The sequence below is a fragment of the Mucilaginibacter litoreus genome (assembly GCF_042676805.1).
GTDB lineage: Bacteria > Bacteroidota > Bacteroidia > Sphingobacteriales > Sphingobacteriaceae > Mucilaginibacter > Mucilaginibacter litoreus.
Window position 1 is genome coordinate 57,115 of record NZ_JBHTHZ010000011.1, and the last position, 81,403, is coordinate 138,517.

An 81,403-nucleotide genomic window follows, 5' to 3' on the forward strand; every position below is an offset into this window, starting at 1 on the left:
ACTATGTGCACCCAACAGTGATTAAAAGCTACGAAGAGGGAACCATATTCAAATACATCAAGGAACTGGATGAAGAAAAAGATATCCAGTCGGCAGAACTCAATCGTGCCGAGAAAGCACTGCTTGAAATCTTACAAAACGAAAAGCTTGCTGAGGCAAGCTAATAAAAGATTGATGCAGCTCGCCTGCATCAATCTTTACCTATTGACTGATCTGATTATTGCTTTGCTTTTTTAGTGTAGATATAAACTACTCCATTTTTTGCTTTTTCGCCATATTTAATTGTGTCGGCAAAATTGGTTACGCTCATGCGGTCGATATCAAAGGCCGATAGTTTTTTCATTTCTTCTTTGCTGGCTACTTTCCCATCTATCACAATTACTTTATCAGAGATACGGTCGGTTGCCGATCTGATAAAAAACTGATTTTCAGGTTTGGCCAAAAACGTGGCCGAAGCACCCTGATCTTTTTTGATAGAGTAGCTGTTGACATAAACCCTGCCGTTTTTTGTTGCCAGCCCATCTGTAACAATTATTGAATCGCCTTTGAGTTTAAGGTTCTGTGAGACATAACCCGTAACTACAACATCTTTAAGATCTTTATTAAATTTAAGTGTATCCCCTGTACGAAGAATAGTTACAGCGCCAACCTTACCGGTTAAGCCTGGTAGTTTAGCGATTAAACCCTTCTCGGTGTCAGTAAGATTATTTGCGTCGCGGTTTATGTCATTTATCCTTATTGTATTGACTTGTTTATTAACACCAAGCTTATCAGCAAGTATTTTACCAGCTTCAGAGTCTTTGGTAATTATAAAAGCGATCCGGTTATTATTATCGAAATCAAATTCGTTGCCTAACAAACGTTTAGCATCAGCAGCAGATACTACATTTATGCTCCTGATCTTTTCCGGATCGATAGCGTTGAACTGTGCGGGTGTTATTCTTTTACCATCCATAACAATGTTAAGCGAATCTATTTTATGGTTTTTTGTGCCTAAAAATATAATCCCGTGTTTAGTTGTATCAGTTTTGATAGTGAATACAACGGTGTGCTTTGATCGCAATGAATCGACCCTTTTAGGTTGTACAGTTAATTTTTTAGCTTTAGCAGGCACAGTATCTGTAATAGAAATAACTTTTTGTGCGGCTTCTTTCAAGGCTATGGTAACCGGTTTAAAAGCCGCCTGAAATTTTATTTTAAACGGCTTGGCTACCTCTGCCTTAGATATGGTAAATACAAGCAGCAGGCCCACTATAACAGGTATTACAAAGGCATAGCGTGTTAAGTTATATCGCGAAGATCTTTTAGCATTCATCATAATAATACGTTTTTTTATAGTTGAAATATTGAAGTGGTTTACAATACCTGGCGTTGCTGCATTAAAACTTACATTCACAAGGCTGTATTGGTAGCTTTTGCTATCGATGCCGTTGTTCAGTATATTTCGGTCTGTTATAAATTCTATATTTTCACGCACAGCTTTTTTCATAAGCCATACGCCGGGGTTAAACCAGTAGAAAATACAGCTTATCTCGGCTAATATTATATCAAGCGTATGCCAGCCGTTAACATGAACCTGCTCATGCTGTAATATCGCTTCCAGGTCTTTTGCATCATGGTTGGCAGGGTTAACGTAAATACTTTTCCAGAACGAAAAAGGTGCCGCCTCGCCGCTGATAACGCGCACTTTAAAGTTTTTTATTTGCTTTGGTTCAGATTGACGGTAAAGCTGATAAAGAGAGAACAACTGCATCAGAAAGCGTATTCCCAATAACACGGCTCCAAACCAGAATAATACTGTTGCCCATTGCCAGTAGTCGGGCTTTTCTAAAGGCTTTATTAAATTGGCCGCAGGTATCTGCCAGCTGTAAACCACTGTTTGTACAGGTTTGGCCAAAACACCATGGCGCTGCACAAAACTGCTCAGATCTATGTAAGGGTAGGCGCTCGCAAACATAATGGCAGCCATCAGATATACACGGTTGAGCGTATAGAACGTAAGGTGGCGCAATACAAGGTAATATCCTGCGCAAAACAGCAATAGTGCAATATTCACTTTAAATAAAAAAACAAATAAGGCAGGCATATAATTATTTTTTAGGGTTTTCAATCAGGTTGATGATCTCTTTCAAATCGCTGGCACTTATCTTTTTATCTTTGGCAAAAAATGTAACCAGGTCTTTGTAAGAGTTTTTAAAGTAATCGCTTACAAAGCCGTTCATAAAACGTTTTTTGTATTCTTCTTCGGCAATTGTTGGCGTATACCTGTATGAGTTACCCAGCTTTTCGCCTGTTAAAAATCCTTTACGCTCCAGGTTCTTTATTGTTGATGCGAGGGTGGTATAAGGCGGTCTGGGTTCGTCCATGATATCTAAAAAGTCTTTTATAAATCCCTTGCCTGCCTGCCATACGGCTTGCATCGCTTCTTCTTCCTGTTGTGATAATTTGTCCATTTTTCTACGATTATTTCGTAAATATACGATTGATTCGTAATATTAAAAATATTTTAACACATTTTAACTGTTTGTTCGGCTTACGGTTATACGATCCGGTAATTTGTAGATAAGGTTGTAATAACTTGAGTTGAGCACTATTGCAAAAAGTAAGTAAACTTTTAAATTTGACTCATTAACCTTTATAGATACTATGCCCTTTACCACCACAATTATCACCGGCGCCACATCAGGTATCGGAAAAGAAACGGCTCTTGCATTGGCAAAAAAAGAGCATGCGGTGTATATGCTTGTCAGGAACATTCAGAAAGGAGAGGAGTTAAGGCAATACATTATTTCAACTACCAAGAACAAGCATATTTATGTAATAGAATGCGACCTTGCCGACCTTGAAAGCGTACGCAATGCTGCGGGGGTGTTAAAGAGCAGTTTGTTAGGTATTAATATCCTTATTAACAACGCGGGCGGAATATTTGCGCAGCGCCAAGAAAGCAAAAACGGTAACGAGATGACTTTTGCAGTTAATCATTTGGGACATTTTGTACTGGTACAGTGCCTGCTGCCACTGCTGGAGAGGGGGCATGCCCGGGTTATTAATGTAAGCTCGGAAGCCCACCGGATGGCAAAACTAAATTTTAAGGATATTAACTGGCTAAAACGCCCTTACTCTGCCTGGTATGCTTATGGTACAGCCAAACTATTCAATATTTACTTTACACGTTCGCTTGCTGTAAAATATGGGTCAAAAGGTATTAGCGCTTTTGCTTTGCACCCTGGGCTCGTAAACACTTCTTTCGGCACAGATATAACAGGTTGGGGCAAATGGTTTTTATGGCTTGCACGGCCTTTTATGATTACGCCCGAGGCTGGTGCGCAAACCACTATTTATCTGGCTACAGCTACACGTATTGATGCCAAGAGCGGCAAATATTTTAAAAATAAACGCCCGGCTAAAACTTCGTCGCTGGCTACAGATGAAGTAAAGCGCAACCAGCTTTGGGATATCAGTATGAACCTTGCTGGTCCGTTTTTAGTGTAACATAAACACTGCTAATATTGAGAATTTAAAATAATTTGTTTAGATTTAAAGTTTAAACGCCTAATCTGATGAAGCTAAACAAAAAAATCTTTGTAACTGCAGGTCTGTTATCGGCTGTGGCATTCATGGCTATGTCGCCAGTTGCCCAGCAGGAAGAGCCAAAATTTCAAAACCTAAAAGTATTACCTAAAAATATTACCGGTAAGCAATTGCACGCTGTTATGGAGGAGTGGGAACATGCACTGGGCGCACGTTGCAGCTTTTGCCATGTACGTAACGAAGAAACCAAAAAGATGGATTGGGCGAGCGATGCCAAGCCGGAAAAACAAATGGCCCGTAATATGTACAAAATGACACAAGCGATTAATAAAAAATATTTTCATTCAAAAAAAGATACTACGGGCATGGTAGTGGAAAGCAATGTTAATTGCTACAGTTGCCACCGCGGCGTTTCACACCCGGAAGTAATCAGGGCGTCTGAACTGCCGCGTTCAAAGCCTGAAGGAAACGGCCCGGGAGGGCAAAGCGTTCCACCTGCCGGTGCACCAGCTCAAAACGGAAAATAATATTATAAACATTTATATTTACAAAGCATCAATTTAGTTATTGATGCTTTGTTGTTTTAATTTAATATTAACCATGATCAATCGCCGTAAGTTTTTAAACAGTACAGGTAAAGCGATAGGTAGCATCGCATTATTAAATATAATACCAGGTGTTTCTACAGCTATAAATTTGCCGCCCCAACATACTGTTCAGCAGGTTATTGATATTATACTTAAGGCAGGCAACCTTAACCCGGCTGCAGGTACGGTTGATACTATTAAGGCCGGCAATGCGGACCAACCGGTTACCGGTATTGTAACCACCATGTTTGCTACTACTGATGTAATCAATCAGGCTGTTAAATTGGGTGCAAACTTCATTATAGCACACGAACCAACTTTTTATAATCATACCGACGACAAAGACCTTGTAAAAGACAATCCGGTAGTAAAAGAAAAGCTCGATCTGTTGAACAGGCATAAAATAACTGTATGGCGTTTTCATGACGGCCTGCACTCACTCAATCCAGACCCGGTGGGATATGGTTTTTTACAAAAGACCGGCTGGCTGAAGTATTATAAAGATGAGCAATACAGTATCCAAATTCCGGCGGTTAGTCTTCAGCAAATGGTGCAGCACCTTAAAAAATCGCTCGGCATACAGCATGTAAGGGTAATAGGTGATCTGAATTTACAATGCCGTAAAGTCACCGTTATCCCCGGGGCTGCCGGCGGCAAATGGCAAATGAGCGCAGTTGTTGCAGATAATCCTGATGTGTTGATAGTAGGTGAGGTATCTGAATGGGAAACGGCCGAATTCATCCGTGACAGCAACGCCCAGGGCCGCAAAAAGGCTTTAATTATTCTTGGCCATGCCCTTAGTGAAGAGCCCGGTATGGAGTGCCTGGTGAGCTGGCTGCAGCCTAAGTTACCCGGAATAAAGATAACCCATATCGCTTCAGGTGAGCCGTTTACCTGGATGTAAGGTTTATAAATTTTGGGCGATTACAAAGCCGCTTGCCCATGCCCACTGAAAGTTGTAACCGCCAAGCCATCCTGTAACATCTACGCATTCGCCGCCAAAGAACAGGCCGGGGATTTTTTTTGCTTCCAGTGTTTTTGAAGATAGCTCATTGGTATCAACACCGCCTGTCATCACCTCGGCTTTATCATAACCTTTTGTACCGGCGGGCTTTACTTTAAACTGATGTATCAGGTTGTTTATAATTTCCATATCCGTCTTTGAAAGGGATGCCAGATTTTTGTCGACGGGCAGATGATCGCTTAGCGCCTCTGCAAATTTGCGAGTAAATAATGATGACAGGTAATTAAGCAGCATCCTTTTACCATTTGCTTCGCGCTCCAGAGTAATTAATTCAGTGATTTTTTTACCCGGAAGCAGATCGATATAAATGTACTCTCCGGGCTTCCAATAGGATGATATCTGCAAAATAGCGGGTCCGCTTAATCCCCAGTGGGTAAACAATATGTTTTCTTCAAAGCTGACTCTGTCGTTCCATACCCTGCAAAACATACTGTTGCCCGATAGCTGCTGATACCATTGCTGATCTTTACCGGTAATGGTAAGCGGTACTAAAGCCGGAGACGTTTCGGTTACCTTTAAACCGAATTTACGTGCCATACGAAGGCCAAAATCAGATGCTCCAAGCTTTTGCACAGGCAGGCCACCACTGGCAATCACTATTTTAGGCGCATACAAGGTTTCTTTTCGTTCGTTACGTGATATGGAAACTGAAAAGCCGCCAGTTGCCCTGTCCACACTGATCACTTCCGTATCACACCATATTTCCTGATCAAGGTCGCGGCACAGATTTGTAAAAACGTTAACAATATCTTTGGCTTTATTGGTTACAGGAAATAGCTGGCCAAGTGTCTTTTCCTGTCCTTCAATGCCATATGTTTCAAAAAAAGATATGGTATCATCCACCGTCCATTGCGAAAGGGCCGAGCGGCTAAAGTGTTCGTTTTGAGAAATAAACTGTTTATGCGTAGTGTAAAGATTAGTATAATTGCAGCGCCCGCCACCGCTAATGAGTATTTTGGCGCCAACACGGTCATTCTTTTCCAGTATTAATGTACGCTTGCCTAAAAAGCCGGCCTGAACGGCACATGTTAATCCGCAGGCGCCGCCGCCAATTATTATAGCATCAAAGTGCGATTGATTTGTTAAATTTGCAGTCATGGATGGTGTGGCGCAAATATCTGAATTTGGAAAGATACTTATCTTTTTAATTACCGGTACAATAGCACTTGGCGGTCTTTTTTTTGCCAACCGCTTTTTAGCGCCCCGTAATCCAACGCCCGATAAGCTGACTACCTATGAATGTGGCGAAGAACCAACCGGAAATGCATGGCTGCCGTTTAATTCCCGCTTTTATGTAATAGCGCTTGTTTTTTTGTTGTTTGATGTAGAGATGGTATTTGTTTTCCCCTGGGCTACCGTTTTTGGCAACCATGATTTACAGGCTGCGGATGCACGCTGGGGATGGCTCTCTTTCATAGAGATGGTGATCTTTTTATGTATACTGATCTTGGGCCTGGTTTACGTTTGGGTAAAGGGAGATCTGAATTGGATAAAGCCAACTGCATTGCGCCCGCAAACAGATGTACGTGTGCCTAAAAATTTATACGAGCAACTTAATGCTGAACAGGCAAAATATCAGATAAAAAGTTTTGAAATAACGCCAGTTGACGATGCTGCTCCTGCAGCCGAAGCAGCATCTACGGCACGTAAACCAATGTTTAAACCAACTTTTAAAAAGCCCGCAAATGATGCCTGACATAACACATGAAAACGGTGGCATTATGGTCACAAAAATGGATGACCTGCTTAATTGGGCACGTTTATCCTCGTTATGGCCTATGAGCTTTGGTATAGCCTGCTGTGCCATAGAAATGATGGGAGCCATGGCTTCCAGTTACGACCTTGATCGTTTTGGCGTTTTCCCAAGGCCTTCGGCGCGGCAGTCAGACGTTATTATCATCGCAGGTACGGTTACCTTTAAAATGGCCGAGCGTATCAAACGCCTGTATGAGCAAATGCCCGATCCTAAATATGTGATATCTATGGGCTCATGCTCTAATTGCGGCGGGCCATACTGGCAGCATGGCTACCATGTGGTAAAGGGGGTTGACAAGGTTATACCTGTAGATGTTTATGTACAGGGCTGCCCTCCGCGCCCCGAGTCATTGATCGGCGCTATACTCGAGCTGCAAAAAAAGATCGAAAAAGAACATATTGTTGCAGGCGTGCAGAAAGTATCTTAATTTACATTTGCAAAAACTATATCTTTTAGTTTAATGTATTAATTAATATATTAAATATTAAAGATATGTTACTACCAATTGCATTTGTAATCATAGCGGTTTTTGTAGTGTTAGCCCTTTTTTTAATTATCAGGAAATCAAAAGGCAAAGAAGAGAAGCGTTAATGCTTTATTTTGACGTTTGCTCAGATTAATTACATTTGTTAATCTATGCAAAAAATCCTGGTTGCCAACCGTGGCGAAATCGCACTGCGTGTAATGCGCTCCGCCCGAGAAATGGGCGTCAAAACTGTTGCTGTTTACTCTGAGGCAGACCGCGATGCATTGCATGTGCGTTATGCGGATGAGGCAGTATTTATAGGCCCTGCTCCATCCAATCAATCCTATCTTGTAGCACAAAAAATAATTGATGCCTGTAAACTTACAGGCGCCGAAGCAATACATCCCGGATATGGCTTTTTAAGTGAAAACGCTTCTTTTGCACGTCAGGTGCGCGAGGCTGGTCTGATATTGATAGGCCCTTCGCCCGAGGCAATGGAGATCATGGGTAATAAACTATCTGCCAAAGCTGCAGCCTTGCAGTATAATATACCGATGGTGCCCGGAACAGAAGAAGCCATTACCGATATTGCCGAAGCTAAGCAGCGCGCTATTGAAGTAGGCTTCCCTATACTGATAAAAGCAGCTGCCGGTGGTGGGGGCAAAGGAATGCGCATAGTAGAATCCGCTGAGCATTTTGAGGAACAGATGAACCTTGCTGTGTCTGAAGCAACATCGGCTTTTGGCGATGGAGCCGTGTTTATAGAGCGATATGTATCCTCACCGAAGCATATAGAAATACAGGTGCTTGGCGATACACATGGTAATATCGTGCATCTTTTTGAGCGCGATTGCTCTGTGCAACGCCGCCATCAAAAGGTTATTGAAGAAGCTCCATCTGCTGTGCTTACACCAGAGCTAAGAGAACAGATGGGAAAGTGCGCGGTAGATGTAGCCCGTTCAGTCAATTATACCGGGGCCGGTACAGTTGAGTTTATTATGGATGATGGGCTCAATTTTTATTTTTTAGAGATGAATACCCGGCTGCAGGTAGAGCATCCGGTTACCGAATTAATAAGCGGTATCGACCTGGTGAAAGAACAAATAAGAATTGCGCGCGGCGAGGCGATCAGTTTTAAGCAGGAAGATTTAGAGATCAATGGGCATGCAATGGAACTGCGTGTTTACGCCGAAGATCCGGCAAATGATTTTCTGCCGGATATAGGCAGGCTGCAAACCTACATAACTCCCAAAGGGCCAGGTGTACGGGTTGATGATGGCTTTGAGCAAGGCATGGAAATTCCTATTTATTACGACCCAATGATAGCCAAACTAATTACTTATGGTAAAGATCGCAGGGAGGCTATTGAGCGAATGATAAGAGCCATTAATGAGTATCAGATAACCGGTATAACTACAACCTTGTCTTTCGGGGCGTTTGTAATGCAGCACGAGGCGTTTACATCAGGTAACTTCGATACACATTTTGTGAAAAAGTATTTCACTCCGGAAGTACTGAATACCGAAAGCGCTGACGAAGCTGAAATAGCCGCTTTATTAATGGAAAAATTAATGTCAGTAAAAGCTGTAACAGCGCCAGCTACAGCTGAAGTTTCATCGGCCAACTGGGTCAAAAACCGTACAAGCTATTAGGCTGTTCAGATAAAGTTTTCCAGCTCTTCCAGCAATTTTACCTGCTCGGGGATGATTTTGGTTTTGGCAATATCTATAGTGAACCAACCCGCCCGGTCAATCTCCGGGTAAATAGCCCGCTTGCCCGATTTGGGTGGCCACTCTATCTCAAAGGTATTGCTTACGATATTGGTATGATCTATGTCGCCCTCTACAGCCCACGCATGTACTGTTTTGCCGCTATTTTGCTTAACCGGCTTCAATTTTATGAAGTTGCCGCTGACTGGTTTACCAACTTCTTCTATGAACTCGCGCTGTGCCCCCAATAATGGATCTTCGTCCTCAGGAAACTCGCCCTTGGGTATTGACCACGCACCTTCGTCTTTCTTTCGGAAGAACGGGCCACCCGGGTGAACAAGGAATACTTGTGTTAAGCCGTTTGTACGGCGATAAAGCAAAATGCCGGCGCTTTGTTTAATCATATTATTTTATTTCAAATTACTGTAAAACGCTGATTATTATACTTAGTTTTAATGATCAATTATATCCTTATGGAAGATTCACGGTGGAACAAGTTTAAACTGTGCGCCGATTATAATGCTGATATGCGCAGCCTTTATTTAGCCTGGGCAACACCAGGCGGGTTAGAAAAGTGGTTTTTACGGAAAGCAGATTTCAGTACTATAGCCGGTCGCACACGTAGTTCGGATGAACATATCAATAAAGATGATCATTATACCTGGTATTGGCATGGGTATGATAATGATGTGCTGCAGAAAGGCAAAGTGATAGAAGCAAACGGCCATGATCTGTTAAAGTTTACCTTTACTGGTGATAGTATTGTTACTGTATCCTTTAAAAATCAAAACGGGCTGACAATTATTGATCTGGATCAAAACAACATCCCGCCCGAGGATGATCCGGAGAAAAACCTGCTGGTGCAATGCCAGATAGGGTGGACCTTTTATCTTACCAACTTGAAATCAATTATCGGGGGAGGTAAAGACTTACGAAACAGACGAGTGGGGTTAACCAGTTGCTTTAAATAAGCGTTAAAAAATTAAGTGAGGCGCAAGTAAATTTAAAGGTTTTTCTTATTTCTTTATCTGAAATTTTGTTTCAGTAAAGTGAAAATATTTTTGGCTAATTGATTATCAATGAAGTACTTTTGGTCAAAATTAATTAACCTTATTACCTCATGTTTATCAAATTCAGATCTGTTGCTGCCTTAGCTTTCTCTGCTTTAGCAATCACCTTTTACTCGGCTTGTACCAAAGAAACAAAAGTTACCACAAATAACGATACCGAGATAGCAACTGCAATAGCGGTAAATCTTTATAAATCTTTTGGCAACACCATCACCAGCCAAAACAATGTAACCGGCCTCCCGGCAGGCAACAGTGTAGTGAATGGTAAAAAGATAAATGAGTTAACCTGCGGACAAGTAATTGATCAGCCATTTGATAATACTTATACAAAAGGTGACAGCATAAAAGATGTTATGACAGGTGCTAACAAGTTTGTGATCAGCTGCGATGACAAAAACCAGCCCAACGGTTACCTTTATACCGGCAACTATGTAAACACTGGTTTCAACACTGTAAATACTTATACTTATACTGTAAAAGAAAATTATATATTAAAAGCTTTGGTAGATAAGTATGCAAAAATGCAGGTAGATGGTACACAGATATCAACAGTTAAAACACAGTCTAAAAAGAATGCCAACGAGTTGATGATACAAAATAACTCCTACGTTTTGAAAGGAATGGTGATTGATGCTACTACCAAACCGTTTGACCTGGCTGCAGGTACCGCAGACTTTGTCTCTAACGGAACTAATGATGGAAGAGAATTCAGCTTTAGCGGAACCATACAATATCTGGGCAACCACAAAGCAAAAGTGTCTTTTGATGGTAAGGTGATAGATATTGAAATTCGTTAACGGATATTTAATGATACACTAAAAGCGGGTAGGTAACTATCCGCTTTTTTTATGATGTTTCACAAACATTAGCCATTAGTAAATTACTTACTTTTGCCACTATGTTTACCGGTATTATTGAAACTTTAGGAAAAGTAACTAACCTGCGTACCGAGCAGGGTAATCTGCATATTACTATTGAATCGGCCATTTCAAATGAGCTGAAGATAGATCAGTCTGTCGCCCATAATGGCGTTTGCCTTACAGTGGTTGCCCTTGCTGATGGCACACACACCGTTACGGCTATCGAAGAAACGCTTAATAAAACCAATCTTTCTCATCTTAAAACCGGGGAGCCGGTAAACCTGGAGCGCTGTATGCAAATGAATGCCCGTCTGGACGGCCATATCGTTCAGGGCCATGTGGACCAGACGGCTGTTTGCACAAAATTTACCGAGCTTGAAGGCAGTTGGGAATATACCTTTCAGTATGACCCCTTAAAAGGTAATGTAATCGTTGAAAAGGGCTCCATTTGTGTAAACGGCATAAGCCTTACCGTAGTAAACTCAGTACCGGATTATTTTTCGGTTGCAATTATTCCATATACGTATGAGCATACCAACCTCCATAACGTTCGCGAAGGCTCGATAGTTAACCTTGAGTTTGATATCATAGGTAAGTATGTGGCAAGGCTGATGAACCGTTAATCAAGCCATAAATTGCTTACTTACCTAAAATCACTATCCTGCTTTTGCTGTAATCAATATAAGCTTGCTGCTTTTCAACAGGAGGTTTACCTGAAAGGTATTTTTTATAGTATTTAACAGCATTCTTTTTATCCTTTAAATAAGTATCATAAACGTTGGCCAGCGCATAATACATCATCGGCGACTCCTCAAACTGAAGCCCCTTTTGATAAGATTTAACGGCTGATATATATCTTTTAAGTTTTTCATTGCTATCCGCAATCTCGCCATAATAAGCACCGGCGTTAGGAGTAATGCCATCTTTAAGCGCCTGCTCTAAAAATAAGATAGCCATGTGCTGATCCTTAAGAGCTTTATAAGCCAATGCAGTGAAATAATATGACGTTTCATTTTGGGCAATTTTGTCTATGCCTAATAACGCTGCCAGTGCGCATTCATAGTTTTTTATGTTATAATAGGCAATACCCACTTTGCTTAATACCTCGCCACTGTTATCACCATTTTGCACTAATTTCAAACCGGTAGCTATTGTTTCCGGCCATTTTTTTTGTGCGTATTGAAGCTTTATAAGACTGTTAAGCAAAACAATGTTTTCCTGATCGGCCTCTATTGCCTTGCTCAACACCTTTTCGGCTTGCTGTGTTAATTTTATAGCCACATACAAATTGCTAAGGTCTGATGCTACATCGGGTTCGGTAGGGTTTAACTGGTTTGCTTTTTGAAGATAGGCTATGCGGTTAGGGATATCGTTCCTGCCATCGCTTAGTTTTGCCAGTTGTTTGTACACCATAAAGTTAGTGCTATCCCTGGCAATTATTTGTCTATAATAATTTTCGGCTTTAATGTTGTTCCCACGGCGAAGATTGATACTGCCAAGGCTGAATAAAACGCCGGTATTGGTTGAGTCGATACTGTAAATTCGCTGATAATAGGCCTCAGCATCAGTCAGCCGGCCCGCCATGTTGGATGTATATGCCAATTGGCTTAAAGCTTTCACATCAATAACCGGTTCCTGGTATGTTTTTTTAAGATAGTCGGCTGCCTCAGCAAATTTTTGGTTTTGGTAGTATTCGAGGAGTATGGCATTATTAAGCTTTAATGCCCGTTGTGCAAAAGTTGTAGAAGTTACGCAAATAGTAAATAAGAGAATCATAAAGCCTTTCATATCAACTAAATTATTAGTTATATATGATAAAAGCAAATTGATTTTTATTTGGCATTGTATTAGCTACAAGTAGGATTAAATAAGATACTTATGGATAAGATTAAAAAATTTGAATTGATGGAAAAAATAGTCCATGAATTGGAAGATTTAAGAAACAGCCAACAGGCGCTGATACAAAAGATCAGCAAGATTGAAGTAGATAATATTGACCTTGGCAATAAAAGACTCGAAAAGGATTTGCCTGATATGCACCAGCGCGTATCTGATAATTTAGATACCATCACCAGCATACTGGAAGATTTTGCAAGCCAGACAGATGATTATAGCAGCAGTAATAATATTTCAGCGTTGCGTGAGCAAGGCTTAAAATGATTAAATCAAATCCCCGAAAGGGGATTTGTTATTTACAGACATTTCTATTCGTTACCTTCAATACTTTTGCCTTTCATGGCAGTAGCTATCGCTACATCCATTACCCGCTCGGCAAAAGGCCGGGTAAGGTTATTCAACTCATCAATTTTCGTATGAATCAAATCTTTGTCACCAGTGCTTAAAGCAGCTTTTAAAGCCTCGGTATAAACATGAGTTTCTTTTGTTTCCTCTTCGGATAGCAGGCTGCCATTTTTTTCCAGGAAACGTTCAACAGTATAGATCATTTGTTCGGCTTCTGTTTTTGCCTCTATGAGCATGCGGGCGCTCACATCATCTTTGGCATTGGTTATACTGTCCATCAACATTTGCTCAACTACATCGTCGGTTATGCCATAAGCCGGTTTTACCTCAACTTCCTGTTTCACACCGCTGCGTAATTCAATGGCCTGTACCTTGAGTATGCCATCGGCATTTAGAATGAAGTTAATATCTACCTTCGGAAACCCCGCCGGCATTGCAGGGATGCCTTTTAGTTCAAATTCGGCCAGTTTACGGTTTTCTGTGATCAGGTCGCGCTCGCCCTGGTAAACGGCAATTTTCATGTTTACCTGTCCATCTTTTGAGGTAGTGTACTGTCGGCCGGCTTTGGTAGGAATCTTCGAGTTACGCGGAATGATGGTATCCATTAAGCCGCCCATGGTCTCAATACCAAGGGATAGGGGGGTAACATCCAGCAGTAATATATCACTGCGGTTACCAGCCAGCACGTCGGCCTGTATGGCAGCACCAAGGGCAACCACCTCATCCGGGTTAAGGTCATCATGCACCTCGCGGCCAAAAAAATCCGAAACCATCCTTTTTACCAATGCGGTACGGGTGCTGCCGCCTACCATTACTACTTCGTCAATATCGTTAACGGTAAGCTTTGCATCTTTAAGCGCGTTTTGGCAACTGGTAATGGTTTGCTGTACCTTTGGTAGAATAAGTTCTTCAAAGGTATTCCTGTCAAGCGTACACCATATATCGCCCAGCCTCTCGTTAAACAAGCTTTGGTGGGCAAAAGCTTTCTTCGCTTCCTCAGCTTTAAGGCGTAGTTGCTGTGTAAGTTCACGATTATCAGCCAGTTCGGTTTTATCCAGATTGTTTTTTTCTATCCAGTAATCGGCAATGGCACGGTCAAAATCGTCACCACCTAAAAAGGTATCACCGTTAGTAGAAAGTACCTCAAAGATGCCGTTTTGTATCTGCAGGATGGAAACATCAAAAGTACCTCCGCCTAAATCGTAAACGGCAATAGTCTTGGTTTCATCAGGGTTCAAGCCAATGCCATAAGCCAGGCTGGCGGCAGTAGGCTCGTTTACGATACGTAAAACATCCAGGCCGGCCAGTTTACCGGCATCGCGGGTAGCCTGGCGCTGCGAATCGTTGAAGTAAGCCGGTACGGTAATCACCGCGCGGGTAACAGGTGTTTTAAGCGCGTGCTCTGCACGTTCCTTAAGCTCCTTTAATATCAGGCCAGAAAGTTCAATTGGCGTATAAAACTTATCGCCAACCTTGATCTTTACAAGGCTTTCGGAATCGTCATCAATAATTTTATAGCTGAAAAAGCTCTGATAGTTTTTTACATCGGCATAAGAGCGGCCCAGCAATCGTTTTACTGAAAAGATAGTGTTTTGAGGATCGGTGGTCAAGTATTCTTTAGCCTCGTTGCCTACGGTAATTTCGCCTGCAGGGCTAAAATGCACTACAGATGGAACCAGCACACCTTTACCCGAATCGTTAATTACCCTCGGGTTTTTATCAGGATCGATAAAGGCTACCAGTGAATTAGTGGTACCCAGGTCGATGCCGACAATAATATCTTCTTTTTGGATAGAGCCCGTTGCCAGGTTGATAGAAACTTTAGCCATAGTATTATGTCAAAGCGCAAATGTACTTAGTTTTAACAGATGGAATGTCATATGGATTTCGGAATTTGAATCAGGATTTACAGAATTAGTCAATTATCAGAATTGACATGTTTATATTGCGGCAGGATACTGTAATTTTAAAATTCTGAAAATTCTGATTCAGACCAATGAGACGCCTGCTTCTTTTATTAGTTTTATTCACTGCTACTCTTGCTAAGGCCCAGCAGTTTGGTGGTAATCCACCCTCTGTTAAATGGAAACAGGTAAACACATCAGCAGCCCGTGTCATTTTTTCGCAGGGGATGGATAGCGTTGCCCGGCATGTAGCAGCTACCATTGCACAGATGAATAACCTGATCAAACCAACCATTGGTTATAAGCAGAAGCAGGTAAGCATTGTATTGCAAAATCAAACCACCATTTCCAACGCCTATGTAGGGTTGGCGCCCTTTAGGAGTGAGTTTTATTTAACACCATCGCAAAACAGTTTCGACGTGGGCAGTTTACCCTGGGCACAGCAACTGGCCATCCACGAGTTTAGGCATGTGCAGCAGTACAACAATTTTAATGTGGGCCTTTCGCATGGCCTGCGGGTCATATTCGGGGAGGGTGGGCAAGCGCTGGGTAATGCCCTAAGCGTGCCCGACTGGTTTTTTGAAGGTGATGCGGTTTATAACGAAACGCTGGTTAGTGCACAGGGCAGGGGGCGGTTGCCCTCTTTTTTTAATGGATACCGGGCTTTGTGGGCAGCCGGTAAAGATTATGGCTGGATGAAACTGCGCAACGGCTCTTACCTGGACTATACCCCCAATCACTATCCATTAGGGTATATGATGGTGGCCTATGGACGCGAAACTTACGCCAATGATTTTTGGCGTAAGGTAACACATGATGCAGCTGCGTTCAATACAGGGTTTTATCCGCTGCAAGGCGCTGTTAAACGTTATTCGGGCATAAGTTATGGCTCATTCAGAAATGCAGCTTTAAACCATTTTAAAAAGCAATTCAAGGCAGATGCATCTACACCGGCAGCAAATACATCTCAGCATTTTATAGCCGACCAGGAATACCCTGCTTACGTTAATGATAGTACCATTATTTATCTTAAAACAAGCTATAAACACATTCCGCAGTTTATAATAAAAACAGGCGAAAAGGAGAAAGTTATAGCAACCCAAGGCATCACCAATGATAATTATTTCAACTTTAATAACGGCAAAATTGTTTATGCCTCTTACCGTCCCGACCTGAGATGGGGTTACCGCAATTATAACGAGTTGATGGTATTTGATGTGGCCACAGGAAAAGAAAAGCGCATTACCCGCAAAACCAAATATTTTTCACCTGCATTTAGTGTTGATGGCAAAACCATTGTTGCCGTACAAGTGGCGCCAACAGGTAAAAGCGAATTGCATTTGCTTGATGCGCAAACCGGCTCACTTATAGCTACTGTGGTTAACAAAGCCAACCTGTTCTATTCGTATCCCAAATTTTACGACGCTAATACGCTGATAGCAGCAGTAAGGAATGATAGAGGTGAAATGACGCTCGCCCGTATTGACATCAAAACCGGTGGATATAATTTCTTATTGCCCTGGAGCTTTGCGCCTATTGCATTTACTCATATAAGCGGCGATACCGTTTATTTTAGCCGCACAGCAGGGTTAAATGATAAGCTTTTTGCGGTAAAAGTTGGAAGCAAAACGGTGTTTGAAGTAAAGGGCATTCCGGAAAATCTCATCGGTTACTATCAGCCGGCTATCAGCAAAAATAAACTGGCGTGGACAAGCTTTACGGCTTACGGTTACCGTTTAAACGAAGCTGATCGTGACAACGTAATATTTACTCCGGTTACTGAAAATCCGAAGCTTTCTGATATTGGCATACAAGCATTGGAAAAGGATAGTGCAAGCAATTTGCTTGCATCAATGCAGCCGCAGTATTTGCCTGTTTCAAAATACAGCAAGGCATATAACTTGTTTAACTTCCACAGTATTTTTCCAACCATTAACGATCCGAATTACTCCCTGGAGCTGGCGGGGCAGAATGTGCTAAATACTTTTCAGTCCAGCATTTTATTTAATTATAACCGAGATGAAGGGTACAAGCAGTTTGGTTATGAAGCTACTTACGGTGGTTTATTCCCTTATATTTCTGCCGGCGGAAGTTATATTTTAGATAGACGGGGATTTTATCAGGGGCAGAATATTTATTATAACGAAACTACACTTCATGCGGGTTTGCAGGTACCGCTTAACTTTAGTGCAGGGAAGCATTATACTTCACTATCGGCAGCAAGTAGTATCAATTACAGTCGCAACACCTTTCAACAGGCGTTTCGAAGCAGATTCAAGGATAGCTATTACACGTATTTAAGCAATACTTTATCTTTTAGTAACCAATCGCAACAGGCTAAGCAAAATATCAATCCGCATTTTGCCCAAACAATCCGGCTTAATTATAAATATGCAGTAGCCGGGCGGGAGGCCAGCCAGTTTTTGGCAACGGGATCATTCTACCTGCCCGGACTGGCCACCAACCATAGTTTAGTACTCAGCGGGGCTTATCAGCATAAAGGGCAAAACAGCGCTATCGGCTTTTCTAATGATTTCCCATTCTCGTATGGGTATTCTGCTGAAAGTTTAGATGATATGCAGCGCGCCGCTGTAAGTTACCATTTCCCTATTGCGTATCCGGACGCAGGTTTTGGCAATCTTTTATACCTATTAAGGTTACGTGGTAATGTATTTTATGATTATACCCATGCTACAGCCACCAACTTTTTTGCTAACGGGCGTGCGCTTGAAGCTAACTTCCGGTCGGTAGGAGGCGCTCTGTTTTTTGATACGAGAATATTTAACCAGGAATCCGTATCATTTGGCGTACGCTACAGCCGCTTGTTAGACCCTGATCTGTTTGGAGGTACCGGGCGGGACAGGATAGAAATTGTGTTGCCGGTAAGTATATTTTAATTATTGTTTTTAGCAAGCGGGAGCTATTGTAGGCCTCGTGAGCCGGGCTTACCTATTCGCCTCTTCCAATATTTTTTTTACCCTTGCTACATCAGTAAAGTCCAGGCTAAACTCGTCGGCTATACCTGTACTCATTAAAATGTGATCGTTTTTGTATTCCATGCCCCCTTTTACCTGGCTGCGTGCTGATGAATGTACTTCGGTAACATTTGTAAAATGTACCAAATCGGCAACATTGTATTCGCTGACACCGCTGCCGGCCATTATCGTTATGCGGCCTGCGGCCTTTTCAACTAAATGACTAATAGTACTGGCACCCTCCATGGCGGTTGTTTTTCCACCGGAAGTAAGTATACGTTCGCAACCCATCTCAATGATATCTTCAAGTGCCTGATATTGGTCGGCACACATATCAAAAGCACGGTGAAAGGTAACACCCAAACCCCATTGCCGGGCAAACCGCACTAACTCGGTACAACGTTCCTTGTCAATAGATCCATCGGCCTTAAGCATGCCTATAACTACACCATCGCAGCCAGCTTCGACACAACTGCGTATATCTGCCTGCATTACCTCATATTCAAGGTCGCTGTACAGGAAATCGCCGCGGCGGGGGCGTATCAAAACATATAATTTGATGTGAAGATGTTTGCGGGCTAATAGGATCTGCCCCATAGATGGGGTAGTACCACCCTCAGCCAGGTTTTCACAAAGTTCTACACGTATAGCACCTCCTTGCTGTGCAGCAAGGGCCGATGTTACACTATTAGCACAAACTTCAAGATTTATTTTTTGCGATAGTTCAGGATCCATTTCAATACATAAATATATCAACCATGAAATAAGTTGATTTATGCCTCAAATTTACAAGATTGCGGATTAGTATTATTTGCCGTCTTTATAGAAATATTTGCCGGGGATCAACAAGTCCTGCTTTTTACTATCACAAACGGCGAATGAAAAACCGTCTTGAATGGCATAAGCGCCGTATTCGCCTTTTTTGTTAAGCGCTAAAAACCCAACTTGTATCTGCTTTGCTGTTTCCGGTTTCTTTTTGATGATACGTTGTACGGCTTCTTTACAGGCTTCTTCCGGAGATAATCCCTGGCGCATAAGTTCCACAACCAAAAAGCTGCCTACATTGCGTATCACTTCTTCGCCAACACCCGTAGATGTAGCACCGCCAACCTCGTTATCTACATACAATCCTGCACCAATGATTGGGCTATCGCCTACACGGCCATGCATTTTAAAGGCCATGCCACTTGTAGTACAGGCACCGCTGATATTGCCTTTAGCATCAAGCGCCAGCATGCCAATAGTGTCATGGTTGTATTTACTACCCTGCCTGCTTTGTTTGCTCTCGATATTCATGACAGGCGAATACTTGGCAGTTTTAAGCCATTCTTTCCATGCCTTGCGCGACTCTGGTGTAAGCAGTTTCTCCGCTTTAAAGCCTTGCTCAATAGCAAACTGGCGCGCGCCATCGCCAACAAGCATTACGTGAGGTGTTTTATCCATCACCCGGCGGGCTACAGATATTGGGTGGGCAATGTCTTCTATTGCGGCAACAGAACCACAGTTCCCAAACTCATCCATTATACAAGCATCCAGCGTAACATGGCCGTCCCTATCAGGGTAACCAGCCCTTCCAACGGTATGATTTGTCATATCGGCCTCCGGGATGCGTACGCCTGCTTCAACAGCATCAACAGCACGGCCACCTTTTGATAAGGTTTTCCAGGCTTCCTGGTTGGCAGGTATGCCAAAACCCCAGGTAGAGATCACGATAGGGAAGTTATTCTCCTGATAAGTAGTCGGGTTTTTTGAAAGAGCTGATTTTGAAATTGCTGCTAACGAAGCAGTTGCCGCTGAGAGTTTAAGAAATTTACGCCTATTGTACATGAGGTTAAATATAACAATAGCCTTTAAACTTCTATTTTTTGTATCACATTTTATACAAAACAATTGCTTACTCAAAATCGCGCTGGCAATTGTAGCAATGCCATTCGTTTTGATTCTTAAAAAAACCTATCAAAGTATTCAATACACCGGGTATACCGGTGCTGTAATCCTGATCGGCCAGGCGATGCTTTACATTGGTAGATGCGCAGTAAGGGCAAATTACAGGTGCCTGGCTTTCCTCGTCAATTTCAACATGGTCATGTTCGTGCAGATTGCCGCTTTGTTCAAGTATTTCACGGCAGCGTTGCAGGTCGCGTTCAAATATTTTGAGTTTAATGCCGCCCACAGCATTATTGAATAAGGGATTTGCGGCTATAATGTTATCATCAGCAATAAAGCAGGGTATACCGGCATCCTCAAGTTTGGTACGCACAATATGCGCCAGCATGGGGTCGTAGTAACGCTCAAAAGTGATTATATTATCATCTGTATCAGCTTTCATACTTGATAAACATTTATACTAAGGTAATTTGTTTTTTATTTATTTTGGGGTATGAACCGCATCGACCGCATTTCCGCCATTTTAATCCAGTTGCAATCACGCAGGGTGGTTAAAGCATGCGATATTGCCGACAGGTTCGCTATCAGCCTTCGTACGGTTTACCGGGATATCAGATCGCTGGAAGAAGCCGGAGTACCTATCATTGGCGAAGCAGGGGTAGGCTATTCGCTGGTAGATGGTTATCGTTTGCCGCCTATTATGTTTACCCGCGAAGAGGCTACCGCCTTTTTAACCGCCGAGAAGTTTGTTGAAAAAATGACCGATACCTCTACGGCAGCGCAACACCGGTCGGCAATGTATAAAATACGGGCCATACTGAAATCGACAGACAAAGATCTGCTTGATAGTATGGAAAGCAACATAGAGGTTTTAAAAAGCCATATACAGCGTAGGGTTGACAATCAGGATCATATACAAACCATCCTTAATGGTATAATTAATAAGAAGGTGTTATCTATTGAGTACACAGCAGGTTATACTCAAACAAAAACCAGCCGGGAGATAGAACCTGTTGGTATATTTTATCTGGACAGCTACTGGCATTTGATTGCCTGGTGCCGCATGCGTAATGATTACAGGGATTTCAGGCTGGACAGGATACACCATTTAACAGAAACCGACACAGTGTTTGAAGGTAAGCACCCTACGCTTAAAGATTATATCGCAAAAGCCGCATCAGAGCATAAGCTTGAAACTATAGTGATTAAAGCAGATACACAGATAATGCCATATATCAACCAGCAAAAGTATTACAACGGCTTTGTGTCTGAAAAACAAGTTGGAGAACAAACTGAAATGACTTTTCTGACCATGACTGCCGAGGGCTTTGCCCGCTGGTTCATGATGTTTGGAGATAGGGCTGAGGTTGTATCCCCCTTGCAAGTTAAAGACAGGATAGCCGAATTGGTTGAAGCCATAGCAAAGCGCAATATTGTGTTACCGGTTTAGTTATATTCAAAAATCAAAGCCATACTGAACTTTTCTAATGTGACCGCCTGAAAAATCCCCCAATAATTTGGATCGCCTAACGGATATTCACGTTAAGCTGTTAAACAGCTAAGTTAATCTGAAATTCATTAAAATCTACTGACATACCGTTGTCAGGACACACCTTTTCTTTGCTGTTGTGTTACTAATAAGTGTTATGCACGTTAGTATGATAAATCTTAAATAGTCATTATCAATTGTAATTATTATGAGCAAGTTAAAATTCACAACAATGATCAACTTTAAGGCACCCGCATCAGACGTGTGGAAGGGATTAACAGATCCTGCAATTGTAAAACAGTATTTTTTTGGGACTAATTTAAATTCTAATTGGCAGGTTGGTAGCCCTATCACCTTCAGCGGGGAATGGGATGGTAAAAGCTATGAGGATAAAGGCATCATAAAGGAGATTGAGCCAGGGAAATATGTAAAATACAGCTATTGGAGCAGCATGAGCGGTACACAAGATAAACCTGAAAACTACGCCAATGTTAGCTATCAGCTTAATGAAGATAACGGTGTTACTACTTTAACTGTAACACAGGATAATATTAAGGATGAGGCATCTAAGCAGCATTCTGAAAGCAACTGGCAAGCTGTTTTTAGTGGACTGAAAAAGATATTGGAAAAATAATATGAAAGAAGAAGTTGAAAATTTACCGGCGTTTTTTGTCGCTGGTTTAAAAGTACAAACCATTAATAGGGATGGGCAGGCCATGAAAGATATTGCGCAGCTATGGCACCGGTTAATGAGCGAGGATATAGCCGGAAAACTGGGCGACCGGGAAGGTAATGAGGTTTACTGCGTGTACACCGATTATGAAAGTGATCATCAGGATTATTATAATGTTATTCTGGGTTATAAAGTAAGTTCTATCGAGTACCTTTCGGAAGGTATTACAGGTAAGGCCATACCGGCAGCAAAATATAAAGTGTTTTCTGAAGAAAAAGGCATATTCCCACAAAATATAGGCGACGTATGGCAGTATATATAGCAATCTGCACTTAACCGTAATTACACTACCGATTTTGACGTTTATATATTAAGCGATACCGGCTTTGAGGGTACAACCTTTAAAACCTATGTTGCTATTGATTGAGATTTTAGCGGGTAAAACTCAACCTTTGTCCGCTTTTATCATTTTTAAACGAGCCGTTCTCATAAGCCAGGTTACCTGATACGATTGTTGCTTCAACCTGCGACTGGAATGTATTACCCTCAAAAGGCGACCAGCCACACTTATAAAGTATATTGCCTTTGTTTACCTGCCATGGTTTGTTAAGATTTACCAGCGCCAGGTCGGCCCAGTAACCCTCACGTATAAAGCCGCGTTTTTCCACCTGGAAGATAGTAGCTACGTTGTGTGCCATCTTTTGGGCTATTTGTTCCAGGCTTATTTTACCCTGATGATAAAGCTCCAGCATGGCAACCAGGGCATGTTGCACCAGCGGCCCGCCGGATGGTGCAGCAAGATATGGCTGCTGTTTCTCCTGCAGGGTATGAGGGGCATGGTCGGTGGCTATCACATCAATACGGCCATCAAGTACGGCCTTTAAAATTCCGTCACGATCGGCTTGTGTTTTTACTGCAGGGTTCCATTTTATAAAATTGCCCCTGGTTTCGTAATCAGCGTCAGTAAACCACAAATGGTGGATGCAAGCTTCGGCTGTTATCCGCTTGTTTTCCAAAGGCATATCGTTGCTAAATAAATGTGTTTCTTTAGCTGTTGAGATATGCAAAATATGCAGCCTCGTGTTATGTTTTTTAGCCAGTTCTACAGCCATTGATGATGATAGGTAACAGGCTTCCTCGCTGCGGATGATAGGATGATAACGCACCGGGATATCGTCGCCCAGCAGCTCTTTGTAATGAGCCAGGTTGCGTTTTATGGTGCCCTCATCTTCGCAATGTGTAGCGATCAGCATGGGCGATTGCGCAAAAAGTTTTTCCAGCGTAGTAGGGTTATCCACCAGCATATTACCTGTAGACGACCCCATGAAAACTTTAACACCACATACTTTACTGGCATCGGTACGCAAAACCTCATCCAGATTATCGTTTGAGGCCCCCATAAAAAAAGAGTAGTTGGCCAGTGAGTTATGAGCAGCTATCTGATACTTATCTTCAAGCAGTTGTTGCGTTAGGGTGTTAGGTACGGTGTTGGGCATCTCCATAAACGAGGTGATACCCCCTGCAACAGCCGCCCGCGATTCTGTATAGATATCGCCTTTATAAGTCAAACCAGGTTCACGAAAGTGCACCTGGTCATCAATACAACCCGGGAAAAGATGCAACCCCTCTGCGTTTATTTCCTTGTCTGCAGTGCTGTCTATTAAAGAATCGATGCGCTCTATAAAACCATCTTTTACCAGCACATCGCCGGTGAACTGTTTACCTTCGTTAACTATAGTCGCAGATTTGATGAGGATAGATGACATAAGGCAAAGATAGCTTTTATAGCGGCAAGATTAAAGAATCAGGTAACAAGACAATGGTACTTATATGAATTCTGATTTCTTGATTCCTGATCTGATACGAATTACCAATAATAATTCAGCCCGAAATTAAAGCTATTGCTTAAGCTAAGGTTAACAATAGTGTTGCCGCTGCGGTAGTTATAGTAATAGCTGGCGTTGCCAAAACCCATATTGATGCCCAGTTTAGGTGTCGGAAAAAACACCACATTTGGCGATCCTCCGATGGTTAAGCCACCGTTAGTAAAATCGTTAAGAATATGCGATGAACTTATACCAAATTGCGGGAAAATGCCCACCTTTTCGCTCAGCATCCAATAGTAACGCAAATTGATAGCAAGGCCTACATAGTCGGTATGGTAATCATTGGCGTAAGTATAATTTTGGGCGCTGTTAACATCAGAGTAAAAACTTGAAATTTCTGTACCCGATGTCCTGGTATAACCGGGTTGTATGCCAATGGCCCATTTATCGCTCAGAAAAAAACCAAACTCCGGCGCAATGTTAAGGCTCACCATGTCTTTTTGCGTGTAAACGGTGGTGCCGGTATCAAAACTGTAATTGGTTGTTGTTCCGTTTTTATCATAATTGAAATAAAAGCTGCCGCCCACGTATTTATGGCCTTTGCCGGTTTGTGCCAATGCACTGCCAAAAACAAAAAAAGATGCAATTAAAGAAAGTAAAAGTTTATTCATATTAAGTTTATAAGAGGCTAATATATGTTTTTGGCAGGTGAAAATTAATAACAGGTTGATAATTGAGAGCGCTGCTAAAAGAGTGTCCTTAAATGGTATATGCCACTCCAGCGCTCATCTTCACATCACTCACAACAAAAGTGTATCTTTGCGGCTATGGCAGTAACTTTTGATGATTTTAAATTTAACCGGCAGATATTAAACGCCATTGCCGATGCCGGTTATACCGAGCCAACGCCAATACAGCAAAAAGCTATACCGCCAATACTTAACGGGCAGGATGTAATGGGCATAGCACAAACCGGTACCGGTAAAACCGCAGCTTATGTTTTGCCTTTGCTGATGAAACTTAAATATGCCCAGGGGGAAAATCCACGTGCACTCATCGTTTCGCCAACGCGCGAACTGGCCATGCAGATTGAGGAAAACATTAAAACATTCGCAGTGAATACCGATTTGCGAACTGTGGTGCTTTTTGGCGGTATAGGGCCAAAAACGCAGATAGAACAAGTAACCAAGGGCGTTGATATGATTGTAGCCACACCGGGGCGCTTTTTAGATATCTATCTGGCCGGGCATATTGTTACCAAACAATTGCAGACATTGGTGCTTGACGAGGCCGACAAGATGATGGATATGGGCTTTATGCCGCAGATTAACCGCATCCTGGAAGTAGTGCCGGTAAAGCGGCAGAACCTGCTTTTCAGCGCCACTATGAGTGACAAGGTACATAACCTTGCCGCTAATTTTCTGGAGTTTCCAACCGTTATCGAAATAACGCCACAAGCTACAGCCGCCGAAACCGTTGAGCAACAGCTTTATAATGTACCTAACACTAAAACAAAGGTAAATATGTTAAAGCACCTGCTTGATAAGCAGGACGATATCAAAAAGCTGATCGTTTTTTGTAAGACAAGGACCGTGGCCGAAGATATTTTTAAATTCCTGACCAGAAAGTTTGGCGAACAGGATGTCAAGGTGCTGCACGCCAATAAGGGGCAAAATACCCGCATTAACTCTATCAACTCCTTCAAAAATGATGAAGTAAAGATACTCGTAGCTACCGACGTAGCTTCGCGGGGTATCGATGTGAGCGATGTAAGCCACGTTATCAATTTTGATGTCCCGGTAGTTATAGAGGATTATGTGCATCGTATAGGGCGAACGGGCAGGGCTTTTAATAAAGGCGTTGCAATAACCTTTTGCGCACCTTCAGAGCAGTATTACATCAACAAAATTCAGAAACTTATCAGGCAAACCATACCTGTGATTGATATACCGGAGGAAGTATTTATTGAGGAAACCCCTTTTGCTGAAAGGCAGGAGCAGGCCCGTGAAATAGATACCCAGAAACGCAAAGAGGACCCCGAATTTAAGGGCGCTTTCCACGAGAAGAAAACACTTGCCCAGAAAAAGAAATTTGAGGCCACAAAGGCAAAACGTAACCCTAATAATGCAATCAATAAAAAACCTTCCAAACAATATGGCGGAGCAAAACGATCTGGCAAAAAGCGCTAACCAAAGGAAATTCAGGGTTAGTCCGCTAAATTTTGCAACCGCCCTTTTTTTTATTGCAGCCGCTTATATATTTATTACCGGTATTAAAATAAACGGTTTGCCAAGTGGCAACTGGAGCAATACTATTGCCTGGATTTTTATTTTGTTTGGCTTCGTTGTGTCATTTTTGGATCTTATTTTCCGCAATTTCTTTACCCTCACCAAAAATTTATGGATTGTAGAGCTAAGCTTTATAACTTTGGTGCTTATTATATTTTTTCTGGTTAAATAGTACTTTAAATGAAAACAGCTGAAATCAAGCTCACCATCACGCTCGACGATAATAACGTTCCTGAAAATATCATGTGGGAGTCTACCGACTCTAAAAACCAGGAAGCACTGCCTGTAAAGGCCATGATGCTTTCCCTGTGGGACCAGAGTTATAAAAACACATTAAAAATTGACCTGTGGACAAAAGATATGCCGGTTGATGAAATGAAGCGCTTCTTTTACGAAACGCTGCAAACCATGGGCGATACCTTTTTACGTGCCACAGGTGAAAAAAATATTGTTGAAGATCTGCGTGATTACTGTGCTCACTTTGCAGATAAGATGGAAATAAAGCAATAATACGTAATCAAAATGCGACCATCTTCACTTATTGCTCTCTTAGGTTTTATCATACTCATTTTAGCAACGTTTTGCCCGCTGCTGCGCCCGTTTCATTTATTCAACATGAATGTTTATAAACTTAACCAGCCATATGGTATGGCCCTGTTGCTTGTAGGCGTTATAGGTGTTTTGTGTACGGTGTTAAATCAGGTTAAGGTAACTCGTATAGCCGCCTGGGCAGCAGTTGTTTTAGTCGCGTTATTATTTATTGCAGCGCTGTTTAAGGTCAAAACCTCATTCAGTTTTGTTCCGTTCAAAGGTGTAGGCAATTTCTTAAGCAGGCAAATCGCGTTTAAATGGGGATGGTATGTGCTTTTTGCAGGCGCACTTTTATCTCTTGCCGGATCATTATTTATAAAAAAGCCGTTAAACGTTCAGTTAGTTGAGAAATAATACTACCAGTCTGTTTATTACGTAATTGTATTTTAGCCACACATATTTTTTAAACATATTTGTGCCACATTAAACCATAACCTACTGTATGTTCAAGCTTTCCTTCCGTTACCAGGTGTTAGCTGGTTTTTCTGTATCCATTTTGCTTGTATTAATTGTTGGTATACTGTCTTTTAAGAGCATTAAGCAGTTAGAAGAAGATACCGTTTGGGTTGATCATACTCAAAAGGTTATCAAAACTACCGATAACATACTCCAGTTGCTTATTGACGGGGAAACCGGTATGCGTGGCTATGGTGCTACTGCAAATAAAACGTTTCTTGATCCGTACAATGCTGCCGTACCTAAAATAACAGAGAACCTTTATCAGTTAAGTAATATGGTGCAGGATAATCCTGTACAGATAAAAAGGATCGACTCGCTTAAAGACCTGGTAAACCGCCAGTTGCTGGTACTTAAAAACAATATTGAAATACGCGAAACTAAGGGACTTGATTATATGGTTGCCAACCAGATGTTTTTAGGTGGCAAAAAGAACATGGACAGCATACGCGATATCAACAGGCGCGTAATTGAAACAGAGAATAATTTACTGGCCGAAAGAAAGGCTGCTTCTGATAAAGCTTCGGCGCAGGCAATAATTGTTATTGTTATTGGGTGTACAGTTTTCCTGTTGATAGTAGTAATTATGTTTTACTACATCCAGGCAACTTTTGCCCGACAGAAAAAGATAGAAGAAGAGGTAAGAATTGCCAACATCGAACTTGAAAGGGTATTGATAGAGAATGAAGCGAAAAATTGGCTGCTGACAGGCACAGGGGCCCTTAATGACAAAATGCAGGGTCAGCAAAGCGAAAAGGAACTTTCAAATAATGTACTCACTGAAATTGCCAGATATACGAATGCGTTAACAGGTACTTTATATCTGTATAACCAAAATGAAGAGAAACTGGACCTTTACGCCTCTTACGCCTTTAAAGATCCTTCTGTTCTCAAACAAACAATACGTATTTCTGAAGGATGGATAGGGCAGGCTGCTAAAGATGAACGTTCTGCTTTGGTTAAAGGTAAACTAAACGAAAAGTTACAGCTTAGCACATCGCTTATTGATCAGGAAATAGAAACTTTTATAGTGCCTTTCTTTTTTGACAAAAAGTTGAAGGGTGTATTGGAGATTGGTTTTAAAGAAGAAGTACCTGCTAACATAAAAGAATACGTTGAGCTTGTTGCCAATGATATTGGTATTGCCGTTAATACGGCCCAGGCGCGCACCATTATGCACGACCTTTTCGAGGAAACACAACAACAGGCCGAAGAACTGGAAGCACAACAGGAAGAAATGCGTGTAACCAATGAAGAACTCATCAATAAAACAGAGATGTTGCAGGCATCAGAAGAGGAACTTCGGGTACAGCAGGAAGAATTGCGAACAATAAACGCCGAGCTGGAAGAAAAGGCCAGCCTGCTTGAAGAAAAGAACCAGGCCATTGAAGAAGCACGCCAGTCCATTACCCAAAAGGCTACAGAATTGGAAACTACAGGCAGGTATAAATCTGAGTTTTTAGCCAACATGAGTCATGAGTTACGTACGCCTCTAAATAGTATATTGGTACTGGCCCGTATACTGAAAGATAATAAGCCGGCCAACCTTTCTGAAGACCAGATTAAGTATGCCAGTGTAATATTCAACGCCGGAAATGACTTGCTTACGCTTATTAATGATATCCTCGATTTATCCAAGATCGAATCGGGTAAGCTGGATCTGAATAACGAACAAATAAGTATTGCTGATATATTAAGCGATATGCAATCGTTGTTTGCTGAAGTGGCCAGCAATAAGCATATCAACTTTACTACAAATTCATTCGGCGTACCGGCTACCATCGTAACCGATAAGGTGAGGGCCGAGCAGGTAATAAAAAACCTGCTTTCAAACGCATTCAAGTTTACACAGGAGAACGGTGCCATCAGTGTTAATGCCGTGGCAGGCCCAAGGCCCAATACGGTTAGCTTTAAAATAAAGGATTCGGGCATTGGAATACCTGCCGATAAGCAAAAAATTATTTTTGAGGCATTTCAACAGGCAGATGGTTCAACCAGTCGTAAATACGGCGGTACCGGTTTAGGTTTATCCATCAGTCGCGAATTGTCGTCGTTGCTTGGTGGCGAAATTACTGTAACCAGCGAACAGGGCGTAGGCAGCGAGTTTGTGTTCACATTGCCATTTGAGGCCAGCTTTACATCAGCCCAGGATGAAGATACTATACCAACTGTTGAAAGTTACAAGCCTGCAACAACCAATTTCCTGCAATCTGTAACAAAACACGAAACCAAACCGGGGCACGAGCCATTTGTGGTAATAGTTGAAGATGACAAGAACTTTTCCATTATACTACAGGATTATGCACGCGATCATGGCTTTAAATCTGTAATGGTTAATGAAGGTACTAATGCTGTGGAGATCATTAAAGAACAGCAGCCGGATGCTGTGATATTAGATATCATGCTGCCAGGAAAAGACGGCTGGCAGATATTAAAAGAGCTTAAGCAGGATGATGCAACCATGCATATACCGGTGCACCTGATGTCGGCAGGAGAAGCCGCAGCAAACCGGGTACATAAAGAAGGTGCTATCAGCTTTTTGAAAAAACCCGTGAATACCGAAACGCTGGATAAATTGTTTGGGGATATTATGGCCAGAAGCGGTACCAAATTTACTCAGATTTTACTTGTAGAAGATCATAAAGCCCAAAGCCAGGCTTTAAAAGACCTGATGCAAGGCCAGGGGATTACGGTCGATCAGGCTTTTGACGGCGAATCGGCCTTCAGAATGCTGCATGAGCGCGAGTATCAGTGCGTTGTGCTTGATTTGAACCTGCCGGATATTTCCGGGTTAGATTTATTGGATAAGATAAAAGAGGTTGATAAGTTTGCAGCATTGCCTGTTATTATAAATACGGCAATGGAATTGGATAAAACATCGGTAAACCGCCTCATGCAGTATGCAAATGCCATGGTGGTTAAAACAAGTAAATCATCAGACAGGTTAATAGACGAAGTGAATTTGTTTTTAAATAAGATAAGCGAAACAGGCCCTCAGGCCAACCTTAACCCGGGCAAACCGAAAACCATTACCAAAGGCAAGGATGCCATTAAGGGTAAAAAGGTTTTAATTGTTGATGACGATATGCGTAATATATTTGCATTGAGCAGTGCGCTGGAAAGTTATGACCTTGTGGTAGAAATTGCCAACGACGGTGAAGAGGCCCTGCAAAAGCTGGAAGAGGTAAGCGATATAGACATTGTATTGATGGATATTATGATGCCAAAAATGGATGGTTACGAAGCTACCCGGCAAATACGCAAGCAAAACAAATGGGCTAAACTGCCTGTTATTGCGTTAACCGCAAAGGCCATGAAGGATGACCGCGAAAAATGTATAGCTGCCGGTGCTAATGATTATATCACCAAGCCAGTAGATATGGACAGGCTTATTTCATTGATGCAGTTGTGGCTGGATAGCTAATATATGAAGATACCTGCTACTAAAGATGCTATTTCGGGCACACAATTAACAGAGCTGATTGATATTATAAAAAAAATTCACGGTTTTGATTTTAGTGATTATACCGAAGCCTCTTTTAAACGAAGGGTTTCGCGCATATTGATGCTGAAAAAGCTGAGCTTTTACGATCTTAAGCATATACTGATAAATAGTCCTGCATTTTTCCAGGAATTTTTAGAAGAAGTGACGGTGAACGTTACAGAAATGTTTCGCGATCCTGCCTTCTATAAAGCGCTGCGTAATCAGGTTGTTCCTTACCTATCCACTTACCAGCATCTTAAAATATGGTGCGCAGGTTGCTCCTCAGGGGAGGAAGTATATTCTTTGGCCATCCTGCTTAATGAGGAGAAACTAATTAACCGGTCATTTATATACGGAACGGACATCAACACCGAAGTATTAAATGAAGCAAAAAAAGGGATATATAGCCTTCGGAAGATTAAGAGCTATGCCGAAAATTATTTGTTTACAGGCTTGCCCGGTTCGCTTACTGATTATTTTACCATTATGTACGATGCCGCTGCCATACACAGCGAATTAAAACAGAATACACTGTTTTCCGTACATAATCTGATATCTGATACCTGTTTTAACGAGTTTCAGATGATAAGCTGCCGTAACGTTTTTATTTATTTTGAAACTGAGCTTCAGTACCGCATACTTGATCTTTTTTATAACAGTTTATGCCCTTTAGGTTATTTATGCCTGGGTAATAAGGAAACCATCCGCTCTGATGCTTTCCGGCAAAAGTTCAGGGTTATCAATCAAAAAGAAAACATATATCAAAAAATTGGCGCTTGATAATAACATACGGAAACGGTGGCAACAGGCACAAGTACTTTTGCTCGGCGGTTCGGCTGGGTCATTTAAGCTGTTGTTCCGTATGGTGAAACAATTGCCTGAGCGGTTCAATAAAACGGTTATCATCGTTATCCACCGTAAAAAAAATTTTTTCAGCGAAATTGAAAAACTGTTTGCTGAAAATAGCCGTATGTTGTTGCGGGAAGTAAGTGATAAGGAGCCAATAAGGCAAAATACCATATATATTGCTCCGGCAAACTATCATACCCTTGTTGAAGAAGAAGGTTTTTTTAGCCTTGATGTATCAGAAGCAGTTTGGTATTCAAAGCCATCTATAGATGTTACCTTTGAAAGCGTTGCTGATGTGTACAATAAAAGCGCCGCTGCCATTTTATTGTCTGGGGCAAATCAGGATGGTGCAGAAGGTTTGTTAAAGCTGCGCCAGAGTGGCGCCCTCACCATCGCACAGGATCCTGCTGATGCAGAAATGGCCGAAATGCCGCAATCGGCAATTGATATTCAGGCTGCCGAATATGTTTTGACAACAAAAGAAATATTTGAACTACTTGAAGACACCACCTGATACCACACAACCCAATGACCCCTACAAACATCCTTATTGTTGATGACAGAAAGGAAAATATAATTACTCTTGAAGCGCTGCTACAGCGCAATGATATCAAGTTATTTTCTACAACATCGCCCAACGAGGCTTTGAAATTAGCCTGGGAAAATCAGATATCCATAGCGCTGGTTGACGTACAAATGCCGGAAATGGATGGTTTTGAACTGGTAGAAATGCTGAAATCAAACCCTCGTACAAAGGATATATTAGTAATATTTGTTACCGCAATATCCAAGGAGGCTAAATATGCAGTTAAGGGATTTGGTGCCGGCGCAGTAGATTACCTGTATAAGCCGCTTGACCCTTATATTACCTCGGCAAAAGTAGACGCTTTTATACAACTGGCGCGCACGCAGGAAGAGGTGAGGCAAAAAAATGAAGACCTGCAAAATTTTGCTGTAGTGGTGAAAAATAGTGCAGATATTATTTGTTCTGTAGATGCTGATAGCTTGCGCATAAAAACCATTAACCCAGCAATAGAAACTATATTGGGTTATAAGCCAGATGAAGTTATTGGTAAAAGCGTTGTTGATTTTGCTATTGAATCTCAACAGCCTTTTTTCAGGACTAAATTAGGTGAAATAATTAAGGACAATAAAAGTTTTTCTGCTATTGAATTTCAGTTCAATACGTTTGATAAAAGAATAATATGGACAGAGTGCCGCATATCCTATCGCGCACGCACCATTTTTATGAATGTTAGCGATATTTCCCCGCAAAAAAGTTATCAGCAGCAACTGATCAAATCAAAAGAAGCGGCAGAATATGGGAAAAAGGTTAAGGAAGCTTTTCTGGCTAACATGAGCCACGAGCTGCGTACCCCTGTGAATGGTATCATAGGTTTAACTAATTTGCTTCGAAAAACAAGTATAGACGAGCAGCAAAGCAACTTACTTGACATGATGGAGTCGTCGTCACGCTCCTTACTTGGGGTGATAAATGATGTGCTCGACTTGTCAAAGATAGAAGCAGGTAAGTTCAGTATTGTACGCACGCCAAATAATGTACGTGGTATTATAAATGCGGTTTACGGATTGCTTAAATATCAGGCTGATGAAAAAAGCATTGAATTTTTACTGGAAATAGATAACGACGTCCCCGAAACCTTACTGGTTGATTCGCTCAGGTTAAATCAGATATTGATGAACCTGTTAAGCAACGCCATTAAGTTTACCGAAAGGGGATATGTGAAATTGAAGGTATCTGTTTTGCAAAAGCTCGATTCGGCAAAGGTGAAACTTAAATTTAGTGTTGAGGACACAGGTATTGGTATACCACAGGCCAGATTGTCGCACATTTTTGAGTCGTTTGAACAGGCGGAGGACGATACCGCTACCAAATACGGGGGCACGGGCCTGGGGCTTACTATTGTAAAAAAGCTGGTTGAGTTAAAAGGCGGTGATCTGACGGTAAGCAGCAAGCCGGGAGAAGGAAGTGTATTTAACTTTACTAACTGGTTTGATATTGTTAATCAGCCTAATGTGCCTAAACCTGTAAGGCCGAATAAACTACTTTCAAAGTTTGTTTATACCCGCGTGTTGGTTGCTGAAGATAATATGGTTAACCAGTTTATGGTATCAAAAATGCTTAAAGACTGGAACATAGATTTTGACATTGCCGACAACGGAAACAAGGTTTTAGAAAAGCTGCAGCAAAATGATTATGATTTGATTTTGATGGATACCCACATGCCTGGTTTAAACGGTTACCAGGCATCAAGAGCCATACGGATAGATTTTGAGGAACCAAAACGCAGTATACCTATCCTGTCATTATCGGCTTCGGCATTTGAGCATGAGCAGGTAGAAGCCATGGCTGCAGGTATGAACGATATATTACCCAAGCCTTTTGAACCGTACGAGTTACATGCTAAAATAGAAAAGTTGTTAAGCGGTAAAATAGAACCTAAAAAGCCAGCTTAGTCTGGCCGATACCTGTAACCCGTGTTTCATGATCAAGCAGCCATTTTTTGCGCCATAAGCCGCCTGCATAACCGGTTAAACTACCATTGCTTCCTATCACACGGTGGCACGGCACGATTATCCATAAATTGTTTTTCCCGTTTGCTGCGGCAATTGCACGTATGGCAAGCGGGCTATTCATATTCAGCGATTGTTTACTGTAAGTAATGGTGCTCCCATAAGGTATTTTTAGAAGTTCAAGCCAAACCTGTTGTTGAAAATCAGACCCCGGCTGTTTTATAGGCAAGTCAAAAACTTTTCGATTACCTGCAAAATATTCGTCAAGTTGCTTCATCGATTCGAGTAAAAGGAGAGAAGTTGTCGGCGTTGGGGGTATAAGTTCATCCCTTACGGATACTTTACAAATAAAACCATCTTCTTCAACAATATGAGCTATTCCCAAGGGTGTCTGGTAGAAAACTTCGGCCATGGCGCTCAATTACTTTTCAGACTTGATTAACGACTTAAGGTAAACCTTGCTCATGCGCGAACCAATAAATTTTTTAGGTAAAAAATTCATGAACACGTTGCCTATGCGGTTCATAAGGCCGGGCACATAATTATACTTGCGTGTTGTAAAGGCATTTATAGCCTCTTTTGCAGCTTGCTGTACAGGCATCAACCAGCCTTTAAGATCATTAAATTCGGCGCCATGGGTCATTTCGGTAGCAATGCCCCCCGGTGCAAATACGGTTATAGAAAAATCAGGATTGGTAAGCTCGTTATGAAGGGCATTGCCAAACGCGTTGATAAAAGCCTTGGTAGCTGAATAAGCTGTTTGGTAAGGCACCGGGAAAAATCCGGCCATGCTTGATACCAGCATAAGCCCGCCTTCCTTGCCTGGCTGGTCAAAGTAATTAATAAGTGCATTGGTCATGCGCACTACACCAGTGACATTAGTTTTGAGGATACCTTCAAATTTATCCCATGACAGTTGTTTGTGGCGGCCGAAATAAGTAACGCCGGCATTCAGTATCGCGCCATATAAGTTTCCATCGGCAATGCTTTCTGCAATTAATCTGTCAGCATCTTCAAGTATGGAGAGGTCGGCTACAACGACTTTAATCTTTACGCCGGCCTGCTGTTCAAGTTCTGTTTTTAACTGTTGTAATTTATCAGCCCGGCGGGCAGCAATTATAAGGTTAGCGTTATGGATGTTGGCCAACTGTCGTGCCATTTCCTGCCCCAGGCCGGATGAAGCACCTGTAACCAATATCCATTTATCATTTAACCGCAAATTATTCATCTGGCTAAGTTAATTTACTTCACAGCAATAAACATCAAAATTTAAATTTACTTTTTAATTTACCTTTCTTTGCATCATGAAACTTGCGGGGCAAACTGTTGAGCTTTTAAAAAAAGAAATTATTTTGGAGTGGCGATCCAAATATGCCTTTAATGGTGTATTGCTTTACATAGTTTCAACTGTGTTTGTATGCTACATTTCCTTTAACCTTAATCCCGGTTTTAAGCAAAGTGGCGGCTACCCCATTGTGTGGAATATCCTGTTCTGGATAATTATGCTGTTTGCATCGGTAAATGCCATTGCCAAAAGTTTTTTACAGGAAAGCCGTGCACGGTTATTATACTATTATACTATTGCGCATCCGCAAGCCATTATCCTCTCAAAAACAATTTATAACACCCTTTTGATGTGGTTATTGAGCATTCTGGCGTTTGTTGTTTACATGCTTTTTTTTCCTAATACACCGGGCGACCTGTTGTTTTACGTATTAACAGTTTTATTAGGCAGCATGAGTTTCTCTACAGTATTCACTATGATATCAGCCATAGCATCAAAAGCCGGTAATAATGGTACTTTAATGGCCATATTAAGTTTTCCGGTGATCATCCCTGTCATATTATTATTGGTTAAGGTAAGTAAATCTGCAATGGATGGTATCGATCGTAGCCTGAGCCTTGGAAACATTAGTGTTTTATTGGCAATAAATATAATTGTTATTGCATCATCACTTATATTGTTCCCATATTTATGGCGCGACTGACCCTTAAGTGCTTATTTACAACAATTGTTATTGTATGCTTAACTGCTATGTTGTTTGCACAAAGCGGCGTTATACGAGGTAAAGTTGTTGCTCAAGGCACAAATAACCCTGTACCTAAGGCCAGTGTATTTTTAAACAATGCTACGTTTGGTACGGCTACTGCTGATGATGGCTCTTTTACGCTGAACGGTGTTAAGCCCGGGCAATACGATATTATTGTTTCGGTACTTGGTTTCGAGGAATATAGCCAACAGGTACAGGTCAATAATAATACTACAGATCTTAATATATCGCTTACACCTAAAGTGATGATGATGCGCGAGGTGGTAATCACTACTAACGCCGACTGGAAGAAGAATTACGAAAAATTTAAAAAGGATTTCATCGGGGTAAACAATAATTCAAAATTATGTAAGGTAGATAACCCGCGCGTGCTTAATCTGGGCTTTAACCGGCGTTCTCAGACATTAGAGGCATCTACAGATGAGTTTTTGGTGGTAGAGAACCAGGCGTTAGGCTACCGTGTAAAATTCTTACTCAACGATTTTAAAAGCGATAACATTGCCAATACGATAAGTTACTCGGGCAGGGCGCTGTTTGAAGACCTGCCGGGCAGCGAAGCGCAAAAAAAGAAGTGGAAGGGAAAGCGTGATGAGGCTTACTACGGTTCATCTAAACATTTTTACCGGTCGCTTTACAAGAACAGGCTTACTGAAGATGGTTTTCAAATTTATGACTTTAACCGAGAGATAGACCCAAACCGTCCGCCGGAAGCTATCATTCAGAAAAAGCTCAAGCAGTTTAATGGCATAAACCGCGACTCAATAATGTTTTGGCTGGATAAAGAAAAGATGCCTAAGTGGTATCATGAAAGCCTTACCAGGCCTGCACTCAAGGCTTTTGATGTGGTACGTACAACAAGGCAAAACGGTATATATGTTATAACCTTTCCACGGTATCTTTATGTTGTTTATACAAAAAAGCGAGAAAGTTATGATTTCAAAGATCTGTACCGCCCGCTTGATATGCCTAACTACGAAGCAAGTGTGATAACCCTTAATGGCGGCTACGCGGTTTTTGATATGAACGGCACTATTGTAACTAATGCGCCATTGAATGAAGGTACGTGGTCCAAAGCTAAATTGGGCGACATGCTGCCTGTAGATTATGAACCGGGAGAATAGGCGGTAGTCCTTAGTCCTTAGTCTTTCCCTTAACTGCCTATTTTAATTTTGAGTTTTTCAGTGCAATACTTATAAAGGTAAGTGGTAAACACCGTAACTTTTGCAATTACTATGCTTGCATAGTAACACATTGCTAATAATGACAATGAGCATATAATTGAAAATATCTTATTATTACCTTTGCGCCATAATTTTGCTATGAATTTTATATATAAAACCTGGTGGAAGGTATTGGCAGTTGTCCTGGTATTTTATACGATGATTGCCGGAATGCTTTTTCAGGTGCCCCGCCTTGATATTTTACACGAAACCATTCGCAATCTTTATTTCCACGTGCCTATGTGGATGGCCATGCTGACTGCATTGGTGATATCTGTTTTTTACAGCGTATTATACCTGCGTACTGGTAAAGAGGAGCACGACCTGGCTGCTGTAGAATGTGTAAACACCGGAATGATATTTTATGCGCTGGGCCTGGTAACCGGCATGCTTTGGGCCAAATACACCTGGGGTGAGTTCTGGAGCGGCGATCCTAAGCAAAACAGCGCAGCCATAGCTTTTTTACTTTATTGCGCGTACCTGGTGCTGCGCAATTCTATTGAAGAAGAACAGATGCGTGCAAGAATTTCTGCCATTTATAACATTTTCGCATTTCCGATAATGATTGTGCTGTTATTTGTACTGCCGCGGATGACAGACTCCCTGCATCCGGGAGGAGCCGGCGGTAATCCCGGTTTTAACAAATATGACCTGGACAGCCACATGCGCCTGGTACTTTATCCGGCTTTTATTGGTTGGAGCTTGCTATCACTTTGGATAGCCAGTATACGTTACCGCATACGTTTAATTGAACACAAAAAGAATGCTATCAACTAAAATGAAAAAACTCTTTTCCCTTGTATTAATGATTTTGTGCTTTGCAAGTGTTTACGCGCAAGACCCTAAAAATGTTGAAATGGCTGATACGCTGCGCACTTCGGGCAAAATATACGTTGTGGTAACTACCATCGCTATTGTGTTTGCAGGCTTAGCTATCTATTTGTTCAGTATCGACAGGCGGCTAAAAAAAATAGAAAAAGAAAATTAAATCAAAATAACTTTATACAGTGTTTAAACACTGTTTTTAATACAATTGTGATGAGTGTACGGGTAACACACTTTAAAAAGCTTTTGTGAAAATGATAAAAAAAGTTCCACATTTGGGTGCTTTTTTATGAAGTTAATAATTAATCCAATTATTTCTAATTATGAATATCAATAATCCGACTGCTAATCAGGAAACTCACTTTTTTGGTGACGTTTGTAAAAACTTTGATTACGCAGCGCAATTTACTAAGCACGATGCTGGTTTATTAGATCAGATAAAATCATGTAACAGTGTTTACCGCTTTCGTTTCCCTATACGTAAAGGCAATGGTTTTGAAGTAATAGATGCATGGCGTGTAGAACACTCGCATCACCAGTCGCCCACAAAGGGAGGTATCCGCTACAGCGAAATGGTAAACGAGGACGAAGTTATGGCGCTTGCAGCCCTCATGACTTATAAATGCGCTATTGTTAATGTTCCGTTTGGCGGGGCAAAAGGTGGTATCAAAATAAATCCTAAAAATTACACTGTAGGTGAACTGGAAAATATAACAAGGCGCTATACGGTTGAGTTAATTAAAAAGAATTTTATAGGCCCAAGCATTGATGTACCTGCGCCTGACTATGGTTCTGGTGAGCGCGAAATGAGCTGGATAGCTGATACCTATGCAACCATGAACCCGGGACAGTTAGATGCTTTAGGAGCAGTTACCGGTAAACCAATTGCCCTGCATGGTATTGCAGGCAGAAGGGAAGCTACCGGCCGCGGCGTAGCTATAGCAGTGCGCGAGTGTGTAAGTGTTGCCGAGGATATGGACAAAGTAGGCTTAACTACAGGGCTTTCCGGCAAAAAAATAATTGTACAAGGCTTGGGTAATGTTGGTTACTATTCGGCCAAGTTTTTATCTGAATTTGGCGCACTGATAGTAGGTATATGCGAGTTTGAAGGCGCAATTTACAATCCGGATGGACTTGATGTTGAGGCTGTGTTCCAGCATCGTAAGTCAACCGGTTCAATATTAGGTTATGCTGGCGCTAAACAGGAATTTAAAAACACCATGGATGGCATGGAGCAGCCATGCGACATCCTGGTGCCTGCTGCTCTTGAAAACCAGATAACGGTTGAAAACGTGCGTAATATTAAAGCGAAAATTATTGCAGAAGGTGCTAACGGGCCAACATCTCCGGAAGCTGAAGCTATATTTTATCAGAATGGTGGTATCATCATCCCTGATATGTATGCTAACGCCGGTGGTGTAACGGTATCATACTTTGAGTGGCTGAAAAACCTGAGCCATGTAGCATTTGGCCGCATGAACCGCCGATTTGAAGAAAACTCAAACCTAAACCTGGTGAACATGGTTGAGGGTATTACAGGCATTTCGTTAACGCCTATACAGCGTGCGACAATTGTTAAAGGTGCATCAGAACTGGAATTAGTAAATTCCGGATTAGAAGATACCATGATCCGTTCGTACCACGAGATACGAGAGATCTATAAAAGCAACCCTGCTATTGGGACATTACGTAATGCCGCTATGGTTGGTGCTATCAATAAGATTGCTGTATCCTACCAAAACCTTGGCGTGTGGCCATGATCGGATACAGATCAAGTTTTATATAATATCAAAGAGCGCCCAATAAGCGCTCTTTTTTGTTTAATGTCATCACAAATGTGCCATATGCAGTTGAGTTAGGCAAATTGTCATCATTATTGATTTGCAATGAATGGTGCTTTTTTGATGAACTTCCTGCTTTTAAGTTGTTCAATTATAAATAAGGCAAGGCTTGTGGCACTTATTTCATTACCCGGGCAATCCGTCAGATCAACATTAATAACCGACGTTTCGTCGGTTTGAATGATAAGGGGTAAGCGTACCATCGTCCAGTCCGTATCAGATGCTGATAGTAACTCATACTCACGCTGCCGGTCGGTAGTTGTTACAGGATAATTCTCGTACATCCATTTGGTTCCAAAGGTTGCTGCATGGCCCTTTCTGTCAAAAGGCGTATCAACATTAAGTCCGGCGATACAAATATATCTGCTAATGGCATTAGCTTCCATAGCTTTAAGAATATTAAGCGTGGCATCACTAAAAATGCTTGATTCGCCTAAGGGCTGTCCAAGGCAGCTTAATACAGCATGGCAGCCCGTAAACAGATCGGATAGGTTGTGGTAATTACGGGCGTTACCCTTAACTATTTTAAGTAATGGATGGTTTATAGTGACCTTATCTGGCTTGCGATGTAGCAATTTAACCTTGTAACCCACTGATAGTAATTGTTTAAGCAAATACTTGCCGGCTTTACCTGTGCCGCCAATTAATGCTACTTGATAAATGTTGTTCATGATTTCTCTTTAATAAAATGAATAGAATGTCAGGCTGCTTTAAGCAGCGTACCGGGTGCCGGATAGTACCCTAAGAAGGAGATATGTATTAAAGAGATTTAATAAATTAAAGATATTAATTAGATTTATTGGTCACAAGCTTTTTTAAGTATTTAAAAGGTTAAGCTGGCTTTTAGCAGCAAACCACATTTTGAAACGTGTGCTCGCCATTCACTACTCATCGCACATTAATCAATAACGATTCTAAATAACATATATCGCTTGTAATAAACGTTATTAGCTTTGCGTTTTGTATTTTTGCAAATCTGTTAATACAGGCAAATCAATACATGAAAAAAAGCGCAATTTTTGGTATAGTAACCATTGCTATTGCAATAGCAGTAATTATAAGTACCTATTCAAATACAAGCACTTACGGGTCTTTTAATGATGCCCGTAAAACCGATACCGAGCTGCATGTGGTGGGGCATCTTAATAAACAAAAAGAATTGTTTTATGATGCCACCAAGGATGCAAACTACTTTTCTTTTTACATGAAAGATAATAAAGGCGAGGAATGTAAGGTAGTGTTTAACGGTACTAAACCACAGGATTTTGAGCGTTCGGAACAAATTGTACTTACCGGGCAAATGAAGGGTAAAGAATTTCATGCATCTAAAATATTGATGAAATGCCCTTCTAAATATACCGATGATAAACTGAACGTTACTGAAGCAAAGGCCAAAAGCGCCAGCATATAATTTTATTAATTAATGGATATAGCATTTAAAGGCGAGCACCTTTTTCCGGGTGATCTGGGCCAGTTTTTTATTGTCCTTGCATTTGGGTCGGCTCTTTTCTCATTCATTTGTTACTACTTTGCCACTACGGAGACCGCTCCAGAGAGCGATAACTCATGGTTGCGCCTTGGCCGCATAGGTTACTGGTTAAACACGCTGGCCATAGTTGGCATGGGTGTTTGTTTGTTTTATATACTTTATAATCACTATTTCGAGTATCATTACGCCTGGTCATACACCTCGCGCGATCTGCCTGTTTATTATTTAATATCAGGTTTCTGGAATGGGCAGGAAGGCGGCTTTTTACTTTGGTTATTTTGGGAAGCTGTTTTAGGCAATATCCTGATCTGGAAGGCCGGTTCATGGGAAAAACCTGTAATGACCACGCTTGCCTTATCACAAGTAGTATTGGGAACAATGATATTGGGTTTGCAAATAGGCAGCGCGCATATCGGCAGCTCGCCGTTTTTACTGCTGCGCAATGCTATGGAAGCACCTATCTTTAAAAATCCTGATTACCTGAGCTTTATTAAAGACGGTAAGGGAATGAACCCCTCGCTTCAAAATTACTGGATGGTGATACACCCGCCAACATTGTTTTTAGGTATAGCATCATTAGTGGTCCCTTTTGCTTATGCTGTTGCAGGCTTGTGGCAAAGGCGGTTCAAAGAGTGGGTAACACCTGCTATTCCTTATGGGTTATTTGGATGTATGGTGCTGGGTACCGGTATTATCATGGGTTCGTTTTGGGCTTATGAATCGCTCAACTTTGATGGCTTTTGGGCTTGGGACCCGGTTGAAAATGCCTCAATTTTTCCGTGGCTGGTATTAGTTGCAGCGGTGCACGTTTTAATAGTATTTAAAAACAGTGGTCACTCATATTTTACGGCTGCTTTTTTAACCATGCTAAGCTTTGTGCTGGTATGGTACTCATCGTTCCTGGCCCGCAGCGGCGTCTTGGGAGAAACATCGGTACATGCCTTTACCGATCTGGGCTTGTTCTGGCAATTGGTAGCTGGTATATTTGTTTTCCTGGGCATTATGGTTTACCTGTTGATATCCCGCTGGAAAGAAATGCCGATCACTAAAAAAGATGAGGATACCTACTCGCGCGAATTCTGGATGTTTGTTGGTGCCGTGTTCCTGGGCTTATCATGCCTGCAACTGATTGTAGTTACATCAGTACCGGTATGGAACCAGATGTTCGGTACCAAGTTTGCACCACCTACAGATCCGGTTAAGTTGTACAACGTTATACAAGGCTCATTTGCGGTGGTAATTATGCTTTTAAGCGGCTTTACCCAGTTTTTAAAATACAAGCAAACTCAGATCATCCGCTTTTTTATCACAACATTGGTTTATTTGGTGGTAGCTGCATTGATAACAGCAGTTGTGGTTTATGCCACCGGATTATACAAACTTAACTTTGTATTCTCGCTGGTAATGCTGTGCTCATTATATAGTATTTTTGCCAACGGAAAGGTGCTTGCCGATGCAATCAAAGGCAAATATAAGCTGGCAGGGTCTGCAGTATCGCACATCGGGTTTGGTTTGTTGCTGGTAGGGGCCCTGATTGCTGCAGGAACTAAGAAAGTAGTATCTGAAAATAATACCGGCGAACGTTATAGTGAAGAATTTGCCAAGGAGGAAAACCCTAAAGAAAATATCCTTTTGTACAAAAACGAACCCATAAAAATGGGTGAGTACATGGTAACTTTTGTTGGCGACACCGTTGAAGGTGCGCAGCACTTGTTCAATATCGATTACCAGCGTGTAAAAAATGGTAAGGTAACAGAAACCTTTCGGCTGAGGCCAAATGTTATACAGTCGCAGGGTGGTATGTCTTCATCACCGGATACCAAGCACTACCTGTTTCATGACCTTTATACGCATATCACCATGACCAATGTGCTCAGCAACGAACCCCAGCAACAGGAACAGGAAACCGCTCACGCGCAAGCAGATGATGATAAAAATTATGATGCGCCTATTCCATACAATATGGCAATTGGCGATACAATAACCTACCGCGAAGGTAAAATTGTATTGAAAGCGCTTAACAAACAGGTTAAGATGAAAGATATTCCTCTTAGCGACAAGGATATTGCGGTTGGCGCCCAGTTAGAAATTATTACGCACGTTAAAACCTATACTACCGAACCGGTGTACCTGATAAAAGGCCGTAACGTTTTTGATTTTGGTAAAAAAGTGGAGGATGCCGGTTTAAAGTTACGGTTCTCAAAGATTATACCTGATCAAAACAAGGTTGAAATAACCGTTTATCAACAGCCAGAAAGCAAAAAGAAGTTTATCGTATTAAAAGCTGTAGAATTTCCGTACATCAACTTTTTATGGGCAGGTACCATCATCATGGTCATAGGTTTCTTTATGTCGATACTACGACGTAACAAAGAGCTAAAACCAGAAATTGTCAAGGCAGCTCACAAACCAAGGGCAGCAGCAAAAGCATAGTAAATGGCCGGATGTAATCATCCGGCCATTTACCTTAATTAAGGTACTCTTTAGTTATCAATTTATACAGGTTACCGCTATCATTTGCCATATCCAGGTTATGCTTTAATAAAGTGCTCATGTCAGGGTTAGGCATAGATCGCGCCATGTCATACAAACTATCATAACAAGCACTTTCAAGCGCCTCCAAAGCCCTAAGGTGGTACAAAATGGTAAAATCTGCCTCAAAATTAGTTACTCCTGGCTCTGTGGCTGCGCGGTAAGCTTCAATAATAAAGGCTTTTATGCCAAGGCATCTGCCGGGGTGGTAGGTTTCATTAAGTATTTTAAAAATACTTTCTATGCGTAATAACTGAATCCTTATCTCGTCAACGCTTTCCAGTATCGCATTTTTAAGATCTATAAACGTAGCGCTTTCTGCCATTAAGGGCAAATTATCAATAAGGTAAGATTTAATGGAGTAAATATTACTTAGATTAGTTAAAAACACTTTTTTTAAAGACTGCTCATTCATTTTTTGATGACCATTGAACAGCCGCATACGGGATGCTGAATCTTTCATATTATTCGGCTTAAAGGGACGTGTGCAGAGGCGTTTAATAAAGGTACGCTTAATATGAATAAAAATTATAGTAGCTTTTATTAAATTGTCGTATGATAATTATTTACCAATTAATTTAGTTTTGACGGCTGATCTGGATCCATGCATACAATAGACAATAAAAACGATATTTCTTCACTTGGTTTTTGTGTAATAAACAATATTTACAGCGCCTGTGATATAGATGATATATTAGATGCAATTAAAACAGCAGGTAATAAGCCAAGCACTTTCCGTAAATCTGATGACTTGTTTGCTATCAGACAATTTTTAAAGATGGTTCCTGATGTAAGGTCAATCATCTTAAACGATAATCTGAAAAAAATAATTCGTGAAATTTTTAGTGACACCTATTTTGTTGTTAAATCTATTTATTTTGATAAACCAAGTAAGTCTAACTGGTTTGTTCCCTGGCATCAGGATTTAACCATCTCTGTTAATCAAAAAAAAGAAGTTAAAGGTTACGGCCCATGGACAATCAAGCAAAATCAGTTCGCCGTAAAGCCGCCAACTCATATTCTTAAAGATAATTTTACTATACGCATTCATTTGGATGATGCTGATGCTGAAAATGGCGCTCTTAAAGTTTTGCCGGCATCGCATTTAAAAGGTGTTTACCGCACAGATGGAATTAGTTGGATCAATGAAAAAGCACATACTTGTTGCGTAAACGCCGGTGGTATTATGATTATGCGACCTTTAATGATGCATGCTTCCGACAGGACCGTTAACAATAAGCCGCGTAAGGTAATACACATCGAGTTTAGCCGTAGTGTGTTGCCTGATGGGATTGACTGGTCTGAAAAATTATGTTTTTTTTAATGCATTGGCTTTATAGCCTTTATATTAGCAAACACTAAACCGTTTTCATTAGCATCAACAATCCACACATTAGTAACTTTTCCACAATGGCTTTTATGCGTAAGCAATGAGTTAAATTAGCGGATTAATAATACCGGAGTTCCATTGGCTAAAAGCGATACAAAAGAAACCCCTTTAATGCAGCAATACAATGCCATAAAGGCAAAGTACCCAGGCGCGTTGCTGCTTTTCAGGGTGGGCGATTTTTATGAAACCTTTGGTGCTGACGCTATCAAGGCATCAGGCATATTGGGCATTACCCTGACCAGGCGCGCCAATGGTGCGGCCTCGCATATCGAGCTGGCCGGTTTTCCGCATCATTCGCTGGAAACTTATCTGCCTAAATTGGTACGCGCTGGCCAGCGTGTGGCTATCTGCGACCAGTTGGAAGACCCTAAATCTGTAAAAGGGATTGTTAAACGCGGTGTTACCGAGCTGGTAACGCCGGGTGTAGCCGTAAGCGAAAATATACTGCAGCAAAAAAGCAATAACTACCTTGCCTCACTTTATTTCGAGAAAAACTCAATAGGTATTGCGCTGATAGATATCTCTACAGGCGAGTTTTTGACAGCACAGGGTAATAGTAGCTACATCGATAAGCTTTTGCAAAGCTATTCGCCAAGCGAAGTAATTTTTCCAAAAAGCCGCCAGTATGATTTCAAAGCTTTGTATGGTGACCGGTTCTATACTTACATGCTTGATGAATGGCCCTACAGCGGCGATTATGCTTACGAAACCCTTTTAAAGCATTTTGGCGTAAAATCGCTTAAAGGTTTCGGCATCGATAAACTGGCCCTGGGTATTGTGGCAGCCGGCGTTGCCCTTCACTATCTCAATGAAACCGAACACCGTAATCTTCAGCATATATCAGCCATTAGTCGGATAGAAGAAGACAGGTATCTATGGCTCGACAGGTTCAGTATCCGTAATCTTGAACTGGTTGGCTCTGCCAACGAAAATGCCAGCACACTGGTAGATGTGCTTGATAATACCTGCTCGCCCATGGGCGCCCGTATGCTGCGACGCTGGATAGTAATGCCGCTTAAAGAGATCAAACCGATACAGGACAGGCTTGGCGTAGTTGAATACCTCATAGCAGAGGAGGAACTGCGTGAAGAGTTGCAAAATTATATACGCCAGATAGGTGATCTGGAACGCTTGATATCAAAAATAGGATTGCAAAAAGCTAACCCGCGCGAGGTTTGTCAGCTTAAAAAAGCTTTGATCGCTATAGAGAATATTAAAGACCTTACCCAAAAATCACTCAGCGAACCGCTACAAGCTATTGGCGATCAGCTTAATCCATGCATTGCAATCTGCGAAAAAATTGCACGTGAACTGCACCCTGAGCCTCCTGTTTTGATGGCCAAAGGGTCAGTTATGAATGATGGGATAAGTGAAGAACTTGACCGCCTGCGTAAAATTGCCTTTGGGGGAAAAGGATATCTGTTAGAGATACAGAAGCGAGAAGCGGAAGCTACCGGTATACCTTCGCTTAAAGTTTCGTTTAATAATGTATTTGGCTACTACCTGGAAGTAACCCATAGCCATCGCGACAAGGTACCGGCCGATTGGATACGCAAGCAAACGCTGGTAAACGCCGAGCGCTATATTACACCCGAACTGAAAGAATACGAGGAGCAGATTTTAGGTGCTGAAGAGAAGATATTAGTGCTTGAAACTAAATTATATAACGATCTGCTATATGCTTTAAGCGAATATATTAAGCCAATCCAACTTAACGCTACACTTATAGCCCGTTTGGATGTGCTGCTTAATTTTGCTGCCATATCCATTAAAAATTATTATGTAAAGCCTAATGTAAACGATACCCGTGTGCTGGATATCAAGGGCGGGCGCCATCCGGTTATCGAAAAAAATCTGCCGCTTGGTGAGGAATACATTACCAATGATGTTTTCCTCGACTCAGATTCGCAACAGATCATCATCATAACTGGCCCAAACATGGCTGGTAAATCAGCCCTGCTACGCCAAACCGGGCTTATTGTATTGATGGCACAAATGGGATGTTTTGTGCCGGCCAAGGCAGCTTCAGTAGGGGTGGTCGATAAGATATTTACAAGGGTGGGGGCATCAGATAACCTGTCGTCGGGCGAATCGACCTTTATGGTGGAAATGAACGAAACAGCAAGCATCCTGAATAACCTAAGCGACCGCAGCCTGATATTACTGGACGAGATTGGCCGTGGTACATCTACTTATGACGGTATATCGATAGCCTGGGCCATAGCAGAGTACTTGCATAATCATCCGTCGGCCAAGGCAAAAACATTGTTTGCAACGCATTACCACGAACTTAATGAGTTGAGCAATAGCTTTAACCGTATCAAAAACTACAATGTATCTGTTAAGGAAGTAGGGCAACAGGTTATATTTTTGCGTAAACTGGTACCAGGCGGCAGCGAACATAGCTTTGGTATACATGTGGCCAAACTGGCGGGTATGCCGGGCAAGGTACTGGTAAGGGCAAACGAAATATTAAAGAAACTGGAAAACGAACGTACCGGCGGCGAGCACATTAAAGAAAGCATCCGTAAGGTGCAAAAGCAGGCAGTGCAGATGCAAATGTTCTCGATAGATGACCCTGTACTGGTAAAAATACGCGACACATTGAATAACCTGGATGTAAATACGCTTACACCGGTTGAAGCTTTGATGAAGTTGGATGAGATACAAAGGCTGATAAAGAGCTGACAGCTAATATAAATTTAACTATGCATTGCGATAGGGGAGCAATCTGATAGGGCAAGGGACTTTGTTAATTAATGAGATTGCTTAATCGTTCCTCCCCGCAATGACATATTGTCTATCTGTTGAAATGTTTAAAACATCTGCTGTAACATTTACACCACTTCAAATATCTTTAGGGCATGATATTGTCACGTTACCATAAGCTGCTTTCTTTTACTGCAGTTATTCTTATACTGTTATCGTCTTGTTCGCATAAATTAACCCCCAGAAAAACTAACACAGATGCATCTGTTAACCTTCCGGTTTTGCGCGGCCCTTATGTAATGGTTAAACCTGATAAGGAAATCGCTCAAAAATATGCCATATTGATGGGAGTAAACAAAAGTGATATCCAAAATGGCCGCCTGTACAGCTTTATTGACGAATGGTATGGCACACCTTACCGCCTGGGAGGATTAGATAAAGATGGAGTAGATTGCTCGGGGCTGGTACTTTTATTGCAAGCGCAGGTATATGACCAATCTATACCGCGTACCTGTGCCACCCAAGTGAATGTTATCAAACGCAAATATGAAGAAGAGCTAAAAGAAGGTGACCTGGTATTCTTTGATTTTGATGGCAAGCAGTTTAGCCATGTAGGGGTGTACCTGCAAAATGGTTACTTTGTGCATGCCAGCACACGCAAGGGCGTAATGATAGCTCGTTTGCATGATAATGGCATATACAAATATTTCTCTCGTGCAGGGTCTGTTATAGATACCTTAACTACATCGGCACAAAGTACAAAGTAATTATTGGTTATTTTGCTGTATTATTACTACGGCTTCTTTTTCTTGAATAAAATATACGTGCTAATAATGGTTCGCTGTTTTTATTCGGATATAATTTTTTTCTGATTAAGCCGGTAATTGCTGCCCAGGCAATAACACCGTAACTGATAAATTGGGGGCTTACCTGGCTCAAAAAACACAGTATACAGTAAATAAACAAAATAGGTATTGCAATAAATTGTATGCGTTGAGCCCTCCACTCAAGATTGCTTTCAATTCCGTCAGGCCTTATGCAAAGATTTTGTGCATGTTTTATGATATGTCCTGTTAATATAGTCTGCGTAAGAATACCCAGTAGTACTATAGTAAAATACATATAAAGCCCATCGTAGTTACGCGGGGTAAGCGTATCAAGCATTACAGATATACCTAAAGGGAATAAAGAAACAAAAAACAAAAAAGCGAGATTAAGAGCTATCAGCGAATTTGTATAATCCTTAAGGTAACTAAATAGTTTAAGATGCCTTGACCAGAACATACCGGTTATGAAAAAGGCCATCATATATGCGCCTATCTTGGGTAACAAATGTATGATAGCCCGTCTGATATCCTCTTTAGAGGCATGATGCAGATCCTCAGGTAGTTTGATTTCAATTACCATGATGGTAATAATTATGGCAAATACCGCATCGCTAAAAAGAACCATGCGCTCCAACTGAAACTCTTTTTTAATTTCTTCAGACTCTTGTATATCCATGACTTTATTATCAGTAAATTTGTACCACCATGTCAAAGCAAGAAAATAACTACTCTTTCTGGACTAAATATAAACGTTTTGCAGGCACCGAAATATTGCTGTATGTTATTATGATTGTAGGTATTGTTCTCGGTATAATCATTTTCAGCTAATTCAGTCTTTTACCAGTGTTACGTTATAATTGTCTGTATCGGCAACCTTCTGGTAAAAATTGACTACTTCAGCATAAGCTTCCGGCTTATAAGTGCCATCCCAAAGTTCTATGTGGCGTTTATAAATTAATTTACCGTTAACCAAAAAAGTATTTGCCTGGTACTTGCCAAATGTGGTATTTAAATTTACATTAAGCTGTTCCATATCCGGGTGGTAACCTGCTGGTAAGTCATAAATGATCTCATCATCATCGGTATATCCTCTGTTGATGTAAACAGGAGTAATACGATTGTGCACATCACGTACGGGCCGCTGCCGGTTAAGTGGGTTCAATGAAAAATACAATTTTCCATTATCTTCAGATGCGAAGTCGCGTGCGGTAAGGTTTATATTTTCGGTTGCAACGGGCATCTGCTTTTTATCTTGTTTGATATCTACCTTTTCAACATCGAGATTGGTAATGCTGCTATACATTTTACGGATAGTTTTAACTTGCTCGGTCGAAGCCTCGTCTATAAGGGATTGTATATTATCATATTGTGTGCCCTTATAAGTAGTAGCGATATTGCCCTTAAGTGTACCATCTGGCGCAATCGAAAAGGCTGCTTTACGTGCCTGGAGATTATCAGCGTATAAGTATTTGGGTGTGTGTAAAAGCTTGCCACCTTGCGGGGTGCAGGCAAGTACTGTACGGTCGTCGGTAAAATCGCTTAAAAAGCCAAAAGGCATTTTCTGACTGGTGCATTCCAGAAAAGTGGTGTCATTTTTAAAAGGCAGGCATAATATGATGTGATTACCCTGGTTCATGCTGGCAAAGTCTGGCATCAAGCTTATTTTGTCTTCATCGCCAGTAACCACACAATACCATGATTCTATGCCTGCCACCTTTAACAAAGCCTGAGTGTAGTTAACCAGGGCTTTGCAGTCGCCATATTTAAGATTGTCAACATCTAAAGCAGGTGTTGGCATATAGCCGCCAATGCCTACCTGTACGCTTATATAATTGGTTTTACCCTGCATAAATTCATAAATTGCCTTAGCTTTTTGCTTTGCATCAGTTATGTTTGCTGTAAGGTCTTTTACGCGTTCAACGGTTTGTGGTAATAGCTGGTCGCGGCCGGCAAGCAGGTTGTTATAATTCCATAACCCTAACTCTTTCCAATTGCTGAATGAACCTGTTAAGCGCCCGTATGCAAAGTTTACAGGAGCAATCTTTACGCGGCTAAGATAGGTTACATCAAGCGGGTGTAGCGGCTCTGGGCGTAAGGCCTTCAAATTATTTACCTGCCAGGTATAGGTTTTAAAGCCCTCTTTAGTTGTGCCTGTAACTACCGTTGCAGGCATATTAATCTCTTTATACCTTATTTTAAAATCAGGTTTGCAGATAAAAGTGTAAGCGCTTTTTTCTACTGCGAGCCCTGTTTGTGGTACAGGTTCCCAATCACGAAACATCAGTGTTTGTTTGGATCGTATCTCGCACTCATATTCAATAGTATATGGATACGAGCCTATTGAAGGTATTAAATGCTTTACCCGGGAATCTTCATATAATGAATATCCGCTGATGGCGCTTTCATCAGAAAAATCCTTTTCACCAAATTTACCTACCTGCTTGCCAAACTCGTTATATGTAATGCCTTTTAGGCCTTTCAGGGCATTCATCTTATCATAAAACAGTACAATGTGCGCTATGTCATCACCATTCTTATTTAAAACAGTAATGGCCTTTTTATAGTGATAGATCACATCATCATTATCTTTAACTTCTGTTACGATATTTTCATCCCTCACTACAGCGCTTGCATACGGCATGAGGGCTTTGGGTATCAGGCTTACGCTGTAATTGGTTTGTGCTTTAGCTGTAGATAGAGTGACTAACAGGAAAAATAAAATATAAAATCGGCTCATGATTTCTTTTTGAATACTATTTCCGCTTTTTCTGAGGCGATTATTTTATTATACAGTTCTTTTAAATAAGGATATTCCTCCGGAGCATAAACAGATTTATTGAACTTTATGACTGTTGAGTAAGTGAATGTATTACCCTGACCGCTAAAGTCGCTTAGAAACTGACCACCGCTGTTTGGCAGACCTATTGATGCCGCCTGAGGTGCGCTTTCAATGCTATATTCTGCAGGCAGGTGCATGGTTAACACATAGCGGTTATTAGAGGGCATGCCCCAGTCAACAGGATAAGTCCTTTCAGAAAGTTTAAACGGATTATTAGTTATCCTGTCAAATATCACCGGATTAAAAGCCAGTCTGTTTTTGTTCAGGTTGTCGTAAACATCTATCTCTACCTCATATTTTTCAGCGAGCGTTCCGTCAAGGCTATCCAGATTGGATATCTCTGACTTTAATATTTTTATCTTATTGAGCTTCTCGTCAAGGTTTTCAACAAACTCGTCAACTGAATTGAATTTTTTAATAGCCAGCCGTCTTTGATATCCCTCGTAACCGCTTGAATAGGTAGCGATGGTGCCCCTAAGTTTTCCATCAGGCTGCAAAGTCAGGTCAAGTGCACTGGTGCTGGTTTTATTCTGTTTGGCTACAAGGTCTATCCAATAAGAAGGTTTATCAAAACTGATAACACGCCCCTGATCGTTCAGGCACTTTAAGGGCAGCATACCAAAGGGGAGTAAAGGGTCGGTAGCATCAAGCAGGTAAGAGTCTTTACCAATGTTTGCTTTTGCAATAACATAGTTAAACTCGCGCTCCACAGGGTACAACCGGTTTACAATACCATTACCACGGGTAGAAAGCAATACTGCTTCTGCATTGATCCCGGCCGAATTAAGAGCGGCTACAAGGGCAAGGTTAATATCACCAACATCACCGGTATGAGAATCAAGCGCCTTACGGATATTATCACTATATCTTGAGTATATTTCATTCCACTTGATATTTTTCTGAATATAATTATATACGGCAACCGCTTTATCCATTTCGGCTGTTTTACCTGCAATAACCGGTGCTATATAATTTTTTAACAGATTTTTTTTGATCTGCCCGCCAAAATAGTCCGAGTGTTTAAGGTTGTAATCGATATCAACCCACTCTTTGGTAACCTTTTGTTTAGTACCGGTATAGGGGTTAGTATAATCTGCAAGATTAAAATAAATGGCTGAAAGAAAGTTTTTTGGCGAGGTCATGTAATCTTCCTCGATAAGTGCCGGAATATCTGCCATACCGTACGACAGAAAGGAGCAGTCGCATTTGGAACCATGGCTACTGAAACATTCTCTTTCAACATCAGCTATATTTTTGGTAAGTTTGAGTGAGCCGCGTATCAGGGCATTAAAATTCCAGAATGCGGGAATATGTACTTCAAACTCCGAATAAACTTTGGGTATATCGCCCTGAAATTCCCATGAAGGAAACCTGTAAAAGCCGGGTATTATCTTAGTATATGAGTATTCAATAATACAACCGCTTTTAAGGTTAGGCATGGCAAACTTAACCTGTTTCCAGTATTTATTTTCGGCAACGGTATAAATTTTTGAGGGGTCTAATGTAGCAACCTTAATACCGCCACCATCATCGGTATAAGTGGTAACTGCTTTTATATCTTTTACCTCTTCATGCGTATCAGCATCATCGTAAAAAGGTATCAGCACTGTACCTTTGTCAAAACCTTTATTGTCTAATATTTTGATTTTAACATGATATTTGTACATCATCATGATATTATCATCACCGCCGATATCTATGCGGTTGGATCCAAATTCCTTTAATACAAAAGCATGGGCAGATGTATCATTTTTGTAATTCTTTTGCTGTATTTCCTCGACAGTGAAAGTGCCGAATGAAAAGTCCTGCGCATAGGTTGTGTTGAAAAGAAGGGTGATAACCAAAAGGTTAAGTAAAAATTTGTACATATAGTTTAGGCATTAATTAAGCACACTGAAAATATAAAAATTAACTGATAATTCGATGAGAAAAATGGTAAGCTTTTTTATCACCTTTGCATAATTACAAGAATTAATGAAATTACAATTAAAACGTCCGCTTGCATTTTTCGACCTTGAAACAACCGGAACCAATATTGGCGCTGACCGTATAGTAGAAATATCTGTTATAAAACTTTATCCGGATGGTACCGACGAATGCAAAACATGGCGGGTACACCCGGGGATACCAATTCCGCTGGAATCATCGCTGGTACATGGCATTTACGATGAGCATATAGTTGATGAAAAACAGTTTAAGGAACTGGGGCAGGAAATAGCCGACTTTATTCATGATAGCGATTTGGCTGGATACAACTCTAATAAGTTTGATATCCCTATGCTGATGGAGGAGTTTTTGCGCGCGGGGGTTGACTTCGATCTTGATTGCCGCCACTTTGTGGATGTGCAGAATATTTTTCATCAGATGGAACAGCGCACGCTTAAAGCCGCCTATCTGTTTTATTGTAATAAAGAGATCAAGAACGCGCACTCAGCCGAGGCTGATACCCGTGCCACTATGGAAGTACTATTGGCGCAGATTGAAAAATATGCAGATACTGAATTTGAAGATAAAAAAGGTAATCGCAGTAAGCCTGTTATAGGTGATGTAGAGGCTTTGCATAAATTTACCAATCTGAGCCGCCCGGTTGATTTTGCAGGCCGTATGGTTTACAATGAAGACGGAGAGGAACTCATCAATTTTGGCAAACATAAGGGCAAGCGTGTTGAGGATGTATTTAATGTTGAACCAAGCTACTATTCATGGATGATGCAGGGTGATTTCCCGCTTTATACCAAACGTAAACTTGAGGAGATATACAAACGCTGGAACGCAAAGAAAGCAGCCGAACGCAAGCAGAACCGCCCTCAGCAGCCTGTTAATAATAGCCAGCACAACAACGGTTATCAAAAGCCAGCTTATCAAAACGGTGTGCCCAAAAGCAGCCCTTCAATAAATCAATCGGGTTACAATAAGCCATTTAAAAAGAAAGAAGAGCCTGCCAAACCTGTTGACGAAGATATGCTGCAGCAACTGGCCCTAAAGTTCAAAAAGGGCTGAGGCTTAAATGATTTTATTGCAAGAAGTCACGAAGCAATCTTATACAAACAAGAAGGCATGATGAGGTTGCTTCGTTTCTTATTATACTTTTTTTACAAGGATCAGTTAAATTTCAACCTTTAAAAAGTTGATATTCCTTTTTAAACCGTCGAACTTGGTGCGTTTTACGGCAGAGTTTTTAAACACTTTCTGAAAGACTTCAGTCGTTATATCTTCCCAATCCTGCTTTTTAAGGCCATGCAGATCGGGATGGGGATCAAAGGCTGGCTCGTTATGTAATACCGAAAAACGGTTCCACGGGCAAACGTCCTGGCATACGTCACAGCCAAACATCCAGTTATCCATTTTACCTTTAAATTCGGCTGGGATCTCGTTTTTTAGTTCGATGGTAAGATAAGAGATGCACCTGCTGCCATCAACTATATAAGGCCCTACAATGGCATCGGTAGGGCAGGCATCAATGCAACGGGTACAATCACCGCAATGGTCGGCCGTTGGCGCGATATCGTAAGCCAGTTCTATATCAACTATCAGCTCGGCCAGAAAAAAGAATGATCCGGCTTTTTTACTAATCAGGTTAGTGTTTTTCCCTATCCATCCGAAACCAGCCTTTTTAGCCCAGGCTTTATCTAAAACAGGTGCAGAGTCTACAAAAGCCCGCCCGCCAACCTGTCCTATCTGATCATTAATAAATTGCAATAGCTGCTGTAGTTTGTCTTTTATAACCGTATGATAATCAGTACCATAAGCATATTTAGATATTTTAGGGGCAGCAGGGTCAAGTTGAATGCTATCAGTATAATAGTTTAAACCAAGTGATATGACTGATTTGGCACCGTCTACAAGTAAGCGCGGATCAAGGCGCTTATCAAAGTAATTTTCCATATACTTCATTTCACCGTGCATTCCCCGGTTAAGCCAGTTTTCCAGCTTTGGGGCCTCTTCTTCTAAAAACTCAGCCTTGGATATGCCGCAAAATAAAAAGCCCAGGTTTCTAGCCTCGGTTTTTATCAGCTCAGAATATGCCGACAGTTTTTGCTGCATGTACAAAGATAAACAATACCAGCCTTTTTATTGATGTACTTTTATTGCAGTTGGATAAAAGTTTAAATAAGTGGTAAAAAAATTTCTTTTTAAACAATAGTGCCATTTTTGATATTGTAATATAAAACTTAACACAATGCTGAAATACATTAATGACCTTGAACCACATGTAGTAGGCATACATGCCGAAGGTGAAGTCACCAAAGAAGATATGGAAAAAGTTTTGCTGCCCCGCATAGACGAGTTGGTGCAGCGTCAGGGTGAAATAAACTACCTGCTTGTGCTGGAAACTGATGTGCAGAACTGGACTGCCGGCGCCTGGTGGGATGATATGAAAATGGGTTTAAAAAATTTTACTAAATGGAATAGAATAGCTGTTGTAAGCGACCAGAAAGGTGTGCAATGGTTCAGTGATATTTTCAGGTTTATGGTACCGGGTAAATCAAAGGGCTTTGCATTAGATCAGCTTGATGAAGCTGTTAAATGGGTTAGTGAAAAGGATCAAAAACAATCATCTTAAATATAAAAACTATGGAAAACAATAACGGGGGTTTTGACCGTGCTAATGATCAGGGCCAGAACCATGACACGCAAGGGAATATTGAAAATGTAGATAATGAAACATTAAAGCAGGAAGATAGCGATCTTGCTCAGGAAATACCTACAGTTACGCCTGATACTGAAAATGTTGAGCCTAATGACACACCTGAACAAACAGGTGAAGAGCAGGAAGAAAACTCATCAAATAAAGGACAGGGACCATCAGGTGAAAATCTTTAAATAAAATAAACCCGCTTAAGGCGGGTTTATTTATTATGATACAATTTGGGGTTGGTATAGGTGGCTTCCCTGATTATTTTACCATCCTTTATAGTAAAGATGCTGCAGTAGCGAAGGTCGATACGCACTGGGTCGTTAGCCTTGGTTCTTAAACCGGTAGCGTCGTACTCAACTACTACTAAACTGTCAGTAACTATCATATCATCAACCAGGTACCTGGCATCAGGCGATACATAAAACATTTGATGAAACATCTGGTCAGCACCCTGCCTTCCATAGCTTTCACCATCCCGGTCGGCAGTTGTAATTTTTGCACTATCTGCATACTGCGCTACAATTCCTTTTAAATCATGAGTGTTCAGATATTTAAAATGTTCTTCAATTACCTGTCGTGATTGATCACCTCTTGATGTGTCCGCAGGCTTTTCTGACGGATTATGACAGGATGTAAATACAATAAGACCTAACGCAGCTGATGCCGTACGAATGTGAATGCCCATGCGTAAAAGTAACTAAGATGTGTTAAACAAAAAAGCCCTTCAATAAGAAGGGCTCATCAATTTAAAAGCTGTTCCTGATGCTATTACTTAATGTTTTAGCGCTCCAGTAACCGCTATCTAATATTCTGCGGATGGTAAACATTGGCTCATTAGGGTCGCGCTTTTCGGCTAACTGAAATGCGCCGATGAAGCCGCGTTTTTTCAGTTCAGGAATGCCCTGAGCATTCCAAAGTCCAAACGGATAAGCAAACCAGGTGATCTTTTTGCCGGTTATTTCTTCAAGCTTTTTTGTTGGTTTATCCAGTTGGATTTCCCAATCCTTACCCTGGAACTTTTTAAAATTGTGATGATCCCATGTATGTGAACCAATTACATGGCCCTTATCACTTAATTCTTTGATCATCTCCTTGGTCATGTAATGCGGGCGGCCAATAGATACTGTCATAACAAAAAACACACCTTTAAAGCCGTACTTTTTCATTTCAGGCGCGGCGATGGTGTACTGGTCAAGATCGGTATCGTCAAACGTCAGCATAATTGGCTTGGATGGCAGCTCTGCACCGTTAACCAGGTAGTTATAAAGCTGATCGGGAAGAATTGTATGATAACCGCTATCAGCAAGCATTTTCATGTGCTCCTTAAATGCAGCGATTTGTACAATATAATCCTTAGCTCCTTTAGAGTCGGTAGGTTTCCAATCGCGTATCTGGTGGTAACAAACCACAGGTACTTGCTTACGGGCCATTACTGCAGCCTTGTCAATAGGTCCTTTCGCGATTTTTGCTTCTGGTGATTTAGTATTGTCACTGGCTGTTTCAATGCGCGCAGCACTATCTTTTTTTACGGTATTCTCTTTTTTTGCAGCGTTAGACTGGCACGACATCATACCGGCAACAACTAATGTAAGTAGGGGTGTAAAATGCTTCAACATATAAGTAGCTATAATCAGGGCGCTAAAATAGTTATTTCAACAGGCTAATATTAACTGTTAATAAAATTTAATGCGTTTTTAATTTAATAAATATATCTAAGTATAAACTGTGGTACTATCTGTTATAATACAATCCTTTTACCTTCAGCAATTGATCGTTTGGCGGCATCCAGAATTTGCATAACAATCATGTTATATTTCAAAGATGAGCGGTCGGTTATACCCTTTAACCTGTTATTTACCACCATTTCCAGATACGAAACCGGGTTATCATTTGGCGCAGACAATGGCGGGGCCACAATATTACTTACCGGAAATTTGTCTTTATGAACAACTATATTGTCTTTATCAAGAGCATGCATATACCCTTCATCCCCAAAAACTTCCAGGTCTTTTATTGAAAAAGGCCAGTTCCAGGAAGCTTCTATAATCCCTGTTGCTGTTGGATATTCAACAATAATGGTAGCATCATCTTCTACCTTTGGATAGGTTTGCGGTTTATAATGGCGCGCAACGGCAGTAACGGCAACAGGGCGTTGCCCGTTCATCAGCCAGGTCATGAGGTCTGCACCATAGCAGCCAAAATCATTTAAAGCGCCTGCTCCGTTCATAGCCGGGTCGGTTAGCCAGTTGGTAAAATCCTTACTGCATCCAATTTCTTTGGGACCCTGGTGCCCATCGTGAACTATCATTTTACGTATCTGGCCAAGGCTGTCTTTTGCTGCGACATCATATATGTGCTGGTAAGACGGATACCAGGTAGTTTCATAATTAGTAAGAAGCTTTATATAATACTTTAATGCAAGAAACTCCATCCGTGACGCTTGTGCCAAAGTAGCGGCAAGTGGCTTTTCAACCATCACTGATATACCTAAAGGAGCGCACACTTCTACAATATCGATATGTTTGGCTACAGGGTTATATCCCAGTACAACATCAGGCTTTTTAGTAGTAGCCATTTTTTTCAGGTCGTCAAAAAAAATAGAGTCAGGTAAACCATATTGTTCTTTGTAACGTGCCCTTAATTTTTTATCAGCTTCGGCAATACCAACAATATTTACCCGCCCGTTTCGGTACTCGGCAAGAATATTATGCACATGATCATGCGATAAGCCTGCAATACCTAATTTTAAAGAACTCAAAAGGGCTTGTTTAGTTACAGCTAAGGTACCTGGCACTGGTTTGGCTGTTACAGGTACAGGTATCTGGGGAGTGGTTTTACCAACTTGCTGCGGAGTGGTTTGCGCTACAGAAATATACATACATGTACACCATGCAATTATCGTGCAGGCAAATGCTTTTAAGAATTGTTGGCTTGTATTATTCATAGATAATAAGTAGGTAAATGTTGAAGTGCGGTAAAGTTAATCACTGCTTTGCATTTAGATGCAATAAAATAAAAAAGCTGAAAGCATGGTCAATGCTATTAAAATAATGAAGGATTACCGCCTGATTTAATACGCCCAAGATGTTTGTAAGCGCTTTCAGTGGCTTCTCGGCCACGGGCGGTGCGCATTAAAAAGCCCTCTTGTATCAAAAACGGCTCATATACTTCTTCCAGGGTACCCTCTTCTTCGCCAACAGCTGTTGCAATTGTTTTAAGCCCTACCGGACCGCCTTTAAACTTATCTATAATGGTAGCTAATATTTTGTTATCCATTTCGTCGAGGCCGTGCTCATCAACGTTAAGGGCATTAAGGGCATATTTAGCTATATCGGTATCAATTTTGCCGGTACCTTTAATTTGAGCAAAATCGCGGGTGCGCCTTAACAAGGCATTAGCAATACGTGGAGTACCACGACTGCGGCGGGCAATTTCATAAGCACCTTCATCGCTTATTGGTGTGCGCAGTATGGATGCAGATCTTAAAACTATGGTGGTAAGTAATTTGGCATCGTAATATTCTAACCTGCTGTTTATGCCAAACCTTGCGCGTAAAGGTGCGGTAAGTAAGCCGGAACGGGTAGTTGCCCCTATCAGTGTAAACGGGTTAAGTGATATTTGTACAGAACGGGCATTAGGGCCGCTTTCTAACATAATATCAATCTTAAAATCTTCCATAGCAGAATAAAGGTATTCTTCTACCAGCGGGCTTAAGCGGTGTATTTCATCTATAAATAGAATATCGCCTGTTTCCAGGTTGGTAAGTAATCCGGCTAAGTCGCCTGGCTTATCTAATACCGGCCCCGAGGTTATTTTGATACCCACGCCCATCTCGTTGGCAATAATATGCGAGAGGGTAGTTTTACCAAGTCCTGGTGGGCCATGCAGCAACACATGATCCAGTGCTTCACCGCGCATGCGGGCTGCCTGAACAAATACTTTTAAATTAGCAAGAATCTTGTGCTGGCCCGTAAAGTCTTCAAAAGCAGCAGGCCGTAATACTTTTTCTATATCACGTTCAGCAGGAGAGAGGTGTTCGCGTTCTGGATCAAGATACTCATTCATTGCCAACGAAATTAGTATTTTTTAGTTAAAAGGATAAGCTGGAGGGAAAAAAGGTTTAATGTAGCAACTTTAGGCTTGAAATTTCAGATGTGTTTAAAGAAAACAAATGCTCAGACCTTTTAATGATATTATTAGTACAGTTATAAGTAAACTGTGATCAGTTTCTTATCATTTTTGTTGATGTTAACTTTAGGCGACACACTAAAATGGGATAAGTATCGGGCGCGACCATGCATGTCAAGCCTCGCCATTTAAACTAAAAATACAAGTCATAATACCTCTACTTAAGGTCAATGTTTTGGTTCTCTATGAGGGATTCACGTTTGCTCCTCAATTTGTCCTGCAGCTCGGTAATTGCTTTCTTTTTATTTCTATTAATTTCCTCCAACAATGTTTTAGGACCGCCATGCGGGTTATACCTGGAGCCCCAGTTAAGAATTTCTACCATGAGAGGTATCATTTCAATACCCTTATCAGTTAGCAGGTACAGGAACTTTGAAGCATTTTTAGGAGAGGTAATTTTGAAAACAATCCCTTCGTTTAAAAGTAAATTCAGCTTTTCTGTAAGTACAGCAGAAGATATTTTTTCATCTGACGCGCGAAACTCCAGGAAAGAATTCTTTCCGTTAAACATTAGATCCCGTAAGATTAGAAGCATCCATTTATCGCCAAAAATCTCTACCGAATAGTTGATGGGACATGACGATCTTCTTTCGATTGTTTCCATATTGTCAAAATGATAAGTAGTTTATATTTAAAACTACTTTTAAATATATTTGTAGTTTTAAAAACAGACTGCAAATTTAACTAAAAAATTTAATTATGGATTTTACGAATAAAAACGTCGCTATAACCGGCGGCACCACAGGCATAGGCCTGGCAACAGCAAAAGCATTTATAACCGCAGGGGCAAATGTTTGGATTACAGGAAGGAATGCCGATAACCTGCAAAAAGCAGCCGCACAAATAAATAACCCGAAATTATTTACAGTGGTTTCAGACACTTCAAAGACTGAAGGCATCTCAATACTCGAAAAAGCAATTTCTGAAAGTGGGCAGCAATTAGATGTGCTGTTCCTTAACGCGGGTATCGGGGTATTTGAGCCAATGGAAAAAGTAACGGAAGAGAACTTTGATGCACAGTTTAACACCAACGTTAAGGGGCATTTCTTTACATTACAAAGATTACTTCCTTACCTGGCAGATGGAGCCGCGGTGCTATTTACATCCTCAACAGCGGCCACCGCTGCTAATGCCGGGTCTCTTGTTTATTCTGCCACAAAAGGCGCATTGAATAAGATAGCTCAAATTGCGGCGAATGAATTGGCTGCAAGAAAAATCCGTGTTAACATCGTTAGTCCGGGGCCCGTTGAAACACCTGGTTTGGATACTGTAATACCAGCAGAGGCAAAAGGTTTCTTAGCCGGTGCTACAGCGCTTCAACGTTTAGGTAATCCTGACGAAATTGCTAAAACGGTATTGTTCCTGGCCTCAGATGCCGCAAGCTTTATAACAGGAACAGAGATTGTTGCAGATGGGGGATATTTGAACTATGCGCTAAAATAAGCTTATATTATAGCTGAGGAAGGAGTTTCCTGTCCATCATCTTAACGTCTCTGAAGGTGATCATGGGGATGGTGCAGCTGTTATCAGAACATTCCTGTTTTATTCGCCGCTCGCCTGGTACTCATTGGCGGGCTCATCAGTTCCACCGTGCTAACGCGACTGGTCACCCCAGCGTCTATAAGCTCATCAACCCGGGTATTGAACCGGTTGTTCAGAACGTCTGCTTGGATGGGGGTGCCGGCAAAATATTTACTCATATTAAGGTTTGCAGCAGGGTATTTGCCCTGCTGCTTCTTGAGTCAGTTAAGCGTTACAGCGATTTTGCTACCTTCGGCTATGATCTTTTGCAAAATGGCCTTGCCATTTGTCTTGATGGTAACCTTTAACTTACTTTTTGTCCTTTGCACGTGAATATCGAATGTAGTACCAAAGGCATTGATCTGGTCAAGTTCGGTATGGTCCCACTGGTCAGGTAGGTGTGGTGCCAGGGTAAAAGATTTGAAGCCGGTTGGTTCAAGGCCCAATAGTCCTTCCGTAAATATCCTGCAATACAATGCGCTCTCCGCAGACAGATGTGCCATACCGTTCTCTGGCCAGGCTTCCACTGCATATGGCACACGAAATCCGGTAAGCCGGGTTTTCGAGTAAGAAAGCAGGCGGTCCAGGCTTTTGTTGGCCTCGCCGGCTTTGAATGCTCCCCGGAAGGCATATAAGGTCCACCGGTCCCAAAATACTTGTTGCTTTTTAGGGTCGCCGCCACCTTCTGTCAGGACACCGTTTGCTGACCACAGTTCGTTAAAGAGCGCGTCGAGTGTACCTTGTTTGCGTTCATTCAGGCCAACTACCAGCGGCAGACATATCCAGCTTCTGAGGGTCGTATTCTCCTTGTAATAACGATATGTTTTCAAGCCGTTCATATCCGCGCCGAAATATTTTTCGATCGCGGTTGACAGCCGCGCTGCGCGTGCTTCAAGATCGGTGGCATAAGATGCCGGTTTGTTCATCGCCCGGGCAAGCCTGGCCGCCTGAATCAATGCGCCATAATACAATGACGACGTAGAAAGATTGGCAGACCCTGAAGGAAACCGCCCTTCCAATTCATCACTTTCAGAAGCGACGATACCATCAGCAGTCGTTCTTTTTTTACAGTAGTCAAGACACCAGGTGATCAACGGCCAAAGTTCGTTAGCTTTATTTTGATCTCCGGATGCCAGCAGGAAATGTGTAGCGCCGAACGCGATCATCGCTGCGTCGCCACGGTCGCGCTTACCAAATGGGTAGGTGACGTCCATCTCAAAGGATGCCCATATCTTGCCACCATCCTTCGGGATGTTATTCTGAAAGATCCGGTAAGCATTCATTGCAGCGGTGATACCTTTCTGGTAGCCGAGGTAGGGGAAAAATGGGCCGCTGTATTCGGCCTGGTCATTTGCCCAGATCCCTACATAGTAATTGCCTCCGCCCGGTGAATGTACCAATCCATATTTTGATTTGAAAATGCTTTCTGCTGCACGAATCTTGGAAAAGTAAAACAGGGTGTTGAGGTTTGGGTCAGGTGTTCTCAAAATGAGATTACGGGACATGGTATCCAGGAAACTGTCCCGTCCGGCCTCGGCGTCAGGCAGCCGAAGAGCAGGTATCGGCTCATCGTTCAGGCTCGCTGTAAAATATATGGCGAATGACATCTGCTTATGTGGCTCAATTGTTATCATTTTCGGCGCATCGGTATATATTTTCCGATGATAAGTTCCATGATAACCCGCTTCTTCTTGCTCCAGCTGCGTTGGTCCAACATTAAGCGTTTGCGTCGTATCGGCAGTGTTGATCAATATCCATTTCTCCACGAACATCCGTTCGCTCATGGACGGGAAAAATGACCGGATCACGCGAATACCATTTCGGGCTTCAAAATAAAAACTGATTTTCCCGTTTATCCGGACAGAATCCAGCGGACCGCATTCAAACTTTTTCCGGTTGTTGGTCATAACAGGAAGGATATTATCTTCATACTCGTCACGCAGGTAGGCGCGATAGATGGATTCGTCCGATCGGCTAAACTTCCTTAATTGTGGAAAGATAATATCCCGGGTGATTTTTAGTTGCTTCCGTTTATTGACACTGTACCTGATGATACCAGACACAAGCGTACCGGACATTTCTATATTATCATGGTGTGGCAGTCGGTTCTCTGTAGAGACATCCCAGGTTGTGCTATGCTGATTGCTGATCTTCCAAAAAGTCTCGTTCTGATGCTGAAAGTCCTGAGCGGCGGCACGAAACTGAGGCGTTAGCAAACTGATGATGAGCAGCGCTGCAAAACTCTTTGCATAAAGGGTTGGTAAATACATTAAATAATATTTTATGTATGCCAAGTACAATTTTTTTATCCGGATTTCCAATTGTGTAAGGTGAAAATTTCGGTTTTAAACGCTCAGCATATGGTTTATGGTTTTAAATGTTTATACCTATTTTTCTGATCCTGCTTAGGTGTTCAGGTGTTAGCCCCAGGGATGAAGCAATGTAGTATTGAGGCACCTGCTGAACCACTTGCGGGTAATTAGCTTCAAAGTGACTGTGTCCCCATCATAAAGCTTCTAAAGGCAACGACGAACTGCTTATCGGCAATAAAGTCTACAGTCATTTCCTTAAGTATTATACCAGCTGGAAAAATCATCCAAAGTACCAATGAATTCAATTGCCGAGTTAACGTTATATGTATGCCTGGGCTCTAAAGGAAAAACAAAACACCGCAACAGGTAACCTAACAAAGATTGTAGGTTAAACTGCCTAAAATCAGACGAAAGTGCATAACATAAGTTTTACCTATTTGACTAATCTTTAGTTAATATTATGATTTGCCCTTGACTTAAGGTTAATCAAATTTTGTTTCACAGTTAACTGTAAGGGCTTCTTATTATAATCTATTGGAATGCTTATTAATACAGTTTGTGATAAATGAAGTATAAGCAATTACTGCTGCAATCAGCTTAAAATAGGTCCTGTTTTTAAATTCAGTAGAGTTTTCTTTTTGATTTTTAAGGATTTATCACATTGTAAATTGCTGTCTTTTAGACATTTATTAATTTTAGAAGTTTGATTTTTATTGGTAATAGGCTTCGTTGAGCATGCCGTATGCCTTTCGTATCTACATTTGGTTACCGATTATAATGACGCCGGCGACGCAAAGGTTTTCGATAGATTGATGCGCCTTGTCTTTTTAACCATATAAATTACTTATCACTATTTATGAGAAAAGGTTTACTTATTTTAATTGTTGCTGCCTTTCCGCTTTTTGTTCAGGCTTGTCAGAAAAACGGTTCGGGTGATACAACCACCAGAAACAATGACGCCGGGCAAAAGGTAAAGTATTTTAAAAACCCGGTAATAGCAGGCGACCATGCAGATCCTTTTGTTGCCCAAAAAGATGGTAATTACTATTTCCTGTCAACAAAAGGAAACAATATTTCCATCATCAAAACAAGATCAATGTCTCAACTGGCTGCCGCCCCTGAAACGGTGGTATGGTCGCCCCCTCAAAATACGGATCACTCAGCCGACATCTGGGCACCCGAGCTGCACTTTATTTCAGGTAAATGGTACATTTACTTTGCTGCAGCGCAAAGCGGCGTTAATGACAGCAATCGCATGTTTGTGATTGAAAATGAGAATGCCGACCCTACAAAGGGTACATGGATATTCAAAGGCAGACTATTTGACCCTGCTGATGATCAATGGGCGATAGATGGTTCTATCCTTACCATAGGAAACAAAAATTATCTTGTATGGTCTGGCTGGGAAAATGCAACTGAAAAATATAAGCAATATATCTATATCGCTGCTATGTCAACCCCTTGGACACTTAGCGGGCCAAGGGTAAAAATATCATCCCCAACTAACGAATGGGAAAAGTGGGAGCCAAGTTCAATTGGTGCCGGCGTTAATGAAGGGCCTATAGTTTTGCAACGTGATGCTAACAGTCCGTTATTCGTTATATTTTCGGCCAGCCGTTATAGCAGCGATAATTACTGTCTTGCTCAAATTCAATTAAAAGCGGGTGGCAATCCATTGGTTGCACAAGACTGGATAAATAAAAAGCAAGTTTTTGTAAGGAATGATAACGCTAACGTTTATGGCCCCGGGCACAACGGCTTTTTTACCAGTAGCCGCAAAGATGACAAAGGCGTATTACAAACCGAAAATTGGTTTATCTATCACGCACGGAACACGCCTGCTATGCCCAACCAACCGAGGACTTCAAGAATGCAAAAACTCAACTGGAATGCTGATGGCTCGCCAAATTTTGGTATTGCCGTTAGTACGGGGACGAATATTCCCATTCCGATAGGGGATTGATTTGAATAACCGGAAGGTTTGAGTGTACCTGACTCAATAGCCTGTTGAGCATTCGTTCTCAAATAACAATAAAGTATGATTTATTAAATGCCTTGCCTTTTAAGGGTAGGATAGCCTGAGCTATGCGCCAATTTTGTTGCTGTATGTGGCTGAATAGCCGGGATTTACAACTAAGAATTAAACCTAATAACCCCTCAAAATATGCATTAAAAAAAAGAGAAGTATAAAATTTTGTCTGAGCCGGACAGTCCGTGATCAGACATTTAAACCAAAGAAGGCTTTGCCAACTGATATTGTGATTTCAGGAAAGCTTTCTTATCACCAATTTCTTAAACCAAATCAATTATGAGAAAACCTTTATATAACAACAAAGGCGGCACCTGCTATCCGGTGATCAGCCTATATACGTTATTTGTAAGTATTATGATCCTTTTTTGTTTGCCCGCACTCGCTACAGCAAACAATAACAATAAAACCACTCCGGAAGTTTTGCCGGTAAACTCAGCGTTTAAAGATATTGAAGTGCGCGGTACAGTTACCGATACCAGTGGGGTGGGTTTACCAGGCGTTGCGGTTTCGGTAAAAGGCCGTAGCGGTTATGGCTCTGTAACAGATGTTAACGGTAGTTACCTGATCAGGGTGCCTGAGGACGCGACCCTGATATTTAGTATGCTCGGATTCATCAGACAGGAAGTACCTGTGCGCTCACGTGAATTTATAGCGGTAAAATTAAAACAAAACGTTGCCCTTTTGAACGATGTTGTGGTGGTAGCCTACGGCACACAACAAAAAACGAATGTTACCGGTGCCCTTACTTCGGTAACTTCTAAAGAATTGTTGCGTACGCCAACAGCCAGCCTTACCAATAGCCTTGCAGGCCGTTTGCCAGGTTTAATAACCATTCAAAGCAGCGGCGAGCCCGGAGCTGATGGTTCTGCGCTTTATATACGTGGTTTCGGCACTTATCAGGGTAAAAGTCCGCTGATACTGGTAGATGGTATCGAGAACAGTATTGATGGAATTGATGCGAACGACGTTGAAACTGTAAGCGTGCTGAAAGATGCGGCAGCCACGGCGGTATACGGTATGAAAGGTGCCAACGGTGTAGTATTGGTAACCACTAAAAGGGGTAAAATTGGTAAACCCGTAATTTCACTTACGGCACAAACTGCGGCGCAACAGCCATTTAATATGCCTAAGTACCTGGATTCTTACGACGCTTTAACACTTTTCAGAGAAGCGTTGAACAATGATGGCCTGAACGCAAATTTGTATACAGACGAATACCTGAACAAATTTCGTGACCGCAGCAACCCAACCTACCAGTATCTGTATCCTAATGTTGATTGGACTAAGGAGCTCATAAAGCCTTATTCCATGATGACCCAGGGTAACCTCAATGTAAATGGTGGCTCGTCAACTGCAAGGTACTTTGTCTCACTGGGTTATTTGAATCAGGCTGGTTTGTATAAATACGACGACCTTAATGCGTATAACATTAATGCTGAGATGAACAAATACAATTTCCGCAGCAACATTGATGTGGACATTACCCCATTGCTTAAGCTGGAATTAAACCTGTCTGACATCGTACGCGATCGGAACTATCCTAATGAAACAGCCGGAGGAATATGGAACCAGTTACGTACTACACCGTCTTATCTCTATCCATTAACTAACCCTAACGGTTCTGTGCCCGGTCAAAAAGATTCGCCGCCTAACCCTTATGGCAGGCTTACTCAATATGGTTATGGTCGTTTCTTTGAAAATACTTTAAGTTCAATTGTTGGATTTACGCTGAAACTACCATTTGTTACAGAAGGATTGAGTTTCAGGACACGATTTGCTTACGACGCACAAAATTATCGGAATATTTTCCGTCAGCGTAATTACTCAACTTACCGGTTCATTATAGATGAAAACGCAACAGACTTGAGCAGTGGCCATTATGAGGAATTAACTACCGGAGATGGGCTGCTTGGTTTTAACGTTGACGCCAATGGCAGCCGCAAATCAACTTTTGAAGCATATTTAAATTACGACAGGACCTTTGCGCAAAAGCATGCCATATCAGGTATGTTGCGTTATAATCAGTCGCAAAGCTTTCAGGCAACTGCCACGGGCGATGGAGCTATCGCGGCGCTGCCTTACAAGCAGCTTGGTTTAGTGGGCAGGCTTAACTACTCATATGACAGGCGGTATGTATTGGAAGCCGATGCCGGTTACAACGGTTCTGAAAACTTTATGAAAGGCAGGCGCATGGGTTTTTTTCCAGCCGTATCTCTTGGCTGGGTTGCATCTAATGAAAAGTTCCTTAAAGATTCAAAAGTTTTCAATTTGTTAAAATTCAGAGGGTCATATGGTATAGTAGGTGTGGACAACAGTGTTGGGCGCTTTGCTTACCTGAGCACTTGGCAAACAGGTAATGGTAGTGGTTACCGCTTTGGTTTAGCTGCCGATGGCGACGGTTATGCCGGTGCCCAGGAAAGCGCTACAGGTAACTCATTCCTAACCTGGGAAAAGTCAAAGAAAGCAAATATTGGTATTGATCTGGAATTGTTTAGAGGCGAGATAGCCTTTACCGGCGATGTTTTCAAGGAGAGGCGTTCGCAGATATTGACCACCGCTACCATTATTCCTGATGTAAGCGGTGTGCAAAACTTGCCGGCTATTAATGCGGGTATAGTTGATAACAAAGGTTTCGAAGGAGAAATCACCTGGAGAAAGCATTTTGGCAATCATAATATCATGGTAAGGGGTTCATACTCTTATGCAACCAACCGCATACAATATGCAGCCGAACCGGTTTATGCCCTTGCATACCGTGGTTTAAAAGGTACCCAGATCAATGAAGCATATGGACTTACCGCATTGGGTTTGTTTAAGGATGATGCAGATATTGCAGCCAGCCCAACACAACAGTTTGGTGCAGTGCGCCCGGGTGATATCAAGTACCTTGACCGTAACGGTGATGGTGTAATCAACAGCCAGGATGAAGGTTACTTAGGTAAGGTAACCACCCCTAAATCTATCATGGGTTTAACGCTTTCATACACATACAAAAGCTTTGATATGAATGTGTTGTTCCAGGGTGCTACAGGTGGTCAGTTGTGGTTAACAGGTACATCGGCCTGGGCTTTTTCAAGCAACAGTTCGGTTTTAGCCGATTACCTGACCGGCCGCTGGACTACAGAGAACCCTGACCCTAACGCGCAATGGCCAAGGCTTTCATCTTCAAACAACGTAAATAATAACCAAAACTCAACCTTTTGGCTGCGATCGTCAAATTATCTGCGTTTGAAAAATGCCGAAATAGGCTATACGCTTCCTAAGACATGGGTGAAACGGGCAGGTTTGTCTAACATCCGCGCTTTTGTAAGTGGTTCCAACATTTACACATGGTCGAAGATGAAAATCTTTGATCCGGAAAGAACCAATGGCTTTGGCGACTATCCTCAACTGCGTGTAATAAACTTAGGATTAAATGCTTCAATGTAACACAATGAAAAATATTTGTAAGCTGCTATTGGCAGTACTTTTAATCAGCAGCACATCCTGCAAAAAATACCTGGACGTTGTGCCTGCCGAATATTCGAGCGAGAACGATGTTTATAATAATATTAACCTGACAGAACAGGCACTTGCGCGCCTTTACAATGCCTTGCCCGACGAAATGCAGGCCTATTTTACTGCAGCCACCGATGAAACCTATCACCATTGGTTTGATAACGGGGAAGCTGTGAATGCCTATAAATACAATTTGGGCAGTTGGAGCACTAATGACAACCCATTGGGCAACTGGTCTGGCAAGTACCAGGATATCAGACGTGCGAATATCTTTATAGAGCGGATTGACAATGTTCCTATTCCACTTGACCGCGAAAGCTATTATGCAATATGGAAACCCCGCTATAAAGCTGAGGCGCGTTTCTTAAGAGCTCAGTTTTATTTTGAGCTGTTTAAACGATATGGCGCCGTTCCGTTATTGACCAGTGCAAAAGATGTTGATCCTGATAATCTGGAAGATACCCAGGTAGCACGCAACTCGGTTGACGAAGTGGTTAATTTCATTACTTCAGAATGTGATGCTGCTGCAGATGTGCTGCCTTTAACACAAGATGGCCCACAGACTGGTCGTATCACAAAAGGTGCAGCACTGGCATTAAAAGCAAGGACACTTTTGTATGCTGCCAGCCCTTTGTTTAACGGTAATCCTTTATATTCAGGCATAAAAAACAAAGACGGAAAAGCACTTTTCAATACTTCGTATGATAAGGAAAAATGGAAAAGAGCGGCTGATGCTGCAAAAGAGGTAATTGATCTTGGGATTTACAGTCTTTACAATCCATTTCCTGATAACCCGGTGCAAAATTATGCCGCGCAGTTTTATACACGCGATTACACGGAAACCATTTTGCCGCGAATAATGGGCAACTCTACAGATATTGATGGTAACTATCTGCCTAACGGCTCGCCATTTAAAGGCAACGGAAAGTTAACGCCTTTGCAGCAATTGGTTAATGCATATGAAATGAAGAACGGTTACCCAATAGATGTTCAGGGATCTGGTTACAGAACCGATGGTTTTTGGAGTGGTGAGCTTTGGGATGGTTTGAAATTTCAGAACGTGAGCAATATCTCTAACATGTATAAGGACCGCGACCCGCGCTTTTATGCCAGTATTTTCTTTCAATATGATGTCTGGCGGTTTGATGCAACCAAAAGGCCCGTAAGGTTGGCGTGGTTTGGCGCTGGCAATGGGGTTACCGATGGATGGGCTACCGGCAAGCCGGGTACTAATCCATGGGGATATAACGTGCGCAAATTCTTGTCGCCAAGTTATGACCGTAATGCAGGTTCAGGTACCGGTACAAGAAATTTTCCTATCTTCAGATTGGCAGAGATTTATCTGAACTATGCCGAAGCGATGAACGAATACCAGGATGCTCCTAATCAAGCTGTTTATCAATATCTTAACATGGTTCGTGGTAGGGTATCTATGCCTGCGCTGCCCATATTACCCGATGATAATACCAAAGAAGGTATGCGCAAGCGTATCCAAAATGAACGCAGGGTAGAGTTAGCTTTCGAGAGCCACCGTTTTTGGGATGTAAGGCGCTGGTTAATTGCTAAAACGGTTGATAGCGGACCGGCGCTTGGTTTAAATGCACGCCCTTCTGCAGCAGAACTACAAGCTACCGGTCTGAATGAAAGCAGCGAAGAAGCTGGTGTGGCCGTATTTTATAAAACAGTAACGCTGCAGAACCGCATTTTTACAGATAAACATTACTTGATGCCAATACCGCAAACAGAGATTGACAAAGATCCAAATCTGGTGCAAAACTACGGTTGGTAAGTGTTATCTTAAATTTTTATTTTCTATCAGATTAAAGCAAATCAACAATGAAAAGCAAGTGTGAGGTTTTCCGCAAGAAAACCCACACTTGCTTTTAACCCTATAGTGAACAAATCATTAGGTTTTTCATTAAATGATTTTAAATATCCTTTTCGACAACAGATATGGTGGTGACCAATCTACCAGATCGCCTTTTGCATATTAAGTTAATTTGCTTCTACGCGATACATACATTCCGTTAAACATACTCTGAAGGTCGGACAGTTTGAAAGAGTAGCTTTTAAGCAGTCGGCCGAATCTTTATTTAATAAGTTATTTTATTACCCGAGGAATGTTGGATGAATTTTTCAGGTATGCGAATGCCTTGAAGAATGGCAGCTATGAGGAGCAGAAGCAAGTGAAAGATATACAGCATGCCTGGCAGGTTGCTTCGATTTAAAAGACGTCTTAACCTTTTTCTTTGCTGAAAACCTTTTTGGAGCCGGGCTATGTCGTTTCGGCTGGGGGATCTGGTACGGATGAGGATTTAAATAAAAAAAAGTTTATTTAATTTACAGTGCTACGGAACCTGAATCAAAAAACAAAACTCCGTAAATCATGGACTTACGGGGTTATTTTTGTTAGGGCGGTGAGGGAGGGATTCGAACCCTCGGTACAGTTTCCCGTACGTCAGTTTAGCAAACTGATCCTTTCGGCCTCTCAGGCACCTCACCGTGTTTTTTTATAAACAATCCCTTTTTTCAGGGACTGCAAATATAGTAATTAGGTAATTCCGTCAAAAAAATAAATCAGATTTTTAATAATCAATTCTCACATGATATATACTCATTAGCATTCGCTTGAAAATCTGTTTTATAGTCTCTAATTCTTTTAAAGTTATATTACTGTCATTCAATTGGTTTTGGTCAAGTTTGTACTTTACAATACGGTCGACAAGGATACCGATCGATTCTTCATCCGGCTCTTTTAACGAGCGTGAAGCCGCTTCAATAGAGTCGGCAAGCATTAAAACACCGGTTTCTTTAGTAAAGGGAACCGGCCCAGGATAGCGGAAAATATTCTCATTAATGAATTTTTCGGGAAAGTTTTTCAGGAATGACTGATAAAAGTAATCCACCCTGGTATTACCATGGTGAGTCCTTATAAAATCAATTACAATCTCAGGCAAGTTGGCTTTTCGTGCCATTTCAATACCCTTGCTTACATGCCTGATAATAATTTGGGCACTTTCTTCATAAGGCAGCTTATCATGCGGGTTAAAACCTGATATCTGGTTTTCTATAAAAAACAATGGGTTTTCCATTTTACCGATATCATGATAAAGAGCACCCGCTCTTACCAGAAGCGCATTGCCACCTATTGCAAAAATTGCATTCTCGGCCAGGTTAGCCACCTGTAAGGAGTGCTGAAAAGTACCTGGCGCACTAAAGGCCATTTCGCGCAGTAAAGATGAATTAGTATTCGTCAGCTCTATTAGTGTAAGCTCTGATGTTATGGCGAAAACCTTTTCAAACAAATAAATAAGAGGATAAGCTAACAGCGTAAGTAATACGCTTACTGCAAATGGTATAAAATCAACCCAATCAATAGTGCTGAAAGTACCTTCCCTTATTAATGCAATACCTACAAATGAGCAGAAATAAGTAAAAGTAATGATGAGGGCCGAAACCAGAAATTGCTCACGCCTGATCAGGTTTTTTATACTGTAGATGGACACCATACCGGCGGTTATCTCATAAAAGGCAAACTCAAAGCTGTTGGGCACAAAAAAACCGGCTATCATCACTACAAGCAGATGTATGTTAAGCGCCAGGCGGGTATCAAATAATATTCTTATAATTATAGGTACAATACAATAAGGTATATAGTAAAAGTTTGGCAACTCCAGCTTTATAGCTAATGAGAGTGTTGCCAGCATAGCCGTTATTACCAGTAAAATAAGGCTAACCAAACGATTGTCATGATAAATATCTTTCCTGAAAAGGTACAGAAAGATCATTAACAGAGTTATAGTAATACCGGTTAACAGAAATTGGCCTAATAATACATATCCGCTGTTACCATTTGTACGCGAGTTGTCTTCAAACGCTTTTTTAAAGGATGCAAGTTTTTGATACGTTTCATCATTAATAACCGTACCTTTTGTAATAATGGTTTCCCCTTTTTGCACCATTCCTCGGGTTATAGATAAGTTATCTGTAACTTCTTTTTCAAGGCGTGCGGTAAGTTTAGCATCGAAGCTGAGGTTGGGCTGTATACGGTCTTGCACAAGGTTTAATAAAAATGCCTTATCCAGGTTTGGCAGCTTGCTTATGGTGGCATCAGCGTAATTTATGGCGCGTTCTATTGTAAATAAATCTACGGTACTTTTATCAACAGCTACATTATTAGTTAGTATAGTAATACCGTAATCTTTACCGGTAAGCTGATATCGGGGATTAAGTTTAAGTATCCCTTTGTCGTAAACCGCGTTAAGAATATTTATACCGGTTTGCAGGTAAATATTCTTTAAATGCTCGTTAAGCCCTGCATTATGCCATTTTATCTCAAAATCGTTTTTAAAGCCTTCCTGTTGTTGCCCGGCCATTTCCGTATTTTTTTGATAAACGGGGGTTACAGTTGCTAAAGCGGCTTTTTTATCGGCTTCTATTTCGGCGTTAGTTTTAAGAATAGCGAAGTTATACGGAGATATCAGGTCCTTTTGGTTCCAAACGCGGCCTTTTTCAAATTCATAGCCAAATTTAGCTTGTTTTGGTAAAGTGTAAACAATGAGTAGTACGCTGGCCAGCATCATCAAAAACTTAACGTTTAGCGCGTATTTACGCAATAATGCCTTTTGCCGTGATGCCGAAAGTTTTGCCATAGTACTGTTTAACCAATCAAAAATAGCATAAGTTTCGGTTTTAAGTAACTCTTCTTGCTTTTATCAATCAAAATGTGATATCTTTATGATATCAATTTAAATCACTTGCATCATGAATTCCGAAAAAGTTATCACAGCACCATCAGGTTACCTGGCCTTTGTTTTAGTACTCATTTTAATTGGGTTAAGCGTATTTTGTTTTTGGGCAGAACAACATGCCATAGGTGCGATTATTTGTGTTATAAACTTTGTTTTTATACTTCCCGGGCTGGCGATAGTTAACCCAAACGAATCAAAAGTGCTTACCTTGTTTGGTAAATATAAGGGTACTGTTAAGCAGGACGGTTTTTTTTGGGTAAACCCATTTACCGTTAAAAAAAAGGTATCGTTAAAAGCTTTTAACCTGAATGGCCAGCAGTTAAAAGTTAATGACAGTGCAGGAAACCCGATAGAAATTGCTGCAGTAATAGTATGGCAGATAAAAGATACTGCAAAAGCTGTTTTTGCTGTTGAGAATTACATACAATATGTAAACATTCAAAGTGAAGCTGCTGTACGCCATTTAGCAAATTCATTCCCTTACGATCATATCGAGGATGAAAATGCGAGTATTACCCTGCGCGGTGGAGCCGAACAAGTAAGCGTAATGCTGGAAAAAGAATTGAACGAGCGATTAGAACGTGCCGGTATCGAGGTTTTGGAAGCCCGTATATCGCACCTGGCTTATGCCCCGGAAATTGCACATGCCATGCTACAGCGCCAACAGGCAGCTGCTATAATATCGGCTCGTAAACTTATTGTTGAAGGCGCCGTAGGGATGGTAGAAATGGCCCTGCAAAAAATGGAAGAAAAAAACATTATTGAGCTTGACGAGGAACGCAAAGCCGCCATGGTAAGTAACCTGCTGGTTGTGCTTTGCGGTGATAAAAGTGTTAATCCAATAGTAAATACCGGTACGCTTTATCATTAATTATTATGAATGATCTGAGAGATTTTAATAACGCCCGCACGTCTGAAATGTTCATCATGCGCCACAATTGGTGGAAACCTTATTACGAGCTGACAGACGGGCAATTCCTGTATGGACGGTTAAGCTACAATGGCGTATTTAAACGGTACGCCATAATAGAAAGCGTTGAGGGCACATTTACTATAAAAAGGAAATCGTTGATTGGCCGTAACATGCTGCTGAATAAGGGAGAGGAGGAAACCATTGGCGAAATGATTCCATCTATATGGAAACGGGATGTAGGTATACAAATGAATAACGGTTTTGAGGCTAATTACCTTTTCAAAAAATTATTCAGCAGGGCGTATACGCTTACCAGCAACAGCTATGGCGATCTGCTTGAAATAAAGCAGGTACCGTTTGGTATAAAAAAGCCCTTTGCCATTACATTCAAAAACGAAACTTATAATACTTTTAAATTTGATGTGCCTTTACTAACAATGATAGGCGTACATTTTATGTTATACAGGCAGGCTCAGGCAGCCGCAGCAGGGGCAAGTTAAATCAATATGGCAGAAAAAAAAGCTTTTGTTTTACGGATAAATCCAGATATGCTCAAGGAAATAGAAGTTTGGGCGGCTGATGAATTTCGCAGCACTAACGGGCAAATTGAATATCTGTTGCAGGAGGCACTTAAGGCCCGAAAAAAATTACCTCGCCGTAAAAAAATTGATGGCTGAGCTATTTTCTTAATTTACTATGCGTGCATAGTAAATTAATTTTTAAATTTGCCGTTTATTATACTACAATTTGTTTTTCATTTTATGAGAGAAGTATATATAGTATCAGCCACCCGTACCCCGATTGGCAGTTTTGGCGGCGCATTAGCTGGTATGTCTGCCACTCAATTGGGTGCAGTTGTTATTAAATCAGCTGTTGAAAAAGCCGGCCTGCAGCCACAGGACATTCAGGAAGTATACATGGGAAATGTACTTTCGGCAAACCTCGGCCAGGCGCCTGCAACACAGGCGAGTATATACGCCGGTTTGCCACATATACCTGCCACAACTGTCAACAAAGTTTGTGCATCTGGAATGAAAGCCGTAATGCTTGCTGCACAAAGTATCGCCCTGGGCGACAATGATATTGTAGTGGCAGGAGGGATGGAAGGCATGAGTAATGTGCCTTATTATCTTGATAAAGCTCGTAACGGCTACCGCCTGGGGCATGGCCAAATTACCGACGGCTTGGTTAAGGATGGCCTTTGGGATGTTTATAACGATTTCCACATGGGCTCTGCTGCTGAGCTGTGCGCTGTGGATTGCAATATTTCGCGCGAGGATCAGGATGCTTTTGCCATTGAATCATACAAACGTGCCCAGAAGGCGCAGGCAGAGGGCAAATTTGCAGCAGAAATCACTCCGGTTGAACTGAAAAACAAAAGAGGTGAGTTAACCTTATTCTCTGATGACGAAGAACCCGCCACTGTTAAGTTCGACAAAATCACCACACTTAAACCGGTATTTAAAAAAGAAGGTACAGTCACTGCGGCTAATGCCTCAACGCTTAATGATGGTGCTGCGGCACTGGTATTAATGAGTAAAGAAAAAGCTGATGCAATGGGCATAAAACCGCTTGCAAAAATTCTTTCTTATGCAGATGCACAGCAATCTCCCGAGCTATTTACTACAGCGCCGGCCAAAGCTTTGCCATTGGCCATGCATAAAGCTAACCTATCTGCAGAACAGATAGATTTTTTTGAGATAAATGAGGCATTCTCTGTTGTGGCATTGGCCAACAACAATATGCTGAAGCTCGATCCGGCAAAAGTAAATGTAAATGGTGGCGCTGTGGCCATTGGTCATCCGCTTGGTGCTTCAGGTGCACGCATTATAGTAACGCTGATAAACGTATTGCAACAAAATAAAGCAAGATATGGTGCCGCAGGCATCTGCAACGGCGGCGGCGGTGCCAGCGCTATCGTTATTGAAAATATAGCCTGACATCAACCTGATTATTATAATTTAGCGCCTTATTTAACGTTATAAGCATCAAACAACTTGATGAAAGGTTTTTTACTAACTCTCATATTCTCTATATACAGTATTACAACGTTTGCGCAGCATTCAGACGAGGCCATCAACCTTAAAAATCTGGGCATATATCAGGATAGCCTGATCTCCCTGGGGAAGAAAATGATAAACAGCCCGGAAGGGATTGAGCGTAAAAACGCAAATTACACATTTATACGGACACTCGTAGCCGCTTTAAAAATACCTCATTCTTTCAATTATAAGTTCGACTCTTTAAAAACCACAAGCATACTTAACTCACCAGATAATCGCTTTCGTGTTTTTAGCTGGCACGTAATGAATCAGGATGGCAGTTACCGTTTTTATGGTACCATTCAAATGAACACCAGCGAAAAATTGTTAATGTATCCGCTTGAAGATTTTACACCATTTATAAAAAGCCCGGCCGATACCGTAACCGATAATAAAAAATGGTACGGAGCACAGTACTATAGAATAATACGTGTTGCAGCATCAAAGCCTTATTACATCTTATTAGGGTGGAAAGGGAATAATGTAAAATCAACCAAAAAGGTTATTGAAGTATTGTCCTTCGACCGCGAGGATCATCCGGTTTTAGGTATGCCTGTTTTTGATGGTGGTAAAACTCGCCCCACGCGTGTGGTGTTTGAATATACCCGGCAAGCCTCAATGTTATTGCGTTATGTGCCAGAGCAAAATCTGATTGTATTTGATCATCTGGCGCCGCCTGACCCAAAAATGAAAGACCAACCGGAGACATTTGGCCCCGACCTTACCTATGACGGGTATCAGCTTAAAAACGGCAGATGGCAGTTAATTGAAGATTTGGATATGCGTAACGTTCCACAAGCGACTGATGAAGGTTATACAGATCCAAAAATACAATCAAGAAAAGATAAAAGTGCTTTGCCATCAGTAAGAAAAAATTAAATTTCTGATTACAGATTTCCGAATTAAAGAGTGACTCACTGTAACACTTTTAGTATTAAATTTTGGTTTGAAAGATTTATATTACTTTAGCGAATTAATTAAAACAGATAAATGGAGGAAAAAACAGCAGAACAGTCTCGGTCAATAGGTAAGATTCCAAGAGCAGTCCCTTTTATTATAGGCAATGAATTTGCAGAGCGCTTCAGCTTTTACGGAATGCGGAGTATCCTTGCTGTTTTTTTGGTGAGTCAGTTTTTTAGTCATGAGAGTGACGTGGTAGCAAACGCTCATTCAAACAGTATTAACCACATGTTCTCTACCCTGGTATATGCTACGCCATTGTTAGGCGCCATCCTTGCAGATTGGTTTTTTGGCAAATATCGTGTTATACTGATAGGTTCATTAATATATACCATCGGGCATTTTCTGCTATCTATGTATGATACTAATTTGGCTGGCTTTCAAACAGGGTTGATTATCATAGCTTTTTCTGCAGGGGCCATAAAATCATGCGTATCCGCAAATGTTGGCGATCAGTTTGATCATAGCAATCAAACACTAATGAGCACAATTTACAGCTGGTTTTATTTTAGCATTAACGCCGGTTCAATGGTTAGTATGGCTATAATTCCAGTTATATATAAAAACCTGGGTGCAGCCTGGGCATTTGGTGTGCCGGGGATATTAATGGCGCTTGCTACGCTTATTTTCTTCCTGGGTAGAAAGTCTTATGTGCGTGTTCCGCCGAAAGGCATTAAACGAGACAATTTTGTTTCGGTAAGTATTTATGCGCTGCGATGCAAAATGTCCGGTAAAGCGCAGGGTGGTAAAAGTGCCTGGGCATGTGCTGAAGAAAAATATGGAGAAGAAAAGGTAGACGGCATTAAGGCAGTATGGCGCGTAATGGCCGTTTTTGCTTTTATACCGGTTTTTTGGTCGTTATGGGACATGAACAGCGCCGAATGGGTTTTACAATCTACCAAACTTAACCTTGATCTTGGAATTTTTGGCTGGCACATCCTTCCATCACAGATACAAACTGTAAATGCAGTATTTCTTTTGATAATGATCCCACTGTTCAACTTCGGATTTTATCCCATAGCAACCAAGTTGGGGTTGAAACTAACCCCATTGCGTAAAATTGGCTTTGGTTTGTTTGTAACAGCATTCAGTTTCGTTATTATAGCGCTATTACAAGAAAAGGTTGACGCCGGTGCTCATCCATCTGTATGGTGGCAAATCCTCGCTTATGCTGTATTATCTGCAGGTGAAGTATTAGTTTCACTGGTGGGGCTTGAATATGCTTATACACAGTCGCCAATATCAATGAAAAGCACCATGACAGCCATTTGGTACTTTACTTACTCTATTGGTTCGTTTTTTAATACCATGGTCAACAATAGTATAGCAGATCATGGCTATTTTAGTCGGTTTACCGGCGCATCATTTTACTGGTTGTTTGTTGGTATTTGCCTGGGTTTTGTGGTTATATTTATTTTCGTAAGCCCGCGTTTAAAAGAAAAAGCATATCTGGCATCGGATGTGTTGGGTAAAGGTTTGGATATAAAGGACGACGAAGTGAAACCCATACATCCGGATAACCCCATTGTTTAATATAAGCTTTATCAATTAATAGTTGCTTTACTCTGTGCCTGATAGTATCGTTATAATACCTACCTATAACGAGAAGGAAAATATCGAGCGAATGATTCGTAAGATATTCAGCCTTCCGCATGATTTTCATTTGCTTATTATTGATGATGGCTCGCCGGATGGTACAGCATCTATCGTAAAAGCACTTCAACTGGACTATCCCGGAAAACTGCACATAGAAGAACGTAGCGGCAAATTGGGGTTAGGAACGGCTTATATACATGGGTTTAAGTGGGCTGTAAAACATCAGTACGATTTTATTTATGAGATGGATGCTGATTTTTCGCACAATCCTGATGACTTGCTCAGATTAAGGCAAGCATGCGTTGAAGGTGCGGATGCGGCCATAGGCTCGCGTTATATAAAAGGTGTCAATGTAGTTAACTGGCCCATGAGCCGGGTGTTAATGAGTTTTTTTGCCTCTGTATATGTACGCTTTATTACAGGTATTGATATTCAGGATAGCACAGCCGGGTTTATGTGTTACCGGCGAAAAGTTTTAGAAACGCTTAACCTTGATAAAATTAAGTTTGTAGGATATGCCTTTCAGATTGAAATGAAATACACGACTATCAAGCATAATTTCAAAGTAGTTGAAGTACCCATCATTTTTACAGATCGTACAGCAGGTACGTCTAAAATGTCATCAGGCATTTTTAAAGAGGCTTTTTTTGGGGTGATACAAATGCGTATTAACAGCATATTCCGTAAATATCCTGAAGGATAAAATAGGGTGCTATAATTATTGATCTTCAAATAACAGGCGCTTTACAACTTCAATTTAAAGTCCTTTGTGCTATAGCCGGTTCGATTTTAATAAGGAGGGTTTTCGTCTTCTTCCACTTGACTAAATTCAGATACATTTTAAAAGGTGAGCGTAATTGTTTAAAATACTACTTAAGTAGGGCCTATTAAAAATTTTAAAAAATAAGTTTGCGAAGTGATGAAAAATTTGCACCTTTGCAGCCCGCCTGAGGGTTGGGGGAGTGAAGGAAGGAAGGGTGTTTGAGGGGTTTAAAAAGGGCCCTGAAAAAAGTTAAAAAAAGGCTTG

Annotated in this window: 75 protein-coding genes and 1 tRNA gene (1 of these 76 cut by a window edge); 49 read left to right on the top strand and 27 right to left on the bottom strand. The window is 41.4% G+C overall.

All coding sequences use genetic code 11. The features are described from left to right. Positions 1–164, top strand: the 3' end of a protein-coding gene (locus ACFQZX_RS12405) for a DNA topoisomerase IB (RefSeq protein ID WP_377115744.1). Its footprint begins 922 nt before the window's first position; 164 of the gene's 1,086 nt are visible here — the last part of the coding sequence; the start codon falls outside the window, past its left edge; the stop codon is at positions 162–164. A 53-nt stretch (positions 165–217) separates the two neighbouring features. Here ACFQZX_RS12405 and ACFQZX_RS12410 read toward each other — a convergent pair whose 3' ends face one another. Then, positions 218–2,086 (bottom strand): M56 family metallopeptidase, encoded by a 1,869-nt coding sequence (locus ACFQZX_RS12410; RefSeq protein WP_377115747.1) that lies wholly within the window; start codon positions 2,084–2,086, stop codon positions 218–220. 4 nt (positions 2,087–2,090) lie between these two features. Continuing rightward, entirely contained in the window at positions 2,091–2,453 is a 363-nt protein-coding gene (locus ACFQZX_RS12415) for a BlaI/MecI/CopY family transcriptional regulator (protein ID WP_377115750.1), read from the bottom strand. A gap of 193 nt (positions 2,454–2,646) precedes the next feature. Here ACFQZX_RS12415 and ACFQZX_RS12420 point away from each other — a divergent pair, with 193 nt between their 5' ends. The 3 genes from ACFQZX_RS12420 to ACFQZX_RS12430 all read left to right on the top strand — a co-directional run bounded on the left by ACFQZX_RS12420 (position 2,647) and on the right by ACFQZX_RS12430 (position 5,022). Further along, entirely contained in the window at positions 2,647–3,492 is an 846-nt protein-coding gene (locus tag ACFQZX_RS12420; protein ID WP_377115752.1) for an SDR family oxidoreductase, read from the top strand. A gap of 68 nt (positions 3,493–3,560) precedes the next feature. Next, a complete protein-coding gene (locus tag ACFQZX_RS12425; protein WP_377115754.1) occupies positions 3,561–4,058 on the top strand; it encodes a c-type cytochrome in 498 nt (165 codons plus the stop codon). Positions 4,059–4,131: 73 nt separating this feature from the next. After that, entirely contained in the window at positions 4,132–5,022 is an 891-nt protein-coding gene (locus ACFQZX_RS12430; RefSeq protein WP_377115757.1) for a Nif3-like dinuclear metal center hexameric protein, read from the top strand. 3 nt (positions 5,023–5,025) lie between these two features. Here ACFQZX_RS12430 and ACFQZX_RS12435 read toward each other — a convergent pair whose 3' ends face one another. Then, positions 5,026–6,240, bottom strand: coding sequence for a BaiN/RdsA family NAD(P)/FAD-dependent oxidoreductase (locus tag ACFQZX_RS12435; protein WP_377115759.1), 1,215 nt, complete (start codon positions 6,238–6,240; stop codon positions 5,026–5,028). On the opposite strand from ACFQZX_RS12435, the gene ACFQZX_RS12440 reads away from it, so the two are divergent. The 3 genes from ACFQZX_RS12440 (at position 6,239) to accC (ending at position 9,016) form a co-directional block, all read left to right on the top strand. Continuing rightward, entirely contained in the window at positions 6,239–6,838 is a 600-nt protein-coding gene (locus tag ACFQZX_RS12440; protein WP_377115761.1) for an NADH-quinone oxidoreductase subunit A, read from the top strand. The genes ACFQZX_RS12435 and ACFQZX_RS12440 overlap by 2 nt on opposite strands. Then, entirely contained in the window at positions 6,828–7,325 is a 498-nt protein-coding gene (locus tag ACFQZX_RS12445; RefSeq protein ID WP_449288929.1) for an NADH-quinone oxidoreductase subunit B, read from the top strand. Before ACFQZX_RS12440 ends, ACFQZX_RS12445 begins: the two co-directional genes overlap by 11 nt. Positions 7,326–7,534: 209 nt before the next feature. Further along, positions 7,535–9,016: an acetyl-CoA carboxylase biotin carboxylase subunit gene (gene accC, locus ACFQZX_RS12450; RefSeq protein ID WP_377115765.1), complete on the top strand. Its 1,482-nt coding sequence runs from the start codon at positions 7,535–7,537 to the stop codon at positions 9,014–9,016. A 5-nt stretch (positions 9,017–9,021) separates the two neighbouring features. Here accC and ACFQZX_RS12455 read toward each other — a convergent pair whose 3' ends face one another. After that, positions 9,022–9,477 (bottom strand): NUDIX domain-containing protein, encoded by a 456-nt coding sequence (locus ACFQZX_RS12455; RefSeq protein ID WP_377115767.1) that lies wholly within the window; start codon positions 9,475–9,477, stop codon positions 9,022–9,024. A 69-nt stretch (positions 9,478–9,546) separates the two neighbouring features. On the opposite strand from ACFQZX_RS12455, the gene ACFQZX_RS12460 reads away from it, so the two are divergent. The 3 genes from ACFQZX_RS12460 (at position 9,547) to ACFQZX_RS12470 (ending at position 11,626) form a co-directional block, all read left to right on the top strand. Beyond that, positions 9,547–10,044 carry an SRPBCC family protein gene (locus tag ACFQZX_RS12460; RefSeq protein ID WP_377115769.1) on the top strand — a complete coding sequence of 166 codons (498 nt, stop codon included), beginning with the start codon at positions 9,547–9,549 and terminating at the stop codon, positions 10,042–10,044. A gap of 149 nt (positions 10,045–10,193) precedes the next feature. Further along, a complete protein-coding gene (locus ACFQZX_RS12465; protein ID WP_377115771.1) occupies positions 10,194–10,940 on the top strand; it encodes a hypothetical protein in 747 nt (248 codons plus the stop codon). Between the two features lie 101 nt (positions 10,941–11,041). Next, positions 11,042–11,626, top strand: coding sequence for a riboflavin synthase (locus ACFQZX_RS12470; RefSeq protein ID WP_377115773.1), 585 nt, complete (start codon positions 11,042–11,044; stop codon positions 11,624–11,626). Between the two features lie 16 nt (positions 11,627–11,642). On the opposite strand, the gene ACFQZX_RS12475 is transcribed toward ACFQZX_RS12470, so the two are convergent. Beyond that, a complete protein-coding gene (locus tag ACFQZX_RS12475) occupies positions 11,643–12,779 on the bottom strand; it encodes a tetratricopeptide repeat protein (RefSeq protein WP_377115774.1) in 1,137 nt (378 codons plus the stop codon). 102 nt (positions 12,780–12,881) lie between these two features. Here ACFQZX_RS12475 and ACFQZX_RS12480 point away from each other — a divergent pair, with 102 nt between their 5' ends. Further along, positions 12,882–13,163, top strand: coding sequence for a hypothetical protein (locus ACFQZX_RS12480; RefSeq protein WP_377115776.1), 282 nt, complete (start codon positions 12,882–12,884; stop codon positions 13,161–13,163). Positions 13,164–13,207: 44 nt separating this feature from the next. On the opposite strand, the gene hscA is transcribed toward ACFQZX_RS12480, so the two are convergent. After that, positions 13,208–15,073, bottom strand: coding sequence for a Fe-S protein assembly chaperone HscA (gene hscA / locus ACFQZX_RS12485; protein ID WP_377115778.1), 1,866 nt, complete (start codon positions 15,071–15,073; stop codon positions 13,208–13,210). Between the two features lie 167 nt (positions 15,074–15,240). Between hscA and ACFQZX_RS12490 the strand changes: the two genes are divergently transcribed. Beyond that, the gene (locus ACFQZX_RS12490; RefSeq protein ID WP_377115780.1) at positions 15,241–18,045 is read left to right on the top strand and encodes a TolB family protein; all 2,805 of its coding nucleotides are present in this window, start codon (positions 15,241–15,243) and stop codon (positions 18,043–18,045) included. Positions 18,046–18,093: 48 nt separating this feature from the next. Here the strand turns inward: ACFQZX_RS12490 and ACFQZX_RS12495 are convergent, their stop codons facing one another. From ACFQZX_RS12495 to ACFQZX_RS12505, 3 genes are all read right to left on the bottom strand, one after another. Further along, positions 18,094–18,858, bottom strand: a complete 765-nt coding sequence (locus ACFQZX_RS12495; protein WP_377115782.1) for a copper homeostasis protein CutC — start codon at positions 18,856–18,858, stop codon at positions 18,094–18,096. A 72-nt stretch (positions 18,859–18,930) separates the two neighbouring features. Next, the gene (locus ACFQZX_RS12500; protein ID WP_377115784.1) at positions 18,931–19,950 is read right to left on the bottom strand and encodes a N(4)-(beta-N-acetylglucosaminyl)-L-asparaginase; all 1,020 of its coding nucleotides are present in this window, start codon (positions 19,948–19,950) and stop codon (positions 18,931–18,933) included. A 67-nt stretch (positions 19,951–20,017) separates the two neighbouring features. Beyond that, positions 20,018–20,452, bottom strand: coding sequence for a putative signal transducing protein (locus ACFQZX_RS12505; protein WP_377115786.1), 435 nt, complete (start codon positions 20,450–20,452; stop codon positions 20,018–20,020). 51 nt (positions 20,453–20,503) lie between these two features. Between ACFQZX_RS12505 and ACFQZX_RS12510 the strand changes: the two genes are divergently transcribed. The 3 genes from ACFQZX_RS12510 (at position 20,504) to ACFQZX_RS12520 (ending at position 22,494) form a co-directional block, all read left to right on the top strand. Beyond that, on the top strand, positions 20,504–21,460 hold the full coding sequence (locus tag ACFQZX_RS12510) for a helix-turn-helix transcriptional regulator (RefSeq protein ID WP_377115788.1): 957 nt from the start codon (positions 20,504–20,506) through the stop codon (positions 21,458–21,460). 247 nt (positions 21,461–21,707) lie between these two features. Beyond that, a complete protein-coding gene (locus ACFQZX_RS12515) occupies positions 21,708–22,133 on the top strand; it encodes an SRPBCC family protein (RefSeq protein WP_377115790.1) in 426 nt (141 codons plus the stop codon). A 1-nt stretch (position 22,134) separates the two neighbouring features. Beyond that, on the top strand, positions 22,135–22,494 hold the full coding sequence (locus ACFQZX_RS12520; RefSeq protein WP_377115792.1) for a GyrI-like domain-containing protein: 360 nt from the start codon (positions 22,135–22,137) through the stop codon (positions 22,492–22,494). Between the two features lie 109 nt (positions 22,495–22,603). Here ACFQZX_RS12520 and ACFQZX_RS12525 read toward each other — a convergent pair whose 3' ends face one another. Together ACFQZX_RS12525 and ACFQZX_RS12530 are read right to left on the bottom strand one after the other, a co-directional pair. Next, positions 22,604–23,938, bottom strand: a complete 1,335-nt coding sequence (locus ACFQZX_RS12525; protein ID WP_377115794.1) for a dihydroorotase — start codon at positions 23,936–23,938, stop codon at positions 22,604–22,606. A gap of 101 nt (positions 23,939–24,039) precedes the next feature. After that, entirely contained in the window at positions 24,040–24,669 is a 630-nt protein-coding gene (locus ACFQZX_RS12530; RefSeq protein ID WP_377115796.1) for a hypothetical protein, read from the bottom strand. A gap of 156 nt (positions 24,670–24,825) precedes the next feature. Here ACFQZX_RS12530 and ACFQZX_RS12535 point away from each other — a divergent pair, with 156 nt between their 5' ends. From ACFQZX_RS12535 to ACFQZX_RS12570, 8 genes are all read left to right on the top strand, one after another. Next, positions 24,826–26,187 carry a DEAD/DEAH box helicase gene (locus ACFQZX_RS12535; RefSeq protein ID WP_377115798.1) on the top strand — a complete coding sequence of 454 codons (1,362 nt, stop codon included), beginning with the start codon at positions 24,826–24,828 and terminating at the stop codon, positions 26,185–26,187. After that, a complete protein-coding gene (locus ACFQZX_RS12540) occupies positions 26,153–26,458 on the top strand; it encodes a hypothetical protein (RefSeq protein WP_377115800.1) in 306 nt (101 codons plus the stop codon). The genes ACFQZX_RS12535 and ACFQZX_RS12540 overlap by 35 nt, the downstream gene beginning before the upstream one ends. 8 nt (positions 26,459–26,466) lie before the next feature. After that, on the top strand, positions 26,467–26,796 hold the full coding sequence (gene gldC / locus ACFQZX_RS12545; protein WP_377115802.1) for a gliding motility protein GldC: 330 nt from the start codon (positions 26,467–26,469) through the stop codon (positions 26,794–26,796). A gap of 105 nt (positions 26,797–26,901) precedes the next feature. After that, positions 26,902–27,231, top strand: coding sequence for a hypothetical protein (locus tag ACFQZX_RS12550; RefSeq protein ID WP_377115804.1), 330 nt, complete (start codon positions 26,902–26,904; stop codon positions 27,229–27,231). Between the two features lie 88 nt (positions 27,232–27,319). After that, the gene (locus tag ACFQZX_RS12555) at positions 27,320–30,757 is read left to right on the top strand and encodes a response regulator (protein WP_377115806.1); all 3,438 of its coding nucleotides are present in this window, start codon (positions 27,320–27,322) and stop codon (positions 30,755–30,757) included. Between the two features lie 3 nt (positions 30,758–30,760). After that, complete coding sequence (locus ACFQZX_RS12560; RefSeq protein ID WP_377115808.1) at positions 30,761–31,597, top strand: CheR family methyltransferase; 837 nt, start codon at positions 30,761–30,763, stop codon at positions 31,595–31,597. Next, complete coding sequence (locus ACFQZX_RS12565; RefSeq protein WP_377115810.1) at positions 31,530–32,180, top strand: chemotaxis protein CheB; 651 nt, start codon at positions 31,530–31,532, stop codon at positions 32,178–32,180. Before ACFQZX_RS12560 ends, ACFQZX_RS12565 begins: the two co-directional genes overlap by 68 nt. Positions 32,181–32,194: 14 nt before the next feature. After that, on the top strand, positions 32,195–34,144 hold the full coding sequence (locus ACFQZX_RS12570; protein WP_377115812.1) for a response regulator: 1,950 nt from the start codon (positions 32,195–32,197) through the stop codon (positions 34,142–34,144). Here the strand turns inward: ACFQZX_RS12570 and ACFQZX_RS12575 are convergent. Both ACFQZX_RS12575 and ACFQZX_RS12580 read right to left on the bottom strand, forming a co-directional pair. Continuing rightward, positions 34,128–34,613, bottom strand: a complete 486-nt coding sequence (locus ACFQZX_RS12575; RefSeq protein WP_377115814.1) for a methylated-DNA--[protein]-cysteine S-methyltransferase — start codon at positions 34,611–34,613, stop codon at positions 34,128–34,130. The genes ACFQZX_RS12570 and ACFQZX_RS12575 overlap by 17 nt on opposite strands. A gap of 9 nt (positions 34,614–34,622) precedes the next feature. Beyond that, complete coding sequence (locus ACFQZX_RS12580; protein WP_377115816.1) at positions 34,623–35,429, bottom strand: SDR family NAD(P)-dependent oxidoreductase; 807 nt, start codon at positions 35,427–35,429, stop codon at positions 34,623–34,625. Positions 35,430–35,505: 76 nt separating this feature from the next. On the opposite strand from ACFQZX_RS12580, the gene ACFQZX_RS12585 reads away from it, so the two are divergent. The 5 genes from ACFQZX_RS12585 (at position 35,506) to ACFQZX_RS12605 (ending at position 40,057) form a co-directional block, all read left to right on the top strand. After that, positions 35,506–36,189 (top strand): heme exporter protein CcmB, encoded by a 684-nt coding sequence (locus ACFQZX_RS12585; protein ID WP_377115818.1) that lies wholly within the window; start codon positions 35,506–35,508, stop codon positions 36,187–36,189. Between the two features lie 47 nt (positions 36,190–36,236). Beyond that, positions 36,237–37,373: a carboxypeptidase-like regulatory domain-containing protein gene (locus ACFQZX_RS12590; protein WP_377115820.1), complete on the top strand. Its 1,137-nt coding sequence runs from the start codon at positions 36,237–36,239 to the stop codon at positions 37,371–37,373. Positions 37,374–37,580: 207 nt separating this feature from the next. Further along, complete coding sequence (ccsA, locus tag ACFQZX_RS12595) at positions 37,581–38,249, top strand: cytochrome c biogenesis protein CcsA (protein ID WP_377115897.1); 669 nt, start codon at positions 37,581–37,583, stop codon at positions 38,247–38,249. A gap of 1 nt (position 38,250) precedes the next feature. After that, positions 38,251–38,460 (top strand): CcmD family protein, encoded by a 210-nt coding sequence (locus ACFQZX_RS12600; RefSeq protein WP_377115822.1) that lies wholly within the window; start codon positions 38,251–38,253, stop codon positions 38,458–38,460. 160 nt (positions 38,461–38,620) lie between these two features. After that, on the top strand, positions 38,621–40,057 hold the full coding sequence (locus ACFQZX_RS12605; protein ID WP_377115824.1) for a Glu/Leu/Phe/Val family dehydrogenase: 1,437 nt from the start codon (positions 38,621–38,623) through the stop codon (positions 40,055–40,057). A 113-nt stretch (positions 40,058–40,170) separates the two neighbouring features. On the opposite strand, the gene ACFQZX_RS12610 is transcribed toward ACFQZX_RS12605, so the two are convergent. Continuing rightward, positions 40,171–40,809, bottom strand: a complete 639-nt coding sequence (locus tag ACFQZX_RS12610; protein ID WP_377115826.1) for an NAD(P)-dependent oxidoreductase — start codon at positions 40,807–40,809, stop codon at positions 40,171–40,173. Positions 40,810–41,138: 329 nt separating this feature from the next. On the opposite strand from ACFQZX_RS12610, the gene ACFQZX_RS12615 reads away from it, so the two are divergent. Both ACFQZX_RS12615 and ccsA (ACFQZX_RS12620) read left to right on the top strand, forming a co-directional pair. After that, a complete protein-coding gene (locus ACFQZX_RS12615; RefSeq protein WP_377115828.1) occupies positions 41,139–41,549 on the top strand; it encodes a cytochrome c maturation protein CcmE domain-containing protein in 411 nt (136 codons plus the stop codon). 12 nt (positions 41,550–41,561) lie between these two features. Then, positions 41,562–44,060 carry a cytochrome c biogenesis protein CcsA gene (gene ccsA / locus ACFQZX_RS12620; RefSeq protein WP_377115830.1) on the top strand — a complete coding sequence of 833 codons (2,499 nt, stop codon included), beginning with the start codon at positions 41,562–41,564 and terminating at the stop codon, positions 44,058–44,060. A gap of 34 nt (positions 44,061–44,094) precedes the next feature. On the opposite strand, the gene ACFQZX_RS12625 is transcribed toward ccsA (ACFQZX_RS12620), so the two are convergent. Next, positions 44,095–44,622: a DUF892 family protein gene (locus ACFQZX_RS12625; protein WP_377115832.1), complete on the bottom strand. Its 528-nt coding sequence runs from the start codon at positions 44,620–44,622 to the stop codon at positions 44,095–44,097. Between the two features lie 141 nt (positions 44,623–44,763). On the opposite strand from ACFQZX_RS12625, the gene ACFQZX_RS12630 reads away from it, so the two are divergent. The 3 genes from ACFQZX_RS12630 (at position 44,764) to ACFQZX_RS12640 (ending at position 49,025) form a co-directional block, all read left to right on the top strand. Then, entirely contained in the window at positions 44,764–45,483 is a 720-nt protein-coding gene (locus ACFQZX_RS12630) for a phytanoyl-CoA dioxygenase family protein (RefSeq protein ID WP_377115834.1), read from the top strand. A 144-nt stretch (positions 45,484–45,627) separates the two neighbouring features. Continuing rightward, entirely contained in the window at positions 45,628–48,237 is a 2,610-nt protein-coding gene (gene mutS / locus ACFQZX_RS12635) for a DNA mismatch repair protein MutS (protein WP_377115836.1), read from the top strand. 176 nt (positions 48,238–48,413) lie between these two features. Further along, positions 48,414–49,025 (top strand): C40 family peptidase, encoded by a 612-nt coding sequence (locus ACFQZX_RS12640; protein WP_377115838.1) that lies wholly within the window; start codon positions 48,414–48,416, stop codon positions 49,023–49,025. Positions 49,026–49,032: 7 nt separating this feature from the next. On the opposite strand, the gene ACFQZX_RS12645 is transcribed toward ACFQZX_RS12640, so the two are convergent. Next, positions 49,033–49,761: a TMEM175 family protein gene (locus tag ACFQZX_RS12645; RefSeq protein WP_377115839.1), complete on the bottom strand. Its 729-nt coding sequence runs from the start codon at positions 49,759–49,761 to the stop codon at positions 49,033–49,035. A gap of 29 nt (positions 49,762–49,790) precedes the next feature. On the opposite strand from ACFQZX_RS12645, the gene ACFQZX_RS12650 reads away from it, so the two are divergent. Continuing rightward, positions 49,791–49,913: a hypothetical protein gene (locus tag ACFQZX_RS12650; RefSeq protein ID WP_377115841.1), complete on the top strand. Its 123-nt coding sequence runs from the start codon at positions 49,791–49,793 to the stop codon at positions 49,911–49,913. 1 nt (position 49,914) lies between these two features. Here ACFQZX_RS12650 and ACFQZX_RS12655 read toward each other — a convergent pair whose 3' ends face one another. Continuing rightward, the gene (locus tag ACFQZX_RS12655; protein ID WP_377115843.1) at positions 49,915–51,822 is read right to left on the bottom strand and encodes a DUF3857 domain-containing protein; all 1,908 of its coding nucleotides are present in this window, start codon (positions 51,820–51,822) and stop codon (positions 49,915–49,917) included. After that, entirely contained in the window at positions 51,819–53,792 is a 1,974-nt protein-coding gene (locus tag ACFQZX_RS12660; RefSeq protein ID WP_377115845.1) for a DUF3857 and transglutaminase domain-containing protein, read from the bottom strand. The genes ACFQZX_RS12655 and ACFQZX_RS12660 overlap by 4 nt, the downstream gene beginning before the upstream one ends. A 106-nt stretch (positions 53,793–53,898) precedes the next feature. Between ACFQZX_RS12660 and ACFQZX_RS12665 the strand changes: the two genes are divergently transcribed. Beyond that, positions 53,899–54,924, top strand: coding sequence for an exonuclease domain-containing protein (locus tag ACFQZX_RS12665; RefSeq protein WP_377115847.1), 1,026 nt, complete (start codon positions 53,899–53,901; stop codon positions 54,922–54,924). 105 nt (positions 54,925–55,029) lie between these two features. Here the strand turns inward: ACFQZX_RS12665 and queG are convergent, their stop codons facing one another. After that, positions 55,030–55,968, bottom strand: coding sequence for a tRNA epoxyqueuosine(34) reductase QueG (gene queG / locus ACFQZX_RS12670; RefSeq protein WP_377115849.1), 939 nt, complete (start codon positions 55,966–55,968; stop codon positions 55,030–55,032). A gap of 136 nt (positions 55,969–56,104) precedes the next feature. Here queG and ACFQZX_RS12675 point away from each other — a divergent pair, with 136 nt between their 5' ends. Beyond that, positions 56,105–56,488, top strand: a complete 384-nt coding sequence (locus tag ACFQZX_RS12675; protein ID WP_377115851.1) for a SpoIIAA family protein — start codon at positions 56,105–56,107, stop codon at positions 56,486–56,488. An 11-nt stretch (positions 56,489–56,499) separates the two neighbouring features. Then, entirely contained in the window at positions 56,500–56,748 is a 249-nt protein-coding gene (locus ACFQZX_RS12680) for a hypothetical protein (RefSeq protein ID WP_377115853.1), read from the top strand. Between the two features lie 26 nt (positions 56,749–56,774). Here ACFQZX_RS12680 and ACFQZX_RS12685 read toward each other — a convergent pair whose 3' ends face one another. From ACFQZX_RS12685 to ACFQZX_RS12705, 5 genes are all read right to left on the bottom strand, one after another. After that, positions 56,775–57,248: a nuclear transport factor 2 family protein gene (locus ACFQZX_RS12685; protein ID WP_377115855.1), complete on the bottom strand. Its 474-nt coding sequence runs from the start codon at positions 57,246–57,248 to the stop codon at positions 56,775–56,777. 61 nt (positions 57,249–57,309) lie between these two features. Continuing rightward, positions 57,310–58,179, bottom strand: coding sequence for a polysaccharide deacetylase family protein (locus ACFQZX_RS12690; RefSeq protein WP_377115857.1), 870 nt, complete (start codon positions 58,177–58,179; stop codon positions 57,310–57,312). A gap of 122 nt (positions 58,180–58,301) precedes the next feature. Further along, positions 58,302–59,507, bottom strand: a complete 1,206-nt coding sequence (locus ACFQZX_RS12695) for a Gfo/Idh/MocA family protein (protein ID WP_377115859.1) — start codon at positions 59,505–59,507, stop codon at positions 58,302–58,304. Positions 59,508–59,605: 98 nt separating this feature from the next. Further along, positions 59,606–60,628, bottom strand: a complete 1,023-nt coding sequence (ruvB, locus tag ACFQZX_RS12700) for a Holliday junction branch migration DNA helicase RuvB (RefSeq protein WP_377115861.1) — start codon at positions 60,626–60,628, stop codon at positions 59,606–59,608. Between the two features lie 280 nt (positions 60,629–60,908). Then, a complete protein-coding gene (locus tag ACFQZX_RS12705) occupies positions 60,909–61,355 on the bottom strand; it encodes a winged helix-turn-helix transcriptional regulator (protein WP_377115863.1) in 447 nt (148 codons plus the stop codon). Between the two features lie 95 nt (positions 61,356–61,450). On the opposite strand from ACFQZX_RS12705, the gene ACFQZX_RS12710 reads away from it, so the two are divergent. Beyond that, the gene (locus ACFQZX_RS12710) at positions 61,451–62,194 is read left to right on the top strand and encodes an SDR family oxidoreductase (protein WP_377115865.1); all 744 of its coding nucleotides are present in this window, start codon (positions 61,451–61,453) and stop codon (positions 62,192–62,194) included. 299 nt (positions 62,195–62,493) lie between these two features. Here the strand turns inward: ACFQZX_RS12710 and ACFQZX_RS12715 are convergent, their stop codons facing one another. Beyond that, positions 62,494–64,542, bottom strand: a complete 2,049-nt coding sequence (locus tag ACFQZX_RS12715; RefSeq protein ID WP_377115867.1) for a six-hairpin glycosidase-like protein — start codon at positions 64,540–64,542, stop codon at positions 62,494–62,496. Positions 64,543–65,440: 898 nt separating this feature from the next. Here ACFQZX_RS12715 and ACFQZX_RS12720 point away from each other — a divergent pair. The 4 genes from ACFQZX_RS12720 (at position 65,441) to ACFQZX_RS12735 (ending at position 72,245) form a co-directional block, all read left to right on the top strand. Then, complete coding sequence (locus tag ACFQZX_RS12720) at positions 65,441–66,547, top strand: glycoside hydrolase family 43 protein (RefSeq protein ID WP_377115869.1); 1,107 nt, start codon at positions 65,441–65,443, stop codon at positions 66,545–66,547. Positions 66,548–66,892: 345 nt separating this feature from the next. Continuing rightward, on the top strand, positions 66,893–70,045 hold the full coding sequence (locus ACFQZX_RS12725; RefSeq protein ID WP_377115871.1) for a SusC/RagA family TonB-linked outer membrane protein: 3,153 nt from the start codon (positions 66,893–66,895) through the stop codon (positions 70,043–70,045). A gap of 4 nt (positions 70,046–70,049) precedes the next feature. Continuing rightward, positions 70,050–71,903 (top strand): RagB/SusD family nutrient uptake outer membrane protein, encoded by a 1,854-nt coding sequence (locus ACFQZX_RS12730; protein WP_377115873.1) that lies wholly within the window; start codon positions 70,050–70,052, stop codon positions 71,901–71,903. A gap of 228 nt (positions 71,904–72,131) precedes the next feature. Next, positions 72,132–72,245, top strand: coding sequence for a DUF5712 family protein (locus ACFQZX_RS12735; RefSeq protein ID WP_377115899.1), 114 nt, complete (start codon positions 72,132–72,134; stop codon positions 72,243–72,245). Positions 72,246–72,529: 284 nt separating this feature from the next. On the opposite strand, the gene ACFQZX_RS12740 is transcribed toward ACFQZX_RS12735, so the two are convergent. Together ACFQZX_RS12740 and ACFQZX_RS12745 are read right to left on the bottom strand one after the other, a co-directional pair. Continuing rightward, positions 72,530–72,616, bottom strand: a tRNA-Ser gene (locus tag ACFQZX_RS12740). Positions 72,617–72,699: 83 nt separating this feature from the next. Then, complete coding sequence (locus tag ACFQZX_RS12745; protein ID WP_377115875.1) at positions 72,700–74,766, bottom strand: HD family phosphohydrolase; 2,067 nt, start codon at positions 74,764–74,766, stop codon at positions 72,700–72,702. A 112-nt stretch (positions 74,767–74,878) separates the two neighbouring features. On the opposite strand from ACFQZX_RS12745, the gene ACFQZX_RS12750 reads away from it, so the two are divergent. The 7 genes from ACFQZX_RS12750 to ACFQZX_RS12780 all read left to right on the top strand — a co-directional run bounded on the left by ACFQZX_RS12750 (position 74,879) and on the right by ACFQZX_RS12780 (position 81,079). After that, on the top strand, positions 74,879–75,736 hold the full coding sequence (locus ACFQZX_RS12750; protein ID WP_377115877.1) for an SPFH domain-containing protein: 858 nt from the start codon (positions 74,879–74,881) through the stop codon (positions 75,734–75,736). Between the two features lie 5 nt (positions 75,737–75,741). After that, complete coding sequence (locus tag ACFQZX_RS12755) at positions 75,742–76,278, top strand: hypothetical protein (RefSeq protein WP_377115879.1); 537 nt, start codon at positions 75,742–75,744, stop codon at positions 76,276–76,278. A 6-nt stretch (positions 76,279–76,284) separates the two neighbouring features. After that, positions 76,285–76,455, top strand: a complete 171-nt coding sequence (locus ACFQZX_RS12760) for an Arc family DNA binding domain-containing protein (RefSeq protein ID WP_377115881.1) — start codon at positions 76,285–76,287, stop codon at positions 76,453–76,455. 84 nt (positions 76,456–76,539) lie between these two features. Beyond that, a complete protein-coding gene (locus ACFQZX_RS12765; RefSeq protein ID WP_377115883.1) occupies positions 76,540–77,718 on the top strand; it encodes an acetyl-CoA C-acyltransferase in 1,179 nt (392 codons plus the stop codon). Positions 77,719–77,778: 60 nt separating this feature from the next. Continuing rightward, a complete protein-coding gene (locus ACFQZX_RS12770) occupies positions 77,779–78,699 on the top strand; it encodes a hypothetical protein (RefSeq protein ID WP_377115885.1) in 921 nt (306 codons plus the stop codon). A 111-nt stretch (positions 78,700–78,810) separates the two neighbouring features. Next, the gene (locus ACFQZX_RS12775) at positions 78,811–80,313 is read left to right on the top strand and encodes a POT-type proton-dependent oligopeptide transporter (protein ID WP_377115887.1); all 1,503 of its coding nucleotides are present in this window, start codon (positions 78,811–78,813) and stop codon (positions 80,311–80,313) included. A 34-nt stretch (positions 80,314–80,347) separates the two neighbouring features. Further along, the gene (locus ACFQZX_RS12780) at positions 80,348–81,079 is read left to right on the top strand and encodes a polyprenol monophosphomannose synthase (protein WP_377115889.1); all 732 of its coding nucleotides are present in this window, start codon (positions 80,348–80,350) and stop codon (positions 81,077–81,079) included. Positions 81,080–81,403 lie beyond the last annotated feature (324 nt).

What these genes read in the sequence shown, in the direction of transcription:
- ACFQZX_RS12410 (WP_377115747.1), bottom strand. Translation starts at nt 2,086, where the DNA reads ATGCCTGCCTTATTTGTTTTTTTATTTAAAGTGAATATTGCACTATTG.
- ACFQZX_RS12415 (WP_377115750.1), bottom strand. Translation starts at nt 2,453, where the DNA reads ATGGACAAATTATCACAACAGGAAGAAGAAGCGATGCAAGCCGTATGG.
- ACFQZX_RS12420 (WP_377115752.1), top strand. Translation starts at nt 2,647, where the DNA reads ATGCCCTTTACCACCACAATTATCACCGGCGCCACATCAGGTATCGGA.
- ACFQZX_RS12425 (WP_377115754.1), top strand. Translation starts at nt 3,561, where the DNA reads ATGAAGCTAAACAAAAAAATCTTTGTAACTGCAGGTCTGTTATCGGCT.
- ACFQZX_RS12430 (WP_377115757.1), top strand. Translation starts at nt 4,132, where the DNA reads ATGATCAATCGCCGTAAGTTTTTAAACAGTACAGGTAAAGCGATAGGT.
- ACFQZX_RS12440 (WP_377115761.1), top strand. Translation starts at nt 6,239, where the DNA reads ATGGATGGTGTGGCGCAAATATCTGAATTTGGAAAGATACTTATCTTT.
- ACFQZX_RS12435 (WP_377115759.1), bottom strand. Translation starts at nt 6,240, where the DNA reads ATGACTGCAAATTTAACAAATCAATCGCACTTTGATGCTATAATAATT.
- ACFQZX_RS12445 (WP_449288929.1), top strand. Translation starts at nt 6,828, where the DNA reads ATGATGCCTGACATAACACATGAAAACGGTGGCATTATGGTCACAAAA.
- accC (WP_377115765.1), top strand. Translation starts at nt 7,535, where the DNA reads ATGCAAAAAATCCTGGTTGCCAACCGTGGCGAAATCGCACTGCGTGTA.
- ACFQZX_RS12455 (WP_377115767.1), bottom strand. Translation starts at nt 9,477, where the DNA reads ATGATTAAACAAAGCGCCGGCATTTTGCTTTATCGCCGTACAAACGGC.
- ACFQZX_RS12460 (WP_377115769.1), top strand. Translation starts at nt 9,547, where the DNA reads ATGGAAGATTCACGGTGGAACAAGTTTAAACTGTGCGCCGATTATAAT.
- ACFQZX_RS12465 (WP_377115771.1), top strand. Translation starts at nt 10,194, where the DNA reads ATGTTTATCAAATTCAGATCTGTTGCTGCCTTAGCTTTCTCTGCTTTA.
- ACFQZX_RS12470 (WP_377115773.1), top strand. Translation starts at nt 11,042, where the DNA reads ATGTTTACCGGTATTATTGAAACTTTAGGAAAAGTAACTAACCTGCGT.
- ACFQZX_RS12475 (WP_377115774.1), bottom strand. Translation starts at nt 12,779, where the DNA reads ATGATTCTCTTATTTACTATTTGCGTAACTTCTACAACTTTTGCACAA.
- ACFQZX_RS12480 (WP_377115776.1), top strand. Translation starts at nt 12,882, where the DNA reads ATGGATAAGATTAAAAAATTTGAATTGATGGAAAAAATAGTCCATGAA.
- hscA (WP_377115778.1), bottom strand. Translation starts at nt 15,073, where the DNA reads ATGGCTAAAGTTTCTATCAACCTGGCAACGGGCTCTATCCAAAAAGAA.
- ACFQZX_RS12490 (WP_377115780.1), top strand. Translation starts at nt 15,241, where the DNA reads ATGAGACGCCTGCTTCTTTTATTAGTTTTATTCACTGCTACTCTTGCT.
- ACFQZX_RS12495 (WP_377115782.1), bottom strand. Translation starts at nt 18,858, where the DNA reads ATGGATCCTGAACTATCGCAAAAAATAAATCTTGAAGTTTGTGCTAAT.
- ACFQZX_RS12500 (WP_377115784.1), bottom strand. Translation starts at nt 19,950, where the DNA reads ATGTACAATAGGCGTAAATTTCTTAAACTCTCAGCGGCAACTGCTTCG.
- ACFQZX_RS12505 (WP_377115786.1), bottom strand. Translation starts at nt 20,452, where the DNA reads ATGAAAGCTGATACAGATGATAATATAATCACTTTTGAGCGTTACTAC.
- ACFQZX_RS12510 (WP_377115788.1), top strand. Translation starts at nt 20,504, where the DNA reads ATGAACCGCATCGACCGCATTTCCGCCATTTTAATCCAGTTGCAATCA.
- ACFQZX_RS12515 (WP_377115790.1), top strand. Translation starts at nt 21,708, where the DNA reads ATGAGCAAGTTAAAATTCACAACAATGATCAACTTTAAGGCACCCGCA.
- ACFQZX_RS12520 (WP_377115792.1), top strand. Translation starts at nt 22,135, where the DNA reads ATGAAAGAAGAAGTTGAAAATTTACCGGCGTTTTTTGTCGCTGGTTTA.
- ACFQZX_RS12525 (WP_377115794.1), bottom strand. Translation starts at nt 23,938, where the DNA reads ATGTCATCTATCCTCATCAAATCTGCGACTATAGTTAACGAAGGTAAA.
- ACFQZX_RS12530 (WP_377115796.1), bottom strand. Translation starts at nt 24,669, where the DNA reads ATGAATAAACTTTTACTTTCTTTAATTGCATCTTTTTTTGTTTTTGGC.
- ACFQZX_RS12535 (WP_377115798.1), top strand. Translation starts at nt 24,826, where the DNA reads ATGGCAGTAACTTTTGATGATTTTAAATTTAACCGGCAGATATTAAAC.
- ACFQZX_RS12540 (WP_377115800.1), top strand. Translation starts at nt 26,153, where the DNA reads ATGGCGGAGCAAAACGATCTGGCAAAAAGCGCTAACCAAAGGAAATTC.
- gldC (WP_377115802.1), top strand. Translation starts at nt 26,467, where the DNA reads ATGAAAACAGCTGAAATCAAGCTCACCATCACGCTCGACGATAATAAC.
- ACFQZX_RS12550 (WP_377115804.1), top strand. Translation starts at nt 26,902, where the DNA reads ATGAATGTTTATAAACTTAACCAGCCATATGGTATGGCCCTGTTGCTT.
- ACFQZX_RS12555 (WP_377115806.1), top strand. Translation starts at nt 27,320, where the DNA reads ATGTTCAAGCTTTCCTTCCGTTACCAGGTGTTAGCTGGTTTTTCTGTA.
- ACFQZX_RS12560 (WP_377115808.1), top strand. Translation starts at nt 30,761, where the DNA reads ATGAAGATACCTGCTACTAAAGATGCTATTTCGGGCACACAATTAACA.
- ACFQZX_RS12565 (WP_377115810.1), top strand. Translation starts at nt 31,530, where the DNA reads ATGCTTTCCGGCAAAAGTTCAGGGTTATCAATCAAAAAGAAAACATAT.
- ACFQZX_RS12570 (WP_377115812.1), top strand. Translation starts at nt 32,195, where the DNA reads ATGACCCCTACAAACATCCTTATTGTTGATGACAGAAAGGAAAATATA.
- ACFQZX_RS12575 (WP_377115814.1), bottom strand. Translation starts at nt 34,613, where the DNA reads ATGGCCGAAGTTTTCTACCAGACACCCTTGGGAATAGCTCATATTGTT.
- ACFQZX_RS12580 (WP_377115816.1), bottom strand. Translation starts at nt 35,429, where the DNA reads ATGAATAATTTGCGGTTAAATGATAAATGGATATTGGTTACAGGTGCT.
- ACFQZX_RS12585 (WP_377115818.1), top strand. Translation starts at nt 35,506, where the DNA reads ATGAAACTTGCGGGGCAAACTGTTGAGCTTTTAAAAAAAGAAATTATT.
- ACFQZX_RS12590 (WP_377115820.1), top strand. Translation starts at nt 36,237, where the DNA reads ATGTTGTTTGCACAAAGCGGCGTTATACGAGGTAAAGTTGTTGCTCAA.
- ACFQZX_RS12600 (WP_377115822.1), top strand. Translation starts at nt 38,251, where the DNA reads ATGAAAAAACTCTTTTCCCTTGTATTAATGATTTTGTGCTTTGCAAGT.
- ACFQZX_RS12605 (WP_377115824.1), top strand. Translation starts at nt 38,621, where the DNA reads ATGAATATCAATAATCCGACTGCTAATCAGGAAACTCACTTTTTTGGT.
- ACFQZX_RS12610 (WP_377115826.1), bottom strand. Translation starts at nt 40,809, where the DNA reads ATGAACAACATTTATCAAGTAGCATTAATTGGCGGCACAGGTAAAGCC.
- ACFQZX_RS12615 (WP_377115828.1), top strand. Translation starts at nt 41,139, where the DNA reads ATGAAAAAAAGCGCAATTTTTGGTATAGTAACCATTGCTATTGCAATA.
- ccsA (WP_377115830.1), top strand. Translation starts at nt 41,562, where the DNA reads ATGGATATAGCATTTAAAGGCGAGCACCTTTTTCCGGGTGATCTGGGC.
- ACFQZX_RS12625 (WP_377115832.1), bottom strand. Translation starts at nt 44,622, where the DNA reads ATGAAAGATTCAGCATCCCGTATGCGGCTGTTCAATGGTCATCAAAAA.
- ACFQZX_RS12630 (WP_377115834.1), top strand. Translation starts at nt 44,764, where the DNA reads ATGCATACAATAGACAATAAAAACGATATTTCTTCACTTGGTTTTTGT.
- ACFQZX_RS12640 (WP_377115838.1), top strand. Translation starts at nt 48,414, where the DNA reads ATGATATTGTCACGTTACCATAAGCTGCTTTCTTTTACTGCAGTTATT.
- ACFQZX_RS12645 (WP_377115839.1), bottom strand. Translation starts at nt 49,761, where the DNA reads ATGGATATACAAGAGTCTGAAGAAATTAAAAAAGAGTTTCAGTTGGAG.
- ACFQZX_RS12650 (WP_377115841.1), top strand. Translation starts at nt 49,791, where the DNA reads ATGTCAAAGCAAGAAAATAACTACTCTTTCTGGACTAAATATAAACGT.
- ACFQZX_RS12655 (WP_377115843.1), bottom strand. Translation starts at nt 51,822, where the DNA reads ATGAGCCGATTTTATATTTTATTTTTCCTGTTAGTCACTCTATCTACA.
- ACFQZX_RS12660 (WP_377115845.1), bottom strand. Translation starts at nt 53,792, where the DNA reads ATGTACAAATTTTTACTTAACCTTTTGGTTATCACCCTTCTTTTCAAC.
- ACFQZX_RS12665 (WP_377115847.1), top strand. Translation starts at nt 53,899, where the DNA reads ATGAAATTACAATTAAAACGTCCGCTTGCATTTTTCGACCTTGAAACA.
- queG (WP_377115849.1), bottom strand. Translation starts at nt 55,968, where the DNA reads ATGCAGCAAAAACTGTCGGCATATTCTGAGCTGATAAAAACCGAGGCT.
- ACFQZX_RS12675 (WP_377115851.1), top strand. Translation starts at nt 56,105, where the DNA reads ATGCTGAAATACATTAATGACCTTGAACCACATGTAGTAGGCATACAT.
- ACFQZX_RS12680 (WP_377115853.1), top strand. Translation starts at nt 56,500, where the DNA reads ATGGAAAACAATAACGGGGGTTTTGACCGTGCTAATGATCAGGGCCAG.
- ACFQZX_RS12685 (WP_377115855.1), bottom strand. Translation starts at nt 57,248, where the DNA reads ATGGGCATTCACATTCGTACGGCATCAGCTGCGTTAGGTCTTATTGTA.
- ACFQZX_RS12690 (WP_377115857.1), bottom strand. Translation starts at nt 58,179, where the DNA reads ATGTTGAAGCATTTTACACCCCTACTTACATTAGTTGTTGCCGGTATG.
- ACFQZX_RS12695 (WP_377115859.1), bottom strand. Translation starts at nt 59,507, where the DNA reads ATGAATAATACAAGCCAACAATTCTTAAAAGCATTTGCCTGCACGATA.
- ruvB (WP_377115861.1), bottom strand. Translation starts at nt 60,628, where the DNA reads ATGAATGAGTATCTTGATCCAGAACGCGAACACCTCTCTCCTGCTGAA.
- ACFQZX_RS12705 (WP_377115863.1), bottom strand. Translation starts at nt 61,355, where the DNA reads ATGGAAACAATCGAAAGAAGATCGTCATGTCCCATCAACTATTCGGTA.
- ACFQZX_RS12710 (WP_377115865.1), top strand. Translation starts at nt 61,451, where the DNA reads ATGGATTTTACGAATAAAAACGTCGCTATAACCGGCGGCACCACAGGC.
- ACFQZX_RS12715 (WP_377115867.1), bottom strand. Translation starts at nt 64,542, where the DNA reads ATGTATTTACCAACCCTTTATGCAAAGAGTTTTGCAGCGCTGCTCATC.
- ACFQZX_RS12720 (WP_377115869.1), top strand. Translation starts at nt 65,441, where the DNA reads ATGAGAAAAGGTTTACTTATTTTAATTGTTGCTGCCTTTCCGCTTTTT.
- ACFQZX_RS12725 (WP_377115871.1), top strand. Translation starts at nt 66,893, where the DNA reads ATGAGAAAACCTTTATATAACAACAAAGGCGGCACCTGCTATCCGGTG.
- ACFQZX_RS12730 (WP_377115873.1), top strand. Translation starts at nt 70,050, where the DNA reads ATGAAAAATATTTGTAAGCTGCTATTGGCAGTACTTTTAATCAGCAGC.
- ACFQZX_RS12745 (WP_377115875.1), bottom strand. Translation starts at nt 74,766, where the DNA reads ATGGCAAAACTTTCGGCATCACGGCAAAAGGCATTATTGCGTAAATAC.
- ACFQZX_RS12750 (WP_377115877.1), top strand. Translation starts at nt 74,879, where the DNA reads ATGAATTCCGAAAAAGTTATCACAGCACCATCAGGTTACCTGGCCTTT.
- ACFQZX_RS12755 (WP_377115879.1), top strand. Translation starts at nt 75,742, where the DNA reads ATGAATGATCTGAGAGATTTTAATAACGCCCGCACGTCTGAAATGTTC.
- ACFQZX_RS12760 (WP_377115881.1), top strand. Translation starts at nt 76,285, where the DNA reads ATGGCAGAAAAAAAAGCTTTTGTTTTACGGATAAATCCAGATATGCTC.
- ACFQZX_RS12765 (WP_377115883.1), top strand. Translation starts at nt 76,540, where the DNA reads ATGAGAGAAGTATATATAGTATCAGCCACCCGTACCCCGATTGGCAGT.
- ACFQZX_RS12770 (WP_377115885.1), top strand. Translation starts at nt 77,779, where the DNA reads ATGAAAGGTTTTTTACTAACTCTCATATTCTCTATATACAGTATTACA.
- ACFQZX_RS12775 (WP_377115887.1), top strand. Translation starts at nt 78,811, where the DNA reads ATGGAGGAAAAAACAGCAGAACAGTCTCGGTCAATAGGTAAGATTCCA.